The organism is Arthrobacter sp. C152 (genome assembly GCF_054890965.1).
The window spans coordinates 1-81,544 of the sequence record NZ_JBTZSU010000017.1 but is presented as its reverse complement, the minus strand read 5'-3'; the positions used below and the strand labels follow the sequence as shown (position 1 = coordinate 81,544).

General features: G+C 68.2%; 80 protein-coding genes. 17 read left to right on the top strand and 63 right to left on the bottom strand.

Features of this window, described 5'->3' with window-relative positions; genetic code table 11:
- Nucleotides 1-394: 394 nt before the first annotated feature.
- The 3 genes from tyrS to ACYSM9_RS13265 all read right to left on the bottom strand — a co-directional run bounded on the left by tyrS (nucleotide 395) and on the right by ACYSM9_RS13265 (nucleotide 4,696).
- Complete coding sequence (gene tyrS, locus ACYSM9_RS13275; RefSeq protein WP_461857430.1) at nucleotides 395-1,708, bottom strand: tyrosine--tRNA ligase; 1,314 nt, start codon at nucleotides 1,706-1,708, stop codon at nucleotides 395-397.
- Between the two features lie 29 nt (nucleotides 1,709-1,737).
- Nucleotides 1,738-3,966 (bottom strand): HelD family protein, encoded by a 2,229-nt coding sequence (locus ACYSM9_RS13270; protein WP_461857429.1) that lies wholly within the window; start codon nucleotides 3,964-3,966, stop codon nucleotides 1,738-1,740.
- A 61-nt stretch (nucleotides 3,967-4,027) separates the two neighbouring features.
- The gene (locus ACYSM9_RS13265) at nucleotides 4,028-4,696 is read right to left on the bottom strand and encodes a DNA-3-methyladenine glycosylase (protein WP_461857428.1); all 669 of its coding nucleotides are present in this window, start codon (nucleotides 4,694-4,696) and stop codon (nucleotides 4,028-4,030) included.
- 128 nt (nucleotides 4,697-4,824) lie between these two features.
- Here ACYSM9_RS13265 and ACYSM9_RS13260 point away from each other — a divergent pair, with 128 nt between their 5' ends.
- Together ACYSM9_RS13260 and ACYSM9_RS13255 are read left to right on the top strand one after the other, a co-directional pair.
- Complete coding sequence (locus ACYSM9_RS13260; protein ID WP_461857427.1) at nucleotides 4,825-6,324, top strand: DNA-3-methyladenine glycosylase 2 family protein; 1,500 nt, start codon at nucleotides 4,825-4,827, stop codon at nucleotides 6,322-6,324.
- Nucleotides 6,321-6,815 carry a methylated-DNA--[protein]-cysteine S-methyltransferase gene (locus tag ACYSM9_RS13255; RefSeq protein ID WP_461857426.1) on the top strand — a complete coding sequence of 165 codons (495 nt, stop codon included), beginning with the start codon at nucleotides 6,321-6,323 and terminating at the stop codon, nucleotides 6,813-6,815. Before ACYSM9_RS13260 ends, ACYSM9_RS13255 begins: the two co-directional genes overlap by 4 nt.
- A 96-nt stretch (nucleotides 6,816-6,911) precedes the next feature.
- Here ACYSM9_RS13255 and ACYSM9_RS13250 read toward each other — a convergent pair whose 3' ends face one another.
- The 10 genes from ACYSM9_RS13250 to argC all read right to left on the bottom strand — a co-directional run bounded on the left by ACYSM9_RS13250 (nucleotide 6,912) and on the right by argC (nucleotide 17,060).
- Nucleotides 6,912-7,649, bottom strand: coding sequence for a maleylpyruvate isomerase family mycothiol-dependent enzyme (locus ACYSM9_RS13250; RefSeq protein ID WP_461857425.1), 738 nt, complete (start codon nucleotides 7,647-7,649; stop codon nucleotides 6,912-6,914).
- Between the two features lie 21 nt (nucleotides 7,650-7,670).
- The gene (locus tag ACYSM9_RS13245) at nucleotides 7,671-8,207 is read right to left on the bottom strand and encodes a pyridoxine/pyridoxamine 5'-phosphate oxidase (RefSeq protein WP_461857424.1); all 537 of its coding nucleotides are present in this window, start codon (nucleotides 8,205-8,207) and stop codon (nucleotides 7,671-7,673) included.
- 123 nt (nucleotides 8,208-8,330) lie between these two features.
- Nucleotides 8,331-9,815: an argininosuccinate lyase gene (gene argH / locus ACYSM9_RS13240; RefSeq protein WP_461857423.1), complete on the bottom strand. Its 1,485-nt coding sequence runs from the start codon at nucleotides 9,813-9,815 to the stop codon at nucleotides 8,331-8,333.
- 5 nt (nucleotides 9,816-9,820) lie between these two features.
- The gene (locus ACYSM9_RS13235; protein ID WP_454485957.1) at nucleotides 9,821-11,026 is read right to left on the bottom strand and encodes an argininosuccinate synthase; all 1,206 of its coding nucleotides are present in this window, start codon (nucleotides 11,024-11,026) and stop codon (nucleotides 9,821-9,823) included.
- Between the two features lie 46 nt (nucleotides 11,027-11,072).
- Nucleotides 11,073-11,603 carry an arginine repressor gene (locus ACYSM9_RS13230; protein ID WP_461857422.1) on the bottom strand — a complete coding sequence of 177 codons (531 nt, stop codon included), beginning with the start codon at nucleotides 11,601-11,603 and terminating at the stop codon, nucleotides 11,073-11,075.
- Nucleotides 11,603-12,604, bottom strand: a complete 1,002-nt coding sequence (gene argF, locus ACYSM9_RS13225) for an ornithine carbamoyltransferase (protein ID WP_461857421.1) — start codon at nucleotides 12,602-12,604, stop codon at nucleotides 11,603-11,605. The genes ACYSM9_RS13230 and argF overlap by 1 nt, the downstream gene beginning before the upstream one ends.
- On the bottom strand, nucleotides 12,601-13,869 hold the full coding sequence (locus tag ACYSM9_RS13220) for an acetylornithine transaminase (RefSeq protein WP_461857420.1): 1,269 nt from the start codon (nucleotides 13,867-13,869) through the stop codon (nucleotides 12,601-12,603). The genes argF and ACYSM9_RS13220 overlap by 4 nt, the downstream gene beginning before the upstream one ends.
- Nucleotides 13,866-14,825, bottom strand: a complete 960-nt coding sequence (gene argB / locus ACYSM9_RS13215) for an acetylglutamate kinase (RefSeq protein ID WP_461857419.1) — start codon at nucleotides 14,823-14,825, stop codon at nucleotides 13,866-13,868. The genes ACYSM9_RS13220 and argB overlap by 4 nt, the downstream gene beginning before the upstream one ends.
- 40 nt (nucleotides 14,826-14,865) lie before the next feature.
- Entirely contained in the window at nucleotides 14,866-16,032 is a 1,167-nt protein-coding gene (gene argJ / locus ACYSM9_RS13210; RefSeq protein WP_461857418.1) for a bifunctional glutamate N-acetyltransferase/amino-acid acetyltransferase ArgJ, read from the bottom strand.
- Nucleotides 16,029-17,060 carry an N-acetyl-gamma-glutamyl-phosphate reductase gene (argC, locus tag ACYSM9_RS13205; protein ID WP_461857417.1) on the bottom strand — a complete coding sequence of 344 codons (1,032 nt, stop codon included), beginning with the start codon at nucleotides 17,058-17,060 and terminating at the stop codon, nucleotides 16,029-16,031. Before argC ends, argJ begins: the two co-directional genes overlap by 4 nt.
- A gap of 156 nt (nucleotides 17,061-17,216) precedes the next feature.
- Between argC and ACYSM9_RS13200 the strand changes: the two genes are divergently transcribed.
- On the top strand, nucleotides 17,217-18,182 hold the full coding sequence (locus tag ACYSM9_RS13200) for a quinone oxidoreductase family protein (RefSeq protein ID WP_461857416.1): 966 nt from the start codon (nucleotides 17,217-17,219) through the stop codon (nucleotides 18,180-18,182).
- An 87-nt stretch (nucleotides 18,183-18,269) separates the two neighbouring features.
- Here the strand turns inward: ACYSM9_RS13200 and pheT are convergent, their stop codons facing one another.
- A complete protein-coding gene (gene pheT, locus ACYSM9_RS13195; protein ID WP_461857415.1) occupies nucleotides 18,270-20,813 on the bottom strand; it encodes a phenylalanine--tRNA ligase subunit beta in 2,544 nt (847 codons plus the stop codon).
- Nucleotides 20,814-20,815: 2 nt separating this feature from the next.
- Complete coding sequence (pheS, locus tag ACYSM9_RS13190) at nucleotides 20,816-21,877, bottom strand: phenylalanine--tRNA ligase subunit alpha (RefSeq protein WP_461857414.1); 1,062 nt, start codon at nucleotides 21,875-21,877, stop codon at nucleotides 20,816-20,818.
- A gap of 200 nt (nucleotides 21,878-22,077) precedes the next feature.
- Here pheS and ACYSM9_RS13185 point away from each other — a divergent pair, with 200 nt between their 5' ends.
- Genes ACYSM9_RS13185 through ACYSM9_RS13175 form a run of 3 tightly spaced genes read left to right on the top strand, consistent with a single transcriptional unit; the run spans nucleotide 22,078 to nucleotide 24,339 of the window.
- Nucleotides 22,078-22,530: a hypothetical protein gene (locus tag ACYSM9_RS13185; protein WP_461857413.1), complete on the top strand. Its 453-nt coding sequence runs from the start codon at nucleotides 22,078-22,080 to the stop codon at nucleotides 22,528-22,530.
- Nucleotides 22,530-23,177 carry an SIMPL domain-containing protein gene (locus ACYSM9_RS13180; RefSeq protein ID WP_461857412.1) on the top strand — a complete coding sequence of 216 codons (648 nt, stop codon included), beginning with the start codon at nucleotides 22,530-22,532 and terminating at the stop codon, nucleotides 23,175-23,177. The genes ACYSM9_RS13185 and ACYSM9_RS13180 overlap by 1 nt, the downstream gene beginning before the upstream one ends.
- Before the next feature lie 58 nt (nucleotides 23,178-23,235).
- The gene (locus ACYSM9_RS13175) at nucleotides 23,236-24,339 is read left to right on the top strand and encodes an Rv2578c family radical SAM protein (RefSeq protein WP_461857411.1); all 1,104 of its coding nucleotides are present in this window, start codon (nucleotides 23,236-23,238) and stop codon (nucleotides 24,337-24,339) included.
- A 23-nt stretch (nucleotides 24,340-24,362) separates the two neighbouring features.
- On the opposite strand, the gene ACYSM9_RS13170 is transcribed toward ACYSM9_RS13175, so the two are convergent.
- On the bottom strand, nucleotides 24,363-24,809 hold the full coding sequence (locus ACYSM9_RS13170) for a (deoxy)nucleoside triphosphate pyrophosphohydrolase (RefSeq protein ID WP_461857410.1): 447 nt from the start codon (nucleotides 24,807-24,809) through the stop codon (nucleotides 24,363-24,365).
- 152 nt (nucleotides 24,810-24,961) lie between these two features.
- Between ACYSM9_RS13170 and ACYSM9_RS13165 the strand changes: the two genes are divergently transcribed.
- Complete coding sequence (locus ACYSM9_RS13165; RefSeq protein ID WP_461857409.1) at nucleotides 24,962-26,170, top strand: MFS transporter; 1,209 nt, start codon at nucleotides 24,962-24,964, stop codon at nucleotides 26,168-26,170.
- Between the two features lie 64 nt (nucleotides 26,171-26,234).
- On the opposite strand, the gene ACYSM9_RS13160 is transcribed toward ACYSM9_RS13165, so the two are convergent.
- Nucleotides 26,235-27,194, bottom strand: a complete 960-nt coding sequence (locus ACYSM9_RS13160) for a cation diffusion facilitator family transporter (protein ID WP_461857408.1) — start codon at nucleotides 27,192-27,194, stop codon at nucleotides 26,235-26,237.
- A 197-nt stretch (nucleotides 27,195-27,391) separates the two neighbouring features.
- Here ACYSM9_RS13160 and ACYSM9_RS13155 point away from each other — a divergent pair, with 197 nt between their 5' ends.
- The gene (locus tag ACYSM9_RS13155) at nucleotides 27,392-27,667 is read left to right on the top strand and encodes a GlsB/YeaQ/YmgE family stress response membrane protein (protein WP_141160945.1); all 276 of its coding nucleotides are present in this window, start codon (nucleotides 27,392-27,394) and stop codon (nucleotides 27,665-27,667) included.
- A gap of 63 nt (nucleotides 27,668-27,730) precedes the next feature.
- On the opposite strand, the gene ACYSM9_RS13150 is transcribed toward ACYSM9_RS13155, so the two are convergent.
- The 4 genes from ACYSM9_RS13150 to infC form a co-directional block, all read right to left on the bottom strand.
- Nucleotides 27,731-28,648, bottom strand: coding sequence for a TrmH family RNA methyltransferase (locus ACYSM9_RS13150; RefSeq protein WP_461857407.1), 918 nt, complete (start codon nucleotides 28,646-28,648; stop codon nucleotides 27,731-27,733).
- A 70-nt stretch (nucleotides 28,649-28,718) separates the two neighbouring features.
- On the bottom strand, nucleotides 28,719-29,108 hold the full coding sequence (gene rplT / locus ACYSM9_RS13145) for a 50S ribosomal protein L20 (RefSeq protein WP_018763610.1): 390 nt from the start codon (nucleotides 29,106-29,108) through the stop codon (nucleotides 28,719-28,721).
- A gap of 118 nt (nucleotides 29,109-29,226) precedes the next feature.
- Nucleotides 29,227-29,421 carry a 50S ribosomal protein L35 gene (rpmI, locus tag ACYSM9_RS13140; protein WP_221384100.1) on the bottom strand — a complete coding sequence of 65 codons (195 nt, stop codon included), beginning with the start codon at nucleotides 29,419-29,421 and terminating at the stop codon, nucleotides 29,227-29,229.
- Nucleotides 29,422-29,543: 122 nt separating this feature from the next.
- On the bottom strand, nucleotides 29,544-30,521 hold the full coding sequence (gene infC, locus ACYSM9_RS13135) for a translation initiation factor IF-3 (protein WP_461857406.1): 978 nt from the start codon (nucleotides 30,519-30,521) through the stop codon (nucleotides 29,544-29,546).
- A 404-nt stretch (nucleotides 30,522-30,925) separates the two neighbouring features.
- On the opposite strand from infC, the gene ACYSM9_RS13130 reads away from it, so the two are divergent.
- On the top strand, nucleotides 30,926-31,321 hold the full coding sequence (locus ACYSM9_RS13130; protein WP_461857405.1) for a DUF1844 domain-containing protein: 396 nt from the start codon (nucleotides 30,926-30,928) through the stop codon (nucleotides 31,319-31,321).
- Between the two features lie 76 nt (nucleotides 31,322-31,397).
- Here the strand turns inward: ACYSM9_RS13130 and ACYSM9_RS13125 are convergent, their stop codons facing one another.
- The 8 genes from ACYSM9_RS13125 to ACYSM9_RS13090 all read right to left on the bottom strand — a co-directional run bounded on the left by ACYSM9_RS13125 (nucleotide 31,398) and on the right by ACYSM9_RS13090 (nucleotide 37,693).
- A complete protein-coding gene (locus ACYSM9_RS13125; RefSeq protein ID WP_461857404.1) occupies nucleotides 31,398-32,702 on the bottom strand; it encodes an MFS transporter in 1,305 nt (434 codons plus the stop codon).
- 55 nt (nucleotides 32,703-32,757) lie between these two features.
- Nucleotides 32,758-33,657, bottom strand: a complete 900-nt coding sequence (locus ACYSM9_RS13120) for an SseB family protein (protein WP_461857403.1) — start codon at nucleotides 33,655-33,657, stop codon at nucleotides 32,758-32,760.
- A gap of 20 nt (nucleotides 33,658-33,677) precedes the next feature.
- Nucleotides 33,678-34,424, bottom strand: a complete 747-nt coding sequence (gene priA, locus ACYSM9_RS13115) for a bifunctional 1-(5-phosphoribosyl)-5-((5-phosphoribosylamino)methylideneamino)imidazole-4-carboxamide isomerase/phosphoribosylanthranilate isomerase PriA (RefSeq protein WP_461857402.1) — start codon at nucleotides 34,422-34,424, stop codon at nucleotides 33,678-33,680.
- A gap of 46 nt (nucleotides 34,425-34,470) precedes the next feature.
- The gene (locus ACYSM9_RS13110) at nucleotides 34,471-34,629 is read right to left on the bottom strand and encodes a hypothetical protein (protein ID WP_461857401.1); all 159 of its coding nucleotides are present in this window, start codon (nucleotides 34,627-34,629) and stop codon (nucleotides 34,471-34,473) included.
- Entirely contained in the window at nucleotides 34,630-35,391 is a 762-nt protein-coding gene (gene hisH, locus ACYSM9_RS13105; protein ID WP_461857400.1) for an imidazole glycerol phosphate synthase subunit HisH, read from the bottom strand.
- Nucleotides 35,388-36,014 carry an imidazoleglycerol-phosphate dehydratase HisB gene (gene hisB, locus ACYSM9_RS13100; RefSeq protein ID WP_461857399.1) on the bottom strand — a complete coding sequence of 209 codons (627 nt, stop codon included), beginning with the start codon at nucleotides 36,012-36,014 and terminating at the stop codon, nucleotides 35,388-35,390. The genes hisH and hisB overlap by 4 nt, the downstream gene beginning before the upstream one ends.
- Nucleotides 36,015-36,090: 76 nt before the next feature.
- The gene (locus ACYSM9_RS13095; protein WP_461857398.1) at nucleotides 36,091-37,209 is read right to left on the bottom strand and encodes a histidinol-phosphate transaminase; all 1,119 of its coding nucleotides are present in this window, start codon (nucleotides 37,207-37,209) and stop codon (nucleotides 36,091-36,093) included.
- A gap of 103 nt (nucleotides 37,210-37,312) precedes the next feature.
- Entirely contained in the window at nucleotides 37,313-37,693 is a 381-nt protein-coding gene (locus ACYSM9_RS13090) for a LysM peptidoglycan-binding domain-containing protein (protein WP_461857433.1), read from the bottom strand.
- Nucleotides 37,694-38,127: 434 nt separating this feature from the next.
- Between ACYSM9_RS13090 and lexA the strand changes: the two genes are divergently transcribed.
- On the top strand, nucleotides 38,128-38,862 hold the full coding sequence (lexA, locus tag ACYSM9_RS13085) for a transcriptional repressor LexA (protein ID WP_461857397.1): 735 nt from the start codon (nucleotides 38,128-38,130) through the stop codon (nucleotides 38,860-38,862).
- Nucleotides 38,863-38,869: 7 nt separating this feature from the next.
- Here lexA and ACYSM9_RS13080 read toward each other — a convergent pair whose 3' ends face one another.
- Nucleotides 38,870-40,930: an ATP-dependent DNA helicase gene (locus ACYSM9_RS13080; RefSeq protein WP_461857396.1), complete on the bottom strand. Its 2,061-nt coding sequence runs from the start codon at nucleotides 40,928-40,930 to the stop codon at nucleotides 38,870-38,872.
- Complete coding sequence (gene hflX, locus ACYSM9_RS13075; protein ID WP_461857395.1) at nucleotides 40,923-42,503, bottom strand: GTPase HflX; 1,581 nt, start codon at nucleotides 42,501-42,503, stop codon at nucleotides 40,923-40,925. The genes ACYSM9_RS13080 and hflX overlap by 8 nt, the downstream gene beginning before the upstream one ends.
- Before the next feature lie 439 nt (nucleotides 42,504-42,942).
- Here hflX and ACYSM9_RS13070 point away from each other — a divergent pair, with 439 nt between their 5' ends.
- Nucleotides 42,943-43,566, top strand: coding sequence for a class I SAM-dependent methyltransferase (locus ACYSM9_RS13070; RefSeq protein ID WP_461857394.1), 624 nt, complete (start codon nucleotides 42,943-42,945; stop codon nucleotides 43,564-43,566).
- Here the strand turns inward: ACYSM9_RS13070 and dapF are convergent.
- The 6 genes from dapF to ACYSM9_RS13040 form a co-directional block, all read right to left on the bottom strand.
- Nucleotides 43,538-44,482, bottom strand: coding sequence for a diaminopimelate epimerase (gene dapF, locus ACYSM9_RS13065; RefSeq protein ID WP_461857393.1), 945 nt, complete (start codon nucleotides 44,480-44,482; stop codon nucleotides 43,538-43,540). The genes ACYSM9_RS13070 and dapF overlap by 29 nt on opposite strands.
- A gap of 43 nt (nucleotides 44,483-44,525) precedes the next feature.
- Entirely contained in the window at nucleotides 44,526-45,422 is an 897-nt protein-coding gene (gene miaA / locus ACYSM9_RS13060; RefSeq protein WP_461857392.1) for a tRNA (adenosine(37)-N6)-dimethylallyltransferase MiaA, read from the bottom strand.
- Between the two features lie 3 nt (nucleotides 45,423-45,425).
- Nucleotides 45,426-46,982, bottom strand: a complete 1,557-nt coding sequence (gene miaB, locus ACYSM9_RS13055; protein WP_461857391.1) for a tRNA (N6-isopentenyl adenosine(37)-C2)-methylthiotransferase MiaB — start codon at nucleotides 46,980-46,982, stop codon at nucleotides 45,426-45,428.
- A gap of 3 nt (nucleotides 46,983-46,985) precedes the next feature.
- Nucleotides 46,986-47,531, bottom strand: coding sequence for a regulatory protein RecX (locus ACYSM9_RS13050; protein ID WP_461857390.1), 546 nt, complete (start codon nucleotides 47,529-47,531; stop codon nucleotides 46,986-46,988).
- Nucleotides 47,532-47,600: 69 nt separating this feature from the next.
- Nucleotides 47,601-48,656 (bottom strand): recombinase RecA, encoded by a 1,056-nt coding sequence (gene recA / locus ACYSM9_RS13045; protein WP_461857389.1) that lies wholly within the window; start codon nucleotides 48,654-48,656, stop codon nucleotides 47,601-47,603.
- Nucleotides 48,657-48,895: 239 nt separating this feature from the next.
- Nucleotides 48,896-49,123, bottom strand: a complete 228-nt coding sequence (locus tag ACYSM9_RS13040) for a DUF3046 domain-containing protein (protein WP_461857388.1) — start codon at nucleotides 49,121-49,123, stop codon at nucleotides 48,896-48,898.
- A gap of 41 nt (nucleotides 49,124-49,164) precedes the next feature.
- Between ACYSM9_RS13040 and ACYSM9_RS13035 the strand changes: the two genes are divergently transcribed.
- Nucleotides 49,165-49,746, top strand: a complete 582-nt coding sequence (locus ACYSM9_RS13035) for a MarR family winged helix-turn-helix transcriptional regulator (protein WP_461857387.1) — start codon at nucleotides 49,165-49,167, stop codon at nucleotides 49,744-49,746.
- Nucleotides 49,747-49,852: 106 nt separating this feature from the next.
- Here ACYSM9_RS13035 and ACYSM9_RS13030 read toward each other — a convergent pair whose 3' ends face one another.
- From ACYSM9_RS13030 to ACYSM9_RS13000, 7 genes are all read right to left on the bottom strand, one after another.
- Nucleotides 49,853-50,305 (bottom strand): helix-turn-helix domain-containing protein, encoded by a 453-nt coding sequence (locus tag ACYSM9_RS13030; RefSeq protein WP_018771597.1) that lies wholly within the window; start codon nucleotides 50,303-50,305, stop codon nucleotides 49,853-49,855.
- A gap of 166 nt (nucleotides 50,306-50,471) precedes the next feature.
- Entirely contained in the window at nucleotides 50,472-50,951 is a 480-nt protein-coding gene (locus ACYSM9_RS13025; RefSeq protein ID WP_461857386.1) for a CinA family protein, read from the bottom strand.
- Nucleotides 50,948-51,607 carry a CDP-diacylglycerol--glycerol-3-phosphate 3-phosphatidyltransferase gene (gene pgsA / locus ACYSM9_RS13020; RefSeq protein WP_461857385.1) on the bottom strand — a complete coding sequence of 220 codons (660 nt, stop codon included), beginning with the start codon at nucleotides 51,605-51,607 and terminating at the stop codon, nucleotides 50,948-50,950. The genes ACYSM9_RS13025 and pgsA overlap by 4 nt, the downstream gene beginning before the upstream one ends.
- Nucleotides 51,608-51,630: 23 nt before the next feature.
- Nucleotides 51,631-54,531, bottom strand: coding sequence for an FtsK/SpoIIIE family DNA translocase (locus ACYSM9_RS13015; protein ID WP_461857384.1), 2,901 nt, complete (start codon nucleotides 54,529-54,531; stop codon nucleotides 51,631-51,633).
- 170 nt (nucleotides 54,532-54,701) lie between these two features.
- Nucleotides 54,702-56,393, bottom strand: a complete 1,692-nt coding sequence (locus ACYSM9_RS13010; RefSeq protein ID WP_043455217.1) for a ribonuclease J — start codon at nucleotides 56,391-56,393, stop codon at nucleotides 54,702-54,704.
- 39 nt (nucleotides 56,394-56,432) lie between these two features.
- Nucleotides 56,433-57,341, bottom strand: a complete 909-nt coding sequence (dapA, locus tag ACYSM9_RS13005; RefSeq protein WP_221383783.1) for a 4-hydroxy-tetrahydrodipicolinate synthase — start codon at nucleotides 57,339-57,341, stop codon at nucleotides 56,433-56,435.
- Between the two features lie 58 nt (nucleotides 57,342-57,399).
- Nucleotides 57,400-57,897 (bottom strand): hypothetical protein, encoded by a 498-nt coding sequence (locus ACYSM9_RS13000; protein WP_461857383.1) that lies wholly within the window; start codon nucleotides 57,895-57,897, stop codon nucleotides 57,400-57,402.
- A 146-nt stretch (nucleotides 57,898-58,043) separates the two neighbouring features.
- On the opposite strand from ACYSM9_RS13000, the gene ACYSM9_RS12995 reads away from it, so the two are divergent.
- Nucleotides 58,044-59,279 (top strand): heparan-alpha-glucosaminide N-acetyltransferase domain-containing protein, encoded by a 1,236-nt coding sequence (locus ACYSM9_RS12995; protein WP_461857382.1) that lies wholly within the window; start codon nucleotides 58,044-58,046, stop codon nucleotides 59,277-59,279.
- A 40-nt stretch (nucleotides 59,280-59,319) separates the two neighbouring features.
- Here ACYSM9_RS12995 and ACYSM9_RS12990 read toward each other — a convergent pair whose 3' ends face one another.
- The 8 genes from ACYSM9_RS12990 to ACYSM9_RS12955 form a co-directional block, all read right to left on the bottom strand.
- Nucleotides 59,320-60,366, bottom strand: coding sequence for an NINE protein (locus ACYSM9_RS12990; RefSeq protein WP_461857381.1), 1,047 nt, complete (start codon nucleotides 60,364-60,366; stop codon nucleotides 59,320-59,322).
- Nucleotides 60,367-60,675: 309 nt separating this feature from the next.
- Entirely contained in the window at nucleotides 60,676-61,149 is a 474-nt protein-coding gene (locus tag ACYSM9_RS12985; RefSeq protein WP_461857380.1) for a hypothetical protein, read from the bottom strand.
- A gap of 3 nt (nucleotides 61,150-61,152) precedes the next feature.
- On the bottom strand, nucleotides 61,153-61,923 hold the full coding sequence (gene dapB / locus ACYSM9_RS12980; protein ID WP_461857379.1) for a 4-hydroxy-tetrahydrodipicolinate reductase: 771 nt from the start codon (nucleotides 61,921-61,923) through the stop codon (nucleotides 61,153-61,155).
- Nucleotides 61,924-62,034: 111 nt separating this feature from the next.
- Entirely contained in the window at nucleotides 62,035-62,511 is a 477-nt protein-coding gene (locus tag ACYSM9_RS12975; RefSeq protein ID WP_461857378.1) for a molybdenum cofactor biosynthesis protein MoaE, read from the bottom strand.
- The gene (locus ACYSM9_RS12970) at nucleotides 62,501-63,031 is read right to left on the bottom strand and encodes a MogA/MoaB family molybdenum cofactor biosynthesis protein (RefSeq protein WP_461857377.1); all 531 of its coding nucleotides are present in this window, start codon (nucleotides 63,029-63,031) and stop codon (nucleotides 62,501-62,503) included. The genes ACYSM9_RS12975 and ACYSM9_RS12970 overlap by 11 nt, the downstream gene beginning before the upstream one ends.
- The gene (gene moaC, locus ACYSM9_RS12965) at nucleotides 63,028-63,522 is read right to left on the bottom strand and encodes a cyclic pyranopterin monophosphate synthase MoaC (RefSeq protein WP_461857376.1); all 495 of its coding nucleotides are present in this window, start codon (nucleotides 63,520-63,522) and stop codon (nucleotides 63,028-63,030) included. The genes ACYSM9_RS12970 and moaC overlap by 4 nt, the downstream gene beginning before the upstream one ends.
- Nucleotides 63,510-64,766: a molybdopterin molybdotransferase MoeA gene (locus ACYSM9_RS12960; RefSeq protein WP_461857375.1), complete on the bottom strand. Its 1,257-nt coding sequence runs from the start codon at nucleotides 64,764-64,766 to the stop codon at nucleotides 63,510-63,512. Before ACYSM9_RS12960 ends, moaC begins: the two co-directional genes overlap by 13 nt.
- 23 nt (nucleotides 64,767-64,789) lie before the next feature.
- Nucleotides 64,790-66,337, bottom strand: a complete 1,548-nt coding sequence (locus tag ACYSM9_RS12955; RefSeq protein ID WP_461857374.1) for a molybdopterin-dependent oxidoreductase — start codon at nucleotides 66,335-66,337, stop codon at nucleotides 64,790-64,792.
- Nucleotides 66,338-66,536: 199 nt separating this feature from the next.
- Here ACYSM9_RS12955 and moaA point away from each other — a divergent pair, with 199 nt between their 5' ends.
- From moaA to ACYSM9_RS12940, 3 genes are all read left to right on the top strand, one after another.
- The gene (gene moaA / locus ACYSM9_RS12950) at nucleotides 66,537-67,646 is read left to right on the top strand and encodes a GTP 3',8-cyclase MoaA (protein ID WP_461857373.1); all 1,110 of its coding nucleotides are present in this window, start codon (nucleotides 66,537-66,539) and stop codon (nucleotides 67,644-67,646) included.
- 6 nt (nucleotides 67,647-67,652) lie between these two features.
- Nucleotides 67,653-67,919: a MoaD/ThiS family protein gene (locus ACYSM9_RS12945; protein WP_461857372.1), complete on the top strand. Its 267-nt coding sequence runs from the start codon at nucleotides 67,653-67,655 to the stop codon at nucleotides 67,917-67,919.
- 76 nt (nucleotides 67,920-67,995) lie between these two features.
- On the top strand, nucleotides 67,996-69,690 hold the full coding sequence (locus tag ACYSM9_RS12940; protein ID WP_461857371.1) for an HNH endonuclease signature motif containing protein: 1,695 nt from the start codon (nucleotides 67,996-67,998) through the stop codon (nucleotides 69,688-69,690).
- Between the two features lie 75 nt (nucleotides 69,691-69,765).
- Here the strand turns inward: ACYSM9_RS12940 and ACYSM9_RS12935 are convergent, their stop codons facing one another.
- Nucleotides 69,766-70,803 carry a helix-turn-helix transcriptional regulator gene (locus ACYSM9_RS12935; protein WP_461857370.1) on the bottom strand — a complete coding sequence of 346 codons (1,038 nt, stop codon included), beginning with the start codon at nucleotides 70,801-70,803 and terminating at the stop codon, nucleotides 69,766-69,768.
- A 252-nt stretch (nucleotides 70,804-71,055) separates the two neighbouring features.
- Between ACYSM9_RS12935 and ACYSM9_RS12930 the strand changes: the two genes are divergently transcribed.
- Nucleotides 71,056-71,334: a hypothetical protein gene (locus tag ACYSM9_RS12930; protein ID WP_461857369.1), complete on the top strand. Its 279-nt coding sequence runs from the start codon at nucleotides 71,056-71,058 to the stop codon at nucleotides 71,332-71,334.
- A 22-nt stretch (nucleotides 71,335-71,356) separates the two neighbouring features.
- Here the strand turns inward: ACYSM9_RS12930 and ACYSM9_RS12925 are convergent, their stop codons facing one another.
- From ACYSM9_RS12925 to truB, 10 genes are all read right to left on the bottom strand, one after another.
- Nucleotides 71,357-71,902: a DUF1579 family protein gene (locus tag ACYSM9_RS12925; RefSeq protein ID WP_461857368.1), complete on the bottom strand. Its 546-nt coding sequence runs from the start codon at nucleotides 71,900-71,902 to the stop codon at nucleotides 71,357-71,359.
- 95 nt (nucleotides 71,903-71,997) lie between these two features.
- The gene (locus tag ACYSM9_RS12920; protein WP_461857367.1) at nucleotides 71,998-73,359 is read right to left on the bottom strand and encodes a M16 family metallopeptidase; all 1,362 of its coding nucleotides are present in this window, start codon (nucleotides 73,357-73,359) and stop codon (nucleotides 71,998-72,000) included.
- A gap of 113 nt (nucleotides 73,360-73,472) precedes the next feature.
- Nucleotides 73,473-75,728 (bottom strand): polyribonucleotide nucleotidyltransferase, encoded by a 2,256-nt coding sequence (locus tag ACYSM9_RS12915; RefSeq protein WP_461857432.1) that lies wholly within the window; start codon nucleotides 75,726-75,728, stop codon nucleotides 73,473-73,475.
- A 243-nt stretch (nucleotides 75,729-75,971) separates the two neighbouring features.
- Nucleotides 75,972-76,241, bottom strand: coding sequence for a 30S ribosomal protein S15 (gene rpsO / locus ACYSM9_RS12910; protein ID WP_009372966.1), 270 nt, complete (start codon nucleotides 76,239-76,241; stop codon nucleotides 75,972-75,974).
- A gap of 200 nt (nucleotides 76,242-76,441) precedes the next feature.
- Complete coding sequence (locus tag ACYSM9_RS12905) at nucleotides 76,442-77,698, bottom strand: kynureninase (RefSeq protein WP_461857366.1); 1,257 nt, start codon at nucleotides 77,696-77,698, stop codon at nucleotides 76,442-76,444.
- Nucleotides 77,695-78,549, bottom strand: coding sequence for a tryptophan 2,3-dioxygenase (kynA, locus tag ACYSM9_RS12900; protein ID WP_461857365.1), 855 nt, complete (start codon nucleotides 78,547-78,549; stop codon nucleotides 77,695-77,697). Before kynA ends, ACYSM9_RS12905 begins: the two co-directional genes overlap by 4 nt.
- Before the next feature lie 36 nt (nucleotides 78,550-78,585).
- The gene (locus tag ACYSM9_RS12895) at nucleotides 78,586-79,569 is read right to left on the bottom strand and encodes a bifunctional riboflavin kinase/FAD synthetase (RefSeq protein ID WP_461857431.1); all 984 of its coding nucleotides are present in this window, start codon (nucleotides 79,567-79,569) and stop codon (nucleotides 78,586-78,588) included.
- A 78-nt stretch (nucleotides 79,570-79,647) separates the two neighbouring features.
- Nucleotides 79,648-80,121 (bottom strand): hypothetical protein, encoded by a 474-nt coding sequence (locus tag ACYSM9_RS12890; RefSeq protein ID WP_461857364.1) that lies wholly within the window; start codon nucleotides 80,119-80,121, stop codon nucleotides 79,648-79,650.
- A 19-nt stretch (nucleotides 80,122-80,140) separates the two neighbouring features.
- Entirely contained in the window at nucleotides 80,141-80,494 is a 354-nt protein-coding gene (locus ACYSM9_RS12885) for a hypothetical protein (RefSeq protein WP_461857363.1), read from the bottom strand.
- Between the two features lie 2 nt (nucleotides 80,495-80,496).
- Nucleotides 80,497-81,432 carry a tRNA pseudouridine(55) synthase TruB gene (gene truB / locus ACYSM9_RS12880; RefSeq protein ID WP_461857362.1) on the bottom strand — a complete coding sequence of 312 codons (936 nt, stop codon included), beginning with the start codon at nucleotides 81,430-81,432 and terminating at the stop codon, nucleotides 80,497-80,499.
- Nucleotides 81,433-81,544 lie beyond the last annotated feature (112 nt).

Below are 81,544 nucleotides of genomic sequence, written 5' to 3'. Positions count from 1 at the left end.
CATAATCGGTATCAACAAACATGGCACACTATTGAGTTCTCAAACAACAGACACATTCGAATATTCCCGGAATAATTCAAGCTAATGAATTCTCATTCCGTATTTCTTCGCTGCGATGTTTCAAGCTTATTTCATTCATATTCACTTTTGCAAATCCGCTTATTTCGGCAAATTTACCCGGTGGAATGAATCCGCCCAGCAAAATAGGAAGCAATTTCCATCACCCACGTTGCACGCGGCTAAGAATTGCTTCTTATCAGTTGGGGGTTTGTCACCACTCAGCGGCGGCGACTCAGAAAACAATACACGCCCCCCGGCAGCCGTGCAAATCGGCTGCCGAAAGGCGTGCATGCGGATCCGGAAGGTGCTAGGGAACCCGGGCTAGGGAACCGGGCTACGGAACCAGGACCTCAACGGTGGCAAGATTCTTCTTGCCCCTGCGAAGAAGCAGGTACTGCCCGTGCAGGAGTTCGGATTCCGCGATGACAGCTTCGGGGTCGAGCACCTTTTCGTTGTTCACGTAGGCGCCGCCCTCACCCACGGTGCGCCGCGCTGCCGACTTGCTCTCCGAGAGCCCGGACGCTACCAGCAGGTCAACGATGCCCAGTTCATCCACCTGGACGGTGGTGGACGGAAGTTCCGAGGTGGCGGCCTGGAGTGTCGGCTTGTCCAGGGCAGACAGGTCACCGTTGCCGAACAGCGCGGCCGAGGCGGCGATCACCTTTTCGGTCGCTTCCACCCCGTGCACCAGGGAGGTCACCTCAAAGGCAAGTTTCCGCTGCCCTTCCCGGGCGAACGGACGCTCGGCCACGGACACGGCGATCTCTTCGATCTCGGCGCGGCTCAGGAAGGTGAAGACCTTGAGCCGGTCCACCACATCCGCATCGGCCGTGTTGAGCCAGAACTGGTAGAAGGCGTAGGGGCTGCACATGCCGGCGTCGAGCCAGATGGCATTGCCCTCGCTCTTGCCGAACTTGGTGCCGTCCGAGTTGGTGATCAGCGGCGTTCCCAGCGCGTGCACGCTCTTGCCCTCCACCTTGCGGATCAGCTCCGTTCCGCTGGTGAGGTTCCCCCACTGGTCCGAACCGCCCGTCTGCAGGACGCAGCCGTAGTCGCGGTAGAGCTGCAAGTAGTCCATACCCTGCAGGATCTGGTAGCTGAACTCGGTGTAGCTGATGCCTTCATCGGAGCTCAGGCGGGAGGCCACGGCGTCCTTGCGCAGCATGGTGCCCACCCGGAAGTGCTTGCCCACTTCACGCAGGAAATCGATGGCGCTCAGCGGCGCCGTCCAATCCAGGTTGTTCACCATCCTGGCGGCGTTGTCACCCTCAAAGCTCAGGAAGCGGCTCACCTGGGCCTGGAGGTAGCCAACCCACTCCGCGACGGTCTCCTTGGTGTTCAAGGTTCGTTCCGCCGTCGGACGCGGGTCGCCGATCATGCCGGTGGAACCGCCCACCAGTCCCAGCGGCTTATGCCCTGCCAGCTGGAGCCGCCGCATCACGAGCAGCTGGACCAGGTTGCCCAGGTGCAGGCTCGGGGCGGTGGGGTCGAAGCCGCAATAGTAGGTGACCGGCCCGTTGGCGAGGAGCTTTTCGAGCTCGGCTTCGTCAGTGGAGACATGGACCAGGCCACGCCACTTCAGCTCCTGCCAGATGTTGGCAAAAGTGGGGTCGTTGCGCTGCGGTTCGAGGTTGTTCAGTTCTGGCACGCCTTCTAAGTTAGCAGGATCGGGCAGGGTCAGCGGGCGATTCCTGCGGGCACGGGTTCGGCCGCGATCAGGCGCAGCCGCTGGGTGGGCCGGGTCATGGCAACGTAGAGGTCCCCCACCTTGCCGTGCCGGTGGTTAAGCATCATGGACGGTTCCAGGACCACCACCCCGTCGAATTCCAGGCCCTTCGCCTCACGCGGGCTGATCACCACGATGTCCTGCTCGTAGCTGCCGGCGCCCGTGCCGATGCGGCGGCCGTAGGCGGCGCGGAGGGCTGCGGTGGCCTCGGGCAAAAGGTCACCGTCGGCAATCACGGCGAGCAGGCCGCCGTCGAGCGCTTCCAGTTCCTCAGGAAGCACCTCGACCAGGCGGCTGACCACCGCGCCGGGCGCCACTTCGTCAATGATGGGTGACCAGCGGCCCTCGCGGACGGCCTTGGGCGCGGACACCACAAGCCCCGCCGCGTTGGCCATCCGAACCGCCGCTTCGGCGATCTGCGACGGCGTGCGGTAGTTGACCGTCAGTTCTTCCAGCTGCCACCGGTCGCCGAACATTGGGGCAAGGGCGCCCTGCCACGAGTTGGCCCCGGCCACGGTGCTGGTCTGGGCGATGTCGCCAACGATCGTAAAGGACTTCAGGGGGCAGCGCCGGACCAGCAGGCGCCACTGCATGGGCGAAAGCTCCTGGGCCTCGTCAACCACGATGTGGCCAAACGCCCAGGTCCGGTCGCTGGTGGCCCGCTCCGCGGCGGTCAGCCGGGCGATACGTTCCTGGTTCTGCTCCACCAGGTCCTCGGCACTCATGAGGGCGTCCACACCCGCGGCTTCCATGTTGACCAGGGTCTGCTTCGCGTTGGCCAGGTCCCGCGCACGGTCGTGCTCCTGCTGCGCCAGTCCGCGGCCGGCGGCAGGATCCAGCTCGCCGAGCAGTTCAGCGGCTTCGTCGAGCAGCGGGACGTCGGCTTCGGTCCACGGGGCGTCCGCCGGGCGCAGCAGCAATGCGCGCTCGGCGGGCGTGAGGTTCGGGGTGCAGAACTCCAGCACCTCGGGCTTGCTGAAGAGATCGGAGATCAGTTTCTCCGGCGTCATGGGCATCCAGCACAGGTTCAGGGAAATCCGGACGTCGCGCGCGGTCCGGACGTCCTCGGCAAGGTAGGAGCGGTCCGCGTTGTTGCCGATGTTCCCGGCTTCAACGAGCTCGGTCAGCTGTTCGGTGAGTTCACGGAGCAGTATCTTGACGAACGTTACGCGCGCCTCGTTGTAGGGCTTGCCCGTGGCGCGGGCCCGTTCGCGGGCACGGCGGACCTGCCTGGGCGTCAGCGTCAGCTTGCGGCCGTCCACCTCGAGGATCCGGTTCTGCGCGGGGACGCGCATCCGGTTGGAGACGGCGTTGGCCACAATGGCGGCCATCTCCAGCTTGCCCTTCAATGCGGCGACGTCGGCGTCGGGTTCCGGGACCGCCTGGATGCCGGGCATGAGCCGGCCAAGGCTGGCCATCACGACGCCGGTCTCGCCCAGTGAGGGCAGCACCCGTTCGATGTACTTCATGAACGACGACGACGGGCCCACCAGCAGCACGCCGGCACTCTTGAGCCGGTCACGGTGGGTGTAGAGCAGGTAGGCGGCACGGTGCAGCGCCACGGCAGTCTTGCCCGTGCCCGGGCCACCCTGGACCACGACGGCGCCGGAGATGGAAGACCGGATGATGCGGTCCTGCTCCGACTGGATGGTGCTGACGATGTCGGACATGCGGCCGGTCCGCTTGGAGTTCAGCGCCGCCAGCAGGGCCCCTTCACCCTGGAGCGACTCGTCGTCCGTGAGCATCGCGGCGTCCAGCACATCGTCCTCGATGGCCTTCACGTCCCGTCCCTGCAGGATCAGGTGCCGGCGGCGGCGCACGCCCTGCCGGTCGAAGGCGGTGGCCTGGTAGAAGTGCCCGGCTTCGGGCGCGCGCCAGTCCACCATCAGCCGCTGCAGGTCCTCGGTGGTCAGGCCGATGCGGCCAATGTACTGGGCTTCGCCGGAGTCCAGGTCCAGGCGGCCGAACACCAGCCGGTCGTCCACGGCATCCAGCTGCGCCAGCCGGTCCTCGTACAGCGCGGCGAAAGCGTCACGTTCCGAAACGTTCTGCATGGTGCCCACGGCCCCGGCCCGGCGGACCTGCGCCAGCTGGCGGCGCTTCTCCTCGCGGAGCTCTTCGAGCCGGGCATACAGGCCGGCTACATACTCCCGTTCGTGGGCCAATTCGGCGTCGTGCATCAACGTTCCCCTATCGCGAAAGACAGACCGTCCATTCTACAACCATTTCAATTAACGCTGGTCACACGTTGCCGTCTCCGGTGCCGCGCCGAGTCCGCGGCTTCGCCGCCTTGTACTTCGAGACGGTGGGGTCCCCTGTGAGCCAGAACCGCCAGGCATACTCGTCCGATCCCCCGGCGCCGGCCACGCCCACCCGCGGGCCCGAACTGACGGGACCGCCGGGGACGGACGGAAGCTGCAGCCCGAACGGCGGGGCCAGCGCGTCCCGGCCGCTGTCCGCCGTCGTCAGTCCCAGCGCCTTGGCCAGGCGCGCCGGGCCGCTGGCAAGGTCGGCCGGGCTTTTCGACGTCGGGCGCCGCCGCTTCGCCAGCTCCAGGCCTTCCACGATTTCCCCGGCCCGCAGCAGGAGCGCGGACGCCACGCCCGCGGGACCGCACACGATGTTGGTGCAGTGATGCATCCCATACGTGAAGTAGACGTACAGGTGGCCGGCCGGGCCGAACATGGGCGCGTTGCGGGGCGTGGGGCCGCGGTAGGTGTGCGAGCCCGGATCCGGGTGCAGGGAATCCTCCGGGCCGAGGTAGGCCTCCACTTCCGTCAGCCGGACGGACACGGCGCCGTCCCGGGATTCATGGGTCAGCACGGCGCCGAGCAGCTGCGGGGCCAGCTCCCGGGCGTCCGCGGACAGGAACTCGCGCAGAGGTTCCATTGCCCCAGTGCTTTGGGTCATTTCATGACCTTACCCAGATAATGCCGGTTCCAGCTGCGTGGTTCAGGGGCTGCCACGGGACTTTCAGCATCCACGGCCATGTCCGATTTCCGCTAGAAGCAGGCACCGGGGGGTGGCAGGATGGAGGAATGGACTTCTGGCAGCGCTACCGGGCCATCGATGCCCGGGATCCCCGCTTCGACGGCCAGTTCTTCACGGCCGTCCGCACCACGGGGATCTACTGCCGGCCCTCGTGCCCGGCCCGAACTCCCAAGGCTTCGAACGTCACGTTCTATGAAACCTCCGCCGCCGCCCATGACGCCGGGTACCGCGCCTGCAAGCGCTGCCTGCCCGAGGCGGTGCCGGGCACCCCGGCGTGGAACGTGCGCCAGGACGTGGCCGGCCGCGCGATGCGCCTGATCAACGACGGCGTGATCAACCGCGACGGCGTAGCGGGGCTCGCCGCGCGGCTGGGCTATTCGCCGCGGCAGCTGAACCGGATCCTGACGCAGGAACTCGGCGCCGGTCCCCTGTCGCTGGCCCGGGCGGGCAGGGCCCAGACCGCGCGCACGCTGTTGGTGTCGACGTCGATGAAACTCGCCGACATCGCCTTCGCCGCAGGCTTCAACAGCGTGCGGCAGTTCAACGACACCATCACCGACGTGTTCGCCATGACGCCAACGGCCCTGCGCGGCACAGCGCACCACACCACGGGCGCTCACCGGAACGTCGGCGGCTCCAGCACGTCACTGGTCCTGAGCCTGCCGTACCGCGCCCCCTTCGATCCGGGGATCTTCTCCTTCCTCGCCGTCCGTGCCATCCCCGGGATCGAGGAGGGCACGGAAACCTCCTACGCGCGCACCCTCCGCCTGCCCCACGGCGACGCCAGGTTCCGGGTGGAGTACGACGACGGCGCGCGGGGGCGGCCGCTGACCCTCACCGTCGGCGCGGTGGACCTGCGGGACCTGCCGGCACTGCTGAGCCGCGTCCGCAGGTTGTTCGACCTCGACGCCGATCCGGAGGCCATCGATTCCGTCCTGGCAGCTGACAGCCGGCTCGCGGCCCCGGTGGCCCAGGCTCCGGGCATCAGGCTGCCCGGGGCCCTCGATCCGGACGAACTGCTGGTTCGGGCCATGGTGGGCCAGCAGATCACCGTGGCAGCGGCGCGGACCTCGCTGACCCGGCTGTCCGCCGCCGGCAGTCCCTGCAGCGTTCCCGGGGACGGCCTGGACCGGCTGTTCCCCACCCCGGCGCAGATCGCGGACGCGGGGCACCTGCTAAGCGGTCCCCGGAGGAGGATGGAGTCGCTGCTGCAGGCTGCCGCGGCCATGGCCTCAGGCGGGCTCGACTTCGGCTACGGCAGCGACCTGCCCGGCCTCACGGCCGCCCTGCTCCCCCTGCCGGGGGTGGGCCCATGGACCGTGGGGTACGTGGCCATGCGGGTCCTCGGCGCCCCCGATATCTTCCTTGCCAACGACGCTGCGGTGCGCAACGGCATCCGCGTCCTCGATAATGGTGGGCACGCCTTCAGCCCGGACTTCCGGGAAGCCAGTCCGTGGCGCTCCTACGCCACGATGCACCTGTGGCGGGCAGCGGCCCGGCCCCGCAAGACGTCCGCAACGACCGTTCCCGCGAAAGGGATGCCATGAAAGCGCAACTGTTGGAAATGTCCACCCCGGACGGACCGTTCACGATCCTCGCCCGGGACGGCGTGGTCCTTGCCTCCGGCTGGACGGAGGGCCTGGCTGGGCTGACCGGCCAGATCCATCCCGGGCTGCGGCCGGACGCGGTGGAGGAGGTGGCCGGCTTGGCGGGAATCTCGTCCGCCGTCGAGGCCTTCTACTCCGGCGAGCCGGCCGTTGCGATGGCCGTCCCCGTCCTCCAGCGGTCCGGCCCGTTCCGCGCCCACGCGTGGGACGTCCTGCGGGAGGTCAAGCCGGGTTTCCCGGTCACCTACAGCGAGTACGCCGCCCTGGCGGGAAACCCCCGCGCCGTCCGGGCCGCGGCCAGCGCCTGCGCCTTCAACGCCGCCGCCCTGTTCGTCCCCTGCCACCGCGTGATCCGCACGGACGGCTCCCTGGGCGGCTTCCGCTGGGGACTGCGCGTCAAGGAAAGCCTGCTGGCCCGCGAAGCCGCCTGAGCCCCCTTCCCCTCCCGCGGGTTGGCATTTAACGGCAATGCCGGGCGCCCGGACTGCCGTTAAGTGCCATCTCGCGGAGGGGCTGGGGCAGAACCGCTACTGGGGTTCGGGCATCGCCGACGGCCAGGGCAGCAGTCCAGGCAGGTCGGTGCTGTCCCCTGCCGCGGTGGCCCGCAGGCTGTCCAGCGACGGCGTCCGGCCGGCGAGCCAGGCGGCGATGTCCGTCACCATGCCGCTGACGACGACGGTGCTGCCGCCGGCCCCGAGGGTAAGCGGCGGAAGTGCCACGGGCTGCAGCACCAGCCTCGTACCGGCCGGGACCCGCGCGGCCAGGAAGTCGAAAAGGTGCGAGCAGAACTCCTTGTTCCACGTTTCCGGTCCCCTGCCCGTGCCCAGGTCCGAGGTGTGGATGACGAGTTCCCGCCAAAGCGCCAGGCCGGCGTCGAAGATCACGCCGTCGCGGAAAGCGATGCGGGTCTGCCACTCATCCGCTTCCAGCGCGTCAAAGGCGGCCAGCGCCCGCTGCAGCGAGGCCCCGACATCCGCCCGGTGCTGCCCAAGGCTGTGCCCGGCGGCGAGATCGATGGCCCGGTTGCGGCCTTCCACGCCGCCGTCGTAAAGCTCCACGGTTTCGCCGCGGCGTCCGTACTCCACTTGGCGCGCAAGGGCGTCGCAGATCCCGGTGATGTGGGCGAGGAGGTGCCCGCGGCTCCAGCCTGGCAGGGTGGACGGTGCCCCGGCACCGTCGGCGGGGATCCGGTCCAGCTCGGCCGCCAGGGCATCGGCGGCCTTATGCAGTTCAGCCAGCAGGGCGGCAGGAGTTGGAGAGCTCATGCCGCCAGCCTAGCCGAGGTGTCAGTCGAGGGGCCTGCCGTCAGGCCCGACACGGTGCCGGACGTGCTCCCCGTCGTTGCTGGCCTGCCAGAACTCGAACTCCGTGGGCTGGACGGCGTAGAGCTGCCACAACGGGTTGTCGGTGCCGTCGCCGCGCGGCCGCTCTGCCCAGTCCCGGGCAGATGCCTCCGCTGACAGCTGGACCACCGGCCCGGCCACCCTGACCTGGCGGCCCAGGGATGCCCAGAAGAAGTTCATGGCAGCCTGGGGCACGACTTCCAGTTCCCGGCCCTTTCGGGACGCCCGGGACGTGGCGAAATGCCAGCCGTCGCCGTCGATGTTCTTCAGGATCAGCATCCTGGCGGACGGCTGCTGCCCGGCGCTGACGGTGGCCAGGCTGAAGGCGTGCGGCTGCTGCTCCCCCGCATCCAGGGCCTCATCCAGCCACTGCTTGAAGAGCAGCGCCGGATCCTGCGGCGCTGTATCCGGGCTGAAGGCCGGCAGGGCGGAGGGAAAGTCGGGCAGGGTGCGAAGGAACTTCCGGAAGGTTTCGCTCATGGACCCAGCCTAGCGGCCACCTTAAACGCCGCGAGATGGCACTTCACGGCAGTGTTGTTGGAAAACATTGCTGTGACATGCCATCTCGCGGAGGGTGGAGACGGGGACCATCTCGCGGGGGTGTTACTTGGCGTACTCCCGGACGCCGGCAAGCTCGGCTTCCAGCGCGGCCAGCTGGCGTTCGACGGCGGCCGGCGCCGTTCCGCCCTGGGAGTTGCGGCTGTTGAGGGAGCCCTCGGTGGAGAGAACCGTGCGGACCTCGGGAGTGAGGTGCTCCGAGATCGCGGCGTACTCTTCGTCCGTGAGGTCCCACAGTTCCACGCCGCGGGACTCGGCCTGCTTGACCGCGGCCCCGGACAGCTCGTGCGCCTCGCGGAACGGAACGCCCTGGCGGACCAGCCATTCTGCGATGTCCGTGGCCAATGCGAAGCCCTGGGGTGCCAGGGATTCCATCCGCTCCGTATTGAACGTCAGGGTGGCGATCATGCCGGACACGGCCGGGAGCAGCAGCTCCAGGGTGTCGGCGGCGTCGAACACCGGCTCCTTGTCCTCCTGCAGGTCGCGGTTGTACGCCAGGGGCAGGCCCTTGAGCGTGGCCAGCAGCCCGGTGAGGTTGCCGATCAGGCGCCCGGCCTTGCCGCGGGCCAGCTCCGCCACGTCCGGGTTCTTCTTCTGCGGCATGATCGAGGACCCCGTGGAGTACGAGTCATGCAGCGTGACGAAGGAGAACTCCTTGGTGGCCCAGAAGATGACTTCCTCGGAGATGCGCGACAGGTCCACGCCGATCATCGAGCAGACCCAGGCGAACTCCGCGAAGACATCGCGGGACGCGGTGCCGTCGATCGAGTTGTGCACGGCAGAGAAAAACCCCAGGTCCGCGGCCACGGCCTCCGGGTCAAGGCCCAGCGAGGACCCGGCCAGGGCACCGGAACCATAGGGCGAAACCCCGGCCCGCTTGTCCCAGTCCTGGAGCCGCTGCACGTCGCGCAGCAGGGCCCAGGCGTGGGCCAGCAGGTGGTGGCTGAGCAGCACCGGCTGGGCGTGCTGCAGGTGGGTGCGCCCGGGCATGGCGACACCGTGGTGCGCTTTTGCCTGCTCCACCAGGGCGTCCACGGTGTCGAGCACGCCGCGGGCGATGATCCGGGCGTGGTCGCGCAGGAACATCCGGCCAAGCGTCGCCACCTGGTCGTTGCGGGACCGGCCGGCGCGGAGCTTGCCGCCCAGCTGGGCACCGGCGCGCTCAATCAGGCCGCGTTCCAGCGAACCGTGCACGTCCTCGTCCGACTCCGCCGGCAGGTAGGCGCCGGAGGCAACGTCCTCGTCCAGCTTGGTAAGCGCTGCAAGCATCCCCTGCAGCTCGGCGTCGTCCAGCAGTCCGGCTTTGTGCAGCACGCGGGCGTGCGCCTTGGAACCGGCGATGTCGTAGCGCGCCAGCCGCCAGTCGAAGTGCGTGGACTTGCTCAGCGCCGCGAGGGCGTCCGCGGGACCGCCGGCGAACCGGCCGCCCCACAGTGCGCCTGCGTTTGTCCCCGAGCGCACCCCAACCTCGCTTCGCTCGGCCGGGGACCCCTGCGCCCGTGGGCCCTTCTCGGTTTTCTGTTCAGCCACAGGGGCTACTTTCCTGCGACGCGGATGTCGCGGCCGGAGGCAACCTTGGCGGACATGCCCCACAGCTCGATGAAGCCACGGGCCATGGACTGGTCGAAGGTGTCGCCGGTGTCGTAGGTGGCCAGCGAGAAGTCATACAGCGAGGTGTCGGAGCGGCGGCCGTTGACGATGGCCTGGCCACCGTGCAGGGTCATCCGGATGTCGCCCGAGACGTACTTCTGGGTGTCCTCGATGAAGGCGTCAAGGGAGCGCTTGAGCGGGGAGAACCACTGTCCGTCGTAGACCAGCTCGGCCCAGCGCTGGCCCACAGTGGCCTTGAAGCGGGCCTGCTCGCGCTCGATCGTGACGTCCTCGAGGTGCTTGTGGGCGGTGATCAGCGCCATGGCACCCGGGGCTTCGTAGATCTCGCGGGACTTGATACCCACCAGGCGGTCCTCGACGACGTCGATGCGGCCCACGCCCTGGGCGCCGGCGCGGCGGTTGAGTTCCTTGATGGCCTGCAGCGGGGTGACCTTGACGCCGTCGATCGCGACGGGGACGCCGGCTTCGAAGGAGATGGTGACCTCATCCGGCGCCGGCGGGAATTCCGGGGTGGCCGTGTAGTCGTAGATGTCCTTGGTGGGGGCGTTCCAGATGTCCTCGAGGTATCCGGTCTCCACGGCGCGGCCCCAGACGTTCTGGTCGATGGAGTACGGGTTCTTCTTGGTGGTCTCGATCGGCAGGCCCTTCTCCTCGGCGAAGGCGATGGCCTTGTCGCGGGTGAGCGCGAGGTCGCGGACCGGTGCGATGCACTTCAGGTCCGGGCCGAGGGTCTGGATGCCCACTTCGAAGCGGACCTGGTCGTTGCCCTTGCCGGTGCAGCCGTGTGCCACGGTGGTGGCGCCGAACTCGCGGGCAGCCTTGACCAGGTGCTTGACGATGACCGGGCGGGAGATGGCGGACACCAGCGGGTAGTGGCCCTGGTAGAGGGCGTTGGCCTTCAGCGTGGGCACGCAGTATTCGTTGGCGAACTCGTCCGAGGCGTCGGCCACGTAGGCCTCGACGGCGCCGCAGCCCAGCGCGCGCTGGCGGATGGTTTCCAGCGATTCGCCGCCCTGTCCGACGTCGACCGCCACGGCGATGACCTCGGCACCGGTGGCTTCACCGATCCAGCCGATGGCGACGGACGTGTCCAGGCCGCCCGAGTAGGCCAGCACAATGCGTTCAGTCACTTCAGATGCTCCTTGTTGGGGTTTGGTTGGTTGATCGTCTTCAAGCTTATTGCCCGGCTTCTTCGGCCAGTTGCAGGAAGCGGGCAGCCAGGTCCGGTCCGCCCACCGGGTCGCGGGACACCAGCAGCACGGTGTCGTCGCCGGCGATGGTGCCCAGGATGGACGGCATCACCGAATGGTCGATGGCCAGGGCCAGGAAGTTCGCCGCTCCCGGCGGGGTGCGCAGCACCACGAGGTTGGCCGAGGCCTCCGCGGTCACCAGCAGTTCGCTGCACAGCCGGGCGAGCCGGGCGTCCAGGATTTCCTGTGTGACGCCGCTCTTGGCCGCCCGTTCACCGCCTTCGCCGGGGACGGCGTAGACCAGGACGCCCTCCTTCCCGCGGACGCGGACGGCGCCGAGTTCCACGAGGTCCCGGGACAGTGTGGCCTGGGTGACCTGCACGCCGTCGTCCGCGAGCAGCGCCGCGAGCTCCGCCTGGGACCGCACCGACTGCCCGGTAAGGATCGCGGTGATGCGCGCCTGCCGGGCTGTCTTGGTGGCCGGACTGGTGCCCGGGGAGGACGGCTGCGCGGACACTAGAACGTGCTCTCCCCGGTGCCTTCGACCGGAGCGAGGCCCTCCACGAAGGCCAGGCCGGACTGGTGCATCAGCCATGCCATCAGTGCCTTTTGGGCGTGCAGCCGGTTTTCCGCTTCGTCCCACACGATGGACTGGGGGCCGTCGATGACGTCCGCGGAAATTTCGTAGCCCCGGTAGGCGGGCAGGCAGTGGAGCACGACGGCGTCATCCGCGGCGAGTGCCATGGCGTCCGAATCCACGGAGTAGTCCCGGAACAGCTTCATCCGGGCTTCCTTCTCGGCTTCCTGGCCCATGGACACCCAGGTGTCGGTGGCGACGACGTCAGCGCCCTGCAGCGCCTCCTTGGCATCGGTGGTGACCAGCACCGAGCCGCCGGTTTCGGCAGCGCGCTCCTTCGCCGCCGCCACGATGTCCCCGGCCGGGAGGTAGCCCTCCGGTCCGGCGATGCGGACGTGCATTCCGGCGGTGACCCCGGCGAGCAGGTAGGAATTGGCCATGTTGTTGGCCGCATCGCCCAGGTAGCTCATGGTCAGCCCCTTGAGCCCGCCCTTGTGTTCTTTCACGGTGAGCAGGTCGGCGAGGAGCTGGCAGGGGTGGTAGTCGTCGCACAGGGCGTTGATGACCGGCACCTTCGAGTTTTCCGCCATGGCCACCAGCCCCGAGTGCGCGCCGGTGCGCCACACGATGGTGGAGACCATGCGTCCAAGGACCTTGGCGGTGTCTTCCACGGATTCCTTGTGGCCGATCTGGGCCTCACCGGGGTTGATGACCAGCGCGTTGCCGCCCATGTCGGCGATGCCGGTGGCGAAGGAAACCCGGGTGCGGGTGGAGGTCTTGTCGAAGATCACGGCCACGGTCTTGCGGCCGTTGCCTTCGGCGGCGAACGGCTGGACGCTGTACGGGGCCGCCTTCATGCGGGCAGCGAGTTCCAGCACCTCCGCCTGCTCGGCGGGGGTGAGGTCGGTGTCCTTGAGGAAGTGCCGGGTTGCGGTGGTCACTGGGCGTCCTTTGCTGCTTGGAGGATTGCCGGGAAAGCGGTCAGGAAGGTGTCGGCCTGTGCCGCGGTCAGGATCAGCGGCGGGGCCAGGCGGATGGTGCGCGGACCCGGGCTGTTGACGATGAATCCGGCGTCCAGGGCTTCCTGGACCACGGCGGGCGCGACGTCGGCGTCCAGGTCGAAGCCGATCAGCAGCCCTTCGCCGCGGACCTCGGTGACGCCGGGGATGGCAGCCAGGGCGGTGCGCAGGTGCTCCCCCACGGCCTTGACGCTGGCGAGCACGTTCTGGCTTTCCAGGGCGTGCAGCGTGGCGAGGGCGGCCGCCGTCGCCACCGGGTTGCCGCCGAAGGTGGTGCCGTGCTGGCCCGCGGACAACAGCGACGACGTCTGCTCACCGAAGGTAAGCAGGGCCCCGATGGGGAACCCTCCGCCGAGGCCCTTGGCCAGGGTGATGGCGTCCGGGACGATGCCGGCGTCCTCGCTGGCGAACCACTTGCCGGTCCGGCCGATGCCGGTCTGGACCTCGTCCAGGATCAGCAGGGCGCCGGCCTTGCTGGTGGCGTCCCGGGCTGCCTTCAGGTACCCCGGGGGCAGCGGCCGGACCCCGGCCTCGCCCTGGATGGGTTCGAGGAAGACGGCGGCGACGGTTTCGTCCACGGCGGCTTCGAGCGCGGCGATGTCGCCGAACGGGATGTGCTCCACGCCGCCGGGCAGCGGCTCGAAGGGGGCCCGGTAGGCTTCCTTGGCCGTGAGGGCCAGGGCTCCCATGGTCCGGCCATGGAAGGCGCCCTCGAGCGCAATAATCTTCGTGCGTTTCGTGCCCCCGGAGCCGGTGTTGCGGCGTGCCAGCTTGAACGCTGCCTCATTGGCCTCCGTGCCCGAGTTGGTGAAGAACACCTTGGAACCGGCGGGCGCGTGGGCCAGTTCCAGGAGCTTTTCGGCCAGGGCCACCTGCGTGGGGCTGGTGAAGAAGTTGGAGACATGGCCCAGGGTGGCCAGCTGGCTGGAAATGACCGAGGTGACGAACGGGTGGGCGTGGCCCAGCGCGTTCACGGCGATGCCGCCGAGCAGGTCGAGGTATTCCTTGCCGTCGGCGTCCCAGACCAGGCAGCCGGCGCCGCGGACCAGGACGCGCTGCGGTGTGCCGAACACGTTCATCAGGGAGCTCGAGTAGCGCGACAGCCACTCGGAGCCGGCGTGGCCCTGGGTTTCGACAAGCTCGACCACCGGGTTCTTGGGTTCAACCACCGCGCTGTGCTTATTCATGCGTTCACTTCCTCGTCCGGGACAACCTGGGTGCCGATGCCCGCCGTCGTAAATGTCTCCAGCAGCATGGAGTGCGGCAGGCGGCCGTCCACGATGTGGGCCCGCTCCACTCCCTCGTCGATGGCCTTCAGGCAGGCGGCCATCTTGGGGATCATGCCCGATTCGAGCCTGGGCAGCATCTCCCGCAGTTCCGACGCCGTCAGGGAGGAGATCAGCGAGGACTTGTCCGGCCAGTTGGCGTAGAGGCCTTCGACGTCGGTCAGGATGACCAGCTTGGAGGCGCCCAGCGCGGAGGCGACGGCGGCCGCGGCGGTGTCGGCGTTGACGTTCAGGACCTGCCCGGTGGGCTGGAACCGGGCGGCCCCAACCGCGCCGTCACCGCCGTCGACAATCTCCGGGGCGACCGTGGAGATCACGGGGATGCGGCCGGCGTCGAGGATGTCCACGATGCCGGTCGGGTCGACGCCGACCACCTCGCCCACCAGCCCCAGGTCGACGTCTTCGCCGTCCACCACGGTGCCGGTGCGCACGGCGCGCAGCAGGCCGCCGTCTTCCCCGGACATGCCGACGGCGTAGGGGCCGTGGGAGTTGATCAGGCCCACCAGCTCGCGGCCTACCTGGCCGGTAAGGACCATCCGGACCACGTCCATCGCTTCGGGCGTGGTGACCCGCAGGCCGCCCTTGAACTCGGATTCGATGCCCAGCCGGCCCAGCATGGAGTTGATCTGCGGGCCGCCGCCGTGGACCACCACGGGATGGATGCCCACGTGGTGGAGGAACACGATGTCCTCGGCGAAGGCGCGGCGCAGCTCGTCGTTGACCATGGCGTTGCCGCCGTATTTGATCACCATGGTGGTGCCGGCGAACCGCTGGATCCACGGCAGGGCCTCGATCAGGGTTGCCGCCTTGTCCTGGGCGGCGGACATGCTGGTGGTTTCACGCGTCTGGGTGTTCATGCTGTCACTTTCCGCAGCGGGTGCCTGGCCCGCCGCCGGCCTAGCTGGAGTAGGCGCTGTTCTCGTGGACGTAGTCATGGGTGAGGTCGTTCGTCCAGATCGTGGCTTCGGCGTTGCCGGCCTGCAGGTCGATCTCCACCAGGACCTCGCGCGGCTCCAGGTCCACCAGGCCGCGGTCGTCACCGATGCTGCCGTTGCGGCAGATCTGCACGCCGTTCATCGCCACGTTGAGCTTGTCGGGGTCGAAGGCGGCGTCGGTGGTGCCCACGGCGGAAAGCACGCGGCCCCAGTTGGGGTCCTTGCCGAAAATGGCGGCCTTGAAGAGGTTGGAGCGGGCAACGGAGCGGCTGACGGTTTCGGCGTCGGCTTCGCTGGCCGCATTGAACGTGCGGATGACGATGTCGTGGCTGGCGCCCTCGGCGTCGGCGATCAGCTTCCGCGCCAGCTCGGCGCAGACCTGGGTCAGGCCGGCGCCGAAGGCCTCGGCGGTCGGCACGGCACCGGATGCGCCCGAGGCCAGCAGCACAACGGTGTCGTTGGTGGACATGCAGCCGTCGGAATCGGCCCGGTCGAACGTGACGCGCGTGGCGTCACGCAGGACGACGTCGAGCATGTCGGCTTCGACTGCGGCATCGGTGGTGAGGACCACCAGCATCGTGGCCAGGCCGGGCGCGAGCATGCCGGCACCCTTGGCAATGCCGCCGATGCTGAACTCGGTGCCGTCGGCGTCGGTGCCGATGAACAGCGCGGACTTCGGCACGCTGTCCGTGGTCATGATGGCGGTGCCCGCCTCGGGGCCGCCGTCGGTGTTCAGCGCAGCGGCGGCAGCCTCCACGCCCGGCAGGATCTTGTCCATGGGCAGCTGCTCGCCGATCAGGCCGGTGGAGCAGACGAACACGTCCGTGGCCGAGATGCCCAGCACCTCGGCCACCTTCTCCGCGGTGCTGTGGGTGTTCTGGAATCCCGTGGGCCCGGTGCAGGCGTTGGCGCCGCCGGAGTTCAGGATGACGGCGTCAACGCGGCCATCGGACACTACCTGCCGGGACCAGTGCACGGGGGCTGCTGCCACCCGGTTGCTGGTGAAGACGGCGGCGGCGGCCTTGGACGGACCGTCATTGACGACCAGGGCGAGGTCAGGTTTTCCGGAGGCCTTGAGTCCGGCGGTCACGCCGGCTGCCCGGAATCCCTGGGGTGCGGTGATGGTCACGGGGCTACTCCCTGCAGGTTGAGGCCGGCGGTTTCAGGCAGGCCGAGTGCGATGTTCATGGACTGCACGGCGCCGCCGGCAGTGCCCTTGGTCAGGTTGTCGATCACGCAGGTGACGATGACCCGGCCGGCGTGGGCGTCGAAGGCCACCTGCATGGCCGCGTGGTTGGACCCCTGGACGGACTTGGTTGCCGGCCACTGGCCTTCCGGAAGCACGTGCACGAACGGCTCGTCCTCATACGCTTCGATCCAGGCGAGGCGCAGCTGCGCGGCGGTGATGCCTGCCTTGACCTTCGCGGTGGCGGTGGTCAGGATGCCACGGCTCATCGGGGCAAGCGTGGGCGTGAAGGAAACGGTGACCTTCTCCCCCGCCGCATTGGACAGGCCCTGCTCGATTTCCGGCGTGTGCCGGTGCCCGCCGCCAACGCCGTACGGGCTCATGGAGCCCATCACTTCCGAGCCGATGAGGTTGACCTTGGCCGCCTTGCCCGCCCCGGAGGTGCCGGACGCGGAAACGATCACGACGTCGTCGGGCTCCAGGAGATGGGCGGCGAACCCGGGGGTCAACGCCAGGAGGGCGGACGTCGGGTAGCAGCCCGGAACGGCGATGCGGGTGGCGCCCTTGAGGGCTTCGCGCTGGCCGGGAAGTTCAGGAAGGCCGTACGGCCAGGTGCCGGCGTGGGCCGAGCCGTAGAACTTCTCCCACGCCTCCGGGTCCTGCAGGCGGTGGTCGGCGCCGGCGTCGATCACCACTGTTCCTTCGGGCAACTGGGCAGCGATCTCCGCGGAGGCGCCGTGCGGCAGGGCGAGGAAGACGACGTCGTGGCCGGAGAGGTTCGCCACCGTGGTGTCCTCCAGGATCCGGCTGGCCAGTCCGTGCAGGTGCGGCTGCAGCTCCCCGAGCCGCGAGCCGGCGTTGCTGTGGGCCGTGATGGCGCCGATGGTCACACCGGGATGACCGGCAAGCAGGCGGAGGACTTCTCCCCCGGCGTAGCCGCTGGCTCCCGACACCGCAACAGAAATAGTCATGCCCCCGACTATACAGCAATAGTTATGCATTGCTACCGATATTTATGCATACGCTATTGCGGCGCTCACCGGCATGCCCCTTGCCGGGGCGGCGGGCACGGTCCCTAGGATGGATTTCGGCAGCCGGGCGACAGAAGCGCCCGGGAAAGGAGAGCAATGACGCACGCAATCGTCGCACGGCAGGCAGGCGGACCGGAAGTCCTTGAGTACACCGAAGTTGAGCGGCCGGTTCCCGGGCCGGGGCAGCTGCTGTTCCGGGTCGGGGCAGCCGGGGTGAACTTCATCGACACCTACAAGCGCAGCGGCACCTACACAGTGCCCTACCCCTTCATCCCGGGATCGGAAGCCGCAGGCACGGTGGAGGCGGTGGGCGAGGGCGTGACGGGCTTTACCGTGGGCGACCGACTGGCAACGGCGGAGGGCGTCAGCTGCTACGCCGACTACGCGCTGGTGGACGAGGAGGCCGCTCTTCCGGTGCCGAAGGGCCTGGACGTCTTCACCGCCGCCGCCCTTCCCCTGCAGGGCATCACCGCGCACTACCTGATCAATTCCACGTTCAAGGTGGAACCCGGCCATACCGTGCTGCTGCACGCCGGCGCGGGCGGGGTGGGGCTGCTGCTCATCCAGCTCCTCAAGGCCAAGGGTGCCCGGGTGATCACCACCGTGTCCAACGATGAGAAGAAAGCCCTCGCCCTTGAGGCCGGGGCGGACCACGTGGTGCGCTACGAGGGTTTTCCCCACCACGTGCGCGAAATGACGGGCGGCACCGGCGTGGACGTGGTGTACGACGGCGTGGGCCGCAACACGTTCGACGGTTCCCTTGCCGCGCTGCGCGTCCGGGGAATGCTGGTCCTGTTCGGGGCCGCCTCGGGCCCCGTCCCGCCCTTCGACCCGCAGCGGCTTAATGCGGCGGGCTCGGTGTTCCTCACCCGGCCCACCATGGGCCATTACCTGCGGGATGCGGCGGAGCGGCGCTGGCGCTCGGACGAGGTGTTTGCCGCCGCCGCCAACGGCAGCCTGAAGGTCCGGATCGGCGCCCGGTATCCGTTGAGCCAGGCAGCCCAGGCACACCGCGACCTCGAGGGCCGCAAGACCACCGGCAAGGTCCTCCTGGTTCCCTGAGTGGCAGTTCCCTGTGCAAGGGGCCGCCACAAACGGAAGTCCCCGCAACCACCAAAGGTTGCGGGGACTTCCGTTTGTGGGACTTGCTTAGCGCTGGACGGCCCCGAAGCGTTCGCCGGCCAGGGCCACGGCGCTTTCACGCGCGGCCGAGGCTTCGTCCGCGGTCAGGGTGCGGTCGGCGGCGCGGAACCGCAGCCCGAAGGCCAGCGATTTCTTGCCCTCCTCGATGCCCTTGCCCGCATAGACGTCGAACAGGGCGACATCCTCGAGCAGTTCCCCCGCGCCTTCCCGCAGCGCGGCGAGGACCTCGTCCGCCGGTACCTCGGCCGGGACCACGAGGGCGACGTCCTGGGTGGCCACAGGGAACGCGGAGATGTGGCGTGCCACGATCACGTCCGGCGCGGCCTCGAACAGGGCATCGGCGTTGATCTCCAGGGCGACGGTCCGGGCAGGCAGGTCCGAGGCCGCGAGCAGCTTGGGGTGCAGTTCGCCCGCGTAGCCCACCACTTCGCCCGTGCGCAGTGCCAGCTGGGCGGTCCGGCCGGGGTGGAACGCCTGGTGGCTGCCCTGGCTGACCACCAGGTCGACGCCGAGGACGTCGCCGGCGAGGCGGGCGACGTCGAGCGCGTCGGCCCAGTCCCAGGCGCGCGGCGTGTGGGCTGCGGCGGCCGGGGAATCATGGCCGGTGAGGATGGCGGCGACGTGGAACGGCTGGGCGGGGACGCCGTCGAACAGTGCATCCAGCACCTCGTCGGAGGGCTTAGCGCCCAACGGCGGAATCGACGCAGTTCCCACCGTTTCGCCGGGCAGGAACACCAGGCCGGACTCGAACAGGGCCAGGTCGCGGAAGCCGCGGGAGTGGTTCCGCTTGGCCACCTCAATCAGCCCCGGCAGGACCGAGGTGCGCAGGTAGCCGTGCTCCTCGCTGATCGGGTTGGCGAGCTTGACCGCGCTGCGGGCTTCTCCCTGCCCGGCCACGCCGAAGGTGTCGTTCGCGGCCTTGGACACGAACGGGTAGGACAGCACCTCGGTGAGGCCGGCGTCGGCCAGGGCCTGGATGAGGCGCCGGCGCTGCTGCTGGACGCGGGTAAGGCCCCGGCCCGGAGGGGCCACCGGAAGCGTGGCGGGGATCTTGTCGTAACCCACCAGCCGGGCGATTTCCTCGGTCAGGTCTTCCTTGGTCTCCAGGTCGTTGCGCCAGCTCGGCGGCGTAACCGTCCAGCCGCCGTCGTGCTTCACCACCGCTGCCCCCAGGTCCACCAGGGACGTGGTGATCTGCTCTTCCGTGAAGTCGATGCCGATCCGGGCGGCGGCGAAGCCGGCCGGCAGGTCGATGGTGACGGTTTCCGGGGCGGTACCGACGTCCGTTCCCGCGTCGTCGGCCGTGCCGCCGGCGAGCTCCACCAGCAGGTCCACCACGCGCTGCGCGGCGATGCCCGCCACCTGCCAGTCCACGCCGCGCTCGAAGCGCTTGGACGCTTCCGAAGGCAGCTTGTGCCGCCGCCGGGAACGGCCGATCGATACCTCGTCGAAGTGGGCAGCCTCAACCAGGATGTTCGACGTCGAATCCCCCACCTCGGTTGCGGCGCCACCCATCACGCCTGCGATTCCGATGGCACCGGAGTCGTCGGTGATGAGCAGGTCCTCGGCGTCAAGGGTGCGTTCCTTGCCGTCCAGCGTGGTGATCTTCTCGCCAGCGGCGGCACGGCGCACCACGATGTCGCCCGAGAGCGTGTCCAGGTCGTAGCAGTGCGTGGGCTGGCCGAGCTCGAGCATGACGTAGTTGGAGATATCCACCGGCAGGGAGATGGAGCGGATGCCTGCCAGGCGGAGCCGCGAGACCATCCACGGCGGGGTGGGCCGGGTGGCGTCCACGCCGCGGACCGTGCGGGCCACGAAGCGGTCGCAGCCGGGCTTGCCGTAGATGGGCGCGTCGTCGTTGAGCTTGACGCCGTAGCCGCCGGAGAGTTCCGCCGGGGCCTGGACCTTGCCGGCCGGGTCCGTGAAGGCGGTACCCGTGGCGTGCGCGTATTCCCGGGCCACGCCGCGGATGGAGAAGGCGTAGCCGCGGTCCGGGGTGACGTTGATTTCCGCCGCCTGGTCATACAGGCCCAGCAGTTCCATCGCGTCGGTGCCCACTTCCGGGTCCAGCCCGATGCGGGACAGCACCAGGATGCCGTCGTGGTCCTCACCGATGCCCAGTTCGCGGACGGAGGCGATCATTCCGGCGGAAAGGTGGCCGTAGGTCTTGCGTGCGGAGATGTGGAAGTCGCCCGGCAGGACGGCGCCGGGCAGGGTGACCACCACCTTGTCGCCCTCCACGAAGTTGTGGGCGCCGCAAATGATGCCCTGGACACCGGAGGGATCGATGCCCTTGCCGGTGAGCGTCTGCTCCTGCCCTTCGGGGACCACCCGGACCTGGCACCAGTTGATGGTCTTGCCGTTGGTCTGGGGTTCCTTGACCAGGCTGAGGACCTGGCCCACCACGACGGGGCCCTGCAGGGTGTCCGTGGGGCGGTGGACCGCCTCCTCCTCGAAGCCGACCTTGACCAGTTCCGCCATGACGTCTTCGGCCGTGGCACTGGCCGGTACCGCTGCGAATTCACGCAGCCAGGAAAGTGGGATACGCACTGTTAGATCTCCATCCCGAAGTGCTCGCTGAAACGTACATCGCCTTCGATCATGTCGCGCATGTCCCCCACCTCGTTGCGGAACATGAGGGTGCGCTCGATGCCCATGCCGAAGGCAAAACCTGAGTAGACCTCCGGGTCGATGCCGGCGGCGCGCAGGACGTTGGGGTTGACCATGCCGCAGCCTCCCCACTCGATCCAGGCCGGCCCGCCCTTGGCGCCGGGGTGGAAGATGTCCAGTTCGGCGGAGGGTTCGGTGAAGGGGAAGTAGTTGGGGCGCAGCCGGATCTGGGCTTCCTCGCCGAACATCTGGCGGGCGAAGTGCTCCAGGGTGCCGCGCATGTCCGCCATGCTGAGGTTCTTGTCGATGGCCAGGCCCTCGAACTGGTGGAAGACCGGGGTGTGGGTGGCATCGAGTTCGTCGGTGCGGAACACCTTGCCGGGGCACAGCACGTAGATGGGCACCTCGCGTTCCAGCATGGAGCGGACCTGCACCGGGGAGGTGTGGGTGCGCATGAGCAGGTGGGCTTCGGGGGGCTCCACGAAGAAGGTGTCCTGCATTTCGCGGGCGGGGTGGTCGGGCTTGAAGTTCAGGGCGTCGAAGTTGAACCACTCCGATTCCACTTCGGGGCCTTCGGCGATTTCCCAGCCCATGCCCACGAAGATGTCCGCCACGCGGTCCTGCAGCGTGGACAGGGGATGGCGGGCGCCGGCGCGGCGGCGGCGGGGCGCGGCGGTGACGTCAACGGTTTCCTCGAGGAGGATCCGCGCGTCGTTTTCGGCCTCCAGGACGGCGGTGCGGTCCGCGAGCGCCTTGTTGACCCGGCCGCGCGAGGCGCCCATCAGCTTCCCGGCGAGCGCCTTCTGCTCCTTGGGCAGCCGGCCGATCTCGCGGTTGGCCAGGCTCAGCGGCGACTTTTCACCGGTATGGGCAAGCCTCACCGCCTTCAGCTCGTCAAGGGTGGCCGCACCGTCGATGGCGGTGAGGGCCTGGTCTACAGCGGCGTTGATGGCGGCCTCATCCGTGGGGTTCGGGATGGCGGCGCCCGGCAAAGTTTCAGTCATCTACTGTTCTTAGCTACGAGTTGTGGCTGCCGGCGGGCGGGGCGGCCACGCGCGGTTTCCCACGCTGCACGTCCGTCGCTGGCAGGTCATGGATGAATGCCCTGAACGTCAGTTCATTCAATGACCAGGTCAGGGCTCGCCGGCAGGACCGGCGGCCACTGCCCTCCAGTCTAGTTGAAGCCTCCGGCTACCATGGCCTCATGACTTTGCGGCAGAGCCCGGGTTCCCGGTCTCGGACGACGACGGCCCGGCGGCTCAGGCAGGCGGCGAACCTGCTGAACGGGAGCACCGTGGCGGGGCTCGCCGTCGCCCTCGCCGCCCGCACCCGGATCAGCCGCGGCCCCCGCGGGCTGGTGATCGCCGCCGGTTACCGCTGGCCCCTGCCCTTCGCCCAGGCCTACACGCTGGGCAACGTGGTGTTGTGCCGCGGCACGGCCGAAGAGCTCCTGTCCCGGCCGGCCCTGCTTGGCCACGAGGAGAAGCACTGCAGCCAGTACGCGTTGTGCCTGGGCCTGCCTTTCATTCCGCTGTACCTCGCGGCGGCAGGCTGGTCCGTCCTTCGCAGCGGGAATCCGGGGACCGCGAACTTTTTCGAACGCCGCGCGGGCCTTGCCGCGGGCGGCTACCCTGTTCATCCGGGAAGGCGGGCGTGATGCGCGATGCCGAAGGAACGCCCGGGACAGTCACCGTCACCGGTACGGGCTGGGCCGAGGCGCCGCCCGATGTGATGCTGGTGGCGATGGGCGTGGAATGTCGCGCCGAATCGGTTGAGGACGCATATTCGGCGGCCGGAACCAGCTTGGCGGCCATGACCGCCCTTCTCCGCAGCCGGGGCGTGGCGGGGGCGGACATCCGCACCGCGGCCCTCACCGTCCGGGCCGACGTCGCCTGGCGGGAGGGCGAAGGCCAACGGGTGGTGGGGTACGTCGCTGCCAGCAGCCTCTCAGTCAGGCTGCGCGGGATCGCCCTGGCCCCGGGCATCGTGTCCGAAGCCGTACGCGCCGCCGGGGATGCGGCCCGTTTGAACAGCCTGCAGCTCACGGTTTCCGATGAATCCGCCGTCCGGGCGCAGGCCAGGGATGCCGCCTGGCAGGATGCGCGGCGCACGGCGGAACAGTACGCCGCCCTGGCCTCAGCCACCCTGGGCCGGGTGGTGTCGGCGACCGAACTGCGGACCGCCCCCGGACCGGTTCCCCTCGGCGGGATGCAGCGGGCGGCAGCGGTGGAGAGCCTGCCGGTGGAGCCGGGCGAAAACCGGGTGGACGCCGGCGTCACCGTGGTGTGGGAACTGCTGTACTAGCCGGCCCGCTGCCGCGGCGGCCTTGACTTCTATTCGAACATGTTTTCGAATGGACACCATGAGATGGGATGCACAAGCCCTGGTCCAGGCTCCCGCTAGGGCAGAGACTGCCGCCGCAGCCCTGCTTCCGCTGTCCGGGCTGGTGCGTTCGGTGACCACGCCCGAGTTCGCCGGCATCACCTTCCACGAGGTCACTGCAAAATCAGTGCTCAACAAGGTACCGGCGGGCTCGCGGATGCCCTTCGAGTGGACGGTCAACCCGTACCGCGGCTGCAGCCACGCGTGCGTCTACTGTTTCGCGCGCAAGAGCCACACCTACCTGGATTTCGACGCCGGGCTGGACTTCGACAGCCAGGTGGTGGTGAAGGTCAACGCGGCCGAAGTGCTCCGGAAGGAACTGGCCAGGACGTCGTGGACCCGCCAGCAGGTGGCGCTGGGCACCAACACCGACCCGTACCAGCGAGCTGAGGGAAGGTACCGGCTGATGCCGGGCATCATCTCGGCCCTGGCCGATTCCGGCACCCCCCTATCCATCCTGACCAAGGGGACCCTGCTGGCGCGTGACATCCCGCTGCTCAAAAGCGCCGCCACCCAGGTACCGGTGGGGCTCGGAATTTCGCTTGCCACGACCGACGAAGCCCTCTCGGAGGCCGTCGAACCCGGTACACCGGGGCCACGGGCCAGGCTCAAACTGGTCACGCGGCTGCGCGAGGCCGGCCTTCCCTGCGGTGTCATGGCCATGCCCATCCTGCCGTGGCTTTCGGACAGCGACGAAGCATTGGATGCGCTCTTCGGTTCGCTGGCCGCCGCCGGCGCCACCGGTGTCACCGCGGGCGCCCTCTACCTGAAGCCGGGCACCCGCGAGTGGTTCATGAAGTGGATCGCCGCACACCACCCGGAACTGGCAGGCCGCTACCGCCGGCTGTACGGGTCGGGCTCCTATGCGTCGAAGGAGTACCGGAGCTGGCTGGCCGGCAAGGTCCGCTACTTCAAGGCGCGCCACGGCTTCACGCATTCCTCCGGCTTCAGCCACCGGGACCTGGACGATCCCCGCGGCGAAGAAGCGCAGTACCCCGCCGGTGTCATTCCCGATCCGGTCCGGGGCGGCTCCGGTGCTGCTTCAGCGGCAGGCGCGACGGCTGTGCAGGACTCCCTGTTCTAGCGGCCCTGGCTTACCGGGCGGCGTCAGCGGGACCCGTCCATCGGGGCGCCCACGGCGTCCAGCAGCGCCTCGACAATCGGGTAGTCGGCCGGGATCCAGGGCAGGCCGAGGACCGCGCCGCCGTCCTTCAGATCCACCCACCGCAGTTCATCATGGTCTTCGAGGGGCAGCGGCTCACCCCCGGTGATCTCCGCAAACCACACGCGCATGCTGGCCCGTTCGTTCAGCGGCCAGCCGGCGCCGGTCCCGGAGGGCAGCTCCGGCCCCAGCCTGGCACCGATGCCGAGCTCCTCCGCGAGCTCGCGGACCAGGGCGGCCTCGGGTTCCTCGCCCGGCTCCACCTTTCCGCCGGGAAACTCCCACAGCCCCGCCAGATGTTCCGGCGCGCTCCGCCTGGCCACCAGCAGGGCCGCCGGCTCCGCCAGGTTGTCCACCACGGCTCCGCCCACCACCTGTATCAGTCCAGTCACCGCCCCATTGTATGGGCGACAATGGAACGTCCCGGGACACCACCTCGCCGGCAACAGATTTTGCCTGCAGGGCTGCCAGCGTGCCCGGACCTTCTGCCCCACTGCCGTGGCAGCCGCCCCGTTTCCAGTTCCAGCAGTCGAAAAGCAGGCATATGAGCAGCGTCCTCCAATCATCCACGGCAGCATCCACCAAGACCCCCGGCGTCGGCATGGCCATCTTCGCCCTCGCCATGGGTGGCGTGGGCATCGGCGTCACCGAATTCACCATGATGGGCCTGCTGAAGGAAGTGGAGCAGGGACTGGCCATCAGCACCCCCGAAGCCGGGCACCTGATCTCCGCCTACGCGCTGGGGGTGGTGGTCGGCGCTCCCCTGCTGGCTGCCGTCGGCGCGAAACTGCCGCGCAAGCGCCTGGCCCTGGGGCTGCTGCTCTTCTTCACGCTTGCGAACCTCAGCTCGTTCGCAGCACCCGACTACGGCACGATGCTTGCCTCGCGTTTCGCCGCCGGCCTGCCGCACGGCGCGTTCTTCGGCGTGGCCGCGGTGATCGCCGCGTCCCTGGTCCCACCCACGCGGCGCGGCTGGGCCATCTCCATGGTGATGGCCGGCCTCAGTGTCTCCAACGTCGTGGGGGTTCCGTTCGCCACATGGCTGGGCCAGACGTACGGCTGGCGTCTCTTGTTTGTCCTCGTCGGAACGATCGGCCTGCTGGCCATGGTGCTGGTGTGGCGGTTCGTGCCGTTCCACCAGGCGCACCCCGATGCGAGCATCAGGCGCGAACTCGGGGCGCTCAAACGCCTGCAGGTCTGGCTGGCCCTGCTGGTCGGCATCGTGGGCTTCGGCGGCTTCTTCGCCACGTACACCTACATCGCCCACACCATGACGGTGGTCGCGGGCATCCCGTCGGCGCTGATTCCGCTGGTGGTGGCGCTGTACGGGCTGGGCATGGTGGCCGGCAACATCGTTGGCGGCCGGCTGGCGGACAAGTCAGTAATGGGAACGCTGTACCGCGTCCTTCCTGCCATCGCCCTGGCCCTGGTGGCCTACGCCGTGGCAGCGCATTGGGCCTGGAGCGCGTTCACCATGGTGTTCGTCGTGGGGGCGGCCGGGTCCATGCTCGTCCCGGCACTGCAGACCCGGCTGCTGGACGCCTCGCCGGACGCGCCCTCGCTGGCATCGTCACTGAACCACGCCGCGCTCAACGTCGCCAACGCCCTGGGCGCCTTCCTCGGCGGCATCGTGATTTCCCTCGGGTGGGGATTTGTCGCCCCCGCGCTGGTAGGTGCCGTTCTGGCCATCCTGGGCTTCGGCGTCGCGCTTCTGAGCGGACTGCTGGAACGCAAAAAGCCGCTGGCCGCCTGACCGCCCCGCTTTCCGGGGACTGGATTCGGCGGCCAACGGCCTCGACGCTAGCGTTGCGGTTCCCCTAAGCGCGGGGAGCGGCGACGGCGGGTTCCTGCCCCGCGCCGTCGGCGGCGGTACGGTGCAGGTCGGGCTCGAGGTAGATGACCCGGGCGATGGGGACTGCGGCGCGGATCCGCTCTTCTGTGCCGTCGATGGCCCGGGCGATCTCCTCGCCCGTGGCCGTCCTGCTGACGGCGATCTTGGCCGCCACCAGCAGTTCCTCGGGCCCAAGGTGCAGGGTCTTCAGGTGGATGATCCGGCCCCCGTCGGATTCGATGGCGCCCCTGATCCGCAGGACGTCTTCCCTCGTGGCGGACTCGCCCAGCAGCAGCGACTTGGTCTCCAGGGCCAGGACCACGGCAATGGCCACCAGCAGGAGGCCGATCATGGCGGTGCCGGCGGCATCCCACACGCCATTGCCCGTCAGCAGCGTCAGGCCCACGCCGATGAGCGCGAACACCAGGCCAAGCAGGGCGCCGAAGTCTTCGAGCAGGATCACGGGGAGCTCGGGCTGCTTGGCGCTGCGGACGAACTTTACCCACGACTGCTGGCCGCGGGAGTGGTTGGATTCGATGATTGCCGTCCGGAACGAAAAGGACTCGGCGATAATGGCGCCCACCAGCACGGCCAGCGGAACCCACCAGAAGCCGCCCTCGATGCCGTGCGGGTGCTGGAACTTCTCCCATGCCTCGAAGAGGGCGAACAGGCCACCGACGCTGAACAGCACGATCGACACGATGAAGGCATAGATGTAACGCTCACGGCCGTAGCCGAAAGGGTGTTCCGGGGTGGCTGCCCGTTGGGCCCTCTTGCCGCCGAGCAGGAGCAGCAGCTGGTTGCCGGAGTCAGCCAGGCTGTGGATGGCTTCAGCCAGCATGGACGAGGACAGCGTCAGGAAGTATGCCAGGAATTTCATGACCGCAATGGTCAGGTTCGCGGCCAGAGCCGCAACAATCGCTTTGGTACCGCCACTTGCAGCCACCTGGGCTTCACCTCTTCACGGGTATACGGAAACAGTCGTCAACATGCGGGACCGATGCCGGCCCGCCCCATGAATACCGTACCCGCAGCGGCCACGCCATGCAGCAGCACAGCCGCGCGGCTACTGACTTTGCGGGGTGCTTATGTTAGCTTGAGGCTCATCGGGAGTATTAGTCCCGGTGATTATAAGGAGGAGACATGGGTTTTCTTGCTTGGATCATTTTGGGCCTGATCGTTGGGGCCATCGTTAAGGCCGTTATGCCCGGACGGGTAGGCGGCGGCTGGGTCACCAGCCTCATCCTTGGTGTTGTCGGAGCCATTGTTGGCGGCTGGATTGGCAGCCTCCTGTTCAACAAGGGCGATCTCGCCTTCTTCGACCTCGGCACCTGGATTCTCGCTATCGTCGGCGGCCTCGTTGTTGCCGGCATCTACGGAGCCGTTACCGGGCGTGGGAAGGCTACCCGCGCGCCCTGACCGCTCCGTCATCCAGTAACCAGTGGGCCCCGGAGTTTCCGGGGCCTTTCTTTGTGCCGGGGACTAAGCCTGTCCCGCGGTGGCCACGGCACGGCGCTGGGCCCGGGCACTGGCGTAGAGGCACACGGTGGCGGCAGTGCCCAGGTTCAGGCTTTCCGCGGCTCCGTAGACCGGCACGGCCACTCGGTGGTCAGCAAGCTCCAGCTCCTCCACGGACAGGCCCTGCGCCTCGTTGCCGAAGAACCACGCCGTGGGAGCGCCGAGGTCGTAGGCTGACCCGGGCCCCGTGCCCGTGAGCCGCCGCCGCGCGTTCTCGTCCTGCAGCACGTCAAGGTCCAGCTGGCCGTAACCGTCCGCTGCGAGGACGCCAATGCCGCGCGCGGTGCATGCCGCGGCCAGTTCAGCGGGGTCGGCGGCGAGGACAACAGGCAGGTGGAACAGCGAGCCGGCGGTGGAGCGGACGGCCTTGGGGTTGTAAATGTCCACGCTGGAGCTGGTGAAGACAACGGCGTCGGCACCGGCGGAGTCGGCAGCACGCAGCACCGTTCCTGCGTTGCCGGGGTCCCGGACCTGGCAGAGTACGGCGATCAGCCGGGGGCCGGCGTCGAGCACGTCCGCCAGCGCCACGTCCACGAAACGGCACACCGCGACGATCCCCTGCGGGTTGACCGTGTCTGCCATGGCAGCCAGGACCTCGTCCGTGGCCAGCCGGGCGTTTGTCCCCGCTGCGAGCTCCTCGAACTCCGGGAACCGGTCCAGGCACGCTTCACTGGCGTACACGTCAGTGACCACGCCGGGGGCTCCTTCGGCGAGGCGCTGCTGGTGGAGTTTGAGGGCCTCCCGGACCGCCTGCGGCCCTTCGGCGAGGAACTGGCCACGCTTTAAACGGGCCGGGCGCCCGGCAAGCTTTGCCACGTCCCTGACCCGATCGGCTCGGGGGTTGGACAGTGGTAAATCTTGCGGGCGCCCGGTTTCGTTCATATAAGAACTGTAGTAGCTGCTGCCACCAGTTCCTGAACGGGGCCCTTCGCGAAAGGGCGGTTGGCTGCTGCTAGGCTGCGGCGACCTTCTTGGCGGAGGTGTCTGCCGGGAGGGAATCCTTGGCAACCTGGACCAGCGCGGCGAAAGCGTTGGCGTCGGAGACGGCGAGTTCGGCCAGCATGCGGCGGTCAACCTCAACCTCAGCGGCCTTCAGGCCCTGGATGAGGCGGTTGTAGGTGAGGCCGTTGGCGCGGGAAGCAGCGTTGATGCGCTGGATCCACAGGCGGCGGAAGTCGCCCTTCTTCTTCTTGCGGTCACCGTAGCTGTACACAAACGAGTGCAGCAGCTGCTCTTTGGCCTTGCGGTACAGGCGCGAACGCTGCCCGCGGTAACCCTTTGCGCGTTCAAGAACAACCCGGCGCTTCTTGTGGGCGTTGACCGCCCTCTTCACACGTGCCACGTGCGTACTCCTTCGAAAATCTGATCCCAAGCATCTACTGCCGGTGTTCCGGCGGCCTGAGAAGGCTGTTTGGCAGGTGACGGACCGCCGGTCGGCGGCCAGTCAAAGAACTTGGAAATTAGATGCCGAGCATCTTCCTGATGACCTTGGCGTCGCCCTTGAAGACGATCTTGTCGCCGGCAAGGCGGCGGGTCAGGCGGGTGGACTTGTGCTCCAGGTAGTGGCGGCGGTTGGCCTGCTGGCGGCGCAGCTTGCCGCTGCCGGTCAGCTTGAAGCGCTTCTTAGCACCACTGTGGGTCTTCATCTTCGGCATGGGAACCGATCTCCTTACGTTTCTGCGGGCCCGTGGGCTGGCAGTTCTATCGCGCAGCGGCTCTTGCGGGCCGCATGCTGGTTGCTGACTGCCGGGGGGAAAGAACCTCCGGCAGCTGTGGACTAGTTGGTCTTCTTACCGGCCGGCTTCGGCACTGCCTTGGGGGCAGGGCGCGCAGCAGGCTTGGGCGCGGCAGGCCTGGCCACCGGCTTCGGCGGAGCAGGCACGGCGGCCGGCTTCGGTGCCGACGCTGCAGGTGCGGCGGCTTCCGGCTTGGGAGCTGCAGCAGGCTTTGCTGCCGGTGCGGGCGCCTTGGGGGCTTCCCGCTTCGGAGCTTCGGCGGCCTTGGGGGCTTCCTGCTTCGGAGCTTCCGTGGCCTTGGGGGCTTCCTGCTTCGGAGCTTCGGCGGCCTGTGCTTCAGCTGCGGGCGCTGCGGCAGCAGGTGCCTCGGCGGCAGCTGCCTCCGGTTCGGTCGAAACGGTGAAGCCCTCCGGCAGGAGGTCCGCCAGTGACTGCGTCATGGGGGTCTGGTCCTTGCCGGACGTGTCGACGCGTCCTGCGGCCTTGGCTTCGTTCTGTGCCTTGGCTTCGGCCCGCTGCGTGGCGCGGCGTGCTTCGGCTTTGGCTTCAGCCTTGTTCTTCAGGGGTCCGACCACCATGACCATGTTGCGGCCATCGATGCGGGGGCTGGATTCCACCACGCCGACTTCGGCGACGTCGTCTGCGAAGCGCTGGAGCAGGCGGATGCCCATTTCCGGACGCTGCTGTTCGCGGCCACGGAACTGGATCATGGCCTTGACCTTGTCCCCGGCGCCGAGGAAGCGCAGGGCGTGGCCGCGCTTGGTCTCGTAGTCGTGGGTGTCGATCTTCAGGCGGAAGCGGATCTCCTTCAGAACGGTGTTCGTCTGGTTCTTCCGGGCTTCACGTGCCTTGACCGCGGCCTCGTACTTGTACTTGCCGAAGTCCATCAGCTTGCACACCGGAGGCTTCGCCTGAGGTGCAACTTCAACGAGATCCAGGTCGGACTCGGCAGCCAGGCGCAGGGCATCCTCAATGCGGACGATTCCTACCTGTTCACCTGCAGGGCCGACCAGCCGCACCTCGGGGACGCGGATACGCTCATTGATTCTTGGCTCGCTAATGTTAAAGCTCCTGTGTTTGTTGTTGTTTTCCGGCAAATAGAGAAGGCCCCCAATTGCCGGAGCAATCGAAGGCCTCGATAGGTGTGGTGGCGCCACCCATTACTGGATGCACCTGCATGGTTCCGGAACACGTCCGGCCCATGGCCCAACCTGGTACCCGGCAACCTTGGGTCCATGAACGGTTCCGGGGGGAACCTTCAGGACAACGGCCGACGCGGGTGGGAGAGAACTCCGCTTGCAAACTGCATGCCATTCTACAGAAAAAATTCCCGCCAACGCCGCGAAGCGCTGCTGGGAACCTGATTGTTCGGGACAATCCCTGAAATAACGACATCCAGTCGGTCTGTGTCAAGCTTACCAGTATGAGCACCCCAGACAGTAATTCATACGTTTTCGAGCCCGCCGGGGAAGGAGCCGGCGCCCCCGACGTCTCCGCGCAGGTCCGCGACATCGCCGAAGTTCCCGCCATCGAGGTCATCACCACCGCCGCGGTGCATCTGATGAGCGCCGCCGCCGTCAAGCTTGGACTCGCCGCCGAGGACAACGCGGCCGAACTGAAGGACCTTGACGAAGCGCGGAAGCTGATCACCGCCCTGGCCGGCCTGGTCACGGCGGCGGCGCCCGAAATCGGTTCGCAGCACGCCGGGCCCTTGCGCGACGGCCTGCGGTCCCTGCAGCTGGCCTTCCGCGAAGAGTCCCTGATTCCGGATGCGCCCGGCAAGGGCCCCGGCGAAAAGTTCACCGGGGCTGTCAACTAGCGCAGGACTCCCCCTGCCACGCGCGACGGCGGGACGGCCTTTGGAGGCCGTCCCGCCGTCGTCGTTTCACCGGCAATCAGGGAGCAGCCGGCGGACGGAGTGCCATCCCGCGCCGCCGCTGGAGGATCAGGCCCACGAGGCACAGCGCCACCCCGGCCACCCCCACGGAGACAAACCCTCCGGAGGGCCCCATCACGTCGATGAAGACGCCGGCCAGCGGTGACCCCAGTGCCACTCCTGCGGTCAGGGCGGAGCCGTACCACCCCATGGCTTCTCCGCGGCGCTCCTCCGGCACCAGGTCCGCCACCTTTTCGGACGCGGCGGAGAGCACCGGGGCGCAGAGGATCCCGGGCAGCAGCGAGACGAAGGCCAGCGTCCAGGTGTCGTGGGCGAACGCCATGGGCACTGTCAGCGCGGCCATGCCCAGGAGCAGGACGACGGGCGGGACGGGCCGGTGCATGGCCCCGTAGATCAGGCCGCCCACGACCGAAGCCGCACACCAGAAAAGGAACACGACGCCGATTTCGCCCTGGTGCCCGCCGCGTTCCAGGGCTGCCACGATGCCCACGTCCGTTCCGCTGAGGACCATGCCGGCGCCCGCCGCCACGGCGAACAGGGCGGCCACCGTTGTTGTGAACCAGGCGAAGTTGCCGGCCACCCTGGCCTGCAGCCCGGCCGAAGCGGCAGCCCCTGCCGGCACCAGTTCGGCGGCAGCCTCCTGCACGTGGGCGGGGGCGGCGGATACGACGGCAGCTTCGGCAGCGTGGCGCTGGTCGTCCAGGCGCTCCCGGGTTTCCTGCGGGCTGCGGGTGGGCGGGTTGAACCACATCAGGAAAAGACCGGCCACGGACGTGCAGACGCCTACCACCGTCAGGCCCGCGACAGTGAAGCCGCCGGTGGCCACCACCGCACCAACGGCGGGACCGATCATGAACACGACCTCGGTGCTGATGGCATCCAGTGCGAACGCGGTGCGGCGCTGTTCGCCGTCGGCCAGCACTCCCAGGGACTGGCGCACCACGCTGAAGATGGGCAGCGTCAGCAGGCCGCCCACGAAGACCAGGGGAAGCAGCCATTGGTAGGACACGTGCGGCACTACCGACCAGATGACGGTTTCCGAGACCACGGAAGGAATCAACGCAGTGCGCAGGCCGGCGGTGTCGACGCGGCGGCCGCGCCAGGGCGCCCCCAGGGCGATGCCGATCGTCATGACGGCGGCGGCTGCACCCGCCGCGGCATAGCCTTCGCCCAGGGTAAGGACGATGTGCAGGGTGAGCAGCACGCCCGCCGCCGAGTGCGGGATCCGGGCAACCATGCCCACCAGCAGCAACCGCCGGATGGGGCGGACGGCGAGCAGCTCCCGGTAGAGGGCGAAATTCACGAAGCGATCCTTCAGGTATGCCGCAGCCTGCCCGGGGATCACCCTCAGGCTGGAGCTAGTGGAGAGCGCGCCTCAGTTTGATGTCCAGCGAGTCGACGCGCTCTCCAAACAATACATTCCGCGACCACTCCGCCTGGAGCCGGGCCACCAGGTCCTGCACCCCGGCCGCATCCAGTCCGTCCTCGAGGTAGAGCACCACCTGCAGCTCGGGCCCGGTGCCGCCGCCCTGGACCACTGAACCGTCGGCCGCGAGGGCCGCTACTCCCCCGCCGGGCTGAAGCTCAATGCCACGGACGGCCGCAAAACCCCGGGCTCCGCGGCCCATCTCACCGGCCAGCTCAGGATCCTGGTAGGACGGGGTCCACTGCTGCTGCTTGGCCAGCGCCCAGACGGCGGGGCGGCGCACCACGAACGTCACGTCGGCACCCGGGTCCAGGACCAGGAGCTCGGCGCCTTCCGCCACTGCCGACAGGGCCGCCCGGGCCGCGTACACAGCAACCGGGCGGGCGTCCGGATGCCAGGCGGCGAGGGCTGCGGCAGAGGTGAATGCGGGAAGGGCGGTCCGCCCATCGGCGGCGCGGAGCGTGACAAGTGCCATGTCCGCCTGCTTGTCGGCGTGCAGGCCGTGGGCGGTGTCCGCTTCCTCGGCAAGCTGGGCCACGATCGGGATGAACACCCGGGCTGTTGCCAGGGCGGCAACCACGCCAGCCTCCCCGCCGGACCCGTCCCGGAGCGCGGCAACCGCGGCGAGGTAACCGGCGTCGGCCGTTCCGTCGTCGTCCTCGAAATTGTGGATCCGGGCGTCCTCGCCGGCCAGGCTGCGGCCCGCCCACGGCTGGCCCGCTGAATCCGTGGTCCCGCCGGCCCCGGCGAGGGCAGCGGCGATATGTCCCGGCAACTGTCGCGCGGCGGGGCCGGCCTCCCCGGAGCGGGGCAGGTCTTCGGAGTCAGGCATGGCGGCGGTTTCCCCTGCGCCTAGCGGCGGCCGGCGACGTCGAGGGCTTCGGGAAGCGTGAAGGCCCCGGCATAGAGGGCCTTGCCGACAATGGCGCCTTCAACGCCCAGCGGCACCAGTGAACGCAGGACCTTCAGGTCGTCCAGGCTGGAAATACCGCCACTGGCCACGACGGGTTTGCCGGTCTTCTCGACCATCTGGCGCAGGAGCTCGACGTTGGGGCCCTGGAGGGTGCCGTCCTTGGTGACGTCGGTGACCACGTAGCGGGCGCAGCCGGCTTCCTCGAGGCGGTCCAGGACCTCCCAGAGGTCCCCGCCTTCCTTGGTCCAGCCGCGGCCGGCCAGCGTGGTTCCGCGGACGTCGAGGCCGACGGCGATCCTGTCACCGAAGCGGTCGATGGCCCGGCGGGTCCACTCCGGGTTTTCCAGCGCTGCGGTGCCGAGGTTGACCCGGGCAACACCCAGGCCGAGGGCTGCTTCCAGCGTTTCGTCGTCGCGCAGGCCACCGGAGAGCTCGACCTTGATGTCCAGTTGGCCCACCACGTCGCGGAGCAGGTCGGCGTTGGACCCGCGCCCAAACGCGGCGTCCAGGTCCACCAGGTGGACCCATTCGGCACCCTGCTGCTGCCAGTTCAGCGCGGCTTCAAGGGGCGTGCCGTAGCTGGTCTCGCTGCCTGCTTCGCCCTGGACGAGCCGGACGGCCTGGCCGTTGACGACGTCGACGGCGGGCAGCAGTTCAAGTACCGGCAGGTCATGTGCGGTGGTCATACTCATCCTTGGTGTCGGTTCTGTGGAGGCAAACGGGGGCCGGGCGTCAGCCGGCGGGGAGCGTCAGCAGGTACGCGGCGAGCAGCGACATGGCGGCCAGGACGGAGAACGCAACCTGCGTCCACCGCGGCTTGCGCTGCTGCCGGAAGGAGATGGCGCCGCCGATCAGCAGGCCGGCAAGGCCCATCAGCAGGACGGACCACATTCAGGCGTCGCTGCCGGTGCCGGCGGTCCCGCTGGCGGACTGGCCGGCGCCGGGCTTGCGCAGCCCTTCCACCCAGTTGCGCAGGAGCCGGGCGCCGGCATCGCCGGACTTTTCCGGGTGGAACTGGGTGGCGCACAGCGGGCCGTTTTCGACGGCGGCGATGAACGGGGCGCCGTGTTCGGACCAGGTGACCAGGGGCGGTGCCATCCGGGGCTGGATGACGTCGAAATTCCATTCCTGCACGCCGTAGGAGTGTACGAAGTAGAACCGCTCGTTTTCGACGCCGGCAAAGAGCTTGGAGCCTTCGGGGACCGTGACGGTGTTCCAGCCCATGTGCGGCACAACGTCCGCCGGCAGCGCTTCCACTTTTCCGGGCCATTCGCCGATGCCCTCGGCTTCGGTGCCGTGTTCCACGCCTGCTTCGAACAGGACCTGCAGGCCCACGCAGATTCCCAGCACGGGGCGGCCACCGGCTACCCGCCTGCCGATGAGCCGGATCCCGTCCACGGCCTTGAGTTCGCGCATGACGGTCTCGAAGGCGCCCACTCCGGGCACCACGAGGCCGTCGGCATTGAGTACGTCCTCCGGCTTGGCGCTGAGGATCACCTCGGCGCCGGCGCGCTCGAGGGCGCGCACTGCGGACCTGACGTTCCCCGAACCGTAGTCCAGCACCGTCACGGTGGGCTTGCCTTCGGGAGAGGGGAGCTTCTGCGAGGCCGTGGGGTCGACGATGGCGCCGTCCTTAAGGACCTGGCCGCTCACAGCGCACCCTTGGTGGAGGGGATGCCTTCGACGCGGGGGTCGGGTTCGACGGCGGCGCGCAGGGCCCGGGCGAAGGCCTTGAACTGCGCCTCGACGATGTGGTGGGGGTCGCGGCCGGCGAGCACGTTCATGTGCAGGCAGATGCCCGCGTGCAGGGTGATCGCTTCGAAGACGTGCCGGGTCAGGGAACCGGTGAAGTGGCCGCCGATCAGGTGGTACTCCTGGCCAGCGGGTTCGCCGCCGTGCACCAGGTACGGGCGGCCCGAGACGTCGACGACGGCGTGCGCCAGCGCTTCGTCCAGTGGCACGGTGGCCTCGCCGAACCTCCGGATGCCGGCCTTGTTGCCCAGCGCGGTGCGGAGGACTTCACCGAAGGTGATGGCGGTGTCCTCGACGGTGTGGTGCACGTCGATGTGCGTGTCCCCGGTGGCCTTCACGGTCATGTCGATCAGGGAGTGCTTGCACAGCGCCGTGAGCATGTGGTCGTAGAACGGGACCGAGGTGTCGATGTCCGAAACACCGGTTCCGTCGAGGTTGATTTCCACGAGCACGGACGACTCGCTGGTGGCGCGCTCCATGCGGGCTGTCCTGGCCTCGGCGGCGTTCGATCCGGTGGAACTCATGGTGAAGGGTCCTTTTGGGGAGTGGGTGTGGTTCAAGGCGTCCAGCGCCGCCGCTTCAGGCGCCGCTGCATCAAGTCTAGGCGGGAAGCGCGGCCTGGCCCGCAAGGATCCGCTCAAGCGAGGTAAGGAAGGTTGTGGTTTCCGCCTCGGTGCCCGCGGTCACCCGCAGGTGGCCGGGGATCCCGACGTCGCGGATCAGCACGCCGGCATCCAGCAGTTCCTGCCAGACCTGGTGGGGGTTCTCCAGGCCGCCGAAGAAGACGAAGTTGGAGTCTGAGGACGCGGGCGTCAGGCCCATCCGGGTCAGGCCTTCGACGATGCGGTCCCGCTGCTTCTTGATGTCCTCGACCTCGGCCATCAGGGCCTCCCGGTGTTGAAGGGCGGCGAGGGCGGTGGCCTGCGTAATGGCGGAAAGGTGGTACGGCAACCGCACCAGGCGAAGGGCATCGGTGACTTCCGGGGCAGCGGCCATGTAACCGAGCCGGGCACCCGCCAGTGCAAAGGCCTTGCTCATGGTGCGGGAGACGATCAGCCGCTCCCTGCCGGGAAGCAGGGTCAGTGCACTGGGCGTACCCTCGTGGGCGAACTCGTGGTAGGCCTCGTCCACAATGACAATGGTTTGGCTGTCTGTTCCAGCCTCGTAGACGGCCTCGACGACGTCCAGGCCCAGCCCTGTCCCGGTGGGGTTGTTCGGGGAGCACAGGAACACGAGGTTCGGCTGGAGTTCCTTCACCTGGCGGGCCGCTGATTCGGCGCTGAGGTCGTAGTTGCCTGCGCGTTCACCGGTGATGTAGCGGGTGTCGGTTCCGCTGGCGAGGAGGGGGTACATCGAGTACGTGGGCGGGAAACCCAGGGCCGTGCGTCCGGGGCCGCCGAAGGCCTGGAGGATCTGCTGCAGAACCTCGTTGGAGCCGTTCGCTGCCCACACGTTGGACTTGTCCAGTCCGTGTCCAAGATATTCGGCCAGCGCCTCCCGCAGTTCCGTGAACTCCCGGTCCGGGTAGCGGTTCAGGCCTGCGGCAGCTTCCGCCACGGCGGCGGTGATGGCTGCACGCACATCGGCCGGCACGCCATGGGTGTTCTCGTTGACATTGAGGAGGATGGGGACGTCCAGCTGCGGCGCCCCATAGGGTGTGAGCCCGCGAAGGTTGCTGCGGAGGGGAAGCCGGTTCAGACGTTCTAGCTGGTCGTTCACCTGAACAGTTTAGTGGCCCCGGCAGCGACCGGAAAATGTGACGGTTCCCGCTGGCCGGCAACAGCCGTCCCTGCCGCCCGGCGGGCGGCCGGCGCCGGGCGGGTCAGCGGGTGGGTACGTACAGCTGCTGCCCCGGCAGCACGGCACCGGCAGGAAGGTTGTTGAGCTGGACGATGTCCGCCACAACATCACGGGCGTCGCGCTCCGGCGCCACCTCACCTGCAATGGACCAGAGCGACTGCCCGGGCTGCACTGTCAGGGTGACGGCGGGCGTCAACCGGAGGTCCGCGGCGGAATCCGAGGCCTTGGCCGGGGAATTGAAGAGCCCGGACAGGGACATCGCCAGGGACAGGAGCAGCACCGCGAGGAGCATGGCCGGAATCCCGATCAGGACGATCCGGCCGCGTCGGGTCAGCCGGAGCGGCGCGGCCGGCACGCCGCAGCCGGAGCGCCGCGCCCGGGGCTGGGACAGCAGCGGGGGCATGGGCAGCGGCCGCGGACGGGAAACCTGGGGAAGAGATAAAGCTGACATGAACTTAGCCCTCCTGGACCAATACTGTGCTGCAACCAAACCGGCCGGGTGCCGGCGGAAATGCCTTCCGCACCCGCCGCGTCCACCCTGTCGACGAACGCCCCGGAAGCGTTTTTCCGGTGGCATCTTCGAACGGAAGGACGCGGACTAGAACACATGTTCGAACTTTGCTGGTTCAGTTTTAGCACTTATCAACGAACAATGTCGAGACTCGCTAGAACAAATGTTTGAAAATGCGATGTGGCTGGCCTAGCTTTGACATCAAGAACAACCACTCTGAAAGTTGACCAGCAGGGTCTGACATTGATGGTGGGGGATCCTCCGGGCCGCGCCGTTGCACAGTGCGCTGCCCGAGGTCCGGTGGCAACCGAAAGGCATTGGCGTTTATGGCAGCAGCAGCCGCCGGAGGCAGGACGGCCCCGCAGCACAAGAGGACCGCCAAGGGCCTGACACCCCGGCAGAAGAAGATCCTCGAAACCATCCAGCGGTCGGTCAACGAGAACGGTTACCCGCCCTCCATGCGCGAAATCGGTGACACCGTCGGCCTCGCCAGCCTGTCCAGCGTGACCCATCAGCTCTCGCAGCTGGAAAAGCTCGGCTACCTGCGCCGGGACCCGAAGCGGCCCCGGGCCATGGAAGTACTGATGCCGCTCACCCTGGACCGGGGCGCCGGCAAGGCAGACGCCTCAGCCGCTCCGCAGGCTCCCGGTGCGGGGGCAACCATCACCGAACTGCCCACTGCGCTTGATACGGCCATGGTTCCCCTCGTGGGGCGCATTGCCGCGGGCGGGCCCATCCTTGCAGACCAGGTGGTTGAAGATGTCATGCCGCTTCCCCGCCAGCTGGTTGGCCAGGGTGAGCTGTTCATGCTCAGGGTGGCCGGGGATTCGATGGTGGATGCTGCCATCTGCGACGGCGACTGGGTGGTGGTCCGGCGCCAGGCTGACGCAGCCAACGGAGACATCGTGGCTGCCCTGCTGGATGACGAAGCCACGGTCAAGACCTTCCGCCAGCGTGACGGCCACACCTGGCTGCTCCCGCAGAACACGCAGTACGAGCCCATCCTGGGAGACCACGCCACCATCATGGGCAAAGTGGTCTCGGTCCTGCGCTCCCTCTGACCCCCAGCTACTTCGAGGCTTCGGCCCCCAGCCTGCTCAGCGCTGCCAGGGCCTTGTCCCTGTCCGTGGTAGACCAGAACGGCGGCAGGGCAGCCCGCAGGAAACCCGCATACCGCTCGGTGGCCAGGCGTGAATCCAAAACTGCCACCACGCCCTTGTCCCCCGTTGACCTGATGAGCCGGCCGGCCCCCTGGGCCAGCCGGATTGCGGCGTGCGTGGCAGAAACGGACATGAAGCCATTGCCGCCCGCCTGCGCCACGGCCCGTGAACGCGCCGTCATGAGCGGGTCGTCCGGCCGCGGGAAGGGAATGCGGTCGATCACCACCAGGCGGCACGAGCCGCCGGGAACGTCCACGCCCTGCCACAGCGACATGGTTCCGAACAGGCAGGTGTCCGGTTCGTCGGCGAATTGCTTGACGAGCGCCGTCATGGTGGATTCACCCTGGCACAGAATTTTCACACCCACCGTCGCGCGGAGGGCATCCGCGGCTTCCTCGGCCGCGCGGCGCGACGAAAAGAGGCACAGCGCGCCCCCGCCGGAGGCCTTGATGAGCGCCTCCAGTTCGGCCAGCGCTTCGGGCGAAACACCGCGGCCCGGCTTGGGGAGGTGGCCAGCGACGTACAGGATGCCCTGCCGCGGGTAGTCAAACGGCGAACCGACATCCACCCCGGTCCAGCTGGGGGCGCCATCGCCGACCAGGCCAAGGCCGCCCGCCGCCGGTTCGAACGCGGAACCGATGGCCAATGTGGCGGACGTCAGCACCACCGTGTGCCCGGCGAACAGCCCTTCCCGCAGCCTCCCGGCGACGGAGAGCGGAGCGATGTTGATCAGCACCGGCGCGTTGTCGTCGGGCTGCGAGTACCCCTGGCCCGGGTCGAACGTGCCGGCGCGGGAGAACCAGACCACCTCGCGGTTTTCACGGGCGGCGATCAGGCGCTCACACAGTTCCAGGATCAGCATGAGCCGTGACCGGGCGAGCTGCCGTCCGCCGTCGGCCGTGCTGTTGCTGTCCCCCTTCGAATCGGACAGCGCCGCACGGCACGCTTCCCGCAACTGGTCCACGCAGTCCAGCTGTTCATCGTTCAGGCCGTTGGGCAGCAAGCCGCCCGGGGCACCGGCCAGGGCAAGCTCCAGGTTGGCGGCGGCGGCGTTCAGCGCGTCAACGGTGATGGCGGTGTGCTTCCTGGCGCCGGCGGCCGCCGCATGGACCATCGCCACGGACAGCTGGCCGGTGACGGCGCCCGTGACACGGTCCTGGAGTTCGTGCGCTTCATCCACCACCACGACGTCGTACTCGGGCAGGACTGCCAGCCCTTCGAAGGCGCTGACGGCGAGCATGGCGTGGTTGGTGACCACGACGTCGGCCTCGGCCGCGTCCTGGCGCGCCCGTTCGCTGAAGCATTCGGCGGCCATCGGGCATTTCTGTGCCCCCAGGCATTCCATCGAGGTGACCGAGACCTGCCGCCAGGCGCGGTCGGTGACCCCGGGCAGCAGTTCGTCGCGGTCGCCGGTAGCCGTCTTTTCCGCCCACTCGCGCAGGCGCACCACTTCCTTGCCGAGCTGGGATGCCGGGCCCCCCACCGCGGCAGCAAAGTGCGGGACGCTGGTGTCTTCGCCGAGGGAGAAGAGCTGGCCTTCGGCAGGCTCATCCGACGGGAAGCCGCCGTCGAGCTTGTGCCGGCAGACGTAGTTGGACCGGCCCTTGACCAGCGCCACCTTGACGGGCCGTTCGAGGGCAGGGCCGATGTTCTTCAGGAGCCGGGGCAGGTCCCTTCCCACAATCTGTGTCTGCAGCGCCAGGGTAGCCGTTGATACGAGCGCCGGCTTGTTGCTTTCCAGGGCGTGGGCGATGAGCGGCACCAGGTACGCCAGGGACTTTCCGGTGCCCGTTCCGGCCTGGACCAGCAAATGGTTCCCGGTTTCGATCGCCCGTGCCACCTGCCGGGCCATTTCGTGCTGTCCTTCGCGGCTTTGGCCGCCCATGCCCGCGACGGCCCGGTCGAGCAGCTCGATCACGAACTGCCCGCCGGGCGTTTCCGTGGCGTTGCGTGCCACGGGGTCAGTCATTGCTGGCGAATGGTTCCAGTTCGGACGCGAGGCCTTCCCGGACCATCACGACGGCCTTCGTGCCCGTCTCCCCATGGTCAAGGCTGATGATTTCCGCATCGGAGTCGTGGAGCTTGCTGATGAGGTCCCCGCGGTCGTAAGGGATAAGCAGCTCGAGCTTGACGCTGGGCCGTGGAATGGAGTCGCTGATGGCTTTCAGCAGCTCGGCAATCCCCTCGCCCGTGCGGGCCGAGACCACCACGTGCCGCGGCTCGCGCTGCTTGAGCCGCTCCACGACGAAGGGGTCGGCGGCGTCGGCCTTGTTCAGCACGATGATCTCGGGCACCTTGCGGGCGTCCACTTCGCTGAAGACCTTGCGGACCGCTGCGATCTGCCCTTCCGGGTCCGGGTGGGACACATCGACCACGTGCAGGATCAGGTCCGCATCCGCCACCTCTTCAAGGGTGGACCGGAACGCCTCCACGAGCTGGGTGGGCAGGGAACGGACGAACCCGACGGTGTCGGCCAGCGTGTACCCCAGGCCGTCGGCCGTTTCGGCTTTGCGGACGGTGGGGTCGAGCGTGGCGAACAGGGCGTTCTCCACGAGGACACCGGCGTCGGTGAGCCGGTTGAGCAGCGAGGACTTGCCGGCGTTCGTGTACCCGGCGATGGCCACCGACGGGACTTCATTACGACGGCGGTTGGCGCGCTTGGTCTCGCGGGCGGGCTTCATCGCGGCGATCTCCCGCCGCAGCTTGGCCATGCGCGTGCGGATCCGCCGGCGGTCCAGTTCGATCTTGGTTTCACCGGGGCCGCGCGAACCCATGCCTGCGGCCGCACCGCCCACCTGGCCACCGGCCTGGCGGGACATCGACTCGCCCCAGCCGCGGAGCCGTGGAAGCAGGTATTCGAGCTGGGCCAGTTCAACCTGGGCCTTGCCCTCGCGGCTCTTGGCGTGCTGGGCAAAGATGTCCAGGATCAGGGCCGTCCGGTCGATGACCTTGACCTTGACGATGTCCTCAAGTCCGCGCCGCTGGGACGGCGCCAGTTCGGCGTCGACCACCACGGTGTCCGCGCCCGTGGCCATGACGATGTCCTTGAGCTCCTGGGCCTTTCCGGATCCCAGAAAGGTGCCGGGGTCCGGCTTGTCCCGCCGCTGCACCAGGCCGTCGAGAACCTCGGAACCGGCGGTCTCGGCGAGGGCGGCCAACTCGCGCAGCGAGTTTTCGGCATCCGCCAGCGTTCCCTCGGACCAGAGGCCTGCCAGCACTACCCGCTCCAGGCGGAGCTGGCGGTATTCGACCTCGGTGACGTCCTCAAGTTCGGTGGACAGGCCGGCCGTACGCCGCAGGGCGCGGCGTTCCTCGAGGTCCTGCTGGTCGCCGTCGAACGCGCTGTGTTCCTCATCAATGCGGGAAATGGCCTGCGCTGTACCGAGGACCCGTTTTCCGTTGCCGCTGCCTTCACCGCCGGGCGTGCCGACGTTCCTGGCCGGTACGTCCTTGGCGAGGATCCGGTCGATAACAGCCTGGATTTCCGCAGGACTCATGTCCTGGGCGGCTGGATCGGAACCGGTGTTGGGCTGGCTGGTCATGGTCTCCTTTGAAGATTCGGCAGTTCCAGAATAGTGCCGATTGGTCGAGTGTGCTGAAGAATTCGCGGTGGGCTGACGAGCTGCGGTCATGCATGTCCTCCTGGTGTACTCGCGCCGCGGGCAACGATGCCGGGCGGGAAACGGGTGCCGCATCATGCGGGCGGCAGGGAAGGCCGGAGAACTGGCGGAAGTGCGGCGATGGGCTGACTTCGAGTTTGTCCGGCGTCCGGAACAAACGGCGGGCGTCTGGTCCGGGTGCACAAGCGGAAGGCGTGGTTCACCTGCATCGCTGCGGGACGGTCTGTCGCTGGAGGACAGGCTGCGGGGCGGGCAGGGCCCGCCGCGGCTACTCGAAGATCAAGAACATGCCTTCAACCCTAGCAGAGGGGATTGCGCGCGGTTTCCCATTACGCTCCAAGGGGAACTACTCTGGCCAGTTATGGAGTCCGCACACTATTTCAGCGCGTCCCCCGCCGGCCCCTTCTCCCGCAAGCCCCTCACGGTGGAACTGGCAGGCCAGGCGCGGAAGCTGCAGACGTCCACCGGCATCTTCAGCCCGGACGGCATCGACAAGGGAACCGCCGTGCTCCTGGCCGAGGTGCCGCCGCCGCACCAGGCAGGCAACCTGCTGGATATTGGCTGCGGCTGGGGTCCGGTGGCCCTCACCATGGCGCTGCTCGCCCCGCAGTCCAAGGTGTACGCCGTGGACGTCAACGAACGCTGCATCGCATTGACCAACGAGAACGCAGTGTCCCTGGGCCTGTCCAATGTCGTCGCGGGGACGCCCGAGTCAGTGGACCCCGAGGTGCGCTTCGACACGATCTGGTCCAACCCGCCCATCCGGATTGGCAAGGATCAGCTGCATGCCCTGCTGAAGCTGTGGCTTCCGCGGCTGGCCGACGGCGGGACGGCGTGGCTGGTGGTCCAGAAGAACCTGGGTTCGGATTCGCTCCAGCGCTGGCTGGCGGCCGAATTGGACGAGTCCTTCACGGTGTCCCGCGAGGCGACGTCCAAGTCGTTCCGGATCCTGGCTGTCAGGAAAGCGTCCCGCTCGCCACAATGACGGCGGGGCCGCTGAGCTCTACGTGCTCGTGGCCTCCCGGGCCGGCGAAGAACTTCACGCCCACCACGCCGCCGGGAACGTGGACGCGCCACGTGTCAGGGGCTTCGGCCCCGGCCCAGTGCCGGATGGCGACCGCGGCAGCACACGCCCCCGTTCCGCAGGACTGGGTCTCCCCCACGCCTCGTTCGTGCACGCGCATGGTGATGGTACCGATGCCATCGTGCACCAGCGGTTCGGCGGGCACCACAAACTCGACGTTGGTCCCGTTGGCAGGGACGGGATCGACCTTCGGCGCGGTGAACAGCCGGGTGCCGGCCAACTCGGATAGCTCGGCCAGGGCCACCACAGTGTGCGGGTTGCCCATGCTCACGGAGAGCGCCGGACGGGGAACCTCCAGCCCGTCGGCGGTGACCAGCGAGTCCATGGCCTTGGCGCTGGCTTCGCCGGGGAAGATGAACTCCCACGGCCCCATGTCCACCGCGTAGCCGTCCCCGGTGCGGACCACGGTCTTGACCCCGCCGCGCGTGCCGATGGTGAGCGATCCGCCGTCGGGCAGGTCGATCAGGCCCTCGCTGCGCAGGAAGTGGACGAACACCCGCACGCCGTTGCCGCACATTTCGGACAGCGAACCGTCGGCGTTGCGGTAGTCCATGAACCATTCCGCGTCCGGGGTGCCGGCGAGCAGTTCGCGGCCCTCCGGAAGGAAGCGCGAAGGCACTGCCCTGATCAGGCCGTCGGCGCCGATGCCGCGGTGCCTGTCACAGAGCGCGGCCGCCTGGCCGGCGTCGATGACCCGCGTGCCCTCGGGATCGGCGACCAGGACGAAGTCGTTGCCGGTGCCGTGCCCCTTGGAAAAGCGGAGCCCGCCCAATGTACGGAAGGCGGACTCGGGAGTTTCAGCGGGGGTGGCATCCATGGTGTCAAGCGTAGCGGCGGATGCTGCCGGTGTTGAAACCCGCCTACCTGCACAGCTCGGCGGCCTTTGCGGTGAGGTCCGGGTCCTGCCAGTCCAGCCAGCTGATGCGGGGATCGGCGCGGAACCAGGTGAGCTGCCGCCGGGCGAACTGCCGTGTGGCGACGATGGTTTCCTCTGCCGCCTCAGCGACGGTTGACAGGCCATCGACCACCCGCAGGAACTGGGAATACCCCAGGGCCCGGGAGGCCGTTTTGCCGCGCCGAAGGCCCTGTGCGTCAAGGCGCTCGACCTCAGCCAGGAGCCCGGCTTCCACCATCCGGTGCACCCGGACGGCGAGGCGCTCCCGGAGGACCTCGCGGTCCACGGTGAGTCCCAGCTGGATGGCGGGACGGTAGTACTCCCGGCGGGGCATGAACGAGCTGAAGGGCCGGCCGGTGAGTTGATGGACCTCCAGGGCACGAATGATGCGGCGGTCATCGGACAGGCGTTCCGCCGACGCGGGATCCACCGCGCGGAGCCGGTCCAGCATCGCGGCCGTCCCCTGGCCTGCCAGATCCGCCTCGAGCCGCTTCCGCAGCACCGGGTCCGTGCCGGGAAATTCCAGGACGTCCAGGGCGGCACGCACGTAGAGCCCTGAGCCGCCAGCCAGGATGGCCCGTTTACCGCGGCGGTGGATGTCGGCAATGGCTTCCCTGGCCTGGTGCTGGAAGTCGGAGACGCTGGCCTCCTGGGTTACGTCGAGGACGTCCAGGAGGTGGTGTGGCACGCCTTTGCGTTCGGCGACGGTCATCTTCGCGGTACCGATATCCATGCCCCGGTAGAACTGCATGGCATCGGCGTTGATCACTTCACCGTTGAGCTGCAGGGCCAGGCTGACGGCGAGGTCGGACTTGCCGGAGCCGGTGGGGCCGACGACGGCGATGACGGGAGGGGCCTCCACCTGTCAGCGGGTGCGCAGCGGCAGGGAGGGCATGCCGAGGGAGACACCCTTCTTGCCGGCACCGGCACCAGGAGCGGGCGCCCCGCAGGAGTCCGCCTGCGACCTGTCCCAGGCGTCACCGGCGCGGGACCGCCGGAGGCTGTAGTCCCCGATGCCGGGGTCGGCGATGAGGTGGAACGCGGCGGCCTCCGTGATGGTCACCGTGACAAGGTCTCCCGGGCGGGGCGCCGGCGCACCGTCGGGAACCGAGAAGTGCACCAGGCGCTGATCCTGGGACCGGCCGGACAGCCGGTGGGTCTCCTCTGCCTTCCGTCCGGACTGTGCGGTGACCATGACTTCCACCCTGCGGCCGAGCTGCTTGCGGTTCTCTTCCGCGGCGATGCGGTCCTGGAGGGCCGTGAGCCGCTCAAACCGTTCCTGCACCACGGCCTTTGGCAGCTGGTCCGGAAGGTCCGCGGCGGGCGTACCGGGGCGCTTGGAGTACTGGAACGTGAAGGCCGTGGCGAACCGGGACTTCTCCACGACATCCAGCGTCGCCTGGAAGTCTTCCTCCGTTTCACCGGGGAACCCCACGATGATGTCGGTGGAGATCGCCGCGTGCGGAATCTTTTCCCGGACCTTGTCAAGGATTCCCAGGAACTTGGTGGAGCGGTACGAGCGCTTCATGGCCCGGAGGATGCCGTCGGAGCCGGACTGCAGCGGCATGTGCAGCTGCGGCATGACGTTGGGAGTCTCCGCCATGGCTTCGATCACGTCATCCGTGAAGGCTGCGGGGTGGGGGCTGGTGAAACGTACGCGTTCCAGTCCCTCGATTTCCCCGCAGGCGCGCAGCAGCTTGGAGAAAGCCTGCCGGTCGCCGAATTCGACGCCGTAGGAGTTCACGTTCTGGCCAAGCAGCGTGACCTCGATGGCACCGTCGTCAACGAGGGCCTGGATCTCGGCGAGGATCTCCCCCGGCCGGCGGTCCTTTTCCTTCCCGCGAAGGGCGGGCACGATGCAGAAGGTGCAGGTGTTGTTGCAGCCGACGGAGATGGACACCCAACCCGAGTAGACGGAGTCGCGCTTGGTGGGAAGCGTGGAGGGGAAGACATCCAGGGATTCCAGGATCTCCAGCTGGGCCTCGTTGTTGTGCCGGGCCCGGTCCAGGAGGGCAGGCAGGGCGCCGACGTTGTGGGTGCCGAAGACAGCATCAACCCACGGCGCCTTCTTCAGGATGGTTTCCCGGTCCTTCTGGGCGAGGCAGCCGCCGACGGCGATCTGCATTCCCGGATTGGCTGCTTTCACCGGCGCCAGGATGCCGAGGTTGCCGTAGAGCTTGTTGTCGGCGTTTTCCCGAACCGCGCAGGTGTTGAACACCACCACGTCCGCCAGGTCGCCCTCGGCCGGCACGTAGCCGGCATCCTCCAGCATGCCGGCCATCCGCTCGGAGTCGTGGACGTTCATCTGGCACCCGAACGTGCGCACCTGGTACGTGCGCGGGCCGGTGGCCGTGCCCTGCGGGGCGGCGTCGTCCGCGGGGGTGGAGGCGCTGGAATGGGGGGAAGGGATGGTCAAACTCACCCGTTAAGGGTACCGGTTCCCCGGGGAATCATTGCCGGGATCGTGGGAATCGAGGACCTCATTGACGATCCGGAACGCCTGCGACGGCTGGTATCCCTTCCGCGCCAGCATCGACGCCAGCCGCCGGACGGCCTTCTCCCGCTCCGCCTGGCCGGACAAGTCCGTTCCGGGACGGATCTTGCGCTGGACCAGGCTGCGTGCGGCGGACTCTTCGTCAGCATCGGTCAGCTGTTCCAAGGCCGCACTGGCCGTGTCCTGGTCGATGCCCTTGTCGGCCAGTTCACGCCGGAGCGCCCCCTTGGCGAGCTTGCGCGACTGGGAGCGGCTCCTGACCCACATCTCGGCAAATTCGGCGTCGTTGATCAGGCGCGCTTCCTCGAACCTGTCCAGCACGGCCTCCGCGACGTCCTCCGGGATGTTCCGTTCGGCAAGCTTGCGGGCCAGCTGAAGCCTGCTTTTGGCGGAAGCCGTCAGCTGCCGGTACACGATCGCCTGGGCCACGGACACCGGGTCCGGCTCGGCATCCCTGGCCTGGGGATCTTCAGACACGAAGCAGCCGTCCGGCGGCCCCGGCCGGGTGCCGGTACCGGGCCGCCGCGAACGTGTCACACTCACGGTTTAGAACCCGTCGACGGCTTTCAGCTTGGGCGAATCCTTGGACTCGTCCTCGGCCGCCTTCACCCCGACACCCAGCTTCTCCTTGATGAGGCGCTCGAGTTCGGCGGCGAGTTCGGGGTTGTCCCGGAGGAAGCGGCGGGAGTTCTCCATGCCCTGGCCGAGCTGGTCACCGTCATAGGTAAACCACGAGCCGGACTTCTTGATGATGCCGTGCTCCACGCCCATGTCGATGATGCCGCCCTCACGGGAGATGCCCTGGCCGTAGATGATGTCGAATTCGGCAACCTTGAAGGGCGGCGCCATCTTGTTCTTGACGATCTTGGCCTTGGTCCGGTTGCCGACCGAGTCGGCGCCCTCCTTGAGGGTCTGGATGCGGCGGACGTCGATGCGGACCGACGCGTAGAACTTCAGGGCCTTACCACCGGTGGTGGTTTCAGGGGAGCCGAAGAAGACGCCGATCTTTTCGCGGAGCTGGTTGATGAAGATGGCGGTGGTCTTGGTCTGGCTCAGGCGGCCGGTGATCTTACGCAGGGCCTGGCTCATGAGCCGGGCCTGGAGACCCACGTGGCTGTCGCCCATGTCGCCTTCGATTTCGGCGCGGGGCACCAGCGCTGCCACGGAGTCGATGACGACGATGTCCAGCGAGCCGGAGCCCACCAGCATGTCCATGATCTCCAGGGCCTGCTCACCGGTGTCCGGCTGGGAAACCAGGAGCGCGTCCGTGTCCACGCCCAGTTTTGCGGCGTAGTCCGGGTCAAGGGCGTGTTCGGCGTCGATGAAGGCCGCGATGCCGCCGGCCCGCTGGGCATTCGCCACGGCGTGCAGTGCAACGGTGGTTTTACCCGAGGATTCCGGGCCGTAGATCTCAATGACGCGGCCGCGGGGAAGGCCGCCGATGCCAAGGGCAACGTCCAGTGCGATGGAGCCGGTGGGAATGACTTCGATGGGGGCGCGGACTTCGTCGCCGAGGCGCATCACCGAGCCCTTGCCGAACTGCTTGTCAATCTGGGCCAGCGCTGCTTCCAGCGCCTTGGCACGATCCGGGGCTGCCGCCATGGTTGACACCTCTAATGCTTTCTCGATGGTGGCCTACGCGGCCGTTTTCCTGGTCATCTCTGACGCTAAGGGGACCCACTGACATTCCGGCCGGAGGACAACGGCTATGTGGATAAACCCGATAGGAAAAGCATAGCTTTATCCGAACAGGTATTCGAAGACCGCCGGCGTGCGGCGTGTCAGCGGCAGTTCAGGCGGGGCAGCCCGCTGCCCGGCAGGTCCGGTCCCGGGCCGTCAGCTCAGTGGTCCCGGCGGGGCGGGAGGTCGCGCCCCAGCCGCCGTTCAGCGGGTACGTCCTGCACGTCGCAGACCGCGAGCCAGACCCTGCGCGGCTCCACGCCGGCGGCAAGGGCCTGGTCCGCGGTGCGGCCGCCCACGCCGGAAAGGACCAGGGTGCTGCTCAGCACCCGGGAGTAGCCCGCGCCGAACTCATCGTCCATGAGCCGCCAGTACTCGCTGATTCGCATCGGTAAATCCTCTCATGAGTGTGGACCCTAGAATTGTTGCCATGAGCAACTCCCCCGATGTCCCGTCCGAGTCCGGCGCGGGCGAAGCTGCCGACGCGGCCCTGCAGAACGTAGAACACCAGATCAGCCTTTTCTGGCGGCGGGCCCGTGCCATCTCCAACCAGCTCTCGCGCGAGGTCCACCCGGACATGGAGCCGGCGGCTTACGGACTGCTGACTATCATCCGCCGCGAGGGTCCGATCCGCCTCACCGAGCTTGCCATGAACATCGGGGTTGGCAAACCGTCGGTCAGCCGCCAGATCGCGTTCCTGGAAAGCCTGGGGCTGGTGTCGAAGGAGGCTGACCCGCTGGACCGCCGGGCCCAGTCGATCCGGCTGACGCCCAAGGGCGAAGAGAAGATGCACCAGGTGCAGGACGCCCGGCGCCAGGTTTTCCAGGAGCGGCTGCGGGAGTGGCCGGTGGCGGACCTCCAGGAACTGGCCCGGTACATGGCCAAGTTGAACTCCACCTACGAGCGGGACGGGTTCCCCAAGGAGGCGGCCGACAGGGAGGCCGCCGACAGGGAACCGGAGGGCAACGACGACAGCCAGCCGCGGGCCGCGTCCCGGACACAGGAGAACTGAGCCCGGTACAAGGCCGGACAGCGGCAGCACACGGAAGGAGCCGCCGGCGCGGCCGGCGGCTCCTTCCTAAAAGCCCGTACTTTCCAGGGCCTGGTCCAGGCTGCCCTTAGCGGGCGCCGGAGAGCAGGCCGGTGGAGAGTTCGTCGTTCAGTTCAGTGTTGAGGTCGCGTTCAAGGTCGCGACCGTAACGCTGCGAGAATTCCTGCGGGACGGTGTCCGGAACTGCGACGCCCTCGGCCACTGCCACGCGGTCGCTGACCTCACGGAGCATGCTGGACAGCGGAACATCCAGTGCCGAGCAGATCGAGGACAAAAGCTCAGATGAGGCTTCCTTCTGGCCGCGCTCCACTTCGCTGAGGTATCCCAGGGAGACACGGGCGCTGTGCGAAACTTCACGGAGCGTACGCCCCTGCCGCTGGCGGACATCGCGCAGGACATCACCGATTTCGTGACGAAGTACTACCATCTTGCGCTCCTTCTGTTCGCTCTTAGCCTGTTCGGCGAGGCCCACATCCTTCCAGCGGACAACGCCGTTTACGGATACGGGCTGCTTTACCATCTGTATCGCCTTGCTCCCTCATTGGTCAGGCCCGCCGTAAAGCGGACCATCATGGTCATTTCATCCTAGGCGCCTCCACTGTCCGGAAGCGACACAATGTAATAACTAATCGGTACTGGCTTTTGTTCCCGCCAACTTTACGCCCGGTAACTTCGGGGCGGGAACCTCAGGCAGACAGCGCCTCGAGGAGCCGCTCAAGAGCGGCGGCGCAGGCGCCGGCGCGGATGTCCGGCCGGCCGCCGGTGAAGGAATACTCAAAACCTGCAGCCCCCGCGGCCGTCGCGATGCCGATGTACACGCGGCCCACCGGCTTGCCGTCGTGCGCGTCCGGGCCGGCCACCCCGGTGGTCGCCACGCCGACGTCGGCCCCCAGGACAGTGCGCGCACCTGCTGCCATGGCGCCGGCGACGTCCGGATCGACCGACCCTGCGCGGGCCAGCAGTTCGGCCGGCACATGCAGGACGTTCTCCTTGACCGAGTTCTGGTAGGCCACTACCCCGCCCTGCAGCATGCCGGAGGCGCCGGGAGTGTCGGCGAGCACGGCAGAGACCATTCCCGCGGTCAGTGATTCAGCGGTGGCGACCGTCAGCCGCGATTCGAGGGCCTGGCGGACCGCCTGCGCTGCAAGGAGGTGGAGGTTGCTCATTCCTGCTCCTGTCCTTCCGGCGCCCGCCCCGTGGCGGCTCCCGCCTCCCGTTTGCCCCTGGCGCGCAGGCGTAGCGCTTCAATGACGTATTCGACGCCGGTCCACAGCGTAATGGCCACCGCCGCCATCATGACGGAGAACGAAATCCAGGACATCCACGGGGCGAACGCCCCCAGCGGCAGGAGGTAGAGAAAGATCGCCGCGGTCTGCACCACGGTCTTGAGCTTTCCGCCGCGGGACGCAGGGATGACGCCGTAGCGGATGACGAAGAACCGCAGCCCGGTGATACCCCATTCGCGGACCAGGATCACCAGCGTGGCCCACCAGGGCAGCTCACCCAGCAGGGACAGCATCACCAGGGCAGAACCGGTCAGGAGTTTGTCGGCGATGGGGTCGGCGATCTTGCCGAAGTCCGTGATGAGGTTGCGGCTCCTGGCGATGTCGCCGTCGAGCTTGTCCGTGTAGATGGCGACGGCGAACGCGAGCACCGCTGCCCAGCGCCAGGGCCCGGAGGTGCTGTGCAGCCCGGGGGCGTCCGCCACGAGGAACCACACGAAGAACGGAACCAGCGCGATGCGGATCATGGTCAGGACATTGGGAAGGTTCCAGACCCCCGCCCCGCGTGGGCGGGCGGCGGCTGCATCGGAGCTAGTCACGGTTCTAGGCTACAGTCCCCGGGCTAGCGCCCGGTGAGGGACCAGGCGTCTTCGGACCCGTCGTCGTCATCGCCATAGCCGCCGGGCGCCGAATCCGAGCCGTCGTAATATTCAACGTTCTGCTTCCGCTTATCCAGGTCTGCCGCCACGAGGTCTTCGGCGTAGCCGCCCTGGGCGATGTTCGCGTTGGCGTTGTCGCTCAGCGCCGCCGTCTGGGAATCCGGCGCGGCGGGGGCTTCCTGGCCCTTCATGGCAGCGAGGACGGCGGCGAGGTCGTCCGGTTTGACGAGGACGTCGCGGGCCTTGGAGCCTTCGGAAGGGCCCACCACCCCGCGTGACTCGAGCAGGTCCATGAGCCGGCCGGCCTTGGCGAACCCGACCCGGAGCTTGCGCTGCAGCATGGACGTGGAGCCAAACTGGGTGGTGACCACCAGTTCCGTGGCCTGCAGCAGCACCTCGAGGTCGTCGCCGATGTCGTCGTCGATCTGCTTCTTTTCCGCTTCGGGAGCGACGTCGTCCCGGTAGACGGCCTGCAGCTGGCCCTTGACGTGTTCCACCACTTTGTGGATCTCCGATTCGGAGACCCAGGCACCCTGGACGCGCATCGCCTTGGACGCGCCCATGGGCAGGAAGAGCGCGTCACCCTGGCCGATGAGCTTCTCGGCGCCGGGCTGGTCCAGGACCACGCGGGAGTCGGTGACGGAGGACGTGGCGAACGCCATGCGGGAGGGCACGTTGGCCTTGATCAGGCCGGTGACCACGTCCACGGACGGACGCTGGGTGGCGAGGACCAGGTGGATGCCGGCGGCACGGGCCAGCTGGGTGATGCGGACGATGGAATCTTCGACGTCGCGCGGGGCCACCATCATGAGGTCCGCGAGTTCGTCCACGATCACCAGCAGATAGGGGTAGGGGCGGATGACCCGCTTGGAGTCCACCGGCGGCTGGACCTTGCCGGCGCGGACCGCCTTGTTGAAGTCGTCGATGTGCTTGAAGCCGTAGTTGGCGAGGTCGTCGTAGCGGGCGTCCATCTCGCGGACCACCCATTGCAGGGCCTCGGCGGCCTTCTTCGGGTTGGTGATGATGGGCGTGATGAGGTGCGGCACGCCTTCGTAGGCGGTCAGCTCCACGCGCTTGGGGTCCACCATGACCATGCGCACCTCGTCCGGGGTGGCGCGCATGAGGATGGAGGTGATCATCGAGTTTACGAAGGAGGACTTACCGGCGCCGGTGGCGCCGGCCACCAGCAGGTGCGGCATCTTGGCCAGGTTGGCCACCACGTAGCCGCCCTCGACGTCCTTGCCTACGCCCATGACCATCGGGTGGTCGGTCCGGCGTGCGTTCTGGCTGCGGAGCACGTCGCCGAGGGAGACGGTCTCGCGGTCGGTGTTGGGGATCTCGATGCCGATGGCCGATTTGCCGGGGATGGGGCTGAGGATCCGCACGTCGCTGGATGCCACGGCGTAGGAGATGTTCTTGGACAGCGCCGTGACGCGCTCCACCTTGGTGCCGGGCGAGAGCTCAATCTCGTACCGCGTCACGGTGGGGCCCCGGCTGAAGCCGGTGACGGTGGCGTCGACGTTGAACTGCGTCAGGGTGTCGGTCAGGGCGGCGACGACGGCGTCATTGGCTTCGGTGCGTTCCTTCGGGATGGATCCCGGGGTCAGGAAGTCCGAGGCAGGCAGGGTGTACGTGACGTCGCCCGCGAGTGACAGCTGCTCAGTCCGCTGCGGGATGGGGACGGGCGGCGGGGCGGGCGCCACGGGGTTCGACGGAACGGTGGGCGCAGCCGCGGGCTTACCGGGGGCAGCGGCGCCGGGAACAACCAGCGGGATGGCCTCCGTGGCGTTGTCCGGTGTGGCCGGGGAGGATGGCGCCTTGCCCAGGCCCTGCGCCGCCTTGATCTTCTCGACGGCGATCTCCGCCTGGGTGGGGCGACGCACGCCGGGAGCGGGCCGCGCCGGCCCGGTCTGGTCGTCGTCGTCAATGACTGCGTGCTCGAAGGCTTCGTCGCCCACGTAGCCGTCCAGGCCGGCGTCGGGCTCCTCGTCCTTGCCAAAGAGCCTGCGTTTCTTTTTCTTGGGGGCGGCCGGGGGTGTCCGGTCCAGGTAACTGCGGTCGTGGATGTCCCCGGCCTGGTCCTGCTCCATGAGGTCGATGCCCATGAGGTGCTCGTAGGCGCCGCGCAGGCGCCGGGGAATGGCCGTGAACGGGGTGGCGGTGATGATCAGCAGCGACACGAAGGCGAGCAGGGAGTACAGGACCACCGGGACGGCCGGGTGGATCGCCGCCAGGGGCGTGGCCGCCAGGAAGCCCAGCATGCCGCCGGCCTGGCGGAGCCCGTCGAAGCCCTGTGCGACGGTGGGCTGGCCACCGAGGATGTGGGCCATGCCGCACCCGGCGAAGGCCATGATCAGGAAGCCGATACCCACCCTGTTGTTGCCCCGGCCGTCGTCGGGCTGCCGGAACAGCCGGAACGCGCAGACGAAGAGCATGAGGGGCAGCAGCAGCGAGATCCAGCCGAAGGTTCCGTTGACCACGGCATACACGGCATCGGGGAACCAGCCGGTCAGGCCCCACCAGGCGAAGGTGGCGATGAAGATTCCGAGCGCGAGGTTGAAGAGGGCGGCGCCGTCACGGCGCTCCTCCGGGGGAAGGTCGCTGACGTCGTGCCCGATCCGGCGCACTCCCCCGCCGACCAGGTGACCCAGTCCCAGCCACGCCCCGCCGACCACGCGGAGCAGCCAGGGCTGGTGGTGTTCGACGGCGGGAAGCTGGCGGGTGCGTGCAGTGCCGGACGAGCCGCTGCCGCGTCCGGACCTGCCGCCGGTGGAGCCGGTTCCGCGGCCTGTGGAGCTGCCGGACTTGCTGCCCGGGCCGCCCCTGCCGGTACCTTTGGGCGCGGAAGTAGTGCGTGTGGCCATGCTTCCACGCTACCGGAACAAGGCTCCCATTCCCGGGATATCGGGCTTCCCCGGCCAGCCCGGCGGGATGCGCGAAGGGCCCGGTTCACGAAGAACCGGGCCCTTCGACAGGCAGTGTTGGCAGGCTCCGCCCGCGGGCCGGCGCCGGGTGTTATTCCCAGTGCCGCCTGTCAGGCTTCGAGGACCACCGGGATGATCATCGGCTTGCGGCGCAGCTTGCGGTTCACCCAGGTGCCCACTACGCGGCGGACCACCTGCTGGAGCTGGTGGCTGGTGTGGTCGGCGTGGTTCTGGACTGCCTCCTCCAGCGCCGCGTTGATCTTCGGGATGATGTCGTCGAAGACCGAATCGTCCTCGGCAACACCGCGGGCGTGGATCTCCGGCCCGGACACCACCTTGCCGGTGGCTCGGTGGATGACGGTGATGATCGAGATGAAGCCTTCGTCGCCGAGGATGCGGCGGTCCTTGAGGTCGGCGTCGGTGATCTCGCCCACGCTGGAGCCGTCGACGTAGACGAAGCCGACTTCCACCTGGCCCACAATGTCGGCCTGGTGGTCACGAAGATCGATGACCGTGCCGTTGTCCGCGAGGATGACGCTGGCTTCCGGGACACCGGACTCGATGGCGATCTTTCCGTTGGCGATCAGGTGGCGGGTTTCGCCGTGCACGGGCATGGCGTTGAGCGGCTCAAGGATGTTGTAGCAGTACAGCAGCTCCCCGGCGGCGGCGTGGCCGGACACGTGGACCTTGGCGTTGCCCTTGTGGATGACGTCCGCGCCGAGCTTGAGGAGCCCGTTGATGATCCGGAACACCGCGTTTTCGTTGCCGGGGATGAGGCTGGAGGCCAGGATGACGGTATCACCGTCGCCCACCACCACGCGGTGGTCCCCGTTGGCCATCCGGGACAGCGCGGCCATGGGTTCGCCCTGGGATCCGGTGGACATCAGCACCACCCGGTTGTCCGGGAGGTTGTCGATGTTCTTGATGTCAACGATCAGCCCGGCCGGCACATCAAGGTAGCCGAGCTTTTCCGCGATGGCCATGTTGCGGACCATCGACCGGCCCACGAAGGCCACCTTGCGGTTGTGCTTGGCGGCCGCGTCCAGCACCTGCTGGACCCGGTGGACGTGGGAGGAGAAGGACGCCACGATGATTCGCTTGGTGGCCTGGCCGAACAGCCGCTCCAGTGTGGGACCGATTTCCTTTTCGGCGGTGGTGAACCCGGGAACGTCCGCGTTGGTGGAGTCGGACATGAACAGGTCCACGCCCTCTTCGCCGAGCTTGGCGAAGTGCCGCAGGTCGGTGATGCGGCCATCGAGCGGGAGCTGGTCCATCTTGAAGTCGCCGGTGTGCAGGACGGTGCCGCCCGCCGTGCGGATGAACACGGCCAGGGCATCGGGAATGGAGTGGTTGACGGCCACGAACTCACATTCGAAGGGGCCGAACTTCTCCACCTGGCCCTCTTCCACGGTGAGCGTGTAGGGCCGGATGCGGTGCTCCTGCAGCTTCGCCTCGATCAGGGCAAGGGTCAGCTGGGAGCCCACCAGCGGGATGTCGTTGCGCAGCCGCAGCAGGTACGGGACAGCGCCGATGTGGTCCTCATGGCCGTGGGTCAGGATCACGGCCACGACGTCGTCCAGCCGGTCCTCGATGTAGGAGAAGTCCGGCAGGATAAGGTCAACGCCGGGCTGGGTTTCCTCGGGAAAGAGGACACCGCAGTCCACGATCAGCAGTTTGCCGTCGATTTCGAACACGGCCATGTTCCGGCCGATCTCCCCCAGCCCGCCGAGCGGGACGATCCGTAGCGTGCCCTGCGGCAGGCGGGGAGGGGTGACAAGGCCGGTGAGGGCAGTTTGGGTCATATTGCACTACTTTCCAGGCGGAAGGGTGCCGGTCTTACCTCAGGAGAAGACCAGCCCCGCTTCCGCCAAATCCCCGCGGATGGTTTCGATCTCGGTTTCGTCCGGCTCCACGAGGGGCAAACGGACAATCGAGTTGGGCAGGACTCCCTGCCATTTAAGAATCTGCTTGGCCGCCACGGCGCCCTGGACCCGGGTCATGGTGGCGCGAACCACCGGCTGGAGCTCGAAGTTGATCTTGCGGGCGGTGCCGAGGTCGTTGGCGTTGACGGCGTCGATAAGCTCGCGGAAACGGCGGGTGGCCACATGCGTGGTGACACCCACCAGACCGACGGCGCCCAGTGCCATCCAGGGCAGGGTGAGTCCGTCGTCTCCCGAGTAGAAGAGCAGGTCGGTTTCCGCCATGACGCGCGTGGCGGCCGTGAGGTCGGCCTTGGCGTCCTTGACGGCAACGATGTTGGGGTGCTGGGCCAGCCGGATCATGGTGTCCGGCTCGATCGGAATGGAGGACCGGCCAGGGATGTCGTAGAGCATGACGGGAACATCCACGGCGGAGGCGATGGTCTCGAAGTGGGCGCGGACACCGGCCTGGCTGGGCTTGTTGTAGTACGGGGTCACCAGCAGGAGGCCGTCGACGCCGAGGGCTGCGGCCTGCCGGGACAGGTGGACCGAGTGCGCGGTGTCGTTGGTGCCGGTACCGGCGATGATGGCGGCGCGTCCGCCGACGGCATCCTTGACCGCGCGGAACATGCCGAGGTTCTCTTCATCCGTCAGCGTGGAGGTCTCGCCCGTGGTGCCGGTGACCACCAAGCCATCGCAGCCGTCGTCGACCAGCTTGGTGGCCAGCGCTGCCGCCTGGTCGTAATCCACGGCGCCGTCCTTGGTGAACGGCGTGACCATGGCGGTCAGGAGGGTACCGAGGGCAGGGATGTGCGCGGAAGAGTCAGCCATGGAAAAAACGTTACCCTGTCCCCGGCTGGTTAGGACAATGCCACGGGCGTGACAAGCGTCAAATAGTCTGGCTGCCAGGCCGCGGCGCGTCAGTTCCGGCATTGCAGTAGCGTCCGACGGCGGCCTGCCGCAGGTCCTCCGCCCAGGTGACGAGCCGCTGGGCCGCCCGGACGTAGTGGAACAGCTCCACGGGAGTCAGGGCGTCGAGGTCCGTCTCAGACAGGCGCCGGGCCAGCTCCGCACCCTCGGGCTGGGCATCGAGGGTGGTGCCTTCGCTCTCCCACTGGACGTCCGCCGCCGGATGCCCGGCCACGAGCTGCCGGAACAGGTAGTCCACCACTCCCGGGCTCATGGCCTTCAGCACTCCGCCGTCCCCGGCAGCAGCCCGGCCGAGGGCACCAGCCTCCGGACCGTCGACCCCGGGATGGCCGGCCGCCACGCTCCCCGGCGGCCGCCCTCCCGGCTGCCGCTTGTCGGGCTGCTGCTTGTCGGAGAACCGATCGTCGGGGTGCCTGTTGTCGGGGCGCCTGTGGGGTTGCGGAGAGGGCGTGAGCATGGAGCCATGGTATTCGAACATATATTCGAATACAAGGGTGCGGAAAACGCACGTTCATGCCGTGCGTGCCGTCAGCCACCTTGGCAGGGCGGCTGCTTTCCCTGCTTGACACCGGCCTGGGAAGCACGGTGTGAGACGATCTGGTCATGACGTCCCGCATCCCGGCCACCAGGTCCCGGAAGACCCAGGGGCGGCAGCAACCGGGCCGCCTCCGAGGCGTAGACGCTGCCCGCGGCCTCGCCTTGCTCGGCATGATGGCCACCCATCTGCTGCCCACCTTCGAATCCAACGCCAGCCTCACCCCCACGTGGGTGGGCCTGGTTTTTTCGGGCCGGTCAGCTGCCCTGTTCGCCGTGCTTGCCGGCGTGGGACTTGCTCTGTCCACGGGGAAGCACCTGCCCGTGGCGGGCAGGGAACTCTCCGCAGCCCGCCGCGGCGTGGCGCTGCGCGCCCTGGTGATCGCCGCCGTCGGACTCTCCCTGGGGGCGATGGACGTCAACGTGGCCATCATCCTGGTCCACTATGCGATGTTGTTCCTGTGCGTCCTTCCGTTCCTCGGGTTGGGCGCGAAACGCCTGTGCGCCTGGGCGGGGAGCTGGATCCTGGGGTCGCCGGTGCTGGCGTACCTGCTCAGGCCATGGCTCCTGGCTCCCGAACCGCCGCTGAAGTTGGGCCACAACCCTTCGTGGGAGGACCTGGCCGTGCCGTCGCAGCTGATCTCGGACCTGTTCTTCACCGGCTACTACCCGGTGTTCCAGTGGCTGTCGTACCTGCTGGTGGGACTGGCGGTTGGCCGCCTTGCGCTCACCCGGGCGCTGGTCCCGGTCTTCCTGCTTGTGGCCGGGACGGTGGTGGCGGTGGCCGCCAAGGTCCTGGGGGTCACCGCCATGGAGAGCTGGGGCGGCAGGCAGGCCCTGGAGAAGGTCCTCAACTCACCCGGCTACCCGCTGGGCAGCGTGCTGCAGGTCAACCTGACAGGCCTTCCCCAGGAGGGGTCCTGGTGGTGGCTGGCGTCGGCGGCACCCCATTCGGGGACGACGCTTGACCTGCTGCACACCTCGGCCGTGGCAGCCGCCGTCATCGGCGCCTGCCTGCTCCTGGAGCGGCTTGCGGAATGGGTGGACCTGGACCTGCTGCTGCCGCTGAGGGGACCGGGGGCCATGACTTTGACCCTCTACACCGTCCACGTCTGGATCGTGGCGGGCCTCTACCTGAAGCCGCTGCCCGAAGGCTGGACGGAGGACGGCATGTACTTCGTCCAGGCTCTCGCTGCGATCGCTATCGGTGTGGTGTTTGCGAAGCTGTCGTGGCGCGGCCCGCTGGAATGGGTGGGGCACGCGGCGAGCGGGCTGGGACGCGGCGGGCCCAAGGCCATGCACTAGGCCGGGGCGGCGACCGGCCGCGGGGTTCTGCCGCAACCGGCTATTGCGGAGTCACGGTGAAGGAGGTTGCTTCGTCGCCAAAGTCGTCCATCACTACGATCTTGACCGGGCCCTTCCTGACGTCGAACGCGATGATGCCCTGGCGGGCGGCGCCGGCGTTCACCTCTTCGGTGGGCAGGCCACCCATGCCCTCGTCCAGGTAGACGGGTTCGCCCTCGCTGCCCTCCGCGTCATAAACGGCAAAGTTCGACGGCGACGAGAGGCTGGTGCCGGTCAGTGCCTCCCAGGACACCTTGATGGCCAGGAAGCCTCCGTTCTTCGGCTCAAGGTAGGACATGTCCGGGATCTCGGCCATGTAGAGGGAGTCGAGGACCCCCACCTTTACGGTGTTGCCTTCGGAGACCGTGACCGTCAAGGAGTTTGCGCCGGTGGCAGCGCCCGATCCCGGTGACGGGGCGGCGGCTTGCGAGGCTGACGGAACCGGGGGCTGAACGGGGGTATTCCGGCCTTCGAGGGCCTTGGCTGTGATGGTGAGGGCCAGGACAGCGCTCAGGATTCCCACAATGATGCCCAGGAGCCAGAGCACACCGGTGATGATCCAGGCCTTCTTCCTGTTCTCCGGGTAGCCCTCCAGCGGGCGGCCATCCTTGTCCCGGGTGTTTCCGGTCAGGGTCATGATGAGGTCCACGATCGCCCAGATGCCCGCGCCGCCGGCCGTCAGCAGCTTGGCGACGGCCGACCCTGTCTTGCCGAGGTAGAACCGGTCCGCCCCGAACGTGCCCAGCAGGAGGGACAGGATCCAGGTGGTGACGAAGGACTTCCCCGGCCCGGCGGCATGGGGCACGTCCCCGTAGGGGCCGGGCTGGTATCCACCCTGCCGGTCCCCCTGGTACTGCCCGTCGAAACCGGCGGGTGACGGGTAGCCAAGGGGTGCGGGATAGTCCGAAGCTGCGGGATAGCCGGACGGGGCAGGGTAGCCGGAAGGTGCAGGGTAGCCCGAGGGCGCCGGATAGCCGGAAGGGGCAGGCGGGACCGGCGGAGCGGACGGCCCGTCCTGGGACGGGTGGGGGTGGCTGGGGTGGCTCATCGGTCTTCCTTCTATGGACAGGAGGTGGCAGCAGGCAGGCAGGCGCGGCGGACAGCCGTGCGATGCACAGGGGTGCCGGCCCAGGGGGCGCAGGATGCGCCGGATGCGGGCGGATTCAGGCCGCTTCCGCATACGGGGCTCGCAGAATGCGTGGCCCCGCGCGCGGCGCGGAAGTTGGTCCCAAGCTTGCCCCCAAAGCCGGAAAGTGTTTGTCCACCGACCGTACTATCCCGCGCGAAGAAACTGCGATGGGCAGAAATACCCATCGCAGTAGTGGCAACCCGGCCGCCGCGGCGCGGCGGGGAGCGCCTAGGAAGCTGCGGTGAAGAGCCGGACGGCGTCGCGCATGGACGCGCGGGCGCGTTTGCGGTCCCCGGCGGCGTCGTAGGCGCAGCTCAGCCGGAACCAGGACCGCCAGTCATCGGGGGCGGCTTCGGCTTCCACGCGGTACTTTTCGAATTCTGCATCTGCCGCGGCCCGCACGATCCTGCCGCCGGGGGTGCGCGGCAGTTCATCCACCGGCAGGCCGCCTTCGGCCTCGAGGACCTTGGCCATCTGCTCGGTCCGGGCACCGAACAGCAGCTCGCGGATGAGGGCCCAGGCGCCGATGACGGGCAGCACCAGGTAGGCGGCGCCGATGGCTTTGGCCGTCAGGTTGCCGTCGCCCAGGAGCAGGACCGAGCGCTGGAAGGAGACCACCAGGTAGAAGACCAGCAGCAGAGTCACTGCGCCCACCCAGATCTTGGTGCGGTTCCTCCGGAACCCGGAGAGGAACGCGTTCACGGCCTAAAGCCCCAGGTCCAGGTAGCCGTCGAGGCCGACGGTCAGGCCGGGGTGGGCAGCGACGTTGCGCACGCCCAGGAGCACGCCGGGCATGAAGGAGGCGCGGTCAAAGGAATCGTGGCGGAGGGTCAGCTGTTCCCCGGGTCCGCCGAGCAGGACTTCCTGGTGCGCCACGAGCCCGCGGAGCCGCACGCTGTGGACGCGGACGCCGTCCACGTCGCAGCCGCGTGCTCCGGCAAGTTCGCTGGTGGTGGCGTCGGGGCTGGGGGGCACCGCGGCGGCGGCGCGCTCCCCCGCGATCAGCTGGGCGGTGCGCACGGCGGTGCCGGAGGGGGCGTCCACCTTGTCCGGGTGGTGCAGTTCGATGATTTCCACGGACTCGAAGTACTTGGACGCCTTGGCGGCGAAGGCCGAGGCGAGCACCGAGCCGAGGGCGAAGTTGGGGGCGATGAGCACGCCCGTCTGCGGATGTCCGGCCAGCAGGGATTCGAGCGCGGACAGCCGCCCGGCGTCCCACCCGGTGGTTCCCACGACGGCGTGGATGCCGTGTTCGACGGCGAAGCGGACGTTCGCTTCGGTGCTTTCGGGAACCGTCAGGTCCACCAGGTACTGCGCGCCGGCGGCCGTGACCTGGTCCAGCGAGTCACCCCGCCCCAGGGCTGCGACGAGCTTCATGTCGGGTGCGGCGTCGATGGCCTTGACGGCTTCGGCGCCCATGCGTCCGTTGGCGCCCAGGACGGCCACCAGCTTGGGAGCGGAGTGTTGTTCGGTCATGGCGTTAAGCCTACCGGTGGGGCCGGTCCAGGCAGGAACCGGCCGGTGTGCGTTACCTCGCAGACGGCGGCGGCAGTAAACCTTCGGACGTCCGAAGGTTCGGCCACACCCTCAGCTGCCGACGCCGACCCACTCCACGGTCCCGTCGGAGAAGAACTGTTCCTTCCAGATGGGGACCTGCTCCTTGATCCGGTCCACCAGTTCGGAGCAGACCGCGAAGGCCTGGCCGCGGTGGGCAGCGGAAACAGCACATACCAGCGCAGGGTCCCCGATTTCCAGCATCCCGATCCGGTGCGCCGCCCAGATCCGGACGGGCTGCTGCACGGCGTCTCCGCCGTTGCCGCCGGCAGCGTTCTGTTCGGCAACAAGGCGCGCGACGACGTCGGCCATGACCTGGTGTGCCGTGGGGTGCGCACTGTAGCTGAGGCGCTCGACTGCCTTGCCGCCGTCGTGGTTGCGGACCACGCCGCTGAAGCTGACCACCGCCCCGGCGGTGTCGCTTTCCACGGCGGCGATCGCCTGGTCCACGGAGATCGGCTCCGCGCTCAGGACGGCGGATACCACCTCAAATGCTGCGTCAGTGCCCATGTCCGCCTTCCAGCTGGTCGCAGAGGTGCCCGATCACCGGGTCGAGGACGGTCAGTCCGTCCATGACCCCTTTCGGTGAACCGGGCAGATTTACTATAAAGGTTCGTCCGGCAGCACCTGCATAGCCGCGGCTCAGCGCGGCCAGGGGGGTCTTCGCGGCGCCGGCCCGCCGGATGGCTTCCATGATTCCCGGGATTTCCCGCTCGAGGAAGGGCAGGGTGACGTCAGGTGTCCGGTCGTCGGGGCTCAGGCCGGTACCGCCGCTGGTGATGATGACGGCGGGATGCTGGGTCAGCAGCGCCCGGATGGCCCCCGCCACGGGTTCGCCGTCCGGCACCACCATGGCCGGGAACACGTCAAAGCCGTGTTCGGCCAGCCAGTCCGCGATGACCGGGCCGGTCTCGTCGTCGTAAATCCCCGCCGCCGCGCGGGTGGAAGCGATCACGATGCCGGCCTTGCGCCCCTGCACGTCGCCGTGCCGGTGCGGTTCCGGGAGGTTCAGGATTCCGGGGCTGGTCACAGTGTCCAGTCCCCGCTCTTGCCGCCGCTCTTGGCCAGCACCTTGATGTCCGTCAGGACGGCATGCTTGTCCACGGCCTTGATCATGTCGTAGACGCTGAGGGCTGCCACCGACGCGGCCGTGAGGGCTTCCATCTCGACGCCGGTGACGCCGCGCGTCTTGACGCTGGCGGTAATGGCGACGGCGGACGGGCCGAGGTCAAAGTCGACGGTGACTTTGGAGATGGGCAGCGGATGGCAGAGCGGGATCAGCTCCGGAGTCTTTTTGGCGGCCATGATGCCGGCCACGCGGGCAACCGCCAAAGCGTCACCCTTGGGCAGGCCGCCGCTCCCCAGCAGTTCCATCACCTCGGCGGTGGTGTGGACCGTGGCGGTGGCCGTGGCCTCCCGCGTGGTCTCTGCCTTGGCGGAGACGTCCACCATCTGGGCGCTGCCGTCCTGGCGCAGGTGCGTCAAGGCAGCCGGGGTCTGTTCTGAATTCACAGCATCCATACTTCCACCTCATCGCCGGCGGTGAGCTCCGTTACGCCAGCCGGTACATGCACCAGGACGTTGGATCCCGCGAGCGCGTGCATCAGGTGCGAGCTTTCGCCGCCTTCCAGGTGCACGGTGCCGTCCGCGTGCAGGCTGCCGCGCCGGACCTGGTGCTTTTGCGCGGGCGAGCTGAGCTCCCCGCCCAGGCGGGCCCGGACGGGCAGGCGCGGCGCCGGCGCGCCGAGCAGCGCACCCAGGGCGGGGCGCAGGAACATCTCAAAGGACACCAGGCAGCTGACCGGGTTGCCGGGGAACCCCAGGAACGGAACGCCGTCGAACGTTCCTATGCCCTGCGGGCCGCCGGGCTGCATGGCCACGTGCAGGAACTCCACGGGCTGGTCCGCCATCGCCTGCCGCACCACTTCGTAGGCGCCTTTGCTGACCCCGCCCGTGGTGACGATGAAGTCCACCCCGGAGCCTGCTGTCCGCAGCAGGTTGCGCAGTTCGTCCGGGTTGTCGGTGGAGATCCCGGCGCGCCGGACGGCCAGGCCGGCTTGCCGCATGGCTGCTTCCAGCAGGGTGCCGTTGGCATCGTAGATCTTGCCGGGTTCCAGCGGTTGCCCGGGTTCCACCACCTCGTCACCGGTGGCCACCAGCAGCACGGCCGGGGCCGGGTACACCGTGGCCTCTGGGATGCCGAGCGCGGCAAGGAGCCCCAGCTGTGCCGGGCCCAGGAAGGTCCCGGCAGCCAGTGCCCGCTCCCCCGAGCCGATATCGCTGCCCGCTGCGCGCACGTAGGTCCCTGGCGCCGTGGGCGGGAGGGTTACCGTGCGTCCGTCCCCCGGGTCGACAAAATGGTCGGGCTCGGCGCGTTCAATGGGCACGACGGCGTCAGCCCCCGCCGGGATCATCGCACCGGTCATGATGGGAGCCGCCGTCCCGGGTTCCAGGGGCTGCGGACGTGACCCGGCGGGAACCGGCGGCACGATGCGCAGGCCCGTGCCGCCGTCGGGAATATCCGCCGAACGGATGGCATAGCCATCCATCTGGGAATTGGCGAACGGTGGAAGGCTGCCCGGTGCGGTGACATCCTGCGCCAGGCCACGGCCCAGGGCCTGGCTGAGCGGCAGGGTTTCGGTGCGGTCCCCGCTGCGGATGGCCTGGAGGAGTTCCACGACGGCGGCCGCATGGTCGGCGACGGGGCGTGCGTGCCCTGCCGCGTGGTGGGCGTGGCCGTGGCCGTGCTGGAGATGGCTGGTCATGGGTACGCCTTTGGTCGCGGCCTTCAGGATTTCACGTCCACTCTAACCGTGTGGAATCCGGTGGCTCCGTCGGGAGCCGGAGGCCTCGGCGTTTCGTCCTGGGCGTTGCCGCGCAGGTCGGTGGCCCGGACCTGGACCTCGTATTGCCCGGGAGTGAGGTCCGCGGCCAGCTTCCACTGGTACCAGGTGTCGCGCGATATGCCGGGGGCGAGCTCCGCTTCCCGCCACGGCCCCCGGTTGATCCGCAGCTCCACCTTGCCGATGCCCGTGTGCTGCGCCCAGGCGACGCCGGCGAACACAACGGTGCCTGCGCTGACCGGGCGTCCGCTGCGCGGCACGTCGATCCGGGACGAGGTCTTGATGGGGCCGCGCTCGGACCAGCCCCGCGGGGTCCAGTAGCCGGCGTCGTCGGCGAACCTGGTGACCTTCAGCCCGGTGACCCACTTGGTTGCCGACACGTACCCGTACAGGCCCGGCACCACCAGGCGGACCGGGAACCCGTGCTCCAGCGGCAGCGGCTCGCCGTTCATCCCGATGGCGAGAATCGCGTCCCGGCCTTCGTCAGCCAGGACATCCAGTGGCGTGCCGGCGGTCCACCCGTCGGCGCTTCGCGAGAGCACCATGTCCGCACCCGCGTGTGGACGTGCCTGCGCGAGCAGTTCGCGGACCGGCCAGCCCAGCCAGCGGGCGTTCCCGATCAGGTCGCCGCCCACGCCGTTGGAGACGCACGCGATGGTGATGTGGCGCTCCACCAGGGGCTTGGCCAGGAGTTCGGCGAAGGTGAGTGACACTTCCCGCTCCACCATGCCGATCACGGTCAGGGTCCACTGGTCCGGGTTGACCGAGGGCACGGACAAGGCAGTATCGATCCGGTAGAAGTCGGGGTTGGGGGTGATGAGCGGCGTTGCGCCGGCGACGCCGGTTTCCGCCCCGGCGGGGATTGCCGGTGCCGCCGACGCCGCCGACGGCAGGCTGAGGCGGCCCCTGGCTTCGCTGACGGCAATCGCCGCGCTGCGCCAGAATCCTGCGGCTGCCCCTCCCAGGGCGGTCGCTGCCCCCGTGATGGCGAGGGCCTGGAGGAAGCGGCGCCGCGGCCTGCCCCCTGGCGCCGGCTCCGCCTCCCACTCCCGCAGGCGGCGGACCAGGAACCGCAGCAGGAGGGCGGCGATGGCGGCCCCCACGAGCGGGAGCGCAACGGCGGCCGGGGTGGCTTGGGCCCGGGTCAGGACGGCGGCGGCGCCGGCGAGTCCGAACAGGCCTGCCAGCGCGGCCCCGGTGAACTTCCGGCGCTCCTCCACCACCCCGGCCAGCGCGGCGAGCCCGGCAATGACCAGCGCCATGCCGGCCAGCAGCGCGGCTTTGTCCGCCGTGCCGAAGAGGGAAATGGCCCAATCCTTCACACCGGGGGGAACGGCGTCGATGACGGCGCCGCCAACTGCCGTCAGTGGCGACAGGGAGGGGCTGGCGAAACCCGCCAGCAGTTCCCCCGCCACCACGCCGCCGCCGATGGCGGCAACACCCGCGGCCGCCGCGAGGCCTCCGTGCCTGCGGCGCGCTGACTCCTGACCCATGGGACTGTCCGTTCGCTCCCTGAGGCCCGCTCCGCCGTCGTGCATTGCGCTGGCCAGGGACTCCACCTCCAGCATAGTTTTGCGCAGGCGTTCCTGCGCCGGACGGGCCGGATGCGGGCTGCGGGCGGCCCGGAAACGTCACGGATGTGATGCGCGGCTCAACGTGGCGTAGCCTGAATCCATGAGTGTCCAGCTAGGCATGCCAGAGCCACGGCGGGAAGCAGCAGCGGCGCTGCCGGCCGTTCCCCCACAACGGCCTGCTGGCGCGCCGGCCGGCCTGGCGGACCGCTACGGCCGCCGCGCCACGGACATGCGACTTTCCCTGACGGACAAATGCAACCTCCGCTGCACCTACTGCATGCCCGCGGAAGGCCTGGAGTGGCTCGCGAAGCAGGCCATCATGTCCGCCGAAGAGATTGTCCGGATTGTCCGGGTGGGCGTGGAGCAGCTGGGCGTCCGTGAATTGCGGCTGACCGGTGGCGAACCGCTCGTCAGGCACGATCTGGTGGACATCATCGCCGCCCTCCGCCGGAACCACCCGGACCTGCCGATCTCGATGACCACCAACGGAGTGGGCCTGGCGAAGAAAGCGGCGGCGCTCAAGGAGGCCGGCCTCACTCGGATCAACGTGTCCCTGGATTCCCTGCATGAGGAAACGTTCACCAAGCTGACCCGGCGGCCCTTCCTGGACCAGGTGCTGGCCGGCGTGGACGCCGCGTGGGCAGCAGGCCTGGGGCCCGTCAAGCTCAATGCCGTGCTGATGCGCGGCATCAACGATGCCGAGGCGCCGCAACTGCTGGCGTGGGCGCTGGGACGCCGGTACGAGCTGCGGTTCATCGAGCAGATGCCGCTGGACGCCGATCACGGCTGGACCCGACGCAACATGATCATCGCCGCGGAGATCCGCGGGCTGCTGTCCCGGGATTTCGTCCTCAGTCCCGATCCCCGGGCCCGTGACGGCGCCCCGGCCGAGCGTTTTGAAGTACGACGCCGGGCGGCGGGTTCGGCGGACACGGACAGTCCCGTGCTGGGAACCGTGGGAATCATCGCTTCCGTCACCGAGCCGTTCTGCGCGGACTGCCGGCGGACCAGGATCACGGCCGAGGGCAAGATCATGAGCTGCCTTTTCTCCCACGAGGAATTCGACCTGCTGGGCCTGCTGCGCTCCGGTGCTGGCGACGATGAGCTGGCCCGGCGGTGGCAGGATGCCATGTGGGTCAAGCCGAAGGCCCACGGCATGGACCACGTGGGACTTGACGCTCCGGACTTCGTCCAGCCGGACCGCAGCATGAGCGCTATCGGGGGCTGACAGGAAATGCACGTACGTTACTTCGCTGCCGCACGCGTCGCTGCGGGCTTCGAGGAAGAGAAGTTCGATCTGCCCGAAGGGGCCACCGTGGCGGACCTGCTGCAGGCCGTCCTTGCCGTGGAGCGGCCGGAGCCGCCGGCCGGCACCCCTGCGTTGTCGCGGCTCCTTGCCCGCAGCAGCTTGCTCTTGAATGAGGTGGCAGTGCGCGATCAATCGACCGTGCTGGGTGCCGACGACGTGGTGGACGTACTGCCTCCGTTCGCTGGAGGGTAGTATCCTCCTGCCCCGGGCTTTTGCCCCCGGGAGCCGTCCCGCTGTGAATGTCGGACCCCTGCTGGATGATGTTCGTATGGGAATCTGCGGCGGTTCAGTGAGCGGTTCAGGGGCGGCGATGGAGGGTGTTCGTGCCTCTGTTGCTGCCCTTGATGCGCTGTTCCTGGAGGAAGCTGCGCTTGCTTCCGGTGACCCTGCTGGTACGGGCACTGATGGTCACGGCGCCTGGGTCGATGTGTTGCAGCGGCAGTACGAGATCCGGCTGGAGCGGCTGGAACTCGTGTCCCGCCTTGAGGGCCAGCTCGCCGCGGCGAAAGCGCAGGACGCGGCCGACTGCATCCGGATCCAGCAGGCCATGGCCCCGCCGGAGGCGTCCGTGCCGGAACGCACCTACACCGAAATGTCCGCGGTGGAGGAGATCGCCGGGGTCCTGACCATCAGTTCCGCGGCAGCGGGGGCGTTCGTGCACCAGGCGCAGCAGGTCTGCTCGCTGCCGCCGGTCATGGACGCCCTGGCCGGGGGGGCGGTGTCGTGGCAGCACGCGAAAGTCATCGTCGATGAAACCGAAGGCCTCAGCCCTGCCGGGGCGGCGTCCCTGGTGGCGCACTTCTTCGACCCCACCGCCCCGAACCCGGCCCGCGGCGCCGCCCCCGGCGACCTCGTCCCGTCACGGTTCCGGGCCAAGGCCCGTACCTGGCGCGAACGCCACCACCCCGAATCGATCGAGGAACGCCACACCAAAAGCGCCGCGGACCGGCGGATGGAATACCGCCCGGACAAAGACGGCATGGCCTGGATCTCACTCCACCTCCCCGGCGATACCGCCTCCGCGATCTGGAACCGCACCACCGCCATCGCCCGCGGCCTCCAAGGACCCGACGAACCCCGCACCCTCACCCAGCTCCGCCCCGACATCGCCGCCAGCGTGCTCCTCGGCGCCGGAACCACCAGCGCCGGAACCACCAGCTCCGGCGACACCAGCTCCGGAACCATCAGCGCCGGCGGCACCGGCTCCGGGGATGGCAGTTCCCCGCACCCAGGAACCACGGCCCTCGGCCAGGTCCCCGTCCCAAAGGCCGATGTCCTGGTCATGGTTCCGGTGTTCTCCGCCCTCGGCGTCACCGACGAACCCGCCATCCTCGACGGCTACGGACCGATCCCGGCCTCCATGGCCCGCAAACTCCTCGCCGACGGCGCGGACTCGTTCCACCGGGTCCTCGTCGACCCGGCGGACGGGGCGCCCCTGGAGATCGGGCGCAGAAGCTACCGGCTGCCGGCGGCCATCAAACGCTGGATCAGGATGCGGGACCGCAAGTGCACCTTCCCCGGCTGCAGCAACCGCACCGCCGACAACGACACAGACCACCTTCAGGCCTGGCAACACGGCGGCACCACCGGCGTTTCGAACCTGGGACAGCTGTGCCCCAAGCACCACCGCCTCAAGCACAACAGCGGCTGGACCCCCACCCCCGCCACCATCAACAAACCACCCGGCTGGACTTCACCCACCGGCCGCCACTACCCAGCCGAACAACACGACCCCGAACCACCCCACTGGCCGCCCGGTGCACTGCAATCCGGCGCACTGCGCACCGGTTTAGCCGCAGAAGTGCCTTTCTGGTTCGACCCGCCACCCGAAGAGCCGCCCGGAGAGAATCTGCTCGACCCTGATGACCTGTGCGCCGCGGATCCGCTCTGGGATGACTTCTACGCCTTGGCCTTCTGCCTGCCACCAGATCCCTGGAAACACTCGAATCTCTCGCCACTGTGAAGGTGGGCCGCCGCAGCGCCGGGGTACAGGCGCTGCAGCTGCTTCCCGATCCCTGCGCATTCCCCCACGTCCTGGCTACGCACGGAAGCCGGTTCCCAGGGCCATGGCAAGCAGGGCTGCACGGCTGTGGACTCCGCAGACTTGGAAGACCTGCTTGAACTGGTCCTGCACCGTGTACGCCGTCACCTGGCGGGCCTTAGCCATGGCCACCGTATCCGCCCCTGCCGCAGCCAGCCGCAGAAGCTCCCCTTGCCGGGGCGTCAAGCCAAACGCCCGGGCAAACAGGTCGAGCCGGTCAGGAACGGAACAACTTTGGATCGTCACGGCCAGAGGTGGGGTCGAACCAGGCATCCCGGGTGCCATGCGGCTGGCACGCAGGGAAGCCCAGTGGCCCGCCCCGACGTGGACCCGGCATTCCGCCTCGTGGGTGTCGACTCCTGCCTCCCTGGCCATCAGTTGCGCAGCCACATTCAGCACTTCAGCAGGAGTGTGCTGATGCGGAAACGGGCCGGGCTGGAGCAACTGCAGCCATTCGGCCACTGAGGCGGTGCGGCCCACTATCGCCAGTTCTTCGTCCAGGGTCAGGACGGCTGGTTCTGGAAGGTCCGGCCGGACGGCTGCAGGGTCCGACTTTGGGTGGGATGCGGACACGGACACGTTGCCGAACTCACTGGCAGTTGCGCGGCGCAACGCCGGCGTTACTGCCTCGGCGACCCGGCCCAGATAGGCAATCTCGTGGTCGGAAGATGCGCCGTTCATCGGCCCCTGCCCGCCTGTCCGCCACAGATCGAGCCATGCCCAGCAACCGTATTTGTCCGCGAACACAACCGACAGCACGTCGCGTACGCCGTAGTGCTGCAGTAATCCGTTCCAGACCGGGCTGCGTGAAGGGTCTCCGTGCGCCGCCTGCAAAAGGGTGGTTGCCGGCAGCGAAGCATGCATCAGTGTGGTCCACCGGCCTGGTCCGGAGAGGTACTTGAGGCGGATAAGCCGCGGCAGTTCCTGCGGGCAGGGAATCCTGGCGCGCGGCGCCATCCCGACAGCCGTCCGGGGATCGCAGAGGGGCCACACAAAGGCATCGAAAGGCAGTATCCTGCCAAGTTCGGCGAGCACTGCTCCGCGCAGAGCCTTGTGGTCCAGGTCCGAGCCTGCAAGGAGCCGGATCCGCTCCAGGCTCCGATCTTCAGCCCAGCCCTTGGTCATGTCCCCAGTATGCTCCCGCACCCGTTCCGCTACGGCAGGACTATGACCGCGAAAGCAAGAAACCCAGATTTCTGGGATACCGGCAGCCGGCGCAGCCATCTACGGTGGCAGCGTGGGATACAGGCTGGGGAACCCGGGAAGAGGAAGCAAGGAGGAACGGGCATGTACACCCTGCAGATAGAACACGGCATTACGGACTTCGACACCTGGAAGGCGGCCTTCGACCGGGATCCGGTCGGCCGTGCGGCATCCGGAGTACTGGCGCACAGGATAGGCCGTCCGGTGGGCGAGCCGCATTACATTGTCGTGGAGTTGGACTTCGCCCACCTGGCGCAGGCAGAGCAGCTGCTGCTGAACCTTCGGACCCGGGTATGGCGCTCCCCCGCGAATGCTCCGGCCCTTGCGGGTACACCGACCACCCGGATCATTGAAACGCAGTAACGAAACGCAGTAACCCCAAGCGTCAGGCGCGGCGAAAGACTGACCGCATGAACGGCCTGTAAGCCGGGTACTTTCCGTCGGCAGCCGCGTGCGGCTCGTCGCCGTCGTCGGGCTTGCCCACAGAACGCAACTCCGTCACGTGCTGCAGGACGCCGCCCTCAACGCTGATGGTGTGGCGGGTCCAGCCTGCGCCGCCCTGCCGCTCCACCCGGATGGCGCCGTCGTGCCAGGTGCAGCGCGCGGCGGCAGCGGGTGCCGCGCCTGTGCTGTCGATGTAGTACCACAGCACGTCCTTGCGGACAGGATCGATGCTGAAGATGCCGTGGCCCTCGAAATGCCTGCCGTCGGCCTCAACATGCCGGTAGCTTTGCACCACTCCGAAACCACCGGCCAGCGGACTGTAGGAGACCTCAGCGTCGACGCTGCGCTCCGGCCCCCATGGGCCGGCCGCCAGCTGGGTGCTTCCCCGCCAACGGCCGATCAGGCCGTTAAAGGCGGGGTGGCCAGCGGGAGGCGCGCCGCCGTCGTCGCGAACCCCGAAGCCACCCTCGCGTGCGGATCCCTGCACGGCATTCCCCTCACCCCGGCACGCGGAAACGGCACCGGATGGGGTTATCTTAAGCCCCATGGGTGCCCCGTGTCCGGGGAAGCGGAGGTGTGCAGCTAGACGGGTACGCGGGCAGCGAATCCGAAGGTTTCCGACTCCTCGAACGGGCCCACGACCGTGACGGTGCGGGGGGCGGCAGCCAGTTCGGCGGCGAGCTCCTGCACCTGCTCCGCGGTGACAGCCTTGATGAGCCGCAGGGTCTCATCGATGTCCTGGTACTCGCCCGAGACGAGCTCGGCGCGGCCCAGCCGGGACATCCGGGACCCCGTGTCCTCCAGTGCCAGGACGATCCCGCCCCCGAGCTGGCCCACGGCCTTGCGAAGTTCGTCGTCGGAAATGCCATGCTCGGCCAGCTTGTCCAGCTCCACAGCCAGCAGGTCCAGAACCTGCCGCACTTTGGAGGGCGTGCAGCCGGCGTACATTCCGAAGTAGCCGGCATCGGCGTAGGAGGACGCAAAGGAATAGGTTGAGTACACGAGCCCACGCTTTTCGCGGATCTCCTGGAACAGGCGGGAGGACATCCCGCCGCCCAGGACAGCGTTCAGGACACTCATCACGTAGCGCCGTTCGTCGGTGGCCACGATCGTGGGGCAGCCCATGATGATGTTCGCCTGTTCCACCGCACGCTTGACCACGTGCAGCCCCGACGTCCCCGTAATCAGGGCACGTTCGGTGGAGCGGCGCTTGACCGGTGCTGCGTCGTTCTCCAGTGACCAGCCGGCCGACTCAAGGGCTTCCATCACAAGGCCGCAGACGACGTCGTGGTCCAGGCCGCCCGCCGCGGTGATCACCAGTTCGTCGGGCCGGTAGTAGCGGCGGTAATGCTCCCACACGGAGTCGCGGGCCACAGCCTTGATGGCGTCCGGGGTGCCGCCGATGGGACGGCCCAGGGGGTGGCTGCCGAGAACAGCGGAGACAAAGTGTTCGTGGGCGACGTCCGTGGGGTCATCGCTGTCCATCGCGATTTCCTCGAGGATGACGTCGCGTTCCTGCTCCATCTCGTCCGGATCCAGCACGGCCCCGGTGATCATGTCGGCGATAACGTCGATGGCCATCGGCAGGTCAGTGTCCAGGACGCGGGCGAAGTAGCAGGTGCTTTCCTTGGCCGTGGCGGCGTTGGACTCTCCCCCGACTTCGTCAAACGCCGAGGCGATCTCCAGGGCGGTGCGCCGCTTGGTCCCCTTGAACAGGAGGTGCTCCAGGAAGTGGGTGGAACCGTGCTGGCCGGGAGCCTCGTCACGGGACCCCACGCCCACCCAGAACCCGATGGTGGCCGACCGCTGGCCCGGCATCGCCTCGGTCAGAACCCGCACTCCCCCGGGCAGCACGGAACGGCGCACCTCGGACCCTCCGTCGGAGCCGTGGACCAGGGTGTCGCCGGCGTGGTTCTGCTCAAGCGGCAGGGGTACAACAGTCATAAAGGCCTTTCAAAGGGGGCAGCCGGATCTGGCTGCCATCGTAACAGCGGCGGGGCCGGTGGATCATCCACCGGCCCCGCCGATTCATTGCTATGCCGGAAGTCCGGAAGTGCTTAGGCCTCAGAACCTTCTGCAGGCTCCGCAGCCGGGGCACCCTCGGTGCCGGCCGCTTCGTCTTCGGCCACCACCGGGGCGAGGGAGAGCTTGCCGCGGTCGTCGATCTTGGTGATTTCCACCTGGATCTTCTGGCCCACGGACACAACGTCGTCGACGTTGTCCACGCGCTTGCCGTTGGCCAGCTTGCGCAGCTCGGAGATGTGCAGGAGGCCGTCCTTGCCCGGGGTCAGCGATACGAAGGCACCGAAGGTGGTGGTCTTGACGACCGTACCCAGGTAACGCTCGCCGATTTCCGGGACCTGCGGGTTCGCGATGGCGTTGATGGCGGAGCGTGCTGCCTCGGCAGACGGGCCGTCGGTGGCGCCAATGTAGACGGTGCCGTCGTCCTCGATGGAGATGTCGGCGCCGGTGTCTTCCTGGATCTGGTTGATCATCTTGCCCTTGGGGCCGATGACCTCGCCGATCTTGTCCACGGGGATCTTCACGGCGATGACGCGCGGGGCGAACTCGGAGAGCTCGTCCGGGGTGTCAATGGCCGAGTTGATGACGTCCAGGATGTGCAGGCGGGCTTCGCGGGCCTGCTTCAGGGCTGCCGCCAGGACCGAGGCGGGGATGCCGTCGAGCTTGGTGTCCAGCTGGATGGCGGTGACGAACTCGGAGGTACCGGCAACCTTGAAGTCCATGTCGCCGAAAGCATCTTCGGCGCCGAGGATGTCGGTCAGCGCCGCGTAGCGGGTCTGGCCGTCAACCTGGTCGGAAACCAGGCCCATGGCGATACCGGCGACGGCGGCCTTCAGCGGCACACCGGCGTTCAGCATGGACAGGGTGGACGCGCAGACGGACCCCATCGAGGTCGAACCGTTGGAACCGAGGGCCTCGGACACCTGGCGGATGGCGTAGGGGAATTCCTCGCGGGACGGCAGCACCGGAACGAGCGCGCGCTCTGCCAGGGCACCGTGGCCGATTTCGCGGCGCTTCGGGGAACCGACGCGGCCGGTTTCACCGGTGGAGTACGGCGGGAAGTTGTAGTTGTGCATGTAGCGCTTGGTCTTCACCGGCGACAGCGAGTCGATCTGCTGCTCCATCTTCAGCATGTTCAGCGTGGTGACACCCATGATCTGGGTTTCGCCGCGCTCGAAGATGGCGGAGCCGTGGACGCGGGGCAGGACCTCGACCTCGGCGGTGAGCTGGCGGATGTCCGTCAGGCCACGGCCGTCGATGCGGACCTGGTCCTTGAGGATGCGCTGGCGCACCACGTGCTTGGTGACCGAGCGGAACGCTGCGGACAGTTCCTTCTCGCGGCCTTCGAACTGGTCGGCGAGGCCGGCGAGGACTTCGTCCTTGAGGGCGTCGGAAGCGTTGTCGCGCTCCTGCTTGTCGGCGATCTGGAAGACAGCGGCCAACTTGTCGGCAGCGGCGGCCTCGACGGCGGCGTAAGCGTCGTCTTCGTAGTCCAGGAAGACGGGGAATTCGACGGTGGGCTTGGCGGCGCGGGCGGCCAGGTCAGCCTGGGCGTCGCACAGGGCCTTGATGAACGGCTTGGCAGCCTCGAGGCCTTCGGCAACAACTTCCTCGGTGGGGGCGGTGGCGCCCTGTTCCTTGATGAGGTTCCAGGAGTTGTCCGTGGCTTCGGCTTCGACCATCATGATGGCGACGTCGTCACCGGCAACGCGGCCGGCCACCACCATGTTGAACACGGAGTTTTCCAGCTGCGAGTGCTTCGGGAAGGCAACCCACTGGGAGCCGTTTTCGTCGGCGACCAGGGCAACGCGGACGCCACCGATGGGGCCGGAGAACGGCAGGCCCGAGAGCTGGGTGGACATCGAGGAAGCGTTGATGGCTACGACGTCGTAGAGCTCGTCCGGGTTGATGGCCAGCACGGTGACGACGATCTGGACTTCGTTGCGGAGGCCCTTGATGAAGGCGGGGCGCAGCGGGCGGTCCATCAGGCGGCAGGCGAGGATGGCTTCGGTGGACGGACGGCCTTCGCGGCGGAAGAACGAGCCCGGGATGCGGCCGGCGGCGTACATGCGCTCTTCGACGTCGACGGTCAGCGGGAAGAAGTCGAAGCCTTCGCGCGGGTGCTTGCCGGCGGTGGTGGCGGACAGCAGCGCGGTGTCATCGTCGATGTACACCATGGCGGCGCCGGCTGCCTGCTTGGCAAGGCGGCCGGTTTCGAAGCGGATGACCCGCTTGCCGAAACGGCCATTGTCAATGACTGCCTCTGAGAACTGGATTTCGGGACCCTCCAAGAGAGTCACCTCCGTTTCTGTTTCACGGAAGTCCAGCCGCATCAACCCAGCCCAGCATCTGTCTACTGGCCCTGCACCCGGTCATCGATCGAGACCCACGGGCCGCCGGCTTCACCAAAGAAGCCGTTCCCGGGGATCACTACCGAGGACCGCGAATGCGTGATGCGGTTGATCCTCCTGTTTAGTTTTTCTTTTGAAGAAGGCGGCCCGTTCCATGGTGGAAGGGGCCGCCCCAAAGCCAGACTAGCGGCGCAGGCCGAGGCGCTCGATGAGCGAACGGTAGCGGGCGATGTCAGTCTTCTTGAGGTAGCTCAGCATACGCTTGCGACGACCAACCATGGCCAGCAGACCGCGCTGGGTGTGGAAGTCGTGCTTGTGCTCCTTCATGTGCTCAGTCAGATCCTTGATCCGCTGGGTCAGGACGGCAACCTGGACCTCGGGTGAACCGGTGTCGCCTTCGGCGGTTGCGTATTCCTTGATGATGGACTGCTTTACAGCGGCGTCAAGTGCCACAATTACTCCTTGGGAATGTGCCGTGAGGGCCCGGTCAGAAACTCACTGCCGGGTCTGCCGCCTGCGTCCCGGACCGGCGAACCGGATCTGGCCTCAAGGCAACAGGAGCCAGCCGCCACGGACTGCAGCCGGATCCATCGTCAAGTTTACCGGGCAGCGCGTAACCTGTCGAAACAGGCGCCGCTGAGACCCCGCCGGGATCAGCCCTGCAGCCGGCCGCGGATGGCGGCCATCCCCTGCAGGACTTCCCCGAAGCTGGTGCTCAGCGGCGACAGGCCCACCCGGATGCCGCGCGGTGACCGGAAATCGGGGATCACGTCCTGGTCCCACAGCGCCTCCACGGTGGCTTTGGTGAAGTCCGGGTGGTCCACGGTGATGTGGCTTCCGCGCAGGGCGGGATCGCGCGGCGAGGCCAGGTCTGCGCCCAGGGGTGCCAGCCAGGCGTCGAATACCTCCACGGCGAATGCGGTCAGCTTCTCCGATTTGGCCCGGATGGCTGCCATCGATGCTTCCTCGATGAGGTCCAGGGTGCCCTGCATCGCCAGCATCCCGAAGATGGCGGGGGTGCCGCTGAGGAACCCGCGGATGCCCTCGGCCGGCTGGTACCCCGGGCCCATGTCGAAGGCATCCTTGCGGCCCATCCATCCCCAGATGGGCTGGTTGAGCGACGGCAGGTGCCGGCGGTTGACGTAGGCGAAGGCCGGCGAGCCGGGTCCGCCGTTGAGGTACTTGTAGGTGCAGCCCGCGGCGAAGTCCACGCCCGCGCCGTCCAGGTCGATCTCCACCGACCCCGCGGAATGGCACAGGTCCCACACCACCAGGGCGCCGGCGTCGTGCACGGCGGCGGTGATGCGCGGCAGGTCGGCGAGGTGCCCTGAGCGGTAGGCGATCTGGCTGAGGAGGACGACGGCGGTGCGCGGCCCGGCAGCTTCGCGCACCTGGTCAGCAGTCACCCCGGCGGCGGGATCCGGCGTGATCCAGCGCAGCGTCAGGCCTTCCTCGAGGGCGATGCCCTCCACGAGGTAGCGGTCCGTGGGGAAGTTCTCCGTGTCCAGGACGAGTTCGTTGCGGTCCGGGTCTTCCACGGCCGCCAGGGCCGCCCGGATCAGCTTGTACAACACCACGGTCGTGGAATCGGCGATGATGGTCTGGCCCGGGGCAGCGCCGAGGACAGCACGTCCCAGCTGGTCACCGATGGCGTGGGGCAGGTTGAGCCAGCGTTCGTCCCAGCCGCGGATGAGGCGGCCGCCCCATTCGTCCGCGATGAAGGCGGCGATGTCCCCGGCGGTGCGCTTCAGCGGGCGGCCCAGGGAATTGCCGTCAAGGTAGGCCAGGTCCGTGTTGGTTCCGATGAAGTGGCTGCGGTAATGCGCCAGCGGATCCTGGCTGTCAAGCTCCGCGGCGCGTTGCCGCAACGCCTCGCCGGTGGCTGCACGGTCTTCCAGGTGTTGGCTCATTGTCCGATCTCCGTCCTGACTGCGAATAGTTCCGGGAAGAACGTCAGCTCCAGTGCTTTCTGGAGGAAGGTCACGCCGCTGGAGCCGCCGGTGCCGGTCTTCATGCCGATGGTCCGCTGGACGGTGCGCAGGTGCCGGAACCGCCAGAGCTGGAAGTTGTCCTCAAGGTCCACGAGTTCCTCGCACGCCTCGTACGCGGCCCAGTTATCCGCGGCGTGCTCGTAGATGTGCTTGAACAGCGGGACCAGTTCCGGGGCGAACTCGTGCGCCCGCGTGACGTCGCGCTCCAGGACGGACGCGGGGACGTCGAAGCCCTGCCGGGCGAGGTAGGCGAGGAACTCGTCGTAGATGCTCGGCGCGGCCAGCAGTTCCGCCAGCATGGCGTGCGCCTGCGGGTCCGATTCGAAGACCGGCAGCATCTTCCGGTTCTTGTTGCCGAGCACGAACTCCACGGCCCGGTACTGGGCGGACTGGAAGCCCGAGGAATTGCCCAGGAAGCCGCGGAACTGGGAATACTCGGTGGGCGTCAGGGTGGCCAGCACGGACCACTGCTCCGTAAGGGTCTTCTGGATGTGCTTGACCCGGGCGATGCCCTTCAACGCCGAGCCCAGGTCGTCGGCCCGCAGCCAGGCCGCGGCGCTCCGCAGCTCGTGCAGGACCAGCTTGAGCCACAGCTCCGTGGTCTGGTGCTGGATGATGAACAGCAGTTCGTCGTGGTGCTCGGGCTGGCTGACGGGCTGCTGGGCGCTCAGCAGCGTGGGCAGCTGCAGGTAGGAGGCGTAGCTCATCCGGGAACTGAAGTCGCGGACGATCCCCTTGTCCAGCTTGCGGGTGTTCTTTTCGACGGACACGTGCTGCCTTTCGTTATGGTCCACCCGGCGGACGCGTCAGTGGCCACCCAGGAGCTGGTGCGCCTGGACGACGTCCAGCCGCATCTGTTCCACCAGGGCCTCAGGCCCACGGTAGGCCACCATGCCGCGGAGCCGCTCGACGAATTCCACGATCACTGTCTGGCCGTACAGATCGAAGTCCTCCACGGCTTCCTTGGGCCGGTCGATCACGTGCGCCTCCACCTGGCGACTGACGCCGTCGAACGTGGGATTGGAGCCCACGGAAATGGCGGCCGGCCAGCGTTTCCCGGCCTCGTCCACCAGCCAGCCGGCGTAGATGCCGTCGGCGGGGATCAGCCCGGTGGCGTTGGATGAAAGGTTGGCGGTGGGGAACCCGAGCGCCCTGCCCCGGGCCGCACCGTGGACAACCTCGCCGCGCATCCGGTGCGGACGGCCCAGTACGGCGGCGGCGGTGACGACGTCGCCTTCCTGCAGGGCCTCGCGCACCCAGGTGGACGAACAGCGGCGGTCCTTGCCGTCGTCCTCATGCAGCGGGTAGCCCTCGGAGCCAAACTCGCTGATCACCTGCACGTCGAAACCGAACTTGTCGCCCAGCGCCTTCATGGTGTCCAGGTCGCCGGAATTGCCCCGGCCGAAGCGGGCGTCATGGCCGATCACCACCTGGCTGGCGTGCAGGCAGTCCACCAGGTACTGCTCCACGAATTCCTCGGCCGTCAGGCTTGCCAGGTCCAGCGAGTACTTGACCACCAGGATGGCATCGAGGCCGAGTTCTCCCAGTGCTTCCAGCTTGTCGTCCAGGCCCATGATGAGTTCGGGCGCAACCTCGGGCCGGTGGACCTGGGCGGGGTGGGGGTCGAAGGTCACTGCCACGGCTTTGGCCTGGGTGCGGCGGGCCGAACGGATCAGCTGGGACAGCACCTGCTGGTGGCCGCGGTGGACGCCGTCGAAGTTGCCGAAGGTGACGACGGATGGGCCGAAGTCCGCCGGGACCTCGGACGGATCGTTCCAGATGTAGACCATCACCCTCGCCTTAGCTGCCTGCATGAATCGATGTTCCGGCGCCATGCCGGCCGCGGAACTCTTCAAGGGTACCCGGATTCACTGCGGTGCCTTGGCCTGCGCCGCCGCGGCCCGGGACGGGCGGCGCCGGTACAGCCACACCAGGCCGAGCACCGGGAGCAGCAGGGGGATGAAGCCGTAGCCGCGGCCAAAAAGCGACCAGACGGTCTCATGCGGGAACTGCACGGAATCGAAGACGCTCAGGGCCCCCACCACCAGGACGCCCACCAGTTCAACAAGCACCGCGGCGACGGACACCTTGAACCAGGTGGTGCCCGACTTGGCCAGGGAGACCGTGGCGACGACGTACACCAGGGCGGCGAAGGCGGAGAGCAGGTACGCTACCGGGGCTTCGGAGAATTTGGTGAGGATCTGGTAGCCGGCACGGGCCGTGGCGGAGAGGGCGAACACACCGTACACCGCGATCAGGAGCCGGCCGGGGCCGGTGTTGCGGGTGTTCCGGGTTCTTTCCGTGGGGGTGCCGGCGGCGGTCCGCGGCTGCTGGTCTTTCATGCTGCGTGCTTCCTCCACTTCAGTACCAGATCTGGTTCATTCGGGCGGCCATCACCAGGGCGGTGACGCCGACGGCGGCCAGGACAAAGTTGCTCCACCGCGTCCGCTCCAGGATGGACCAGTAGACGGCGGCCGGCGGCAGGAGCATGGCGGTGGCCATGTAGCCCCAGAACTCCCAGGCCTCGCCCGCGATCGGTTCGCCGGCGATCACCCGCACGATGGAGCCGATGAGGTACACCACCAGGGCGGCTTCCACTGCCACGACGGAGAGGATGGTGACGTCGTTGGGCGCCTTGCGCAGGACACCGGCGCCCAGGCACAGCAGCGTGGACACCAGGCCGACGACGAGGATGATGTAAAAGTATGCGTCCACGCCTACGCCTCCGCGGGGGCGCTGGCGGGCGAGCCGCTGCCGGGGGCGAACACCAGCACCGGTTTGGCGTAGTTCCCGGCGTCCGCCAGCAGTGCCACCAGGCTGCCGTCCGGGGCGAAGGCCGCGGCGGGGTGCTCGGGGGTGGCTGCGGCCGGGCTGCCGGGTGCGGCGCCGGCGGCGATGCGGCGTCCGAAGGAGATCTCGGTGGTTTCCTCCGCGCTCAGCTGCCGGTTGGGCATGAGCGCGCGGGCGGCGTCGGACATGTCCAGCACGTTGAGCTCTTCGGCGAGTTGCTCAAGCGTGCGCGCCTGTTCAAGGGAGTACGGGCCCACGTGGGTGCGCCGCAGGGCGGTGAGGTGTCCCCCGACGCCCAGCGCGTTGCCGAGGTCGCGGGCCAGGGCCCGGATGTAGGTTCCCGAGGAGCATTCCACCGTGACATCCAGGTCGATCACGTCCGCCTCCGGGTCGCGGCGGATGCCGTGGACCTCGAACCGGTGGATGGTGACCGGGCGCGCGGCGAGCTTGACGTCTTCGCCGGAACGGACGCGCGCATAGGCGCGTTCGCCGTTAACCTTGATCGCGCTGACGCTGCTGGGCACCTGCTGGATCTCACCCGTCAGGGCGGCGACGCCGTCGTGGATTGCCTGCTCGCCGACCGCGGCGGTGCCTGTTGTGGCGACCACCTCACCCTCGGCGTCGTCCGTCACGGTGGACTGCCCCAGGCGGATGGTGGCGGTGTAGGTCTTGGCGGTGCCCACGATGTAGGTGAGCAGCCGGGTGGCCTTGTTGATGCCCACCACCAGCACGCCCGTTGCCATCGGATCAAGGGTGCCTGCATGGCCCACTTTCCGGGTACCTGCCAGGCGCCGCATCCGGCCAACCACATCATGGCTGGTCCATCCCTGCGGCTTGTCCACTATCACCAGTCCAGAAAGCACGCCTCCCAGTATATCGGCGCTGGTTGAGGCGCCGGTGACACGGGACTCCGGCCCTGCCCGGCTAGCGGTTCAGGGTCGCTGTCGCGCCGTGGTGGGAGAAAGTTGTTCCGGG

Excerpts from the sequence above, each read along its gene's own strand:
- ACYSM9_RS13270 (WP_461857429.1), bottom strand. The coding sequence starts at position 3,966 with ATGCACGACGCCGAATTGGCCCACGAACGGGAGTATGTAGCCGGCCTG.
- ACYSM9_RS13265 (WP_461857428.1), bottom strand. The coding sequence starts at position 4,696 with ATGACCCAAAGCACTGGGGCAATGGAACCTCTGCGCGAGTTCCTGTCC.
- ACYSM9_RS13260 (WP_461857427.1), top strand. The coding sequence starts at position 4,825 with ATGGACTTCTGGCAGCGCTACCGGGCCATCGATGCCCGGGATCCCCGC.
- ACYSM9_RS13255 (WP_461857426.1), top strand. The coding sequence starts at position 6,321 with ATGAAAGCGCAACTGTTGGAAATGTCCACCCCGGACGGACCGTTCACG.
- ACYSM9_RS13250 (WP_461857425.1), bottom strand. The coding sequence starts at position 7,649 with ATGAGCTCTCCAACTCCTGCCGCCCTGCTGGCTGAACTGCATAAGGCC.
- ACYSM9_RS13245 (WP_461857424.1), bottom strand. The coding sequence starts at position 8,207 with ATGAGCGAAACCTTCCGGAAGTTCCTTCGCACCCTGCCCGACTTTCCC.
- ACYSM9_RS13220 (WP_461857420.1), bottom strand. The coding sequence starts at position 13,869 with ATGAATAAGCACAGCGCGGTGGTTGAACCCAAGAACCCGGTGGTCGAG.
- argB (WP_461857419.1), bottom strand. The coding sequence starts at position 14,825 with ATGAACACCCAGACGCGTGAAACCACCAGCATGTCCGCCGCCCAGGAC.
- argC (WP_461857417.1), bottom strand. The coding sequence starts at position 17,060 with ATGACTATTTCTGTTGCGGTGTCGGGAGCCAGCGGCTACGCCGGGGGA.
- ACYSM9_RS13200 (WP_461857416.1), top strand. The coding sequence starts at position 17,217 with ATGACGCACGCAATCGTCGCACGGCAGGCAGGCGGACCGGAAGTCCTT.
- pheS (WP_461857414.1), bottom strand. The coding sequence starts at position 21,877 with ATGACTGAAACTTTGCCGGGCGCCGCCATCCCGAACCCCACGGATGAG.
- ACYSM9_RS13185 (WP_461857413.1), top strand. The coding sequence starts at position 22,078 with ATGACTTTGCGGCAGAGCCCGGGTTCCCGGTCTCGGACGACGACGGCC.
- ACYSM9_RS13180 (WP_461857412.1), top strand. The coding sequence starts at position 22,530 with ATGCGCGATGCCGAAGGAACGCCCGGGACAGTCACCGTCACCGGTACG.
- ACYSM9_RS13175 (WP_461857411.1), top strand. The coding sequence starts at position 23,236 with ATGAGATGGGATGCACAAGCCCTGGTCCAGGCTCCCGCTAGGGCAGAG.
- ACYSM9_RS13165 (WP_461857409.1), top strand. The coding sequence starts at position 24,962 with ATGAGCAGCGTCCTCCAATCATCCACGGCAGCATCCACCAAGACCCCC.
- ACYSM9_RS13155 (WP_141160945.1), top strand. The coding sequence starts at position 27,392 with ATGGGTTTTCTTGCTTGGATCATTTTGGGCCTGATCGTTGGGGCCATC.
- ACYSM9_RS13150 (WP_461857407.1), bottom strand. The coding sequence starts at position 28,648 with ATGAACGAAACCGGGCGCCCGCAAGATTTACCACTGTCCAACCCCCGA.
- rpmI (WP_221384100.1), bottom strand. The coding sequence starts at position 29,421 with ATGCCGAAGATGAAGACCCACAGTGGTGCTAAGAAGCGCTTCAAGCTG.
- ACYSM9_RS13130 (WP_461857405.1), top strand. The coding sequence starts at position 30,926 with ATGAGCACCCCAGACAGTAATTCATACGTTTTCGAGCCCGCCGGGGAA.
- ACYSM9_RS13120 (WP_461857403.1), bottom strand. The coding sequence starts at position 33,657 with ATGCCTGACTCCGAAGACCTGCCCCGCTCCGGGGAGGCCGGCCCCGCC.
- priA (WP_461857402.1), bottom strand. The coding sequence starts at position 34,424 with ATGACCACCGCACATGACCTGCCGGTACTTGAACTGCTGCCCGCCGTC.
- ACYSM9_RS13110 (WP_461857401.1), bottom strand. The coding sequence starts at position 34,629 with ATGTGGTCCGTCCTGCTGATGGGCCTTGCCGGCCTGCTGATCGGCGGC.
- hisB (WP_461857399.1), bottom strand. The coding sequence starts at position 36,014 with ATGAGTTCCACCGGATCGAACGCCGCCGAGGCCAGGACAGCCCGCATG.
- ACYSM9_RS13090 (WP_461857433.1), bottom strand. The coding sequence starts at position 37,693 with ATGCCCCCGCTGCTGTCCCAGCCCCGGGCGCGGCGCTCCGGCTGCGGC.
- lexA (WP_461857397.1), top strand. The coding sequence starts at position 38,128 with ATGGCAGCAGCAGCCGCCGGAGGCAGGACGGCCCCGCAGCACAAGAGG.
- ACYSM9_RS13080 (WP_461857396.1), bottom strand. The coding sequence starts at position 40,930 with ATGACTGACCCCGTGGCACGCAACGCCACGGAAACGCCCGGCGGGCAG.
- hflX (WP_461857395.1), bottom strand. The coding sequence starts at position 42,503 with ATGACCAGCCAGCCCAACACCGGTTCCGATCCAGCCGCCCAGGACATG.
- ACYSM9_RS13070 (WP_461857394.1), top strand. The coding sequence starts at position 42,943 with ATGGAGTCCGCACACTATTTCAGCGCGTCCCCCGCCGGCCCCTTCTCC.
- dapF (WP_461857393.1), bottom strand. The coding sequence starts at position 44,482 with ATGGATGCCACCCCCGCTGAAACTCCCGAGTCCGCCTTCCGTACATTG.
- recA (WP_461857389.1), bottom strand. The coding sequence starts at position 48,656 with ATGGCGGCAGCCCCGGATCGTGCCAAGGCGCTGGAAGCAGCGCTGGCC.
- ACYSM9_RS13040 (WP_461857388.1), bottom strand. The coding sequence starts at position 49,123 with ATGCGAATCAGCGAGTACTGGCGGCTCATGGACGATGAGTTCGGCGCG.
- ACYSM9_RS13035 (WP_461857387.1), top strand. The coding sequence starts at position 49,165 with ATGAGCAACTCCCCCGATGTCCCGTCCGAGTCCGGCGCGGGCGAAGCT.
- ACYSM9_RS13030 (WP_018771597.1), bottom strand. The coding sequence starts at position 50,305 with ATGGTAAAGCAGCCCGTATCCGTAAACGGCGTTGTCCGCTGGAAGGAT.
- ACYSM9_RS13025 (WP_461857386.1), bottom strand. The coding sequence starts at position 50,951 with ATGAGCAACCTCCACCTCCTTGCAGCGCAGGCGGTCCGCCAGGCCCTC.
- ACYSM9_RS13015 (WP_461857384.1), bottom strand. The coding sequence starts at position 54,531 with ATGGCCACACGCACTACTTCCGCGCCCAAAGGTACCGGCAGGGGCGGC.
- ACYSM9_RS13010 (WP_043455217.1), bottom strand. The coding sequence starts at position 56,393 with ATGACCCAAACTGCCCTCACCGGCCTTGTCACCCCTCCCCGCCTGCCG.
- dapA (WP_221383783.1), bottom strand. The coding sequence starts at position 57,341 with ATGGCTGACTCTTCCGCGCACATCCCTGCCCTCGGTACCCTCCTGACC.
- ACYSM9_RS13000 (WP_461857383.1), bottom strand. The coding sequence starts at position 57,897 with ATGCTCACGCCCTCTCCGCAACCCCACAGGCGCCCCGACAACAGGCAC.
- ACYSM9_RS12995 (WP_461857382.1), top strand. The coding sequence starts at position 58,044 with ATGACGTCCCGCATCCCGGCCACCAGGTCCCGGAAGACCCAGGGGCGG.
- ACYSM9_RS12990 (WP_461857381.1), bottom strand. The coding sequence starts at position 60,366 with ATGAGCCACCCCAGCCACCCCCACCCGTCCCAGGACGGGCCGTCCGCT.
- dapB (WP_461857379.1), bottom strand. The coding sequence starts at position 61,923 with ATGACCGAACAACACTCCGCTCCCAAGCTGGTGGCCGTCCTGGGCGCC.
- ACYSM9_RS12975 (WP_461857378.1), bottom strand. The coding sequence starts at position 62,511 with ATGGGCACTGACGCAGCATTTGAGGTGGTATCCGCCGTCCTGAGCGCG.
- moaC (WP_461857376.1), bottom strand. The coding sequence starts at position 63,522 with ATGGATGCTGTGAATTCAGAACAGACCCCGGCTGCCTTGACGCACCTG.
- ACYSM9_RS12960 (WP_461857375.1), bottom strand. The coding sequence starts at position 64,766 with ATGACCAGCCATCTCCAGCACGGCCACGGCCACGCCCACCACGCGGCA.
- ACYSM9_RS12955 (WP_461857374.1), bottom strand. The coding sequence starts at position 66,337 with ATGGGTCAGGAGTCAGCGCGCCGCAGGCACGGAGGCCTCGCGGCGGCC.
- moaA (WP_461857373.1), top strand. The coding sequence starts at position 66,537 with ATGCCAGAGCCACGGCGGGAAGCAGCAGCGGCGCTGCCGGCCGTTCCC.
- ACYSM9_RS12945 (WP_461857372.1), top strand. The coding sequence starts at position 67,653 with ATGCACGTACGTTACTTCGCTGCCGCACGCGTCGCTGCGGGCTTCGAG.
- ACYSM9_RS12940 (WP_461857371.1), top strand. The coding sequence starts at position 67,996 with ATGGGAATCTGCGGCGGTTCAGTGAGCGGTTCAGGGGCGGCGATGGAG.
- ACYSM9_RS12930 (WP_461857369.1), top strand. The coding sequence starts at position 71,056 with ATGTACACCCTGCAGATAGAACACGGCATTACGGACTTCGACACCTGG.
- ACYSM9_RS12920 (WP_461857367.1), bottom strand. The coding sequence starts at position 73,359 with ATGACTGTTGTACCCCTGCCGCTTGAGCAGAACCACGCCGGCGACACC.
- ACYSM9_RS12905 (WP_461857366.1), bottom strand. The coding sequence starts at position 77,698 with ATGAGCCAACACCTGGAAGACCGTGCAGCCACCGGCGAGGCGTTGCGG.
- ACYSM9_RS12895 (WP_461857431.1), bottom strand. The coding sequence starts at position 79,569 with ATGGTCTACATCTGGAACGATCCGTCCGAGGTCCCGGCGGACTTCGGC.
- ACYSM9_RS12890 (WP_461857364.1), bottom strand. The coding sequence starts at position 80,121 with ATGAAAGACCAGCAGCCGCGGACCGCCGCCGGCACCCCCACGGAAAGA.